This window comes from Planctopirus hydrillae (assembly GCF_001707835.1).
Classification (GTDB): domain Bacteria; phylum Planctomycetota; class Planctomycetia; order Planctomycetales; family Planctomycetaceae; genus Planctopirus; species Planctopirus hydrillae.
The window spans coordinates 288,358-403,700 of sequence record NZ_LYDR01000039.1 but is presented as its reverse complement, the minus strand read 5'-3'; the positions used below and the strand labels follow the sequence as shown (position 1 = coordinate 403,700).

Below are 115,343 nucleotides of genomic sequence, written 5' to 3'. Positions count from 1 at the left end.
GTGAAAAGCCTTCTTACCCTCGATTATATCCGGAATCGCGTCGAAAGTGACATGGCAAAGTACCGGGACGATGCGATAGTCCTTGCGACGCCCCCAGGCAGCACCAACTTCGAGCAACACCCAAGGTCGTTCAATCGAATCTGGCGTGAGCAACACGACCAACTCACGTGAAATCTGAATTTCAGTTCGTATTGATTGCGGGATGCTGTCACCACCGTTTATGTCACGGTCATCACGAAAAGATGTTGCCCCAATAGCATCAATTTTCTCACAGATTGTCGTAGCAATCCACTTGTCAGCCGTGGCATGGCTCACAAAAACCTGATAGCGAGGCTTAGGCCGAATTGTTCTCTTGGTTGTCTACTTAGTGTTTCGTTTTGTCATTCATTAATGCCACATCGAATAACAAGTTGCCCCGAATTGCCGAACAAGATCTGCCACTGTGAAGCATTTGCGTGTTATGCAGGGCTGCTAAAAATCCATTGAGTGTCGGTTGTACACGAATGTAAGTTGACTGCCTCATGAACGCAAACTGAATCCCATTGAAGTCCGATACAATGCCTTAGATCATCAGGCTCTATCCGCTGAACTCGACAGGACAGTCAAGAAGAATGAATCAAACATTTCAAAGTCGACTCCGATTTCAGTCCACATCGTGATGTTTTTCTCTTTGGCATTTTCACGAAAACTACACTTCTGAAATTGCACGCCTCTCAGCAATTTTCCTCGATTCACCATGACCAGAATTGCAGTTTCCTACTGGATTCACACCTGTTGAACTGAGATGATCAGGTTCCTGAAGCAGTCCTCTCAAATCTTGAGCACACGGCTTCACTCGAAAACATGATCATTCGATGGCAGTGGCAGGTGAGGTAAGTTTTATGGTGTTTCGTGCACAGTCTCCGTTTTGCAGCAGAGCGGCTTCACAACCCGGCGATGCCATCAAGCCTTCGATCTATCGAGTTGGGCTCACTCTTGCCGCTCTGTTGCTCTTCACCCCGCTAACCTGGGCGAATGACAAAACCGCTTCTCTTCCTGATCTCGTGGCCAGAATCAAATCGATTGGCCTCAAGGGAGAAGGTTATCCAGCGGCTGTCGCTGCCCAGAAAGAATTGTCATCGCAAGGGCCACAGGCGTTACTGCCGCTGCTCGATGCGATGGAAGGGGCTTCACCACTGGCAGTGAACTGGCTAGCCGGGGCTTTGGAAACCATTGCCGACCGTTCACTTCGAGCCGGTGCTGTCGGCCAGGAAGCAGGAAGCGGGATTCCTGCCGCTGCATTCGAAAAAGTGGTGCTGGATCGTACGCGATCGGCCACCCCCAGGCTTCTGGCTTTCGAGTGGCTCGTGAAGGTCGATCCTGCTGCCAGGGATCGATTGATCCCTGGGATGCTTGACGATCCTTCCGCCGACTTCCGCCGAATGGCAGTGACCCGCCTGATAGCAGCCGCCGATGCATCGAAAGATGATGCCGAGCGGCTCGATCTTTGGAAAAAAGGATTATCGGGTGCGACGGACGAAGATCAGGTGAAGGTGCTGGTGGATCATCTGAAATCAGCGGGAGTGACTGTCGATCTGGCCCGGCATTTTGGCTACTTGCTGGAATGGAATCTGATCGGGCCCTTTGACAACTCCGGAAGAGAAGGCTTTGCCAAAACCTTTCCGCCTGAAGTCTCACGCGATCTGGCAGTTCCTCTGCAAGGTCGAGAAGGGGAAGTCAAATGGGATCCATTCACTTCGACGGACAAGATGGGTGAAGTCAATCTCATTCCCATCTTCAAAAACTATCGCGATTCGCTGGCTTATGCCGTGACAAACTATAAAGCTGCGAAGGCTGGCCCGGCCCAGATTCGCTTGACGACTCCCAATGCCTGGAAAGTCTGGGTGAACGGAAAGCTGGTCTTTGCGCGAGATGAATATCATCGCGGATCAATGTTCGATCAGTATGTGATTCCGGTCACGCTCCAGGAAGGTCACAATGAGATCCTGCTCAAGATCTGCCAGAATGAGCAAACCGAAGACTGGGCACAAAAGTGGTTTTTCAAAGTGCGGATTACTGACAACTCGGGTAAGGCCATCCTGCCAGCCGAGTAACATCCATCCCCACTCAGCACTTCAGTGATACTGGCCTCGACCCAGTGAAGCATTAGTGCGGTGAGTTATTAATTCAGCGAGTTATCAACACATTCGATCATCCTTCATTGCACCCTGTGGCCACCCTCATGGATCCTGTTGCCACCAGAGCAGAATTGAGCCTTCTATGATCCGTCCATTAACGCGTGCGAACATCTCTCCGGTGAAGCCACTGTTTTCCGTTGGCTGCCTCAGTGCAGGGTTGATTCTGGCGCTGGGGATCCATGCGAATCATCGACTGCTTGCCGAAGACTGGCGGCAGTTTCGCGGGAGTTCCAGTACGGCCATTTCCCGCAGTGCCGCGCCACCCGTCGAGTTTGACAGCAGTGGCAAAAATGTGGCCTGGAAGGTTGATCTTCCCGGCCGTGGCCTTTCCAGCCCGATCATTATCGATGACCGTGTCGTCGTGACCGCAAGTTCCGGCCCTAGGCAAGACAATCTGCACATTCTCTGTTTCAAGGCGAATACCGGAGAATTACTTTGGGAACGCCGATTTCTTGCAACAGGTCGCAGCCTGACTCACCCCAAAACCTGCAATGCCGCTCCCACTCCCGCCAGTGACGGCGAGAAGATTTTCGCCTTTTTCTCGAGCAACGATGTGATCTGTCTCGACCTTTCGGGCCAGTTGCTCTGGATGCGCGGACTGACGCTCGATTACCCGAATGCCAGTAACAGCCTGGGCATGTCGTCTTCCCCGGTCGTGGCAGGTAATGTCCTGGTGACTCAGGTCGAGAATGACAGTGAATCTCTGACGACCGGGCTCAACACCTCAACAGGCGAAACCCTCTGGAAACTCGACCGCCCCAAACGAGCGAACTGGACATCGCCACTCCTCCTGGCCGATGGCCAGACAGTGCTGCTCCAGTCCTCCAAAGGTGCCGATGCTGTCGACGCCCGAACAGGAAACATCCTGTGGTCATTTGGTGAAGGGGCAGCCACCATTCCTTCTTCAGCACGGGAAGGCGAGACGATCTTCATTCCATCCAATGGCTTGGTAGCACTCCGGCCTGCCAACTCGAATACGCCTCCCGAAAAACTCTGGCAGGAGAACAAACTCAAACCCGGGACAGCCACACCAGTGGTTGCCGAAGGTAAAGTCTATTGCCTCTCGGGAGCGGGAGTCCTGCTTTGTGCGAATGTCGATAAGGGAGAACTCCTCTGGCAATTGAGGCTCGAAGGTCCCTTCAGTGCCTCTCCAGTCATTGCCGACCGGAAGCTTTATTGCGTTAATGAATCAGGCAAATGTTTTGCAGTCGATCTCAGTGGTACCAAAGGCTCCATAGTGGCTGAGAGTCTTCTGGACGAAACGATCCTCGCCACGCCATCCCTTTCTGATGGTGCACTCTATCTGCGAAGTGATGCCCACCTGTGGAAGATCGCCACGCCGTAGTCGATCGTCGGCATCAGCCGGGCACATCAGCATCAAACCCGGATACGCTTTTCATGAGCTCACAGCGGTCTCTGTGCCATGCTTGCAGCTCTGGGCTCTCTTTTGCACACATCTCTCCATGCCTATTGATCTGAAGTGTGGTTGGAGACTGCGTGGCTGGGGTCAAACGTCTTCGTTTGCCCCCAGGTCATTCGACTTTGGTCGTTCTTGACGAACTTTTTCAACGATCATGAAGCATGCTTTCAAATAAAGTGGTGCTTGTGAACTCGATTGACGAAAGGATGGAGGAACACACCGGACCTCCACCACCTGACAGTGTGAAAACACGAATTGGAAAAGCGTAAAGGCCACGCCTTTTCGCTCTGTTTGAGTTTTTGGGGCCTTCAGGGTCGTGCCACCCAAAAGCGTGCCAGCCAAGACGAAGTCCAGCGTGGTGGCAGGGCACACGCTTGGCGCGGCTTCTTGTCGTTGTGTCGAACACAACGACCTGTATAGGCAAATTGGGCACAAGTTGGCCGGGCCACCCTTGGGGTGAAAGTTGTGTGCCTTATAGAGCAGCTCTGGGCAAGCATGTTATCGCAACAAGTAACGCGCTGTTGTTTCGCGGGAACGGTATGAGAGGCGATTCCCGGCCAGTTCCTTGGGTCAAGCTCATTCGTGCCAGTTGAGTGCCAGGAACTTCAGAGCCCCCGCAAAGCAAGTTCGACCAGTGCTCGTGCACAGGCAACTTCAGAGCCCGCAGTCGTCCAATAATCTTTGAGAGAGAGAATCGCTCCCATCGGAAAGCCCGCCTGTATTGCAACCTGGCGGCCTAAAAACTCTCCCGAGCCCGAGAGCACAATTTTCTTGATCGGCCGCGATGAGCGGTCAATCACTGTTCGTGCTGCCTGAACAATCTGCTGCTGCTGAGCAGCGGCAGCGGCCATTGCGAGTTGGATCACGTCGTGAGTCGTCAGTTCTGATTGATCTGAACAGATCTGCCGGGCCAACCGCGCCTCGGCAAACTTCTTCGTGGCGGGCCGACCATCAGCCGTCTCGCAGTTCTTGGGTTCTTCCTCGAGAGACCCCAGCAGCAGATAGACATCGAGGCTCGTGGCGAAAAGTTCACTGCTCAAAGGGATCAAAACATGGCCGTATCGGTCAAGTTCACCCTGAAAAGAGGGGAGCATATGGCAGACAACAGTTCTGCGAACACCGGTATAAACCAGTTCGCTGGCAGCGAGTCGTTCGAGATCTGTGCGACCACCAGCACTCACCTGGCCCTGCAGAATCGGAATCAGATCGGTCGTCGTGCTCCCGATGTCGAGCAGTAAGAGATCGTCTTGAGGAAACAGCCATCCCACCATCGACGCCAGTGCCTGCCAGTTGGAAGCAGCGGTCAACAGAGGACTCGCCATCGCATCGCTCGGAGCGACAAATTTCCCGTGTGTCTGCCAGAACTGGATGGTCGAATGTGGCAGAACCGAACGGACGGCTTGCTCCACCGCACGGACAATGAACTCGACACCCTCCATGCGGGTGGCAAAACAATCCGCCAGTTCGCCAGTCATGGTGACAACCACGCGATCGGCCACTGGCAATTGCTGCAACATGGCAGCGAGCTGGCCCGACAGTTGTTGCGGTAACTTCCAGAGCGCAAATGGGATTGCCATAGCCTGGCCCGCAGCATGCCAGGCCTTGAGGTTGGCACCCCCGATATCCAGGCCCACAATCGCCTGATGAGAGTTAATCATCTTGAATCGCGCACGTCTGGATCAGATTTCTTCGGGCAGACTTCATTACTGCACCAGTCCACGAGTCAACGAGAGGAAGGCCGTTTCGAGGTTGACTTCCTCTTCGCGGAACAACGTCAGCTTGAAGCCATTCTCGATGAGAGTACTGGGAATCGAACTGTAATCGAGAACTTCCAGTGCGAGTGTCGCGTGGATCTGACCCTTGACGATCTCGATTTTTGAAATCTGCGGATGCTGTTCGAGCAGCTTAGCTGCCTCTTCCAGTCGTTCCCGCACCTGAATCTGCAGAAGAATCTGCTGGCGGGCTTTGCGCATCACTTCATCGACATAGCCATCCACAATGAGATGACCTTTTTCAATCATCCCCACACGCGTACAGACATCTGCCAGTTCGGGCAGAATATGGCTCGAAACGATTACTGTCTTATTGAGTTCACCCAGTCTTTTCAGCAGGTTACGAATTTCAATTCGTGCGCGTGGATCGAGACCACTGGCAGGTTCATCGAGCAGAAGCACCTGGGGCTCATGCAGGAGCACACGCGCCAGACCAATCCGCTGTGTCTGTCCACGCGAAAGCTGGTTGACCATGGCATCGCGCTTAAAGCTCATGTCCACCAGTTCCAGCTTCTCTTCGCAAATCTTGCGGCGAGCGGGCCCGGAAATCCGATACGAAGCTGCGAAGAATTCCAGGTATTCCAGCACTGTCATATCGTCATAGACACCGAAAAAATCGGGCATATAGCCCACCAGACGACGGATCTCTTCCTGATTCGTGTAGATCGACTTCCCACAGACGTAAGCTTCGCCGTAATCAGGATTCAACAGCGTGGCGAGCATACGCATGGTGGTCGTTTTCCCCGAACCATTCGGCCCGATGAATCCAAAGACATCACCTTCGCGCAGGCTCAGGTTAATCTCGTTGACCGCGATGAGATCGCCATATCGTTTTGTCAGTTGTTTCGTTTCAATCACGGAAGATCATCTTTCGGTGATATGCAAAAGTAGGATGGACTTAAGTGATGCCCAGAGTCATGGATCGCCGTCAGGAATACAGAATCTCGACAATTTTCACACGAGTGCCATGAATGGCTGAATGTCATTTGGAGTTCAACTTTGGCAAAGGTGCCAGTTCACCGCCGGAGGAACTGGTGACAGGGAGAATGCAGCGAATGATCGTGATGACTTCTCCCGACTTCGTTTGTGTCGGCCCTTTGGAACCTTTGCTGGGTCTTAAATAGTTGTCTGCATCAATTTCCAGACTCGTCGCTGGCTGAGCAATGCGGCCCACCAGGATCGCTTTTCCAAGCCGAAGCTGCATCGAGAGATCAGCACCCGAGATCAACTTGCTCGTCAGGCCCGTATAGCCGGCACCGCCAATGTCTTCGTGGAAGCTCATCATGCGCACAATATCGACAGGTTGGCTCCCCAGGGCATTGTAGGCTGCCTGTTCGACAGCAATTGTGCCGCCAGCGCCGGAGGCATCCCCTTTGACTGTGCGAGCCCGGGCACCGGTCATAAAACCGCGAAGTTCTCGTTGCGTAATACCCGGTTGATCAACACGCCAGACGAAATTGGCTTCCAACGGCACAATCCGCTCCTCATCGCCTCGGTCCAGCCAGCGATAGAGTCGGTTACCATGCACCAGCACCCAGTCGGTAATCGCCATGGGGAGCTTGTGGCGAATTGTGCCAGTCAGTTTCCCTAAGCCGTTGGTTTCGAGATTGGTTTCGAACAATGGCTCAGGGATGCGATAGCGACTTTCGCTCTGCAATAACCGTGTTCCCCAATGCTCGACAGGCAGCCCGTTGAGCATCGATTTTTGTGGTTCCAGTTCGTAAGGTGCCGCGGGAAAGAATGTGCCGCCCGGACGCAATAACCCACCCAGAGAACCTTCCGGCGGAGCCCACCAAGAAAGGAGTGGCAGATCATCCTCGCTACCGGTCACCCTTTCCTTTTCGGGCCATAATGACTTGGCCTTTACCACCAGACGGTTGGGTTCCGCACCATAAATCGCATGCAGTGAGAATGTTCGACCCACTTGTGCCACGGGATCAAGATCGACGAGGCTGATCGACTGGCTGGTCGCTTCAATACCGTTGGTTTTCGCTGCCCAGTAAGCCATCCCTATCACAATAAGTGCAACCATCGCAGGAAACGTGATCCAGGTGAGAGCTGGCTGCCTGAGGAGGCGATGGACAATCAGATAATCAATGGGTCCCACGAGAAGTACAATGGCCAGAAGAGCCGCCATTAACAGACCGGGAGTGATTCGCTGCACACCGGGAAATGTTTCTACCACTCCAGAGAGTTGAGTCGCGAGATCCGTCACACCTGTCGAAACCAGTTGACGTGAGGACTCTAAAGAAGATTCGGATCGGGTGACAGATTCCGCAGCCAGTTGCTGCCATAATCGCGGCTGTGCTTCCCAGTTCTGCAATGGTGTTTTCGCAGGATCGAGCGCCAGTATGGCAACGACACCCAGGCCATAAGCCGAGCGGACGAGCAGTTGATCATCCCGACTGGCAGCCAGCAGTTCTCCTTGTCGCATGCGAAAGCGAGGCAGGCTGATGCGGCCACTCTGAGGAATGCGCTTATCACTCTGGGCGAGTTTTTCCAGCGAACCAAGTTCTCGAACAATGGTGACTTCTGTCGTCAGATCGGCAGGCAACCAGTTGGCAAGCCCGCGTGATACGAGGGCTAAACGAGCTTCAGGTGATAAGTCTTTCGCTTCAGCATCGGTCACCAGTTGCAGTGATGTCCAGAGTGTACCACCTGTTTCGACCCACGCCTTGAGTTTCTGGCTCTCGGCATCCTTGAAAGCGGCTGTTCCACCAACGAGCAGAAAATCAATGGCCGACCACCCTGCGAGATCTTGTGGTAACTCGGCAGGACTCTCGAGGTGGACAACATCGAGCGGGCCGCGAGTTCGGGAAGCTGCCATGCCCTTGAGCTGACTCAACATGTTTCGCGTGGACTCGGGCAACCCGATCGTCGCGACAAGCCGTTCTTCCAATCCGCGGCCCGACTGAAAACCAGGCACGAAACCCGCTTCAATACGATCCGTTTTGAGCAGCTTGCCAGCCTCATCCCACTGCGAAATCGTGATCGCTGCCGAAGGGCTGGCCAGCTTGATAAAGCCACTCCAGAGAACCGGCCCCTTTCCAGAGAGAGAAGCTTGCCGTGCCAACCGGAGTGAAACGGGTGAGCCATCGACATCGGGAGTCGCCAGTTGAATAGTTGTCGCTTCCGGCAGGAGATCGCTCGAACTTAGTCGGCAGGGAGCCCAGATTCCCGGCTGCCAGAAACCTGCCACACCCACTTCCAGAGTGGCCCAGGGGCCTGCAGGTGTGCCTGAGATCACGGCTGATGAGACTTCGGGAATTGTGGGATTCTCTCCCCGAGCCTCGATGAAACAGAGGCTATTGCCGCAAAGAAAAGCCAAAGAGGCCATTGTGAGGCAGAGCCAAAAGTTTTGGCTGACTTTCCGGATGATCGCAACAGATGGCGCCCGTCGATCCGTGACTGGCCCTCCTTCACTCGATGTCGAGGAGCGATGTGGAGTGGCAGATGGTTTGATTGGTGCGGCGTGAAAGCAATTCAAGGTTTGTCTCGGAGGCATCGGCCCAAACCGACTTTCTCACAGAACAGCGGTAGAATCATGACAAGCATGGCAATCCGACTTCCAGTAAAGACAATCAGAAAATCGGATGCTGACTTACTCAAATGATGGTATCGGAGAACGCAACCGATTACGAACTGAACGGCTTTTCCGATGAGCAGCTTCGCGAAAATTTCGCGAAGTGGCGGCCTTTGGCGAGTTCAGGAACGATGGATCGCCTCAGCCCCCATCACGACTTCCTCACAAAATGGATCGACCGATCCTGCGTGGGAGATTTTGATAATGTAAAAGCGTTGCGCAAGATTTCCGTTCCGACATGCTGGAAAAACTCCAGCCTGTTTCTCAGGTGAAAGGAACCATTCGTTCGATGAAATCCCACACGGAATATCTGACATTCAACCTCCCGGCTCGCATGGCGTTTGAGAACATCACGCCGAAAATCGAGGCCATTGTGCGGGCCAGCGGCGTGCAGGAAGGGCTGGTTCTGGTCAACGCCATGCACATTACCGCCAGCGTGTTCATTAATGACGATGAGCCAGGTCTTCATGGCGACTACAAAAAGTGGCTCGAAAATCTCGCCCCCTTCGACGCTTCACCTCAGCGTTATGCTCACAATCGCACCGGTGAAGACAACGCCGACGCTCACATGAAACGGCAGATCATGGGCCGGGAAGTTGTGGTGGCGATTACCAAAGGCCAACTCGACGTCGGACCTTGGGAACAGATTTTCTACGGCGAGTTCGACGGTCGACGGGACAAGCGGGTGCTGGTAAAGGTGATTGGGGAGTAATCGATCATGGAACTTCACGAGTTGCTTGAAAAGGTCGATGGGCCAGAATCTTTCCTGGAGTTCGTCCGAATGTTGCAAGCTGACAAGCTCGCCGAAGCTGGTAAGCAAACGGACGCTTTCGGTGGCCGGGCAAATAGCTGGGAGAATCACACCATTGAAGATTTCTTAAAAGCAGCCGTCCGTTGGGGTGAAGACAGTGCTATGGGAACTAATCAGGACATCGAGAACGCCTCAGTCTCGAAGAAATGTGCAACATTTCTCTACTGCGGCAAAATCTACGAGTGAGCGACGAGATGAGTCCGAATTATGACAAGCTGGAAAAAGACCCTCGCATCCTCGATATGCTGAGAAAACTTCATGCCGCCTTAGGAACTGATGCTTTTGACATCGTGGATCATTGGCATTCCGATCTGATTGCTGTGGGCATCGCAAGCCCCAAGAATCACCATGTTCTCATTTACATTGGTGTCTTCGATGATGGATATTACGCTGAGTTGGAGTTGCCACCCTCTCGATCGGACGATTCACTCTATGAGGTTGCCGGGAGACATTCGGGGCTTGGGTTTGAGCAGCTTGTTGATATAGTCGCCAAGCACCTTTCACTTGGTTCGACAATCATGGATGACAACCCGAAGAACAACGGTGGTTCATGAATCAAAGGAACGGAGGAGTTTCACAATCTGCTGAGAATGTCGCCACGGCTTTCCCGTTCGAACCCGGAACCACACTTCGTTCCTGGCCTCACAGACTTCGATACCTGATCCTCGCGAAACGCGTAAAGCTTGATCTGTGAGGACAGCGCCGACGCTCACATGAAGCGGCAGATCTTGGGCCGGGACTTCGAAAAAGGTGCGATTCGTTGAAGTTCACATTGAACAGGTGCTTGAAACCTGAATCGATTCTTCGCAACATGAAGATGTGTTCATGTTCGTTTTACACCTGATACTAGAACCTTTCGCAGCAACAGCCCGCATGGATGCGACTGGTTCCAAGGTCTTTGCTTTCGCCTCTGTCTGAATTTTATGTGATCGATCCTCCGATTTCGATGTTCCATTGTTGATCGAGTGCCCGCCCATGGTTTGTCTCTCGCCTGCCCGCCTTTGCTTGTCCGCCAGCTTCTCCCCCCGCACTTCGTACCAGTTTCTGAGTGTGGCCAGCCTGCTCGTCGTGCTGAGTCTGTCTTTCTCAGAATACAGGTTGCTGGCAGCGGATTGGCCGCAGTTCCGTGGTCCTTCAGGCGAAGGCCTGAGTTCCGAAACGATGCTCCCCATCGAGTGGAGCGAAGAGAAGAACATTCGCTGGAAAACCGAGATCCCTGGCCGCGGCTGGAGTTCTCCCGCACTGCGCGATGGCAAAATCTGGCTGACGACAGCCGTCGATGACGGCAAGCAGTTGCGGGCCATTTGCGTCGATGCCGCCCAGGGCCAGATTCTGCACGATGTCCTCGTTTTTGAACTCGACGACCCTGGTGCCATTCATTCCAAAAACTCGCATGCCTCACCCACGCCGTGGATTGAGGAGAATCGTATCTATGTCCACTTTGGCGCTCATGGAACGGCCTGTCTCGATCCATCCGGGAAGATCCTCTGGAAGACGAAACTTGAATACGATCACCGGCACGGGCCGGCGGCTTCACCAGTGGTGGTCGATCAGTTGCTGATCATCAGTTGTGATGGCGACGACAAACAGTTCGTGGTGGCACTCGACAAACTGACAGGCCAGGAAGTCTGGCGTACCAGTCGCGAAGGGGCCATGGCCTATTGCACTCCGCTACTCATTCAGGTGCCGCAACCCGATGGCACAAAGCAAGCACAGGTCGTGTGCCCTGGCGGAGAATGGGTCATCGCCTACAACCCAAAAAGTGGTGAAGAGATCTGGAAAGTGCGTTACCCCAAAGGGTATTCCAATGTTCCCAGGCCAGTCTATGCGCATGGTCTCGTCGTTGTTTCGTCGGGCTATAATACGCCGGTCGTCTTTGCGATTGATCCAACGGGGCAGGGCGATATCACAGAAACACATGTCCGCTGGCAGATGAAGAAAGGGGCTCCACTCAATCCATCGCCGGTTGTGGTGGGTGATGAGATTTACTTCATCAGCGATGGTGGGATTGCCAGTTGCGTCGATATGAAGACGGGGAAAGTTCACTGGCAGCAGCGGATCCCCGGGAACTACTCAGCCTCCTGGGTCTTTGCCGCCGGCAAGCTGTATATCACCAATGAAGCCGGGCTCACCACAGTCGTGAGACCGGGAACCGAGTTTGAAGTTCTCGCCGAGAACCCGCTTCCAGGTCGCACGCTGGCCACTCTCGCACCGGTCGATCAATCGATCTTTTTACGAACCGATCATCACCTGTATCGGATTGAAGCACCTAAGCCATAACACATCTTTCAATCTGAAATGGCGATGTGTGTGTCATGCTTGCGGCTTTGGGCAAGCATGTTTACGCAGTCATCAAAGTGCCATCGCACACTGCGATTCGTATCAGATGCGAATTAAGACAAACAGCAACTCATCACTACATCCGGTTGCTCGCACGGCAGACCGCGAAGAGTGCTCCCCCAGCCAGAGCTGCAAAGATCCCTGCATCCAGCCAACTGATGGTGGCCACGGGTCTGGCGACGGGAGCAGCCGGCTGAGCGGGCGCTGCAGGCTGGGCCCACGCTGCTGATGGCGAGCCACCGGACTCCGGGAATACGAGGACTGCCGTCCACAGAAATCCCGTACGGAATATCAACCGGGCACTTTTTGATCGTTGGCTTGCCGGGTGAACAGTTCTTGAATTGGTCATGGCCCAACCTCACAAACTCTGTGCGGATTTTTTAGTTTTACTTCAGTGTCGAAAATCGTATCGCATCCGATCAGTGGATGCACTGGGGGAGCACCGGATCGGAACAACTTTTCGCAGCTCCCCAGGGTATTCCTACAGAGAAAGCGTATTCCTTCAGAGAATCAGCGACATATCAGCCGCTAAGCGATAAACTTTCTGGGCAATCCACTTCGCGTCAGCCAAGTCATCTGGCAAATAGCGGCTCCTCTCACGGATCTCAGGCAGAAATGACGAAATCGTCGAAGAAACCCTCTAAGCCCAGTCCATTTCGTCCCTTGCCGGCTCATCCCGGGCCCTCGATTTCATGGTCTCCCATTGTTCCCAACCCGGAATGGGAAATGACGATCGCGGGTGATCTCTTTGAACAGCAGACCGAACTGCTGGAAAAACTGGTCGAACTTCCCCGGCGGTCAGCAGGCATCATTTACATCGATTCTTGCGGCGGGAATGCGTATGTGGGCCTGGCACTCGCTTCGATCATTCGTTTGCGTGGTCTCAAGGCGGCGGCGGTGGTCACAGGGGAATGCAGTTCGGCAGCACTGATGCCCTTAGCTGCCTGCCGGGAACGCTATGTGACGCCCCATGCCTCTTTGCTGTTTCATCCCATTCGCTGGCAATCCGATGACCAGCTCAAGCTGGAAGAAGCCGTCGAATGGGCCAGACATTTCCGCTGGATGGAATCCGATCAGGATCAGCTTCTGGCTCGATTGTTCAACTGTAGTGTCGAGTTGATTACCGAATGGTCCAGACCTGGCCGCTTCCTTTCCGGGAAAGAACTGGCCGATGCGGGACTGGCCCATCTGCTCGATCTTTTTGACAGCCACGACTTGTGGCAGCAGATCGAAAAACACCGATTCGAGCAGGCTCACAAAAAAGGCCCCGATCGACAGACAGAACTCGCCTGGGCATAGTTATTGGCGAAGACTCTTAGCCTCCACCGACCAGTGTGACCACTTCGAGAACATCGCCCTCGGTGAGCCTCGTGGTGGCGTGCAGTTTCCGGGAAATGACTTGCCCGTTGAGTTCAATGGCCAGATAGCGAGGCTCCAGCTTCAGCAGTTCAATGAGCTGTATCAGGTTCATTTCCGCTGGCAGCGAACGTTCCTGCGAGTTGATTGTGACAACAATCTCTCCAGGCGACTGTTGGGCGTTTAATTGGGCCATGTTGCCAGCTTTCTTTTGAGCACGTCCATCGATTCGATTTCGCCAGCCGCCTGTCGCGCCAGAAAATCCTGTTCGAACTGATCGATCTCGACCTGACGCTCTTTTCGCGCGCGATCTGTCATACGGTCGATGAACAGCATGCCATCGAGATGATCGGATTCATGCTGGACAGCGCGCACCGCCAGATCGTCTTCCTTCGCAGAAAGTGTCATCTCAAAGCAGTTTCCATCCAGATCGAAGGCTTCGATAAGCACCTCGCCAGCACGCTTTACCGGGCCATATAACCCTGGAAAACTCAAGCAGCCCTCTTCACCTTCGCATGAGCTTTTGCGATTGAGGATCACTGGATTGATAAAGACGACTTCCTCGTCTTTTTCAGCGGCATCACCTGTGAGGTTCAAAATGAAAAACTGCCTTGGAATGGCCACCTGATTTGAGGCCAGACCAATCCCTTTAGCTGCGTACATCAGTTCGAACATCTCGGCAATCGCTTTGCGAAGTTCGCTGTTGATTTCGGTCACAGGGGTGGACTTGTGCCGGAGAGCCGGATGTCCATACTTCACAATTTCCAAAGCCATGTTCCGCATATCCGCTGAAGGTCTGCTGTACAATCTGATTGGTCTCGGTGCCTAAGACCGGATGTCGATCTTTTGATGATCAAGGCACTGTTTCGAACGCCATCAGATCTATTGAAACTTCTCATTGTAATCGGAATTCGTCTCGAATCGAAGCGCGGGAGGATTAGGATTGAGTCCCGCGGCGATTCTGTGGCAATCGTCCTTGAAAAGCAGTTTCCATGACCGAACAGACAGCCCCACTGCTTACTCCCTCTGCCTGGCCTGAGCTGACGAGTCAAACGGCAGGAGTGGGCGGCGTCTGGAAACAATCTCCCGAAGATTTTCTTGTCGAAGAAATCCCGGCTTACCTCCCCTGCGGAGAAGGTGAGCATCTGTTTCTATGGGTCGAGAAACGAAATCTTTCGAGTGAAATGCTTCTGGCACAGCTCTCGAAACAGCTCTCCGTTCCCCGCTCAGAAATTGGCATGGCCGGCTTGAAGGATAAACAGGCAGTGACCCGTCAATGGGTCTCGGTCCCTGCCCGGGCCGAAAAACTGGTACCAGCTCTTGAGAGCGATGATTTACAGGTGCTTGAAGCCAGACGACATCGCAACAAGCTCAAGACCGGCCATTTGAAGGGCAATCGTTTTGTCGCCATTTTGAGGGGCGTTGAGCCTGACCATGCCAAAATTGATGCCATTGCCAGGCAACTGCAGTCTCAAGGTTGTCCGAATTATTTCGGCATGCAGCGATTTGGACACCAGCACTCAACATGGACACTGGGCTGGCAACTGCTACTTGGCCAGATCTTGCCGCAAGATATTCCCGCCCCCAGGCGAAAGTTTCTGCTCCGCCTCGCTCTCTCTGCCGTCCAGTCCGGGCTGTTCAACGAGGTGCTGGCTCAGCGACTGCGTGACGGGCTCTTCTCGACAGTACTCTGCGGCGACCTGATGGAAATTCTCCCCGCTGGGGCGAAGTTTCTGGTCACAGAGGCCGCTGCCGACCAGCCACGCTTCGACTCATGGGAGATCTCCACCACCGGACCCATTTTTGGTGTGCGCATGCGTTCGCCCGGAGGCGAAGTTCATGCTCGGGAACTGGCGATCCTGCAGAAGTCAGGATTGACGATCGAGCACTTTCAGAAATTCTCCTCGCTGATGGAAGGAACCCGGCGGCCCTTCCGATTCTTGCCGGCAGGTCTGACCTGCGAATTGTTGCCAACCAACAGTTCTGCTCATGAAACGCCTCGCGGTGACCTCCGCGTTTCCGTCGAACTCCCGGCTGGTGCCTATCTGACGGTTCTGCTGCACGAGTTTCGGAAGTCGCCCCTGGGAGTAGCAGAGTCTCCCGATTCTGCTGCCAATTCCGAGGATGCCGACGAAATCGCCTCACAATCGGCAGATTAAGTATTCTCTTCCGCAGTACTGCAGAAATTGGTGCTGAAGCCCTGTGACTGTGATCACAGAAGGTGCTCGCAACCGAAATGCGCTAAGGATCGGTAGGTTCGCGCGTGGTGCACGAACCACGACGATCTGATAGGGAGCTGGCGAATTATGATGCGAGCCGCCTTCTTTGGGCTGGGCGCCTTTGTGGCTCTGACGGGCTACTCGTTTCTCGTTGTCGATAAATTCGTCATGAGCGGCGAGCACGAAGAACGGGCCAAAGGCTTTCGAGGCATGCTCACCTCTCCCGAAACAATCCACGAGCGCACCAAGGATGTCTTTGATCCCCCCGAATGGAGTGCATTCGTGCTGATGTCGGTCGGCTGTGTCACCATGCTCTACGCGGCGGCACTGCCCAAACATGGGCATTAACGCCGGGCCTAACACGGGCATTAACCCCGCGACAAACATCGGCATGAACACTCAGGCACGACGACTCAGCGATTGAGTCCCTGCCTATGCAGAACGACCCGGCCATGACCTGGCACGGGTCGTCTATGAATCTGTGAGTCGCTAACCAGCGGCCAGTCACATGTTGGTCGAGATCGATCCCGCCAGCTTGGCCTTCGGAACGACACCCACGAATTTATCGACAATAATCCCGCCTTTGAACATCAGCACCGTCGGAATCGAGCTGATGCCGTGCATCGATGGAATGCGTGGATTTTCATCGGTGTTCAGCTTGCCGATTTTGACTTTGCCAGCATACTCCGTGGCCAATTCATCAATAGTCGGTGCCAGCATGCGGCAAGGACCGCACCAGGGAGCCCAGAAGTCGACCAGAGTCAGCGTGCTGCTGTCGAGAACTTCGGACTGAAAGTTTGCATCGGTAATTTCGAGAACGTGATCGCCAGCCATCTGCATCTTCCTTTCAAATTGTCGGCCGGTCACTTCCTGCCAACATCGACACTCAACGAAATTGAATCTTGAAAGGGCCATCCAGCCCCTGTTGTTTCGATCAGAACTTTATCATTCAGGTGACGCCAAAAACTTTGCCTCAGCTAAACCTTTACTCTCTGAGGGCAATCACCTTTGGCTTGAACTTCAAACTGGTGAATCTGTATCGCTCGTGACTGATGGTCGCTTCCCGTCATGAAACGACCCGCAAGCTGAAGTATAGGTTCACACAAGATACTGTCAATTCGCTGCTCCTGCTGCAACTGGAGACACCTGCGGCCCTATTGGCCTGATCAACAAAAACGCGAACCGCGACCGCCAAATCGTTCCTGCCCAGCCACCGATCGGCTCCATCCAGCGAATTCCCGAAACAATTTCTCCCGATGCAATTTCTCGCCGTGCAATTTCTTCCTGTGCGATTTTCCCGAGCGGATGATCCGGTCACTCCGCCCATCCTGTTATGATGATTTCGAATCACAGCTCCTAAACCACAGATCCTCAACACGTCCCATTGAGCAGGGCTCTCATCAGAAATACCCTTCTTGCGAAGCAACCTTACGCATGACGATCGAATCTCATTCGCAGCGACGCCAGAAATCGACGGTCAAAGCCCAGAGTGGGCAAAATCTGCCAGAGGTCGATTTTCAAGATCGCGTCCATCTCGTGATGGCATGGCTGATGTGCCTGCTGGTCTCGATTGCCGCTGGACTCGATTTACTCGTCGATACGTGGCAACCCAATCTGGCATTGCTGCAAGCGGGCCTGCTACTCATTCTGCCCTTCGTCCTGAATGTCAAAGGGCTCCCGACCAACACGCCACAAGTTCCAGCTTCCGATCAGCGGATCTTCGCGAAATGGACTCCTCTCGAAAGGGTCTATCCCCTGTGGCTCAGCCAGACCATCCTGGCTCTCATTGCTCTGGCCATGATTGGCAGTTTCGGAACGCAGCTTCTGGGAACACCACTCTGCTATCACGACGAATACAGCTATCTCTTCGGCTCCCAAACCATTGCCTCCGGGCGTTGGACAGCACCTGGGCCACCAGCATTCCCGTCTCTTTTTGACCAGGTCCATGTCCTCAACGAAGGGACGCCTCCTGATGGCCGGATGGCGAGCCGGTATTATCCGGGGACCAGTTTATGGATGTGGCCCTGGGTGATTGCCGGGGTTCCCATTCTGGGTCACTGGCTGACTCAAGTCTGGCTCGTACTGGCAACCCACCTGATCGGACGCGAACTCGGGGCACCTCGGACAGGTTTTCTTGCCGCGCTGATGCTGGCACTTTCGCCGGGATTGGCCACTTTTGGCAATCTCCTGCTCTCCCATCATCCCACGCTGGCAGGTCTGGCTCTCTTCTGGCTGATGATGTTGCGCTGGCTCCGCACTCACCAGCCTCTCGATGCCTTGCTCGCGACGACGGGACTCGCTTTTGCCATGCTTTGCCGACCCGCCACCGCTTTTGCCATGGGCTTGCCATTCGCCATTCCCGTGCTGGCCTGGCTCATCCGAAGCCCAACCTACGATTCAAACTCAGCAGCATTGACTCGCAAAGCCAGTTCTCTTCTGGCGATGTTGATTCCCATCGTGGCCGGTTGGGGCATCATGCTGTCCTACAATCACGCCACGACAGGCTCTTTCTGGCAATCCCCTTATCAGCTGTACACAGCCACCTACACCCCTCGTCACGTCTATGGTTTCAACAACGGAATTCGCGGCGATCAATCGCTGAGTCCCAAGATCTGGAAGGCCTACGATCAATGGGCCGACAACCTCACATGGCAATTGGCACTGCAGAACATGGCGACAAGACTCTGCGGCAGTTTTCTCTGGACCTTTGACCCACTCTTCGCCTGGGCCGCCTTCATGCTCTACTGGTTCTGGCGTCCCCCGGAATTCCGCTGGCGCTGGCTGATGGCGGGCATCCTCACGATTCACCTCGTGCATTTTCCCTACTGGTACCCTGGTATCATGGGGTGGCATTATGTTTTCGAATCAGCCCCACTGATCGCATTAGCGATGGCACAGATGGTCATCTCGCTGGCAGATCGCTGGGCGAAGGAACAGCGTCCCGTCGCCATTCACTGGCTGCTGGTCATGTGCATTGTGGCCGGGCTGGGCGCAAACGCTTCCATTCCCGGTCTATGGGACAGCCGACGGGCCCTGGCCTTTGGTTCAATTGAATATCCCAAAGTGCGCGTCTATCAGCAATTCGATGACTGGCTCACTCGCGCATTACCCGATGAACCCGTTCTGGTACTGATCAAGCAGGATGCGGGAGAGATTGCCATCGATCATGTCACCAACGAACCGGGCTGGCAGGCGAAAGTGATTCGAGCTCGCTATCGGCCAGAAATCCTCGATCCGCAAAATAAAGCTGCCCTAGATGAACTGGCGGCAGCGTTTCCGGGCCGCAGCTTCTGGCTGGCCGACCCCAAAGAACGTTCGCTCCAGCAGCTTCGCCAGCGGGAAATGAATCCCGCTCATCGTGGAAAATAAAGTTGAGCGTCACTCGGGAAAACCACAGAAATCATCATATTGACATTGTCACATTTATAAGGATTCGTTGGCGAAGCTCGGATGGAGTGTTAGGATCATAAAGTGCTGAGGGATGTTCACTGGATGAGCCATCTCTGAAGTTGCCCGGCCAATCACTCACGAGTTGAACTGCTCTGGCTGGCTTCCCTGCGATAAACACAATTCTAACAAATGGAGTGGAACCGGATGATCCGCAGGACGATGCGTCTCTTGAATCAAGTGACAGCGCAGGCTGTTCTGACCCCGGCATTATCGACCCGGATGTTGTTCACCCGGAAGGGTCTGACCTCTCGACAATCTGTTCTATCTGGTGCTGCCCGCCTGTCTCTGCTGGCAATGGTCATTGGCAGCCAGATCATCTTCTGTTCCTCCAGTTCAAAAGCCGAAATGCCCATGAAAGTTACTGAGATCGAAGGGATCAGCGAGTATAAACTCGAAAACGGCCTGCGCGTGCTCCTGTTTCCAGATCCTTCCAAACCCACTGTGACGGTCAACCTGACGGTCTTCGTCGGGTCTCGTCATGAAGGTTATGGCGAAGCTGGTATGGCTCACCTCCTCGAACACATGCTCTTCAAGGGAACACCAGATGTTCCCAGTGTTCCCAAAGCACTGCAGGAACGCGGTGCCGACTTCAACGGGACGACCTGGCTCGACCGCACCAACTACTTTGAAACGCTCCCCGCCCAAGGCGACAACCTCGAGTTTGCCATCCGCCTCGAAGCCGATCGCATGATGAACAGCCATGTCAAAGGGGAAGACCTCACCTCCGAAATGACTGTCGTTCGTAACGAATTCGAACGTGGAGAAAACAGCCCCGCTTCCATTCTTGGTCAGCGCATGATGGCTGCCGCCTTCGAATGGCACAACTATGGCAAATCGACGATTGGCAACCGGGCCGATATTGAACGAGTCCCGGTGGAACGTCTGAAGTCGTTCTATCGCAAATACTATCAGCCTGATAACGCCATGCTCGTGGTGGCGGGCCGCTTTGAACCCAAAGAAGCCTTGCGGATCATTGGCGAAACGTTCGGCAAGATTCCGCGGCCCACGCGCGTCCTGGACAACACATACACCGAAGAGCCCGCTCAAGATGGAGAACGTCAGGTCGTTCTCCGCCGGGTGGGAGATGTCGCAGTCGTCGGTGCGGTGTATCACATCCCTTCCGGGGCTCATCCGGATTTCGTGGCCATCGACGTGCTCGAATCGATTCTCACTATGCAGCCCTCGGGGCGGTTGTACAAGGCTTTGGTTCAAGGCAAGAAAGCCGCCAGTGTTTCCGGTGCCGCGTACGCCCTGCATGATCCCGGTGTGCTTCGATTTATGGCTGAAGTCGCCGCTGGTAACGATCCACAGGTCGTCCTCGATTCCATGCTCGATGTCCTCAATGAAACCGCATCAAAAGGCGTCACTCAGGAAGAACTCGAACGTGCTCGCCTGCGTCTGCTCAAGCAGCGGGAAATGGGAGCTTCGGACTCTGCCGAGATTGCGATTGAACTGAGCGAGTGGGCTGCCCAGGGGGATTGGCGATTGTACTTCCTCTATCGTGATCGCCTCGAAGCCGTCACTGTCGACGACGTCAACCGTGTCGCTAAATCTTACCTCCAGCCATCCAATCGGACCGTGGGCCTCTATATTCCCACCGAAAAGCCCGAACGCACTTCAGTTCCCGCCACCCCCGAACTCGCGAAGATGATTGGGGATTACAAGGGCCGCGAAGAAACTTCGGTGGGCGAAGCCTTTGATGTCAGCCCTCTGGCCATCGAAGAGCGTACCATTCGCACCAGGATTGATGGCGTCCAGATCGCCATGCTCCCCAAGAAGACCCGTTCTTCAACCGTCGTTTTGCGATTAACCCTCCGCTATGGCAACGAAAAATCACTCTTTGGCCTCGCCAAGGCCTGTGAGTTTTTGCCCCCCATGATGCTCCGTGGCACCAAGTCACTCACCCGGCAGCAATTGCAGGATGCTCTCGACAAGAACTTCGCTTCACTCAGTGCTGTTGGTAATGCGGGCGAAGCAACGTTTGTCATTGAAACCAAACGCCAGAATCTGGTGGCAGTTCTGGGGCTATTGAAGCAGGTTCTGCGAGAGCCCGCTTTCCCGGAAAGTGAACTGGCTGTCATCAAGCAGCAGGTCAGAGCCAATCTCGAACAGGGGCTGACCGATCCTCAGACACTGGCTGTCAAAACGGTCTCGAAGGCCCTTTCGCCATACCCCGCTGGCGATGTTCGCTCAGTTCCCACAGTGGAAGAAGAACTTAAGCTCGTCGAGGCAATCGAAGTCGCAGGCCTCAAGCGGCTTTACAACGATTTCCTGAGTGCTCAAGTCGGCCAGATTGCAATTGTGGGTGACTTCGATCCAGCCGAAGTCGAGTCAACTCTCAAGGGAGTCCTGGCCGATTGGAAGTCCGATCAGACGTACGAACGCATCAGCCGCACTGGCTCTGTTCCGATTACAGCCGAAGTGAAGCGGATTCAGATTCCCGATAAGGCCAACGCCTTCTACTTTGGTGGTGCCGTCATGCCCATGAGTGACGATCACCCCGATTACCCGGCCATGATCGTGGGCAATTATGTGCTGGGGGCAGGTGCACTTTCCTCGCGACTGGGTGACCGTATTCGTCAGAAGGAAGGCCTCTCGTATGGAGTGGGCTCCGCCTTCCGCGCCGCCATGCTCGACCAGCGGGCCACACTCTCGCTCTATGCGATTGCCAATCCGGCGAACATGGAAAAGGTGAATGCTGCGGTCAACGAAGAACTCGCCCGCCTGCTGAAGGAAGGGATCACTCAACAGGAACTCGATGCCGCCAAGCAAGGCTATCTGCAGGCCCAGCAGGTCGGTCGTACCGAAGACCCCAGGATCGCCCGGCTGCTGGAAGAAAACCTCTATGCCGGCCGAACCATGCAGTATGTGGCCAAGCTCGAAACAGCGATTGGGGACCTGACGACGGAGAAGGTTTTGGAAGCCGTCCGCAGACACATCCACCCCAACCAGATTCTCACTGTCATCGCGGGGGATCTGGCCAAAGAGTAAGTTGTTTACCTTATCTCATGCAGTTTCTGTTCGATGCGGTTGCGTAGTAATACTACGCAACCGTTTTCTTTGTATCGCGCCGCTCAAGAAACGACTACTTACGCATAGACTCTATACCGAATGATCAGAAACTGATCATGTGCTGCATTTCATTGTGTCGGCAATGATGCTGGCAGGATGCTTGTTTTACATGAGGTTCTTGGCAGGCACTGCAGCATCAAAGGAATGACCGGAAACAAAACCCACAAAAGATAGAATTTAAAGAGATAAATTCCCGAGATGAACTTGTTACGAATTTCTCGATAGGCAAGGTGCTTGGGATAACGTGACTTTCGGAAATTTCGTGCGGATCGATAGGCGCGTTCTAATTCCGAAATTGAACGAAATGGTGTTGTATACTTCTCGAATGGGTCAGGTCGATCTTGGCTAGAGCCTAACTGAGAGACAATGATCGACAAGACTCCAAATGGCATCAGCAGGGGGATGAGATGCCAGCCCATACCAACCTGATACGCAATGCCGATACAGCACAAGAGCAGAAATCCCGCAACAAACTGCCGTACTGACCATTGCCGGACAATCCAAACATCCATCTGCCATCCAGATTCCAGCAGCAGCAGTAGTCGCTGAACATAGTCCCATGTGGGCTTATCAGCAACTACTAAATGATCATCACAATCATCGTATAAATACCACAGAGACTTAGATACGGCTTGGACAGTTGAGTCAGCATTCTCGTAGAACGGCTGTAGCAAGTCGTCGAACTGGAACGCTGTCAATTCTTCATTCAGGTACTGCCTGATGACCTCAGCAAGCGTCCGACGAGCCTCGAAGTCCACCATACGATGACTCCCTCAGAGTATTCGTACCCAGGATTCGACTATGAGAAACTTAGTTCAGAAAAAGTGACGTCTGAAGAGTGTTTGCCTCATCAGACTGAATCGCTTTCGGCCTAATGCATTCCACTCGCCTGCATCATCCGCATCCGGGCCAGTGCTTCTTCGGCCTCGGCGATCCGGCCGCAGCGCTGACAGATCACTGACATCTGCGTGTACGAGAAGCTGTCGTGAGGTTCCAACTCAGTCACTTTGCGGGCATGAGCAATCGCTTCATCGTGGCGGCCCAGTTTCTGCAAAATGACAGCCAGTGCCGAGTAGGTCAGCACATGCTCAGGATACTCCACGAGAATGGCTTCCAGGCTTTTGGCGGCTCCATCCAGATCTCCCTGGTTTTTGAGCCGAATGGCAGCATCGTAAGCGTCATCAACGGCAGCCATGAGAATCTCCAAAAAAAGACTTTGAGTGCAGGTCGTTACGGAGGCATCGTTGACTGTAGTGTAGCAGAATCACCAGATCTTAACGACTCTTTGCCGTGTCGTGACATGATTGACCGGTTCAACAAACCATCGTTAGCAGAAACGAAAAGGCCCAGTCAGCAACGAGAGAGTACTCTCCATGCTGACTGGGCCTCTCTTGATGCTGACCGGGACTCTCTTGTTGCTGACCGGGACTCTCTTGTTGCTGACCAGGACTCTCTTGTTGCTGACCAGGACTCAGGGTGCAGCCCACGCCCCACAGCCTAGTTGATCAGGCGGCAGGGGTTGATCGTCGACTAGCTGGCGACAGCCACTTCGACAGGCTTAATGTTCACTCGTCGTCCTTCCTGGTCGAAGAACACAGTTCCTTCGACGAGGGAGAACAGGGTGTGATCACGGCCCATGCCGACGTTTTTGCCAGCATGCCAGCGAGTGCCACGCTGACGGATCAGAATATTTCCAGCCAGAACCAACTGGCCGCCAAACTTCTTCACACCCAGTCGCTTGGCATTCGAATCGCGACCGTTACGGCTGGATCCTTGGCCTTTCTTATGTGCCATGACAATTCATCCTCATTCGTGCGAAGTGCAGACTCAGGACCAATTTGCCCCGAACTGCAGGTTGTTGTTGAAATCTGCAAAGCGAACACATAGTTTCGTCGCCAGAGAGAGAAATTGCAACTTCGCACGAACAGATTGCAAACTCTTTCTGTGCAACAGGTTACGTTTCGTTTCAAGAGATTGTGCCAGTTTGACTTTGGCCCGTTCGCACTTCAATCTCTGATAAAGACCCCATGAATCTGCCCTCTGAGTCGTTGGAGACAACCAAAATTCCCATCGCGAGAGCCTCACTTCTGATCGTTCAGGGGGCGGATCAGGGAACCCGTTTTGAACTCGGGGATGTTCCGATCACGATCGGTCGCAGTCTGCATAATCCTGTGCGGTTGCTCGACACCGAGGTCTCGCGCACTCATGCCGCCATCGAACGCGATGGCGACAAGTTTGTGCTCAAGGATCGCAACAGTTCGAATGGTACTTTTGTTAATGGAGCACAGATCAAGTCGCGAACTCTCAAACCCGGTGATCAGATCCAGATTGGCCGGACAATTCTGCAGTTCCTTCAGGGAGATCACGTCGGTTCCAGAAGGGCGGCAGATCGTGTTGAGTTATTGCATCAGGCCGATGGGACGGACCGATCGAGCATTGTGGGGCAAATGGCCTTGACCGGCGGATTGCCCCTGAAGGATCTGCCTGCTGCGGTCTCGAACAATGCCGATGCCCGACTCCAAGCGACGATGAATCTGCAGATGCTCTATCGCATTTCGGAAGAAGCCGTTCGACCCTCTTCATCGATGACACAGATTCTGCAGCGCATGCTTGATCTCGCGATTGAAACCTTAGGAGCGGATCGAGGCTGTGTGCTCTTGCGGGATGCAGAGACGGAAGCACTTCAAGCGGTCGCAGTCGGTTTTCGCGGGCAGGAAAGTGCCGTACAGGACGACAGCTCCACGCCGGGGGCATCATTCAAAGAGGGTGCATCAACCAAAGAGGGTTCACCGGCTAAAGACACTGGGGAGAAGACGACGGGCAGAATCCCTGTCTCTCGAACCATCGTCGATTATGTGGTCAAAAGTTTACAGGCGGTCCGGACATCCGATGCCCGGCACGACAGCCGCTTCGAAACCGGTCAAAGCATTGTGCGGGCGGGTATTCGGGAAGCGATGTGTGTTCCACTCCAGGCCCGCCATGAACTGATGGGTGTGGTCTATCTTGATATCACTTCGTCGGCTGAGGAAATGATTCTGTTAGGAGATCAGCCACGATTCAGCGAAGAGCAACTGCGTGTGCTGGCTGCCATTGGTCGGCAGGCGGCGCTGGCTGTGGAAAACCAGCGTTTCCAGGAGGCTTTTGTCAAATCGGAACGGTTAGCGGCCATGGGCCAGACAATCGCCACGCTGAGCCATCACATCAAGAACATTTTGCAGGGCGTGCGGGGAGGGAGCTATCTGATTGACCTGGGTCTGGGGAAGACAGACACCGAACTGATTCGTAAAGGCTGGGGGATCGTCGATAAGAACCAGAGCAAAATCTATAACCTCGTCATGGACATGCTGACCTTCTCCAAGGAACGTCAGCCCGAGATGAAGTTATCGCAACTCAACGATGTGGCCCAGGACGTTGTCGAGTTGATGCAGCCCCAGGCGGGGGAGGTCGAAACAAAACTGCTATTTCATCCTGCGACTCAATTGCCGACCAGCACGTTTGATCCCGAGGGGATCCACCGCGCGATTTTGAACGTCGTCAGTAACGCCATGGATGCCGTCGAACATGCTGATGATCCCCGCGTGGTCGTGCAGACGGGTTTCGATGAGCCCCGGGATCTGCTCTGGGTCTCGGTTGAAGACAACGGCACAGGAATCGCGCCGGAAAACCTGTCCAAAATGTTTCTGATGTTCGAATCGACCAAAGGAGCCCGTGGTACTGGGCTCGGCCTGGCTGTGAGCCAGAAAATCATTCGTGAACATGGTGGCGACATCACGGTCGAATCGCAGATCGGCAAAGGATCCCGGTTCGTCCTCACGTGGCCGCGACTCGAAGATGAAACACAAATGCCCGGCATGCGCACTCTGGTCGATGGCTGACGCGACGTAGTTCCCGTCGAACATCCCCGAACTGTCCTCTTTGAAAATTCGTCGATTGCCTTTGTATTCCCATACCAATTTTTTCTGATGAGTTTTTTGAATGAATGATCCACAGGCTGTTTCGTTTGGCCCGCTGAATGCCGTCGCTTTTTCGCCGGCAAAGCCACAATGGCTGGTGGTGTTCTGCCATGGTTACGGAGCCTCAGGGACAGATCTCGTGGGCCTGGCCGAAGCCATCGAAGAGGTTGCGCCCGAAGTCGCTGGCCGCATGGAATTTCTCTTCCCGGAAGCACCAATCGATATGGCCGAGTGGGGCATTCCCGGTGGTCGCGCGTGGTGGCCGATCAATATGCAGAGGCTTCTTTCGCTCACTCAGGCCGGGAGCTTACTCGAACTGGTTGACGAAGTTCCCCCGGGCATTGAAGAGGCTGCCCGGCAATTGCAGAGCGGAATCAAGGCTCGCCTGAAGGCTCTCGATCTTCCGGAAGATCGATTGATTCTGGGGGGCTTTTCTCAAGGAGCCATGGTCTCGACCCATCTGACTCTCACGGGAGCACTCCGGCCGCGATGGCTGGTTTTGTTCTCCGGGGCACTCATTTGCCGACCCGCCTGGACAGAATATCTGGCCAGTCATCCTGATCTGGGCCAGAAGCTGAATGTCTTTCAGTCGCACGGAAAATATGATCCTGTGTTGCCTTTTGCGGGGGCTCAAATGCTGGGACAGTTACTCGAATCCAACGGAATTCCTTTGGACTTCTGGGCCTTTGGCGGGCAACATGAAATACCCGGCGGTGTGATCGAGAAATTGGCGAAACGATTCGAGTCGCTCGATCAATGATGGGTAGTGGTCTTTAAAGCAGCTTTTCTCAAAGAATGAACCTTGGCGGATGGTGTCAGCAGTCGACCAGGAATTGATGCAGCGAGTTCTCGAAGGAGATCGAGCAGCCTTTTCACAGGTCATTGAACTGCATCAGCGTGCAATCTATGGCTTTCTCCGAGCACGACTGGCACAGGCGGCCGATGCGGATGACCTGGTTCAGGAAGTGTTTCTGCGGTTCTACGAAGCACGCACGCGGTTCGATTCGACGTCGTTGATCAGGCCGTGGCTTCTGGGAATTGCACGCAATGTCCTGCGGGAATGGACACGAAGTGTCCGCCGCCGCAGGGAGGTGGGTTGGACGGAACTTTGCTTCGACCTGGAATCGTTAACCGGGGGAGCTGCAGGGACCCTGGATGCCGATGTGCTCGAAAACCTGCCTCAATGCCTGGAAGCGTTAGGGCCCAGTGCCCGCCAGGCCATTGAACTCAAGTATCGCTCCGAACAGAAACTGTGTGATATCGGTCATGTGCTTCGCCGCAGCGAAGGTGCCATCAAACTGCTGGTGCATCGAGCCCGACTGGCGCTGAAAAGTTGTCTCGAACGAAAACTGAAAAAACTTTGATCCTCAGCAGACAAAATGATGCGTCGTGAATTGAAACAATCAACGTTGCCCTCGAATGATGTTGAAGTGGGTAGGTAAGCCATGGCGAGTGATCAAGAACTTCTGCAGCTCGTCCAAGAAAAAACCGCTGAAGAATTCACTGCGGCTGAGATTGCATTGCTCAGGCAGCGTCTGCCTTTCTCACCCGAATTGCAGCAGGCTTTGAGTGCAAATCTTTCGTTGCAGGAAGCGTTGAGCACACATTACGCATCGATTGATCTTTCCGTCGAAAAGATCCTGTTACGAGCTGCCGACAAAAGGCAGAATGCTGCCAGCCAGAACGTCCGTCAACTGAAGCTGCTGGTGGGGTTTCTGGCAATTGCCATGCTGGTCGGTGCCGGTGCTCTCTTCTGGCCCAAAATCAGGAATCCACTGGCGAACAACGCCCCTTTGGTCGAAGAAGGTCAACGAGGCGATCGTCCGGCAGAACCTGCGGCCCAGACACAAGCCACCAACAATGCTGCGAATGCCTCCGATGCGCAACTTCTCGCACAGAACCGAGGTGAAAAGTTCGACACCACTTCGCCTCAAGGAGTTGATCAGAAGGTAGAAGCTGGCCAGTCAGAACCTGCGATGACCAACCCGAATCAACCCGTTGAAGGGCTGAAGACAACAGATCCGACAGTTCCCGTGGTGCCTGCAGCAGAAGTCGTTGTGGCTGCACCGCCTCCCTGGAGCGAATGGCTGCCGAACAGTTCTCTTCCCGATCCGGAACATCCGGCCGCCATCGAGCGACAACCGGTGAGCTACCGCGAATCAGTTTTCGCTGCCGATCTGGCGACCATGCAACTCGATAGTTTGCAGCAGGGCCGATTCAATGACTGGTTTGGACCTGTTGCCGGTCGCCGGGCCGAACTGCACGAGCATAATCATCAGAAAACCCGGACGGTGCAGGTCAATGGTCTGGCCAGGCTCAAGGCCCCCTGGTTTACGAATAGCTGTCTCAGGCTCGCCATGTTCGATGTCAACGAACTTTCGATCAATGTCTGGTCGGGGAAACAGGGGATCCAGTTGCGATACTTCCCTCATCGGCAGCCTGCGATGTGGGTCGCCACGAATGTCAAACGTTCCGGGCCGGATGAGACGATTGACCGCAAGGCGGCTGGCGAACAATTCCTGGGGACTGACGGCTCCGCCTGGTCTCGATTAGGCCAGGGAACGATCGACCTGACCTGGCACGAGGGAAAACTCTGTCTTATCAAGCAACGTGCAGTTCTTTTGGAAGTTCCCTTCGAAAATTGTCCCGAGCAGATTGAACTCGATGGTCAGTTTCGATTGCGTGGACTGGATTATCTGCGAGTGACGGATGTCCCCCGGCGTGATCCACTCGGTGTGCTCGCCACTCTCCCGGATATGGAGGCTGTGCAGCCTAAAACTTTGGAGTGGGAACCGACCAAAGATTCTCGAGGCGAGCTGCAACAGCTCGAAAGTGGTGCTGTTGCGCTGAAAGGCAATTCGCGCGAACAGCCCGCCGAGCATTTCACAAAACTCCCACATCAAGGCTTTTTTGATGTCAGTGTGCAGCTCAACTCGGCCACCCGCGGCACAGGCGTGTATCTGGGCAACAGTGCGGGAAAACCCGTCGTCACAATACAGGTGCATCACAACCGGCGCACTGGTCAAAATGTGGTACAACTGGGGCATCCTCATCATGGTCACGACGAAGTGGATTACGATCCGCAGCATCAACCTCTACTGCACCTGGGCGAGAAACAGTGGTGGCGTCTGATTGGTCATTCCGCCGGGGTGATGCTCTTCACCAGTGCGGATGGACGAACATGGTCGCCTGTGCCGGATGGCTATACTCAGGATCTGCCCCTCGAGCCGGTCGCCACAATTGGTCTGCAATGCCTGCGAGGAGAAGCAGCACGTGCCATTGAAATTGGTCAACTGATTATCCGGCCAGCGATTCATATCGAGTCGATTGTTGATCGGAGCCTGCTGGCAAAACTTGTCAATGAAGGGCCGCGACCTGAGTTGACTCCCTCACTCTCTGAAGCCAAGTGGTCTGAGCAGGTGGAAACGCATTGCCCTGTTGGCACCAATCCAGAAGAGTGGTGGTTCGCCAACGCGTATTGGACATTAACTCAGCCGATCTCTCGGGAACTGTCGCGAAAACTCCAGAGCCGACTGATCAATCAGGTCGTCATGGGGCAAAGACCAGCCGTTGAACGCCTGAAAGCGATGGCCTGGTTATTGCCATTACAGCATGCCTGGGATGAATGGCGTGCCCGAGAACTGGCTGGTCAATTTGGACAGATTGCTGCCGATACAGTGGATCAACCCGCCTGGCCCGACGTCGATGAATCGCTGATTCTCTGGGCCAACACACCACTCTGGACGCATACCACCCTATGGAATGGTCTCGTGCGGCGCGATTCAAAAGCTCTGAATACGGCCGCACTTCTTGGGTCAGCCAGCGAGCAACAGAAAACCTCGCACGAACTTCTGGCTCGGTGGGATCTGACACATCCGGATCAGAATCCTCCCTATCAATATGAAATGATGGTCAAGCGGATGAGATGGTTACAGGCCCTCTCGTCGACATCTGGCGATGCTCCCGTGTTGTCACGCAGTTGGCGGCATCCGCTTCTATTGCAGTTAAGTAAGGAGGGGTACAACGCCAGTGCCGAACTTCAGGCGGCACTGGATGGTGAAGCGTTTCTGGATGGTTGCCGGGTCATTGCCAGCCTGGTTTCGACCGATCAGGGAGAACTCTTGCCCGTAGCGACAGATCCCGATCTGTTTGTCTCATTACCCTCGGCGATTGATCGAGTCATGAAGCAATATCCGTCACTCCTGGCGGCCATGCGTGACCAGATGGGAACCACAGGCGATGTGCGTATTCGTCAGGCGATGGCCGATGGCAACATCACCGCGATTCGTAATATTACGCTGCAGTTTCCACAAACCATGGCCGCCGCTCAGGCCCATTTATGGCTGGGTGACCGTGCACTTTCGGCTGGGCAGTGGCAGGATGCGATTGAGCACTTTTCCAAAGCGGGCACTATTCCTGATTCCACACTGGAAGATGCCATCCAACTGCGACAATGGCTCCTTGGAGCAAAACTTCCGGATCGCTTTGACCCGGAAAAAACGCTGCTCCGCCTGCGTGATGATGCACTCCAGGGAACTTCATGGGCGGGTTTGGTACAGACGCGCGAATTCCTCAAGGAGAATGTCTGGGGTGAAGCAGGAATTACCGCTCGAAAAGTGGCCCTTAAGCCTGTACCGGCCGTTGCCAACAGTTGGGAAAGCCGGGTCGTTTTCCCCTTTGATCCACCCGCCGGAAAAGATGCGGATCGCTCGGAGTATCGACAGGGCGATCTGTGGACACGTCAGTTAGCCTGCCTTGAAACCGACCACCAACTCATTCTCCATCATCGCTCGCGAACGGTGGCCCTGGACCGAGCCTCGTTGAATCGGAAGTGGCAAAGCGATGCCAATGAAGAACCGGGCTCCGCAATTGCTTTCGCGCATCTTCCCTTTACGCCGGTGCAGGCGGGCTCGCATCTGTATGTGCGACGTCTCGTCAAAGAGGGTGTGGAACTGGCAGCGCTCGATCTTGAAAGTGGTGAAGTCCGCTGGACATATCGCGGGGGTAACGAAGGAAGTGAGGAACGTAAGGTCAGTGTGCTTTCCGATGGCTGGTACCTCTTTTCAAGGCTGGGAGTGATCGTCGAACGACCCGTGGAAAGTGATGCCGTAGCGATTGAATGGCATGTCCTTGATGCCAGAAGTGGCAAGCTGCTCGAAAGTGTGCCTCTAATCCGGATTCGTGATGTGCTCCCGGGGCAATTCAGCATTACCTCGACCATTTCTGATCAGAAACTCTGGATCACGGCTCCGGGATTGAGTGCCTGCCTCACCCATCGTGGCGAAATCCTCTGGCTCAGGCGGCATGTCTGGGTACCACGAAGTCTCGATGCCCGCGAGTTCAACAAAATCTTAAGTCCACCCGCACGAGTGGGAGATCTGGTCATTGTCGAACCACCAGGTGTTTCTGGTGTCATCGCCATGCATGCCGAGAGCGGGGCAGTCCAGTGGACATTACCGATCGACGGTTTGATTGGCCGCCTGGGAATCGTGAATTCTTTGTGGATCGGGCGATTGATGGACGGGCTGATCGCGATTGACTCAGCAACGGGAAAAATCGTGTGGCAGACACCCATGAATGAGCTGGTCGATGCTTTTGCACTCGATGAAGAGCAACTCCTCGTGGCCCGAAGATCTCGAACAAGTAAAGGCAAAAAAAACCTGGAGATCGTCTGGCTCGACCCTCGCAGTGGAACCATTCGCGGCCAGGGAACCATGGAGATTCCCCAGCAGGATGAATATCAACTGGGCCAGCTCTTTTCGCTCGATCAAAGGATTCTGGGATGGGCAGGAGTGTCGAATAAACGCCAGCGGGAATTGATCGAAATCACTCCCCAGAATCATTCTCCTGATTCTACCAAAGCCTCGGATTAAGAAATTCAGGTCGATCGGCTGGATTCGTCAACGGGAGGATTCGACCGCGTGTCGAATTCGTTGCATCAATCCGCGAACGCCCTGCTGACGTGTCATCCCGAGGGCTGTGGTCAGATGTAGCTTTTCCAGCAGATCGAGTGGTAGATCGCGAAGTTGATCAATGGGTTGCTGATTCAGACTGGTCACAACAAGAGCCACCAGACCGCGCACAATCGGCGATTTGCGAGGAACATCCGCTTCCAGAATCAACAGTCCATCACGAACTTCAGCAAAGAGATAGACAGGTGTCTGACATTCCTGCACCCGGCAGCTCTCGGGAAGTGGGGCTGCCTGCTTATCTGCGGAAAGGGGTGGCAAAGTCTCCGCGAGTTCCACAATGGTTTCCATGCGGTCGCGATCGTCGAGATCTGCCAGTTCCAAAGCCCAGTCGTTCAAAGTCATTGTGGTCGCTTTCCTCCTGCATCAAATCCATGACATACGCTCGATATCTGAACCATCCGACAGATGATCGACTCTTGAATCATACCTTATGCGAGCTTCGTATTCGTCACTCCCAGAATCCACCCTTCTGTCGTGACGGCACTTGACTGATGAGATTCTGTCAAACCTTGAGGCGGCTGAAGGTAACTGGAAAGCGTTTGATTTCGAGACATCGCCTGTGCCCAGCGGCACCATGCGAGCACCTGAAGTTCATCGCGAATCCGTCCCGGTTCGAGAGCCTGCTGCCTCGCGACTTCCTGTTTGAGTAAGCCCGGCCAGATCTCTGCGAAAAGAATCAGAGGTCGTTGGTCCGGCACAGTCCAACCAGTTTCAAAAGGCCAAATATACACATGCGGCTGAAACTCCGGATCCTGGCGGAACGCTTCCAACCGGGCAATCCCTGTCAGAGATTGACTTCCGACGCTGCCAATCCCGCACAGCTTCCATGTTTCCTGAGTTCCGGGGGCGAGTGTTTCGACAAACCTTTGCCTCGCGAGCAAAATTCCGCCCGCCGTGCGAAATGGAAACTCCGGTGAGTAGGGTGGAGTCAGAAGACCAGCGCGAGCATGGGGAGCACCCCAATAGGGTCCTTGAATGCCATGAGCCGATTCTCCAGAGATTGCGCCGACCGCCGTTGAGGACAGTGAAGTTGATGAGCGAGTGGCTTTCCTGAAGTTCAGGCCCGGTTGATAAGGTGAAATTCGACCGTTGAAGTTGGCCGCCACTTCAAAGCGGTTATTGGCGTTCTGTTCATCGTCGCAAATCTGGGTCGCGATCTCTTTCCAGACGTCGCGCCAGTCAGCATCGTTTCGCTGAGTTAACGCTTGAGGCAAACCTTGGGGCGCACCCAGCGCAATATCGATCCCCACAAGTAAACGCTTCTCGGCCTTCAGGCATTGCCGAAAGATCTCTCGCATCAGGCGGCAGGCCTCGTGACGTGTGCGGCAATAGTTGGAAACCGGCTTTCTTCGTGAGGAAAGCTGTGTCGCAATCCAGATGGCATTAGCAGTCGGACGCGACGGCGAGGGGACACTGGCAGCACTCCAGTCGATAAACATCCAGGCATCAAAACCAGGTGCAGCGAGAGGTGATCCGATCGACTTTTGATGAGAGTTCTTCACGTCATGTCGTTTGTTCAATCATCGGTCCAATCATGCATGCATCGATATCGGCTGGTCACTGAGTGCAGGCAAAGGTGAGTCCTGCGACCTATCGAGATTTCCCTCTTGTGACAGCCCCGCCCACTCATGGTAGAGTATAGGCGACGCCAGCGGTCGAAACGTCTGGCCTGAAAATGATGAGCTGATGCCAAGTGGCTTGGACACGGCTGGCGGTGGCCGGTACTTCTGAAATCCAGAGAACCCGACCCTCGCCACTCTTGTCGACTGCTTTGCCAGGCTTCATCGATCGTGGTGGTTCCTTGAGCTGGTCAACGGCCAGAAGCGAGCGTAATTGCCTGAGCCACCAAAGATTTGTCGATCGGCAGAACAGATTCGCGGCAGATGAGTCGCTGGGAAAGCCTCACAAGGTGACCAGTCATGCCCGCACGACAGGAGTATGTATGGATGAGGCCGCCGGGCAAATGCCCCTGACGGAATGCGAAGCCCGACTGGGCTATCATTTTCGCTCGCCCGAATTGCTGATGCAGGCCCTTTCTCATGCCTCCGCTGCAAAAACGCGGCTCGAGTCGAATGAGAGACTCGAATTTCTTGGCGATGCGATTCTCGGTGCCGCTGTCTGCGATCTGCTGTTTCGTAAATATCCCAAATCGACAGAAGGCGAACTGACACGGATCAAGTCGTTTGTCGTCAGCCGGCATGTCTGTGGTTTGCTGGCGAAAGAACTTCACCTCGATCAATTTGTCATCATCGGGAAGGGATTGTGCGGAACTCCCAATGTTCCAGTCTCAATCTTATCGGCAACGTTCGAATCCGTGATTGCTGCCGTCTTTCTCGATGGAGGCTTTGACGCGGCTAAAGATTTCATCATTCGACTGATCGAGCCTCATGTCGAACAGATGGTCGGTGCCGAGTATGGCCGCAACTATAAAAGTGTTCTGCAGCAATACGCCCAGAAGACTTTGGGCGAAACCCCCCGCTACGACCTGCTGAAGGAATATGGGCCAGACCATTTGAAGTATTTCAAAGTCTCGGCTGCACTGGGTGAAGTGGTTTACGCAGCCGCCTGGGGGATTAACAAAAAAGAAGCCGAGCAGAAGGCCGCGGCCAATGCCTTATCTGAACTGGAAGGGAAGCCAGCGCCTCATACTGCCGACGAACTTCCCCCTGAAATCGCCAGACTCCAGGCTTCCACCGGGATGAATCTTGCACAGGAAGATATCATTTCCAGTCAGCACGATCGCGACGCTGCCTCATCGTGCTGACCATCATTTCTGATCCATACCCCTGTCCGCTCAAGAACTGTCCGCTCGACGAACATGACGACAGGAAACAGGTGCCCTCATGAACTCGCATTATCAGGCTATGCAGATCCCTTTTCCTGTCGAACAATACTTCGTTAAAGGTCAGCATCGAGTCCGTTTTTTGCAGAACTTTTGTACCAATGATGTTGCTCGACTGTCTTCAAATGCAGGCGTCGAGGTTTTCTTTCCGAATGTCAAAGGCCGGATTGTCGGGCATGGCTGGATTCATGCACTGGAAGACTCGCTGGTAATGACTATTGGTGCCGGGACGGGCACATCGCTGCTCCCTCATTTAGATCGCTACATCATTACGGAAGATGTCACATTCACGAAAGCGGCTCTGAAGGAATCGTGGCTGGTTGCAGGAGAAACAGCCAACGGGCTTTGGGCTAAGCTCAGTCAACAACAACAGCGTGATCTCGTCGCGGAGCCTGCCCATCAGATGATTGCCGGGGCAGGGTGGCGGGCAGCCTTCATCACGGGCTGGAGCGTGCCTGTTGTGTCTGTTTTTATCGATGAGCATGCCGCCGCTGAAGAATTGACAGATCTGGTCTTGCTATCATCTATCAAACAGGGAACTCCTCACGATTTCGATCGCTTCCGAGCGACTGTTGGCATGGGCTGGATGGGGATTGATTACAGCGATGCTCAACTTGCTCAGGAATCGGGGCGGACAGCGGTCGCGATCTCATTTCACAAAGGCTGTTATCTCGGGCAGGAGCCCATTGCCAGGCTCGACGCCATGGGTCACACCAACAAAGAACTTGTCAGACTTTCGTCCGAAGTTTCTTTGAGCGATCAAGACAAAAACTCGTGGGCGGGTGCCGAACTCTTTGCCGATTCTGAACCGAAAAGCGTCGGGGTGATCACCACGTTCTGTCCGCATGATGACAGGCAGGGAGGAGTTGGCCTGGGATATGTTCGCACCAAGTGGCAGGTCGAAAACCAGAGGCTGCATGTCGGCACACCAGAGGGGCCCACGCTCACTGTCCATGTGCCGCTCATTCCTGCGGATGAACAGATTCGATGAATCCTTCCACTGTTCCTCTTATCAGTGACGGTCGATCAATAGTGACAGGACGGTCTCCGAAAGACCGGCTTTCGCCAGTCGCTGACGAAGTTGCTGCAGCAGATACGACTTATGGTTGGCGACGGCCTGCTCGCTGATCGACAAAATCTGCGCCACCCGTTGGTTGGCATAACCTTTGGCAATGATGAGTTCGCAGCATTTGAGCCGCTCGAATTCTCCCCGGCTTTGCCAGCGGAGAACAAGTTCCTTCAGGCTTTGAGCCAGGCAGGCTTCAATCGCAGCGGTCGTCTCTCGACCCCGAAAAATACTCGACGCCTTCAGTTGTCGAGAGTCCTGCGGCACAAGTTTCTCGAAGGGCATGTGTCCCGATGAGGAATCGTCAACAGCGGTTCCAGTACTGACAACCTGCCGTCTCCCTTCCTTGCGTAAGTGATCAATCAGCAGATGTGCGGCGATCTGATTGATAAAAGGCTCGATGGGCCTCGAATCATCAAAGTTTGGTAACGCCCGCAAAAAAGAGAGGAAGACTTCCTGTACAAGATCCTCGGCTGTCGAGCGGTTCCCTGTGCGGGATTTCATCCAGGCAAAAAGTCGGGGTTCATGCTGATCGACAAGTTCGCGCCAGGCACCAGGCTCCTGGGCACGAATGCGGGCAATTAACCACTGTTCTCGAGTGTTCTCATCCGCAGTCGGAGTCGATTCCTGTGTCATCACACAAATTACCCTGGATGAAGAAACATCCGAACTTAAGCCATGCTGTGCTTCCGGCGACTGTACTGCATCACGCCCCAGGCCAGCAAAGCCAGACCTGCACCGGCAGCACCAAGAATCGTCAATCTCTGGGAAGACACCTGTTCTTCATGCAATTGATGCAATCGATGGAGTGTTTCTTTGGGAACGAACTGACTGGAGGAGATTAACAAGTGGACGGCATACATTCTGGCAGTGGCATTTCCAAACTGATGTTCGGTTTCTTCGACAGCCTTTTGCACGACGGCCGCCATGACCTCTGTTGAAGGATCAATCGATGTCCTGTTGAGTGGAGGCAAACCCGGATGCCGACGCTGAATCTCGCTGATACTCCAGGCCGAGAGCTTCTGGCTGGCATCGGCTTCGGCTTCCGCCAATGTAGGAAACCGCCCGGAGACCAGATGAAGATGTTCTGCTGGAACTTTGCTGGTGTCGATGGCCCAATCGGGCAACGGCGAAAGTCGTTCAAAATCTGTCGATGCCAGGGGGGCTGGTTCTGGAAGTGAAGCGACAATCACAGCCGGGACGTTTTCCGGCCGTGTGGCATCTGCAGGATGTGCTTCGAGCCCACTTGTCGATTGAGGTCGAGGAGCATCAGTGGCTTTGGCACTGTTTGAGGCTTTGGTTGGTTGTGGAATCAGTGATGGCGATGTTGCCGGGAGACTGGCTTTCCACGTGGGAACGTTGCGCAATTGTTTTGTCAGGATCGACTCAGCCGGTTGAAGCACTGGCAATGGCCCATTTTCTGGTTGAATCACGACATGCTCGGAGAACTGCCCGTTCAGAGGCTCCAGTACAGGCATCCCGGAAAAATCCTCAACCATCTGATGATGTTTGATGTGGACGCTGGTGGCGACAGTCCGGACGCCGATCAACGACAAAAGACCGGCACCAATCAAGACGACGCTCACCAGAGCAATCACTCCGACCTTCGATTTCTGCGGCTTCCTGTTGGCAGAGACATCACGTCCAAAATCCTGCGCACGGCCCGCGGGAAGTGCCTGGGGATTCGTTTTTCGGGGCTGAGATGAACCCTGACTCTTTTCGCGGGAGGGGCTCACCGCCTGACCAATTCCAAAGAACAACAGGGCCAGAATGACTCCCACAGTCAAAGCACCAGACACCACCACAGCGAGAACAATCAACAGAATAACAATCGCCAAACTCATGATCTCAGGCCCTTTGTTTCAAAGCAATTTAGTCCACGAGCCTTCTTTTCAAGGGCCGGTGACTCGATCACAATCGGACGAATCTGCCCCGACACCGTTCACTGCTACTCAGACTCTCGATCGGTCGTCGTGACTTGGATGACTGGTGTCGAAAGTTGCAGCACGCAGGAAATCCAGGCGGCGAACAAGCAGCCCCAAACTGGAGGAAACCAGATCACAAACGACAACATCCAACCCGCCATCGTCGAGAAGAGAATTGTCATGGCAGAGAACCGTTCATCTCGATTAAGGCTCGCCTGTTGTGACCAATTCCCAAGAGCCACCAGGCTGGCAAAGTACAGAACCCATGAAAGCCAACCAGGGACTCCGCCATCCAGCCGCAGTTTTTGCGCTCCCAGTTGACGCACCATGGCGGCATGTTCTGGTGCTGCCAGCAGATTTTCGGCCATCAGGTAATTCATCAACAGATAACCACAGGCCCCCAGCATCCCACCCAGCAATAGACTCGACATCCATGTCAATGGGGCTGGCGTACTGTCACGTCTCGACCACCAGAAGATGGTTTGTAAAGCCAATACAACCAGTGCGGACTGTGCAGCGAGTAACCCCATCCCAGTCAGGTTCCGCCAGGGCGGTGAGGGCACAAATGGCGGTAAGGCAATTGCCAGGGCAGCCGCCAGGCCCATCGAAAGCACCATGGTCAAAAACACCGCCTGTGACCAGCCCCCCAGCCAACCACCGGGAATCAGACGAGCCACTTCCCCATGGGAAGCGTTCGCAGGGGACCACTGACGCGACCGGATTGTCTCTGCACGGTTCCTCTGAGCCAGCCTCTGATAATCAGATTCATGGCCGGATGGCAAAAACTCAGTGAGTGGGACAGGTGGCTGCAGCGCAGGCATAGGAGGCAGGTCTTTCTTGACTTCATAAAGAGAGACTGGTTGTTGAGTTTTGGCTGGAATCGATCTCGCCACCGGTTCTCTGGCGACAGTCGCTACCGGTTCGAAACCTGCAGGGACCAGCGCCGCCATGACTGCTGTATGAAACTCCTGTAGCGAGGGATATCGCTCGGCTGCGTTCTTCGCGAGAGCTTTTTGCAACACGGGTCGCAAGGCGGGCGGCAAATGCGTCGTTTCGGGCAGATGTGTGAGATGTCGCATCAGGACTTCGCCCGTCGTCTCACCTGAAAAGGGGACTTTGCCCGTCAATAACTCATACAGAATGACCGCCAGGCTGTAGTAGTCGATGCTCGGACCATATCGTCCATGCGAAACTTCCGGTGCCATGTAATGCACTGTGCCAATGGTCTGAGTATGCAGGGCATCCACCTGATCCATCAGTTTCGAAAGACCAACATCGCCAATCTTGACCACACCATGCGCGCGGTAGATGTTCGCGGGCTTCAGATCGCGATGCACGATTCCCCGCGAATGGAGATATTCCAGACCCTGCACGATTCCGGAAAACCACTCAGCAACCTCGTCGTGAGGCAACCCCTGGGGATGATTGGCAATGACATCATCCAGAGTCACGCCGTCGATGTACTCCATGACAATCCAGGCACAGGCCTCGTTGTCATACAGAATGTCGTAAATCGAAACGAGGTTGGGGTGATTGAGATTCAGGCATTGGCGGACACCACGAAGTTCAATCTCTGTTCCGCGTTGCAGCAACTTGAGTGCAACGCGCTTCCCGCCAGCAGACAGACCTTCGTAGACTTCACCGAATCCGCCCCGCTGGATGCCTCGCGTAATCACATAACCTGCGAGCGGACGACTTTGAGGAGCGTACTGAAATCGCATGCACACTCCTCCTTTCTTAGTTCCTGCCACATGAAAATGAATCATCGATTCCAGCGATACATACCGCCTCCCCCTTGCGGGGGAGACGCAGCTTTGACTAAGCCTACGCCGTGCATTTCTTTTCAGGTAGGGTACATGAAGTTCTTACGGAATGTACCAGTGCCTGATCGACTTGCTGCACAGCCTGCCTGACTTCCTGGAGTGAGCCTTGAGCCACAACCTCACCCCAGACTCTTCGACTAGGTGCTAGTGAGCCTGTGCCACACCAGCCTGAGGCTTGGCTTCTGGCTGAAAGTAGTTGTCGATCTGACGGGCCAGATCTTCTGTGGTTTGGGGAATGGCCGATTCCTCGATGGGAATCAACCCGGAGATCTGTCCTGACTGATCAATCAACTTCTCCTTGATATCGAGCTGGCGATTCAGATTGGTGATCAACTCACGTGCCCGGCTCAAATTGGAGTCGTCAATCGTGACACTCGTCGCGGCTTCTGCTGCACGCACAGTCTCCAGTCGAGCCGTCAACTGTTCGAGTTGAACTTCGAGATCCTGTTTGGATTTGAGCATCGTCGCCAGTTTTTCCTGGTTGGCAGTTAATGTCTGCTCCCGAGCCAGCAACACCTTCTGATCAGCAGCGAGAGTCTGCTCGGCAGCTTTGAAACGTTCAAAACGGATCGAAAGATCACGCTGTACGTCATTGGCTGAATAGGTATGGCCTGCGTAGCGGAATGTCCCCTGACCACTCGACAGATTCGCCTTCTGGGACAGAATCAACTGCTTCTGATGATCCAGATTGCCACTCCGGCTGGCGATCTGATTTCGCAACTGCTGAGTATCGACCTGCTGCTCGGCAATCACCTGCATACACTTCCGAATATCGGGCACCAGCTTTTCCACCAGTTCGCGAGCTCTGGCAATCTCAAATTCGACGGGGACTTCCGCCTTCACGGCACTCCGCAGGCTTTTCGCACTCGTGAAGAGATAACTCGGCAGTTCTGCACCAAACACGAGTGCCCCCAGACTCAGAACTCCCACACCGGCAAACAGTAATTTTTTGAGCATGATTCCCCCGTCGTCCTGGATCAGACTTTGCATTGAACAGTTCGCGAGTCGCAGCACCCAGCCACGTGAACACATTTTCACTTCCCATGGGTTCCTGGGCTGGCGACGACTCTCTGAGGGGTGATTCGCTCGATGTTTCAATTTCTTGGCGCAATTTTTGATTCTTGTGAGATTTTCTTATGCAGGAATCAAACCGCATTGAAAGTCAAATGGATCGCAGTCCGGTCGATGGCACTTTGCAACGCGATGCTCTTTGTGAACAGACAATCGCGACAATCCGGATTATTCGGAATTGTTGTTGGTGAACTCCCAAATTTTTACCTCGTTTTTTGACTTCCTCCCGACATGACCTAGGTTCCTTTCAGTTGCGGGAAAATCCTCAAAGGAACTTGTCATGAAGAAGTCTCTCGGGTTGGTACTGATGCTGGTGGCGACCACCTGGTCAACGATGCATGAGGCCTGTGCACAGGCTGCCAAGAATCCATTCAATCTGCCCAAATATACTGCCGTACAAAAGGCGAAGTCGGATACTCGTTCGACGCAGTTCGCTAACCAGGTCATGCCCACCTTTCAGCAGTTCATCGATAAGAGCCTGAAGGAAGCATCGCAATTCAAGGTGGCACCAGACTACGTGCTTGATCCCACCCGGCTGTATCTGCCACTGACCACACTTCAACCTGTCCGCGTCTACTTCGTCCATGAGGGCGCTGGTTATCGCAACCAGTTGGGTGTATCGATTGTGGATGCCGGCCATGGACGCAGTGGATCTTCGACGCTGATTGATCCACTGACGCAAGGCAAGCTGATTTTTGACGATGCTTCTTTCGAAGTTACCCAGATTAAAGACAAAAAGGGGAACGTCACCAGTCAGTCGGGCGGACTTAAAGCTGGTGATTTCGTGGAAATCGGCACGATTCAGGCAGGGAAGCAGGTGGATTTCTTCCTCTGCTCAGATGGTGCGAATGGAACCAAGAATCTGCTGCGAAACTTTCCGGAACTCAACTCGGACAAGCTCCAGCATGTGATCGCGGTCTACTTCAAAGATACTCACCCCGGCTACGTCATGATTGGCTTTGAAGATATCGTGGGGGGTGGTGACCTCGACTACAACGATACTCTCTTCGTGATCGACTTTGGTTACGACATCTCGATTGAGAAGGGCGATCTGCCTCACTAACTCCGGTGTGATGATGTCGCTTCAATCATCGCTGAATCAACACCGGTTCTGAGAGAACCGGCGTTGATTCAGACGCTGGGTCAGTGAACTGAAGTCGTCACTTGAAATGAAACAATAGCTGTCACGAAAGCATGCTTGCCCAAAGCTGCAAGCAAGGCACATAGAGCGGAGTTTCTCACCAGAGCGGTGTTTCTTGCCAGGGCGCTGGCTTCTGTTGGTATACGAATTCGCATCTTTTGGAAATGCATTGATCATGCGATTGTCTCGTCCCCGATCCCACCAGATTCCTCAACCAGCTCGCCGCGGAGCTGCGGCTGTGGAAATGGCACTGGTCTTGCCAGTGCTGATCCTGGTGGTGTTCGGCACGATTGCCGTTTCGCAGATTATTCACTTTCGCAAAGGTGTCGTTGCCGCCACCGCTGAAGGAATCCGCATTGCCTCGCGCAGGGATGTCAGCAGTACGGAAGTGACAACTCTGGTTCGTCAGATTCTGACTGGCCGCAGGATCAGTCAGGCGACAATCACGATTACCCCTACGGAAATTTCGAATCTGCGACCTGGCGAATTGATTGAGATTCAAGTTCGGGCCAATTACACAGCCCTGGGCGTTGAACCCCTGGGCTGGACTGTTCCCACTGAGATTGTTTATCGCGGTGCTGTACTGCGGGAATAAGCGATTTTCTGCGTGAAGTTTCCCCGAAAGGGAGATTGATGATGCGAAAAATTTCCTCAGGTCGTCGACGAGTCACTCACAAGCGACATCCCAGGCGGGGTGCGATTGCGATTCTTGCCGCGTTTGTGATGGTCGCGCTCCTGGCTTTGGCTGGGTTTTTTCTTTCACTCTCTTATGTCGAACTGACGCGTGCTGAACTCCGGGCCGCGACTGATGCCGCTGCTCGTTCCGCAGTGATCCGGCTGGTGGAAACACAATCGACAAGTTCTGGCCGTGCTGCCGCCCGTGATATTGCCTCTCGTTTTGAAGTGGGAGGTAAGGCTCTCTCGTTAAACGACAGCGATATTCAGTTTGGCAGATCGACTCGGCAGTCAAATGGCAGCTATTCCTTTGCGATCAATGGGACACCGACGAATGCAGCGCGAGTCTTTGGTCGCAAGACGAAAACATCGGCAGCGGGGCCAGTGGAACTTCCCTTTGGTGGTTTTGTCGGAGCTCCTGAGTATTCGACGGAACTGAATGCTGTGGCCATGCGGCTGGACTATGACATTGTCATCGTGCTTGATCGATCAGGCTCGATGGGTTGGGATCTTTCGGGAGTTGAGTTTGAATATCCTGAGGCCGTCCGACAAAGACCACTGGTTGAAAACTACTTCAGCCCGCCGGATCCCACAGGGAGTCGCTGGGCAATTCTTTCGGCCAGTGTGAATGACTTTCTGACGATTCTCAATCAGCGTCAGGTGGCGGCTCGTGTGGGGCTGGTAACTTATGCCGGCGATTACACATTTGGCAAGTACAGTTCCGTCAAGCTGACCGTGGAAAGTGATCTGACTTCGACCTTCTCGACAATCACGTCAAAATTGACAGCCATCGGGCAGGTGCCGCTCATTGGCGGGACAGATATTGGTGCCGGGATCACAGCCGCTCAGACGATGTTGACAACATCCAGCCAGGCTCGCCTCAAGACGGGCCAGCCGATCATCATTGTCTTCAGTGATGGGATGTTTAATCAGGGGACAGAACCTGTCAGCCTGGCAGCCAGTGCCTATGCGCAATCATCGACAATCATCCATAGCGTGACCTTTGGAGCGACAGCTCAAGGACGCGCGACGATGAACTCTGTGACAGCCACTGCTGGCAAAGGCTTAAGTCTGCATGCCAATACGGCTGCCGAACTGACTGAAAGTTTCCGATCGATTGCCAACGCGATTCCTATTGTGGTGACTGAATGAACGCCAACCGAAATAAACAACGCATTCGTCACCACGCCCGACGTGGTGCCTTGATGGTCGAGTTCTCGCTGGTTTTTCCAGTCTTCATGCTCGTCATGCTCTTCTTCTTTGAAGCCTGGCGTGTGGTGCAGTGCCAGCAGACGGTCGATCAGGCAGCGTTCGAAGCAGCCCGTGTGGCGATTGTGCCAGGGAAAACCGGTGCAGATGCCCGTGCTCGTGCAAATGTCATTCTGGCCAGCACCAATTCCACACAGGCCAATGTGATCATCTCTCCCGATCCGATCACCGAAAAGACCGAACGTGTCACTGTGCGAGTCACCTTACCACTGAGCGATGTGGGGCTATTCTTTCAGTACTTTTCACCGAACTACACGATTGAGTCGGTGATGACACTCGATCATGAGAATTCGCGTATTGGCCGCCTGTAATGCTGATTGGATGTTGAAGACATCTGGCGGAAGGTTGGTCGTCAGTTGATGTTGCGATCAACCTGGGGGCAGGGGAGGCGGATGGCGCGGCTTCTTGTTGTCGTGCCTTTGCACGACAACCCGGCCACAAGCTGGCCGGGCCACCCTGCGTGGAGAGTCTATCAGGCATGCTTGCTCGGAGCCGCAAGCATGGCACACAGCGCTGTTGAATCCCGGAAGCTGAATCACCTGGCGTGATCACGCAGATCGACAGCCACCAGTTCTTTGTCGTTCCTGGCGTAGATATGGCCGTTGGCAAACGCCGGATGCGACCAGACGACAGGTCGTCCGAATGCTTCACCCGTGGGTTCGAGAATCCGGGTTCTGCTGATCTCGTCATACTTCTGGGCCGAGAGCTGGGCAATGATCAGTTCACCCGTCTCGCTCATCAGAAAGTAACGGTTCCCATTCTGGACTAGAAACGCTGTGCCGTGCCGCGCACGGCGTTCATTCGTCGTGGGAGCGAACGTTTCCCACAGCCTCTTCCCCGTCGATAATTCCACGGCTCGAAACTGGCTGGTATTACAATCACAGCCATAAATTACGCCATCGACAATGAGTGGAGTCGCATTGGCGGCATAGAGGGCTGTCTTGTTGGTGCCTCGCCATAAAAGTTTGGCACCCGGTCTGGTGCGGTCAAGTTCATAGACAGCACCCACATTGCCAATCCCACTGGCAAACAAAAAATCACCCGATTTCTGCGGAGCCATGATCGACATGGCGTAGTCGGGCTGCAGCGGTTCCTTCCAGTAGACATTCCCATTGGCAGGATTGACGGCGGCAATCTCTACGGGTGTCCAGATGAGGAGTTGCCGGACACCGCCTGCTTCAATGATGACGGGTGAACCATAACCTGGCTCAGAAGCGCTGAGTGATCTCCACTTTTCTGTTCCTGTCTTTTTATCGAACGAGATCAGGAGTCCGTCTTTCGCACCGACCACACAGATCAGTTGATCGCCATCGACGAGTGGGTGTCCTGAGAATCCCCAGATGGGGGTTTCGACTCCGAAATCTTTCTTGAAGTTCTTGCTCCAGACAACTTTGCCATCTTGAACCTGCAAACAGGTGAGTACTCCTTCTGCACCCAGGGCGTACACCAGATCTCGATCGACTGTGGGGGTACAACGCGGGCCTGATGGATAAGAAATCGAATACGGCGCATCGTAGGCATGCTCCCAGAGTAACTTTCCGTCGGCCTCATTGAAGCAGCGAATCCGCTCCTGCCCATCGAGGACATTGCGGGCACCCGGGTCGTTTTTGACTTCGCCGGCTTTTTTCACATAGTCTGTCAGAAAGACTTTCCCGGCAGCGACAGCCGGGCCGCTGTAGCCCATACCCACGGGAACTCTCCAGGCGAATTTGGCGCCGTCAGCCGGAAACTCGCGGAGAAGCCCTGTTTCGTGCCAGCGTCCATCCCGATTAAGTCCCATCCATTGGGGCCAGTCTTCTGCGAATGATCCCGCAGGAATTGCAGAGATCAACAGACTCGCGCAAACGAAGAGCCAGCGAGAAAAGATTTGCTGCTTCACGATCAATCCTTGCAAAACGAGAGAGCCAGCGTCCGAGCCACCTGAGTGAGAGTACTCAAAACTCGACGGGCATCAACCATTACATCTTGCACAGGATTTTCTTACAGAACGAGCCGAATCCGATGAATTGATCGCAGGGAGATCTCCCTTAAGGACACCTGTACAAAACAGAAGTTTTCCAGCCGGGGGTCAATGAGCTTCGTGAAAAGGTTCTGTTGTAGGAAAGATCATTCGACAGCAGTTTTTGTCAGACCACTGAATCGCCACCGAAAATACAAGAGCTGAAACGGTTCGACTCTTTGTACCTATGCGATAGTTCAGGAAGTGTGTGAAGGAGGGGCTTTCAGAACCGATCTTGAGGAATCAGCCGGTTATCCACAAACTCATCTGGTTCTGACGAAACATGCAGGTGATGGCTTATTCATCAACAGTCATGGATGTGTGCTGATTCGACGGGTCATAATGATCAGTGGCTTTGTCATGCGATAAGGAGAGATCTACTTTGAATCTGCCAGTTGCTCCCTCTGAACCATTACCTGGTCAGGAGCCTCCTGCCAATGACATTTCTGCTGCTTCGAATTCTGAAACTCCTCCAAAAAGGAGTGGCAGATATCTGGGCGTGCTGGTCGTCCTCCTGCTGACGGCCGGTTGGCTGGCACCCACGATTGTGGGCCAGACATCACTGCGTCAGAAAATTCCCGGCCTGCTCTTCCCGCACTTCACAGGGACCATGACGATTGGCGAAGCCAGTCTGGGCTGGTTGAATGCCATCGAACTTCGCAATGTGCTCGTTAAGGATGCTCAGGGCGAAATCATCGCCACAATTCCCAGGCTGACTTCGGATGCGACGTTGATTTCGATCATTCGACAGCCGGCAGCACCTGGCATCATGACTCTGCATCAACCAGTGATTGAACTCAAGCTGGATGAAACCAGCTCAAATGTTGAACGACTGCTCAATGAACTGCTGGCGGGTGAATCCAGTGGCGGGCCTTACTCATATACCTTCAAAATCGATCAGGGGCAGGTCCACTGGAAGGAAATCACATCGCCCCGTGAGTTCGTGATGGAGGGGCTTAACGTAAGTTTCACCACACAGGGGGATGCTCACTCGAACCGTCTGGCTGCTCAAGTCAAAAGCGAGCTCAAAGGCGATCGTTTTCAAACACCATTGTCGATCGATTTTGATTCACTGAGCACCGGTGGCGAAACTCCGAATTCTCAAGGCAAACTTGATCTTCAGTGCGATGCCCTGCCTCTGGAAATCGGTGAAGTCCTGGCAAAAAGGTCGTATCCCGAAGCACGACTGGCTGGCATACTCTCTGCTTCGGGGAAGGCCAACTGGAAATTTCCATCCGAAATGGAAAAGGCCGAGTGGACATGGAATGGACAGATCGGCCTGACAGATCTGGCCATCGCGGGCTTTCCTCAAATGGGCAACGACCTGCCCCAATTCAAAGCCATTGTGCTCGCTGGTGAAGCCAGCCAGTCTGGCCCAGTGGCCACGTTTCGCAAACTGCGGCTCTCGACGGATGTGGGCGGAATTGATCTCGATGGGCCGGTGCCAACGGCTGCCCTACTTTCGGCCATGACTGGTGAAAGTAACGCGACCGCGGCACTCGCTGAACTGGGCGATTTCCGGTTATCGGCGGCTGTTGATCTGGCTCGACTCGCCAAGCTCTTGCCCGCCACGTTGCGCATTCGCGAAGGGATCTCGATTGAAGCGGGCCGACTGGAAGCGATGGCGGTCTCTTCACGTCCGGCCCAAGGTCAGCAGCAGTGGGTTGTTTCCAGCAAGCTGGAGGGGCTTGAAGCGCGGGAACAGGGTCGAAAACTTTCGTGGCCAGAACCGGTCAGCGCACGACTGGTGATGTTGATTGAGCAAGGTGTCGCCGAAGTCGAGAGCCTGAATGTGCAATCTCCGTTCGTTGTGGCTACTGGTCGTGGAACGATCGATGCTGGTGAAGTTCGACTGCAGGCCAACCTCGCCAAACTGGCTGAAGAAATGGGTCGCTTTCTTGATCTGGGAGGTTTGACTCTTGCTGGAGAATTGAACGGGAATATTGCTCTCGAACGGACCACGACCGAACGCGTGAAGGTGACGGGTGAGTTTCAGGCCAGCCAGTTCGTCTTGAAACTCCCTACGGCTGAGCAGCCCGCCAAAGAGTTTGTCTGGGCCGAACCCGACTTGCGAATTGGTGGCGAAGCGATACTTTATGCTCCCGCTGGCAAGGCACCTTCACAGGCTTTGAGTGGCACTTTCGTGGTTGCTTCCGCCAGTGACAAACTGACTGCGAACATCCTGCAACCAGTCGTCTTCGATGGTTCTGCAGGTGGGCTTGATCTGACGCTTCAAGGTGGCGCTGGACGCTGGCTGACGCGTGCACGATCTTTGAATCTTGTTGGTGCTTACGAAGCGAACGGCCTGATCGAGCAATCCGCGACGGTGCTCTGGGACAAATCCACGCTGAATCTTCAAGGTGGCAAACTTCGCTGGAGTGATGCTCAACTGCTGGGAAGTGGCATTCAACTGGTCGATCGTGAGATTCGTATCGATCTCGCGGCCTCGATGGATCGCCAGCATGGGCAGGTCAAGCTCCCTGAACTCCTCGTGCGCAGTTCGGCCATGATCCTCGATGGCAAGAACATCGTGTACGCGGGAAATGCCAATGGTCTTCAGGCACTCGCTGGGGATGTCGGGCTTAAAGCTGATCTCGCGACTTTGGCTCGGTGGACGAATTCTTCCGCTGTCCCCATGACGACTGTCCCTGTGGGGATTGTCACGGGGACCGTCAAAGTCGAAGCCCAGGGGAGTTCGGTGCAACTGGATACCCAACTCCAATCCGACCGCATCGAAATTCAATCGCTGACCAGCCGCCCGGGAGAGCCTGGAGTCTGGCAGCCCTTGTTTTCTGAGACCAACATCAGCTCTCAACTCCTGGTGAAAGGAACTCTCGGCCAGAACAACTGGGAACTGGCCAGTTTTTCTCTACAAGGAAGTGGTCTGGGTATGACTTCCCGTGGCCGGTTGAATCTCGATGAGACTCAACCTCGCGTCGAACTCACGGGTGAACTGGCTTACGACTGGGATCGATTAACGCCGCGACTTGCGACCAGCGCCAGCAATGGAAGCCCCTCTCGCACATTAAGAATCACCGGCAAAGGGCAGCGTAAGTTTCAACTGATCGGGAACCTGCCTTCCAGCGGGATGGCCATGACGACCCCATCCGTCAATGTTTTGACCAGTGGAGTTCCAGCCAGTGATCTCGCCTGGATCAAGTCATTTACGGGTGAAGCCGGGATTGGCTGGGATGATGCGAGTTATATGAATCTGGAGATTGGTGCGGTGGAACTGGGTGGCCGGCTGGAAGATGGCTGGCTGCGAATGACACCGATCAATACGACAGTGAACCAGGGTCGCGTCATGCTCGCACCAGCCGTGCATCTGGCGGCACCGGTACCGGTCGTCATTCTCCCCAAGGGCGAAGTCGCTCAGAACGTCCAGTTCTCACAGGAGTTATGCGAGACCTGGTTGAAGTACGCTGCCCCACTTCTGGCCGATGCCACCCGAGTGAGTGGTTCCACCAGCCTCGAATTGGCGGGTGGGCAAATTCCGCTTTCGAATATGAATGGTGCGGATGTCGGTGGTGTGCTCAAAATCCATGGGGCAGAAGTTGCTGCCGGTCCGTTGGCGATGCAGATTACGGGTGTCATTCAACAGATTCGTGCTGTCATTGACCGTGGAGCTGGTACTGGGAATGGTGGGACTTTGATGCGTATGCCCGAGCAACAGACGGAGTTCCGGCTGGTGAACGGGCGGCTGCACCATCGTCAGTTGATCTTCGAAACGAGTCTGGCCACGATTCGCACGACGGGTTCGGTGGGCCTCGATGAATCACTTCAGATGGTCGTGCAGATTCCACTGCTCGACGACTGGATTGGTGATCGACCCGTGTTGCAGGCTTTGAAAGGGCAGACGATCAACATCCCCGTCGGTGGTACGCTTTCCAGGCCTCAGGTCGATGGTCGAGCGATTGGCGATCTGGCAAAGCGAGTGGCGGGTTCAGCCGTCGAGTCTTTGATTGATGGAAAACTTCCGGGTGGTCTGGATCGACTGCTCCGCCCCCGATGATCTGCATGCCTTAATTTCTGCACCGTCCTCAACTCAGGCTTGAGGGCCAGGGAAAAAATGATAGAGCATGAAGTAGATCAGCACGCCGGTCACACTCACGTAGAGCCAGATGGGGAACGTAATGACCGCCAGTTGGCGATGGCGTTCCCACTGGCCGCGTAAGGCACGGCTGATGGTAATAACCGCCAGTACGGGGACAAGTGCAGCCAAGGCCACATGGGTCACAAGTATGGCAAAGTAGACCGGGCGGATGATCCCTTCTCCTTGAAATTTCTTGCCGCTGGAACCCGTGTAGGCATGCAAAGCCCAGTGATAGACCAGATAGCAGGCTAAAAACACGACCGATGTCATGAAGGTGGAGAGCATCAACTGGCGATGCATTTCACGCTGACCTCGCCGAATACAGATGTAACCTGTGATGAGTAGCAGAGTCGCGAGGCCATTGAGAGCCGCATTGATGGCAGGCAGCGTTTTGACCCAGCGGGGGAGCAGATCCTCAGGAGGAATGGGACGCACATTACCTGCGAGAACGATCAGTTTCTCCTCGGGTAAAGGCTCTGGTTCGACACCCGTGGCCAGAGTGATGAGATGTCGGCGCAAGACCGCCATTTCAGCAGGATTGGTCGAGTTAAACTTCCCGCGAACGACCCCCTGGGCATCGACCAGCATGACGTTGGTGGTATGTTCAAACTCTTTGCCCAGTTCACGCTGTGGCGAAGTGTCTTCTCCGACCGGCATCAGAAAGTTGGTGGCAATGAGTTTGTGAATCTCATTTTGCGGCCCGGTAAGAAACTGCCAGCGACTCGTATCTGCGCCATACGTTTTGGCATACTCCTTCAACACTTCGGGAGTGTCGCGCGCTGGATCAATGCTCAGAGTGACCAGATTGACATCGTATTTTTTGGTGCGATCGGCAAGTTCCCGCATGGCGCCTGTCACCATGGGGCAGGGTCCCCGGCACTGGGTGAACACGAACGAGATGGCGTAGGGCTTACCCTTCAGTGACTCGTTACTGATCTTCTCACCGTCCTGATTGGTGAACTCAAAAGGTTCGACTCCTTCCGCAGGCCAGATCGCATTTTGACCGGTCAGCGGATCTTTCGGAATCGGCTTCCCGTGCTGATCGACGAGCCCCTCGCTGGGTGCCGTTGTCAGTTGAGATGAATCAATGAGGTTCGGTTTTCCCGGCTCAACCTTGATCAATGTCCCGGATGATTCCTGTGCCAGTGCCAGGGAAGCACCAACTGGGAGGAGAGTCAAGCAGCCAATCACGAGAGCCAGCAGGCTTCCAGAGACCATCCATCTCCTGGAGAGGTCTGACCCAGGGCTGATGATGGGATTGATCACAGATCGGCGGCGATAGGAAATCATCGTTTGCATAAGTTCAACCTGTCATTTTCCCGGCAGAATCATCTGTATTGCAGGTTCACATCGAGACCAATTGAGGTCAGTGATCATCAGCGAACATTTCTGATCGATCTCTGACTGGTTTGCCAACAGGCCACTGTCACACAGAAAAGAGCGAATAAAACAGTCACGAGCAGGCAGGTATTCCAGGATGGCAAATTGATTGCCGACTCGGGACGGAGCAATTGCCTTAAACCAGCGACTCCATAGGTGAGTGGGTTCACAGCGAGAACCCACTTCAGCCAACCTTCCTGAGCGGGAAAAAAGGCACCACTCAACAACCACATGGGCATGAGAAAAACACTCATGATCGCATGAAATCCATGCGTGGAAGTCATCTGCCAGGCAATCATGTAGCCGAGCCCGGTCAGTGCGAAAGCCAGGAGTGTAAGAAAGCCGATCACAGGCAGAATGTTCGAGATGGTCAGGCCCAGCGGGACGGATTCAGTCAGTCCGACCAGAGAGAGCACGGGCCCAATCACGAGAAACAACAGAGCCTGAGAGACAGCCAGGAGGGAACCGCCCAGCAGTTTACCGATCACGATGGCCAGACGAGAAACCGGGGCTGCCAGAACTCCCTGCAAAAATCCCTCACGCCGATCTTCGATGATCGAGATGGTCGAGAAAATGGCTGTGAACAGCACAATCATGACTGCCACACCCGGCAGGAAATAGGCCTGAAATGAAGCGCCGTCATTCGACTGAAATGAACCACGCAGGCCTGCCCCAAAAAGGATCCAGAACAGGATCGGCTGGGCCAGTGCACCAATCAGCCGCGAACGCTGCCTTAAGAAACGAATGACTTCGCGCTGCGCCAGAGTGAAGACAGCCGGCCAGAAAATCGTGCGGGATTGCGGAAGATCCAATGAGGTTGCCATGCGCAAATTGTAGCAACTGGGCGTCTGATTGACTTTCCTGCAAGGCTTCCGAGTTTTGAGAGATTTCCCGTCAGGATTCGATCACTGGCAAAATGGGAGATCACTTCCAACAAAAAGCTCAGGCCACAGAAGGGATCACTTCTGCGGCCTGAGCATCCTCTGAGAATACATTCGAAAGGCTGAAATCGACGCGCTACTTGGCGACGGCAATCATCAGGCCATCGAGGAAACCTTTCAGTTGCTTGCTGCGCACCGGGTGCTGCAATTTGCGAACTGCCTTGGCTTCAATCTGGCGGACACGTTCGCGAGTGACTTTGAAAATGCGGCCCACTTCTTCGAGAGTGTAGGTGTAGCCATCGCCCAGGCCGTAACGCAACTTGATGATTTCCCGCTCGCGGTAAGTGAGCGTCTTGAGGACGTTATCAATTTTGTCCTTGAGCATTTCCTGTGTGGCAGCCATCACCGGGCTTTCGGTGTTGTCGTCTTCGATGAAATCACCGAAGTAGCTGTCTTCGCTTTCGCCCACAGGACGATCCAGCGAAATCGGATGACGCGAAATCTTCATGACGCGGCGAGTCTCTTCGAGAGAAACACCAGCGGCTTCGGCAGTTTCTTCGAGGGTCGGTTCGCGGCCCATCTCCTGGAGCAGCTTTTTGGCCACTTTACGGAGCTTGGACATTGTTTCGATCATATGAACAGGAATACGAATCGTACGGGCCTGATCGGCAATCGCACGGGTAATCGCCTGCCTGATCCACCATGTCGCGTAAGTACTGAACTTGTAACCCCGGCGATACTCGTACTTATCGACGGCACGCATCAGGCCAGTATTCCCTTCCTGAATGAGATCGAGGAAGGAGAGACCACGATTGCGGTACTTCTTGGCAATCGAAACCACGAGTCGCAGGTTACCACCCGAGAGATCACGCATGGCCTGTTCGTATTTGGCAAAGCGTTCGCGAACTCGCTCGACCCGCTGACGAAGTCCCTCGGGTGTTTCGAGCGTCATCATCATCAGATCGTGCAATTCCTTGTGGATATTGGCACGTTCATCACGGGCACTTTTCAGGTGCTTGAGGCTGTCAATCTGACGCTGCAGGTCGCACATCCGGCGGGAGATCTGCTCCAGCCGTTTCATCGTAGGTTGCAGACGCTGAGTTCGCAGGCTGAGTTCTTCAATCAGCTTGACCATCTTGCGGCGACGCTTGAGGTGCTGCTTTTCGGCTTCTTTTCGCTCTTCGGAAGAGGCATTGGCATCGATCGATTTCTCGAAGTCGCCAATTGCCTGCTTACGGAGGTTTTCAATCGTCTTCAGGTTGTGAGGCATGCGCCCCAGAATCTGATTCTTTTCTTTGGATTCGGTCACACTGACTTTGATTGTGCGATCGAAAGGCAATTCTCCGCTGTTGACCTTCGAGAGGGTATCGAATGCCATCTTGAGTGCGTAATCGCATTCCAGAAGCTCTTCGCGAAACTGATTGCGAGTCACTTCGATGGTTTTGGCGAGAGAGATTTCCTTCTCGCGAGTCAGCAGGGGAATCTCGCCCATCTGCGTGAGATACATTCTCACGGGATCGTCGATCTTCTTCGACTTTTCTTCGACGACAACTTCCTTGCCGTTCTTGGCACGAGTCCGCGGCTTCTTCTTCTCCTCGACAATCATCCCCACCTGGTCATCGGTGACGATCTTGAGACCTTCCTCCCAGATCGACCCCAGCAACTCGTCGAGCTTCTCCGGATTCATTGCTTCATCCGGAAGATAGTCGTTGATCTGTGAATACGTCAGAAAGCCCTGCTTTTTCCCACGAACAATTAACTCATGCAGGCCTTGATCAAGTCGATGCACAGAATTCTCCTCAACTGGTCATGATTCGGGACAAACCCGAATGTTATTTCCAACTTGTGATGCTGAATGACAAACTCTGGAGGTTTTGGCTCACTCCAGAGAATTCCCAATTCCACATCATGTGTCATGGATGCCCGACAAACCCGTAACCAACACGATCAAGCGACTTGTCCAACGATTTCTGGAACAAAAGCCACATGCATGCTGCTCAATGTCTGTTTTGCCGAACATCCCCCTCAGACATGACCCATCCCTGGAAAATCGCACCGTGCGTTCATCACACGGTCAAATCAAACGAAATCCTGAAGCTGCAACAGGTTCAATCAATACAAAACATCAGTTTTTACTGTGAATAGTTCCGTGAGGATCGAAGCCTGTCGTAAGTGGACTGACAGAAAATCTTATGCGAGGCCAACCGGATCTCTCTATCTATTGCTTGAGAAAGACAGATCGTTTCATGTCAGCGAATTATGAATCCTCCCTTTCGCACTGTCGGATCGAGTTGAATTGAACTTCTGAATTATGATCTTCACTTTTCCGTCTGTTCGGAAGTTGCAAGCAGTTCTGATGTTGCAAGTTCTGCAAATTGGTAATTCCTGTTGCAAAACGGGTTCAAGTGCGGCACTTCCTGATCTCGGTTTTTTCTTCCAAAAATCTCATATCCCAAAAATTCTACGCCCCGGAAGGGGATTCGTGGGGATTGTTCTGCATGCCCCCGGCTCGTTTTCGATGAATAAGCATCGCCTGTGCCAAAACATCTTTTGCTGATGGATTCAATTTCGCCCCAGCCTCACCACGTTCCATACGACGGGCTTTATGCATATTCAGTTCTCTGCGGAGCACCAATCGGTCTGTCAACTGGCTCAGCAAGTGCCGTCGAACTTCTGGGTCGGCCACAGAACCCGCTGAACCTGGCTGACCTGCCCAGTTTTCCAGCTCGCTAGTGGACGCTGTCACTCCGGCCGATTCTTGGAGGCTCAGCAATTCAGCGGCACTGAGATGGCTTTCTCCCAGCCACGCCAGAAGTCCCTTGAGGGCTGGCGATTCGGTTTGTGCCAACAAAAGTTCAAACGACGGTAACTGTCCATGTTCGACCACATCGAGGCACACACACCACAGATGCCTGAATGCAGGGTGATGGAAGTCGTCGGAACCAACTCGCTGGCTTACCCATAGAAAATCATCCGGTGATTGGAGCAACAGGCGGAAGAACTCGCTTTCCAGCAGATCGTCTCCGGCGGTCGATCTCTGAAGCGAATTGACCTGCTCCTGAAGCGGTCTTTCGTCGTCAATGATCGATGATTCGGCTGGATCAACTTTTCGGGGAGGCTGAGAAACATTCTTGAAGCGCTGTTCGCCGCGCAGGTCGCGTAATCGCTTCTGCAGGAGCGATTCACTCAATCCCAGCCGGGAAGTGAGCCGGGAAAGCAGATTTCTCTCACGGACAGAACCCGCTAGCCCTGGCGAAAGCGCCATGGTTTCCAACAGTTCATCCGTCACACGCTGCCGCGCGTCGACACTCCCCGTCCCAAACCTTTCGATTGATCGGCGGAGCTTGAACTCCAATGCCTCGGGAGCTTCCTGAATCGCCTCTTCGAGAGCCGCCAAGCCCTTCGCTTCGAGATATTCGTCAGGGTCAAGACCTTCCGGAAGCGTCAAGATCCGTAAATCGACATCTTGAGCCAGAAATCGAGGCAACGAACGTTCGGCAGCATTCAACCCGGCCGTATCACCGTCATAAATCAACACAAATTTTCGGGCTAAACGCTTCAATACCTGGACATGATTTTCAGTGAGTGCTGTTCCTAATGTCGCCACAGCATTTTTCAGCCCATGTTGATGGGCTTTGATGCAATCCATGTAGCCTTCTGTGACCACGACAGTCTCTGTGCGGCGAATCGCTTCCCGTGCCTGATCGAGCCCATAACAGAGCCGACTTTTGGAGAAGAGCGGGCTTTCCGGGCTGTTCCAATACTTGGGAGCATCTTCCTTTACGGGCCGACCGGGAATAATCCGGCCGCCAAATGCCACTGGTCGGCTGCGTTCATCACAAATCGGAAAGAGCAGCCTGTCGACAAAAAAGTCGTAATGACCGGGGCCGTTATCTCGAGCCCCCACCAGGCGCACAACAGCGAGAGAATCCACGGAAAAGCGACCGCGAGCCCGCTCCTGCAGCCAGTGCCAGTCATCGGGGTGATAGCCGAGTGCGAACTGCTCGACGATCTCGGGCTTGAGCTGCCTTGATGCCAGATATTCTCTGGCCGGTGCCCCCAGCGCAGAGCCCTTTAAACATTGCTGGAACTCCCGGGATGCCCATGCCAGAACTTCAAACAGATCACTCTTTTTCGGACCTGAGGATTCCCCAAAGCCGGCTTCGTTTCGACTGCGGCGTGGCAGCTCAATCCCTGCTTTTTCAGCCAGTAAAGTCAATGCTTCCGGAAAACTGAGATTGTCGTGCTTCATCACATATGAGAAGCAGTCTCCCCCTTCGTTGCACACCCAGCAGCGATAGGTCTGCCGTTCTGGATTCACCTGCATGGAAGGATTGTGGTCGTCATGAAACGGACAGAGACACTGAAATGTGCGACCACCTCGGGCCGGCTGGAGAGAAACCGTTTCGCCAATAAGCTGGACAATATCTGTCCGAGCACGCACCTGCTCTTTGATTTCATCCCAGGACACTGTTGGCTGGCCCGCAGAACTCACTCAAATCCATCCCATTAGTTTCATGCAATTGACTGCGGAAAAATCTCAGCCGCTGATTGCCTGAAATTGCCTGCAGAAAACGAAGAGATACCAGGTCATTGTGGGAAATTCCCAATGATCAGTTGGAATCTCGTGATGGCCAAACCAGAGAACTGAAGCGTGCGACTCCATCCGGGCGGCGAGCCGGAACTGGATTCTCTTTCGTGCGGATCGGGATGGGGATCATTTGCGGAAACAGCTTCCGCCAGAGGGCTGCCAACCAGTCGGAGGTCAGGTGCCTCAGGTCGTCTGTAAGACGTTTTCCGATCTGAGGCTGCTGCTGAGATGCCGTGGAGAAATCAGCACAGCAATTCTGAATCCGTCGGAAGTTGGCCATGCGTTGATAATCCGCTGGAGTCGAGCTTAGTCATAAGCCCGACTGAGTTTCATGGCTGACAGCCCCTCACTCCAGTTTCTGAAGTTCTAAATCCAGCTTCAGAACCTGGTCGTCTGGGCATCGTCTTTTCACACCCTTCGCGAGAACTCCATTTCTCTCTCAAAAAACCTTTGGCCAGATTTCAGGAAATGATCCCGTTTCTTGAGTTCACAAGTCCTCCTTCAGGATTGAAGAGGAAATAAATCGCTCAAGAAAAGAAATTTTCTCAAAGCCAGCCCAATCAATACTTTGGAGAGGCACCACCTCATGTTGAGCCTGTCCATCTCCAGACCACTCTTTAAATCGTTTATTCTTCAAAGAGAGGCTGGATCCTTATGTAGGGATGATCGTCGGAAAAACCGCCACGTCAAGTGGACTGAAGTTCACACTCTTTGCTGAAACTTCGTTTGGCAATCCTCGTCTCTATGACGTCAGGGATGATTTTCATCCCTGTGGAAATCCCCCGCCACCCTCAGAATAAAGATCATAAGTTATTTTTTTACAGAGCTTTGTGACGTCCAGCCAGGCTCCGAATCACTCGAAGATGCCCGTCCCTACGAGAAGAACCATGAGCTTCGACTCTCTCGATGTCAACGCCCCCACCGTACTGGACAACTGGTTTTCAGGAATACCCTCAGGCGAGCGAGCTGGCTGGCGGCCAGCCACGAAGCCGCTCTTGCTGATTGACTCCTGAGAATACGTATTTGTTGCTGAAACCGCTGGTTGCCTGTCAGGCGTGGAGCCGTATGATCAAAGCTCAAAGACATCACGGTACCAGACCGCGACTGCACCATGTCATCGCAGGGCCATGAAATCACAGAACGACAGGTTCATATTATCAGTCGAATTCCCACGTTGTATTCCCCAGAGGCGACCAATGGCTGCACCACCTTTTCCACATCTGAAAGCCAGTGGGTGGTGCCCTGTTGTCCTGCAATGGCTGACAGTTGGCTGTTTTCTCATCACGTCTTGCCCTCAGGCGGACTCAGCCGATGAGAAACCGTCCGCGAGGCTGACGATTGAATCTCGCGAAGTTCAGGCAGCGATCAAGCGAGCCAGAACTTTCCTCCAGACAAGTGCTGACGATCAGGCCTCTCTGGCTTTAACGGGCTATGCACTGCTGAAATCGGGTTCGGATCTGAGTGACAAAAAAGTCGCTGAGGCCTTGGCCGATGTTCGTAAACGATGTGGAGGGAATCGCTACCTTCCGGCCTCGCACCATATCTATTCGGCTGCGGTCGATGCCATGCTGCTCGAAGCGGCTGGCGATCTCAGTGATAAACCAAGCTTAAATCTGATTGCTGACTATCTGATTACTCAGCAAAAAGCCCACGGAGGATGGTATTACCCTTCGCAAACCGACATTTATGGCGACACCAGTATTTCGCAATATGGCGTACTAGGACTTTGGGCCGCCTATCGAGCCGGAGTGACGATTCCCACAGAGGCCTGGGAAGGTGCCGCCCGATGGCACCAGCAGACACAAAATGCCGATGGCGGCTCGGGTTATCATCCCACAGCCACAGGTGCGACGGAAACCAAGGCCACCATGACAGCGGCGGCTGGCGGGAGCCTGCAGGTTGTTCGACTGATTCTCTTCGGAAAGACAGCCGCTGGCAAAACTCGTCGCCTCAATGCGTCGATCGGTAAGCGTTTCGGAATTCTCGAACCCGTCAGACCCGAAGCCCCACCAGAAGAAAATCCGGCTGCGGTCGTCGTAAGGCCCACCCGCATCGAAATGTCGGTTCTCGATGCCAGCATTGATAAGAACTTTCGCGCACTCGAACGCCTGGCTCAGCGTGGTATGCCGGCCGACTGGCCCTGTTATTACCTGTATGCAATTGAGCGGTACGCCGCCCTGTCTGCGAAAGAAGAGATTGCCGGTGTTGACTGGTACGATGCCGGTGCCCGCTGGCTGATTCAGAATCAGGCGACCGATGGCTCGTGGCGTGATTCTTCCGGACTTTCGCCAGCCACCAGCCTCTCGCTCCTCTTTCTAGGCAAGGCGACCGAATCACTCTTCAAACGAGAAGGCGCTGCACCCGGTGTCGGCGGTGGTATTCTGGTTGGTGGACGCGATTTGGCCGCACAACTGGTTGATAAACCCAAAGATCCCAAAACGTCGGCCGAACTGGCAGACCAAGCCCTGAAAAGCCTTTCCAAATCACTTTCTGATCAGGATGTGGCCAAGGCTCAGGCCGCAATCGTGGCTCAATTTCAGCTTGGCAATCGCGACGATCTTGTCGGAAAACTTGACCTGCTGAAGCGACTCGTTAAGGACCCTCGCGATGAGATTCGTCGGACGGCCTGCTGGGCCCTTGGAAAAACGGGGGAACTGGAACCTGTCCCACTTCTGATCGAGCGACTTTCCGATGAGAACTCGGATGTGGCACTCGAAGCGAGCCAGGCACTTTGTACCATTGCCAGTGAGCCTGCCGGTATTGCAGGACTGGCCATTGATCCGACCCGGCATACTCTTCGCAGAGCCGAGCGTTCGAATGGGACGCGCTATCGCAGTCCCCGCGAAGAGTGGCAGGAACTCTCCACGAAAGCCTGGCTCGATTGGTACTTAACCCATCGCCCCGCAAGCATGCGGAATGATCGACTCGAAGTCGGGCCACGCGACAGGTTGGTCGTCCCTCCGAACTGAGCAAACCATTGATGCCCGATCAGGTTGACCGAGTTTGATCAAGTTGCCAGTGTTTAATTGACCCGTGAGGCATCGATCTCAATTCTCGACGTCGCTCACTTCGGGTTTACCGAGAAATCGACCGCCACTGATGAACATGCCGTTTTCTACGGGGGTGCACCATTCAATGGCCACGCTATAGGTGTATTCGCGTGTTTCACTGGCCATCTTGAGACGGACATCGCCAGGGTTGAGCGACCCTTTATGCAATAATCCCACACCATAACGACTGATTTCCCGAGTCATTGCTGGAATGAGATTTCCACGCCGGGTGGTAATCTCGGCTGGCACTGCCAGTTCGATCCGCTCCGTGTTGCGAGAGTTCGCGCCATCGAGTTTTTCGAAACTCTCAATGACTGTTTTCAAATCGTGCAAGGTCGGTCGACCCCACGGATCCGTAGCCATCTCTTTCACTCCCTGTATTCATCGAGCCACAATCTGATGTCTCGTTACAAGGAACCTAGCCCACAATTTTCGGTCATGCGTTGCCGAAAAGAGGCTGGTCTCTGAAAAAGGAGTGACAAACCTGCCAGCGGGCCAAAGGCGGTGGTCGGCGTCACCAGATTCATGGCCGGCCAATGACTGGTTTCGTGACCGAACTGATGGCGGGGTAATGATTACCGTTCACCCGGTGCCGACGCATGGGAGGCAGATCCCGAAGTTTCGCTGGATGAGACATGACCGGCAGAGGCGGAATGGCTCGAAACCACCACATTGACGGATCGGCCAGTGCTGCGTGCCAGGCCCCACCCTGCGCCCAGCGCCAGGAGAATTCCCAATACCCAGGGAATCCAGGTCATCAATTGGTTGCTGCGACTTTGACCCGATGCCAATTCGGCACTGTCGGATTTCACCACCAACTGCTCAAACTCACCAATGGCATCGACATTCAGTTTTGAACGCGAGGGTTGCTTTTCATCCTGGCCGCGTACCTCGGGCAGAATTTCTGTTTTCGAAGCTGCCACAGCCTGTGCATGTTCACCCCGAGTATGAATTTCTGTTCCAAGCTGCTCGACTCCCGGAAGATAAAGCGGCTGCAAGGTCGTTTCTGGAACATCATGTTGCACCACATGCGCCGTCACGACAGCCTCGCTCGGTAGGGACGCTTCGGCCACGAGATTCGAGGGACTGTCTTTTGGTACTGAACGTAATGCGCGATTGGCACTCACACTTCCCTGCAGTGCAGGTGGCACAGCGGCCACTTCCTCGGAAGTGTGACCACTGTTTTCGTTTACGACAGATGCACCCTCCGTTGCATCCGCTGGAGCGGTCATCGCATCGGAAGCTGGCTCGACAGCTTTTTGATCGGCAGCCAAATCATTGAGTTTGAGTTCGCCCGCTTCGGGTCTTGAGAGTGCGATCAAATCTTCAATCCGATGCAGCAGATCTTGAGGTCGCTCTTCTGTTGGCGCATATTCCAGACCAGCCCCTTCACTGAGCTCATTGGCCAGGCGGGCAAATCGCTGTGCTGTTTTCAGTTCACCGGCTTCAATCTGACGTCGCGCATGACTGAGTAACGATTCAATGCGTAAGCGGAACTCGTTCAGTTCTGCCAACGATCGTTTGGTGACTGCCTGAGCATCTTCTTCGAGAGTCTCACGGAGCTGACCGATACGGGAAACTTCCTGTGAAGTAGCCTCTTTGGCTTTTTCAAGCCCGTTGGCGAGCTCAAAGGCCTTCGTCCAATCTCCGGGAGTTGCCGAAAGTGGATCAGGAAGAGCCTCTTTAAGTTTTGCTCCCGTGGTTTTGGCGACGGCAGGAGCGTCTGAATTGGATGCGGTCGATGAATCTGTACTGGCAGAACTGGAGGTCAGACTCGTCTGGTGAATCGCAGAGTGTTGGCCTTCCGTCAAAGGACTGCCTGAACCGACCCTGTCGACCGACTTCGTTGATTGACCTGGAGTGATGGCGACTTCGAAGGGGTCTTCGACAGGAGCATCCGCCGCTTGAGCATCCCGTGCTGAAAGGGTCGCCGCTGAGTTGGCAGCAACTGTCGGCTTCTCTTGCTCAATCTTCCGCTCTGTCGATTTGCTGGCAGTCCACGGAGCACTGGGAACATGATCCCAGAGTTTGGCGATGCTGTCGCGCGGATTCTTCGCACAACCACTCGATAAGACTACACACAGGATCAAACCCCAGGCAATCGATCGTCCAGAAGTTAAACGACCACAGCCCAGCTTGGATACCATCTGCTCGTATGCGAAGTTTCGGCTGAACGGTAAACGAATTCTCACCAGGCGCCCTGTCGCTGCATGGCTCCGATTTGAGCGATGTGGGAGCATCTGCGGTGTCACACAAGATCCTTCTTGGGACCAGCGGCCGGATTTGTCGACGACAGCGAGATTGGCGTCAATCAATGTCTCGATCCGTTTCGAGGGAAACCTCAGAAGACATTGAAGACAATCAGGCCTCTTTCACCAGCAATTCTGGAATTCAACACGTTGCATCGTCACTGCAGAAAGAGGTGCTGCATCTTTCCCGCAGTACTGAACGCGAAAGCCTCCAGTTGTTCGGACTGACCCGACATAGACCGGCAGACTTTGCCCCATGACGACTCATCCAGCGTGCGCTCCCGTGGCAGGCAGATTCAGCCGAAGAAACATTTCTTGACGGTTTGCGGGTGAGAAACGATACCGCTCACTCCCGCGTCTGCATCCTGCCCCTGATTTTCCTTCAACTCACTGTCGACCAATCTGGCCATTTTTCTCTCATCACCAACAGAGAGGCAATCGCCCGTGCTCAGTCGGTGATTTCCATCGATCGACGGCACTGCTCAACCCGCCTCTTCCCAAAACTTCAGGTTCGAATCATGAACAATCTTCGCGGATCATTGCCGAGTCGCACAGGCTGGCGTGCCCGTCATGCCCTGCTTCTGGGCTGCACACTGCTCGGGTTGACTCTCGTGGGCTGCACGATGACTGAGATGAAACGGGCACTCTACTATGATCCCGAAGCCAAAGATGAAAACGCGATGAATGGCGTCGAATCGGACAAATGGGGCTTCGTTGGCCAGCAGGGGCGAGGCAGCAAGGCCCTCGAAGATGAGCGTGATCCCCTCAAGAATCTGCTCATGTCCAAAGAAGCCCGAGATATCGAACGCAATCTTGGCTACAAGTAAGCTGGTCGTCCCTGAGTTCAATCAACTCGTGATCCACCAGTGAAGATACCAGTCGAGCAGATCGCCATAAATCGGGCAGAGCCATATCTGCACCTGCAGTGGCACATAAGCACCCAGCCACCAGGCAGATCGCAACTCGAAAATCGCCCCATACCACGACCAGAAAAACGGGCCCAGCGACATCGCATAAGGGATAAATCCCCAGACGAGAAACCCTTCCCACGAACAGCACCACCGCACTGCTCGACGCAGCTTGTCTGACACAAATACGGCGTTCATCAGGCAATCTTCCGCTGAGGTGGTTCTACGAAAGTTTCAACAGGTTCACCGCAAAGATCAGCCACCGCTGCTGGCATCGCCTGTTGAAAATCAATCACGGGCTGATAACCCAGTTCCATCTGAATGCGATGTGAGCTGAAGTCGAGATTTAACCCCAGAAACTTGATTCGCGCACTCGAGAGGAGCGGAGCTTCCTGCTTACCAAGCAGTTTCCAGATGCGCTCCAGCACTTTGGCCAGAACCTTCGCGACAGGCAAAGGAACCACTTTCTTCGGCAAGGGCAAATTTGCACATCGGGCCACGGTTTCGACAAACTCACGCTTGGTGACAAGCCGACCATCCGTCACATGATAAATTCTTCCTGCGGGTGTCGGGTGTTCCAGAACGGCAGCGACTGCGTGCACCAGATTGTGCACCGAAGTGTTATTCATCAGTTTTTCAGGCGAACCCAGATAAGCGAACTGCTTTGTCTTGAGCCTCTCAATGAGTCTTGGCAGAACTGAGCGATCGCCCGGGCCATAGATAAATCCGGGGCGCAGGATCACTGCCGGAAAGTTTCCTTTCTGCGAATAATCGCTGACGAGTTGTTCCGACTCCCGCTTGGTCAATGTGTAACCGTCGATCCCGGAAGTGCTGACCGGGACATCCTCATCGGTTCCATAATGATCTCTGGCCGGGAAGACACCCAACGAGCTGATGTGTACGAATTTCTCAAACGCCGGCTGTCTTCGTGCCGCTTCGATCAGCAGCCGCGTCCCATCGACATTCACCTGGCGATACTCTTCTGTCGGGCCCCAGTCGCCCACTTTGGCCGCACAATGGACAATGAAGTTGACATTCTGAACGGCCTTTTCGAGGCTGACGCCGTCCTCCAGATCTCCTTCGATCAATTCAATCACCGGCATCAAATCGTCCGGGAATAAACCGGCACATGACGAAGGTTTACGAACCAGTCCCCGCACGCGGTAGCCATGTTGAGCGGCCCAGAGCACCACATGCCGACCCACCAGTCCCGTTGTTCCCGTCACCAGCACGACTGGCAAATCCCGTTGATCCATCACGTCGCTTCCTTGAGATGATTTTTGTCGAGTTGAGCGAGTTCCAGCACTTCAGCAGCGATCCGCCGGGCGGCATCCAGCCGGGCCCAGCTCTTCGCTTCTCGCGACATCGCTTCACGATGACGGTAGTCGGTCACCAGAGCGTTCAGAGCTGCCTCAAGCTGCTTTGATGTTTCAATAACATCAGCCGCCTGCTCGACAACCAGTGAGGCCTGCCGCTTGGCAAAACTTTCGGCATTGCGCAATTGATGCCCATCCGACGATTCAGGGTAGGGGACCAGAATTGACGGAATACCCGCACAGGCCAGTTCGGAAAGTGTCGTGGCTCCGGAGCGGGCAATCGCAATCCCGGCTCGGCGGTAAACACTCTGCATGTCCTTGATAAACGCATGCACTTCACAAGGCAACGACCTGCGGGCGTACCGGGCTTTCAGGGCAACTTCCTGCCTTGGCCCCGATTGATGAACTACATCCCAGCCTTCGAGCATCTTGCCATTCTGCTCCAGCATAAGTGCGACGGCTTCATTGAGTCGATCAGCCCCCTGGCTGCCACCGAGAATAACCAGTGTCTTCCGTTCGGGTGTGTAGGCTGCCTCGGCCAGTTGGCAAATTTCAGTGCGTAAGGGATTTCCGGTTACCAGAACTTTGCACGAGCGTGGCAGATAGGCTCTCGTTTCATCGAATGTTACGCAGATGCAATGAGCTTTCGTCGCCATACAGCGAGTCGCACGCCCAGGAATCGTGTTCTGTTCCAGCAGGACATAAGGAATCTTGCGCCGCCGGGCTGCCAGCAGCAGCGGCACACTCGCATAACCGCCCAAACCCACAACTGTGGTGGGCTTGAATTGATCAACAATTTTCAGGGCAGCCCGCCAGGCTGTAAAACTTCGGCTGAGAAACCGCAGTGGCGATTGCCACAGATTGCGCAATGGCTCGGCTGGTAATGTTGTCTGCTCGTAAGGGCTCGTTGCCAGAATTTCACGCTCAAGTGGTCGCTCAGTCCCGGCGAATAAAAATTTCGCCTTCGGGCAGATCTCTTCGATGGCCGCAGCCGTTGCCAGACCGGGAAACAGGTGCCCGCCGGTACCACCACCTGCAAACAGGATCCTGGGTGTACGGCGGGAAGACTTCATCGGCGACCCTCATCCCGCAACGCATCCGGGCGAAAAAGTCTCTGCAAACCTCTGCAGGCGCACGCAGAGCCAGGCCTTTCCTCGGCTGCTGATCTCCTGGGAGACGAAACCCATTCGATCTCTCGAATCGTCGTCAATCCGCAATCGCGTGTTCGCGAAAACTGGTGCATGGCAGAACCCACTCCTTGAGTGTCATCGTTGTACACCTATCGCGGGATTTCGGCAATCAAACCGCCGGTTATGGCGAGATGACCCTGTGAACCAAGGGCAGAGTTCACTTCCTTTTCCGCAAACAATTGAACTTCCTGGTGAATGCCGAATTTCGGGCGAAAAAGAGTCCACTTGCATTAGAATGCAGGTTCTTCGTGACCAGTCTGGCAACCCGCGTCTCAAGGCAAGGAATGATGCATGCGATTCCATTCGATCACCCGGAACATGATTTTCATCGGCCTGTGCCTGGTCTGGCCGGCTCTTCTGGCGGCTGGTGAGTTCAACACGATCCTCAACATTGGCGATCAGGCTCCCGCCTGGAGCCAAATTCCCGGTGCCGACGGCAAGGAGCATTCACTCGCGGATCTGGCAGATCGTAAAGCGGTGGTCCTCGTCTTTACCTGCCTTTCCTGTCCGACGGCCCTTGACTACGAAGAACGCATTGAAAAGCTGCGAAAAGATTATGCGCCCCGAGGAGTCGAAGTGGTCGCTGTCTGTGTGAATCAGGTTCCGCAGGATCGTCTCGAGGCGATCACTCAGCGCGTCCAGAAAAAAGGTTACACGTTCCCTTACCTGTATGATGAAACGCAGAAAATCGCGAAAGATTACGGGGCGATTTTTACTCCCGAGTTTTATGTGCTCGATGGAGAGCGGAAGATCGCTTACATGGGTGCCATGGACGACAAGACCGAAGCAGAAAGTGTCGAAGTCAAATATGTCTCGGCAGCATTGGATGCCATTCTGTCAGGTCAACCAGTCCCCAAGGCCGAAGTGATTGCCCGAGGTTGCCGCATTCGCTACGCCCGCGAACGCCGCGAATCGAAGTAATCTTTGGTGGTGACAGCGCGGGGTGCTTCAATCAACCATTGAACGACTTGTTAATGGGTGGCACGACCCTGAAGGTTTTGCGAAAGGGCGTGGCGTTAGACGCCAAAAGACAAATGGAACGGGGTGATATGGGCATGGTGAGAGTGGCAAGCGAAGACCTATCCAATGAATTCTGGCAGCCGGTGGCTGGTTGAAATTGGCAAAAACCTTCCAGCAAGACATCCCACCCCGCTTCAGCTAGACTCCAGCCACATTTCTGCACATGATTCTCAACCATCTCTCAAAATCTTACCCGATGACATCATCAGGAAATGCCTCATGACTACGGCTCTCTCCAACCAGCCACTGCTGAAAGACAGAGCCTTCTGGGGACTCAACGCCACGCAGTTCCTGGGTGCGTTTAACGATAATCTGTTTAAACAGATGGTGATGCTGATTTGCGTCGCAGCGGCAGCGAATGGCGGCCCCAGTCTTGTCGGTGCGGCGACGACTGCCTTCGCTGTTCCCTTCATTTTTCTGTCGGGATTCGCGGGATTTCTTTCAGACCGATTCAGCAAGAGGAGCATTGCCTACTGGTGCAAGGTCGCAGAGGTTGTCCTCGTGCTCGCTGGAATGGTGGGATTCTGGGCGAATTCCGTTCCCTTTCTAATCATCATCTTGTCCCTGTTCGGTGCCCACAGCGCCATGTTCGGGCCTCCCAAATACGGGATCCTCCCTGAGTTGTTCCACAAACCGGAACTTCCAAAAGCGAACGGCCTGCTGCTGATGACGACCTTTCTGGCAATCATCTTCGGGATATCGATTGCTGGTGTACTGATGGATTTCTTTGTCGATAACCGTTGGCTGGCCAGCGTGGCGTGCCTGGTTGTGGCGTTGCTTGGACTGGTGACAGTGCTTTTCCTGCGAGATCCCGGCCCGGCTGATCCCAGCTTGAAATTCAATGTGGAATCTCTGTTTGTTTCGCGCGCCACATGGCAGCTCATTCGTGTTAAGCCCAATTTCCTTTCCGTCCTGATTGCCTCTTCAACGTTCTGGATGGTCGGTGGCATGATCTACCCGGGAGCCATTGACGAAGTCGGACCGCATGTTTATGGGCTGGACAACAAGTACACCAGTCTTCTAGCCGCATCGACCGGGCTTGGGATCGCATTCGGTTGCGTCGCTGCCGGACTTTGGTGTCGCGACAAAATTCGCGGAAGACTGGTCATGGCGGGAATCGTGGGCTTGATCTTGTGTCTGATTCTTCTTGGGATGCCGGGATCAGAGGGCTTCCGTGGCCCGCCGTTACTTGGGGCGAAGGCGGCTGGCTTTGTTCTCATGGCGTTGGGTATGTTCGCTGGCTTTTTCAGTGTCCCCTTACAGACCTTCCTCCAGGCGATGGCCAGTGACGGGCAAAAAGGGCGCATCATTGGCGTGATGAATCTCGTTAATTGGATCGGTATTGCACTGGCAGGTGTCATTTACTCTGCTGCGACTTATGTCCTGAAACTCAACGACCTGTCGGTGCAATACACTTTCTGGGTCGGGGCGGCGATCCTATTGCCTCTGGTCATCGTCTTCCGGCCACCCACTGTGAACCTCAGCGATCTCGAAAAGCATCCCGAACGCGATCTGCCCCTTCCGGATCGGCTCGGCGAGTCGGCGACACAGGTTGCTACTGTGGGAGAGACCGCATGACGATTGATCGTGGCAATCCGGGAGATCAATTGCGGCGGGCACTCAGGCAGGAACTGGAAATCGTGGCCCGCAGTGGCGTCAGCCATTGGAGCCCCGAGATTCTGCAACTGCTGCCTCTATTGACCACTCCCGCCACAGCACCGCTCGAACCATCTCGCGTGCGGGGTCCATCAACTTCATCAGAAGCGAACACAGCAGCAACCCGTTTGACAGATTCATCACGATTGATCGCCCCAGAGGAACTTGAAATGGCCAAGCGCAGTGCGCGTTCGCAAATGGCGCCACCCGCCCCGACGGCAAGTGGAATAGCTCCACAGCCACCCAAGCTGTTGCATCTTCCTCTGGCTGATCGTGTCAATGAGCTTGAGAAACTGAAAAAGTGCGTGGCGAACTGCACCCGCTGCCCGGAATTGGCGAGCACCCGCAAACAGACGGTCTTCGGTGTGGGAAATCCACAGGCAAAAATCATGTTTCTGGGCGAAGCACCGGGAGCCGACGAGGACGCGACAGGAGTTCCGTTTGTCGGTCGTGCAGGCCAGCTTCTGGATGGCATTATTGCCGCCTGTAAACTGAAGCGGGAGGAGATCTACATCTGCAACATTTTGAGATGCCGCCCGCCAGGCAATCGCCTGCCCTCACCCGAAGAAGCCGGAAATTGCCGCGAATGGCTCGACGGACAGATCTCGATTGTGAATCCCGAATACATCATCTGCTGGGGTTCAACGGCGGCGAAAAATCTTCTGGGAACAACCGAGGCCATTGGCAAACTTCGCGGCAAACTCTTTGATTATGGCAGGGCGAAAGTCTGCTGCACCTATCACCCTTCGTACCTGCTGCGTAATCCCCCTGCCAAGAAAGATGTCTGGCAGGATATGAAGTGGTTTTTTGGAACGATGGGAGTCGAGCTGAAGTAACACGATCCTCGGCAGTTCTATGGAGGGTCTGGATTCGCTCTACTCGATCGAACCCCCACTCGAGGAGACTTGATCCCAGCAAAAAACAAACCCCTGCCAGAATATGGCAGGGGTTTCAAATGGATCTGATGAGCAACCAAAAATGCCCCCAGTAGGACTCGAACCTACAACAAACAGATTAAGAGTCTGCTGCTCTACCAATTGAGCTATAGGGGCTTGTGCCAGAAGTTTAGGAACTCATGCGACTGCTTTCAAGCGGGCAGGGCCGAGACGATCAACGCTCTCAGAGAGATCGCCGTAACCGATTGACGCGTATGCAGTTGCTGCTCATCGACGTCACCAGAGTTCGTTCGGCCCATTCGGAACCTTGAGCAGGGCTGTCGGAATACGAGGCGGTTCCTCGCCATGACGTTCACGGATTTCCGCCACAATTTCTTCGAATTCTGAAAGTGACTCCACCCGGCGAAGTCGATCCTCCAGATCTTGAGGAATCCCCAACCGGGCTCCGTACCACCCGGCGAACTTGCGAAAGAGTCGCGTCGCCTGCTCTCCAAAGAGATCAACCATCTCGCAAAAGTGAGTGACGAGAAACTGGATCTGCTCCTCCGGGCCGGGCTCAGCATATTGACCTGTCATCTCAAAATCATGAAGTTTGCGAAAGATCCAGGGATCGAGCATGGCTCCCCGGCCAATCGCCACAGCCGCACACCCGGTTTCACGCCGCATCGAAATGGCGTCTTCTACAGTACGGACATCCCCATTGCCAATGACTGGAATCGATTGCACGGCAGCGACGGTGGCGGCAATCCCTTCACGGCTGACCTTGCCAGAAAATCCCTGGGCTCTCGTCCGACCATGAATTGTGATCGCAGCCGCCCCGACCTCTTCAAATTGCCTGGCCAGAAGTGGGGCACTCAATGATTGTGCATCCCAGCCGAGCCGCATTTTCACCGTGACAGGAATTGAAACGGAAGCCACCACCAGAGCCACCAGTTTGGTGGCCCCGGTGGGATCACACATCAACCGTGCCCCACCACCCTGGCTGTTGACCTTCGCCATCGGGCAACCCATGTTGAGATCAACACCTTCGTAGCCTAAGTCTTCCAGCCAGCGGGCAGCCGTGGCCACATGCGTGGGATCGGCTCCAAAAAGCTGAACACTGAGAGGTTGATCCAGCGGACTTGTCGCAATGAGTTGTTGGGAAAATGCGTTGTTCGACAGCAGTTTGACCGCATGAACCAGGTCCGTCGTCGCCAGCCCCATACCTCCCAGTTGCCTTAATGCCACTCGGAAAGGCCGCTGGGTATAACCCGCCAAAGGCGCCAATCCATAACGAGAGGGGATCCGTCGGCAACCAATCAACCACGATGAATCCTGGGATGGTCGAGAGCATGGCTGCCCATACGACGACTCTGTTTCGGGCCAACGGCTAGCCGAATTGTTCCCCACAAAACCCGCAGCTTCTGGCAATAGTGACGACATCGCGTTGTCGGATACTTCCTGCAAAGACTGGAATTGAACTATTGACGTTTGCGGAAAGTTTACCGGCGGCAGCCTGTCCACTCAGCAATCAGTTCGAGCGGCAGCCCGATGACGTTGCTGAGACTGCCTTCGATCTTGTCCACAAAGATACTTCCTGCACCTTGAATCGCGTAGCCACCCGCTCTCCCGGCCGATTCGTTGAGCGAAATATACCAGTCCAGCCATTGTTCGACATCGGGTCGGAAAGTGACGTTCGTCACAATGGAACCTTGCCGTAATTCGCCGGACGTCAATCTCAGTACACAAGAGCTGAGCACGCGATGAGTCCGGTTGGCGAGAAATTGACCCAGCCAGTTTCGAAGGACCTGATGCTGCGGGTCATCGACCGGTGGTTGTCCAATCGCCAACCAGGAACCAGGCTCCGTTTCGCAGAGTACGGTCGTGTCGCCGCAAAGAATCAGTGTGTCTTCGAGTTTCTCCTGCGCGACCTGTTCCCAAACATCGTCATATTTGGTTTGAGCAATCAATAGTGAACGCTCAACAATCTCATCCCAGCGATGAAGTCCTTCGAATTCCATCTCATCGGGAGAGCGTGGAGGAACTGTGCGAATGTCACCTTGCGGGTCAAATGCCTTCAACAGTTCGAGACGTCTGGGTGACCTGCTACCAAGAATCCAACGCACCACACAGCCCCTATCAAGATTGGCTCGAAGGCAATCAGCCCCGAGAAACTAGTCCTGAGACGGATGGCCCCTACACTAATGGCCACCTGATCCGGCATCCGTCATCAAAAGGGCTGAGACGGAGACATCAAAAAACGAAAAAGCCCCTGGAGACAGTTCTCACAAGTCCGCGTGGTGTGTTCAAGAAAGATAGCTGAAAAACTTGTGGGTTGGGTCGCTTTTCAGTGGATCGGGAACGCACGGATCTTGATGAGACTGACAATTCTCCAGGGGCGGCTGGGGTAAAGGAAGTCGACTTTTCATCGATGTCGAAACGTAATGCAATCACTGTACCGCAATCTATCGACTTCAGCAGAAACGCACTCATCAACGGCATTTTGCGAAACCCAAATAATTACTATTATTTGCTTTGCGTCTATTCTGATAAATTTGCAAAAGTCAATATCGGCGCCGATTTATGCTGACGACTTATTGATTGCGCTGGCTAATTTGTGATTTCGGCGCTTGGCGGGTCAGTTTCAATTGCAATCGGCGCCGCTGAGGATAGATTGATTTCTACGATTCGGCGCTGAGTTGTTTAGCTCCGCCGTATGTCACTCGATTCAGGAGAGGGCAAAATGAGTGCTGCCAGGCGATGGGTGCGGCCGGTGCTGGCAGCTTTGGGAGGTTGCTCGCTCGTCTATTGCATGATCGCTCTCGTTTATGTGGCCACGGCACCTGATGTCAGACTGCGTTGTCTGCTGGTCGATAAACCTCTGCAACCTGGCAAGTTGACGTCCATCATTATCCGCAAGACCCCTGGAATTGAATTCAAGGGGCCCAGGCCGCAACCAGGCGATGAACTTCTCCGGATTGGTGAGCAGAGACTTGGCACGTCACTCGATTTTTTCCGCTATATGGACTGGTTACGGACCGCCCCCACTCCGCCAGGTGGGCGAATGCTTGCCGGTGGAGATCCTTTAGAGCAGCAGTTGCCCAAGCTGGTTCAGGAAGAAGGGGGGCCTCGCTGGGTCGAAATCGAGTTTTATCGTCCTGAAGATGACAAGGTCTACGTGGCCTCGCTGGCAGTTCAGGGTGTCCCGCTGGATGAGATTGGGCTCACTCTGGTGTGGTTTCTCTTTCAGCTTGCGATCTTTTCTGTGAGCGCCATCGCCTTCTGGCGGCGGCCTTTCGACCACCCTGCTCAACTCTTTTTCTCCATGTGCCTGGTCACGATCTCTGCATTTGTGGGCGGTTTTCACTGGTGGGTGATTGCAGGAAACCCCTGGCTCAATCTGCCTTTTGCGATCACAGCGATCATGGTCCCTGTCGTGACGTTTCACTTCTTTCTGATCTATCCACGACCAAAACCACCCATTGACCGTTATTCGTTTGAGACGCTGGTCGGGATTTATGCGATCCCCATCGCAGCCCTGGTGCTGTTTCTGCTGGCCGAATGGTCGATCTGGTGGTTGATGGCGACCACGGGAATCTCTGTGGAAGCCCGTGCCTTACAGATGTTTGGCTGGCTCGTGGCCCTGAAAAATGGAGTCTACATCTATGTTTCGATTGCGGCGTTTTACTTCGCCGGGATTATCGCGGCATTGGTGCACGGTTTCTGGACAACGCGTAATCCGGTGGAACGAAATCAGGTCAAATGGATTCTCTGGGCCGGTCTGATTGCGACACTTCTCATTGGGTATACGCTTCTGCTGGCGGGTGTCTCGCGGGCTGATTTTGCCTTAGGTGGCGGCCGCTGGCCAATGTTCTTTGCCAGTCTGGTTTTCATGCTGGCGTATGCCGTCGGTATCAGTCGTTTCAAGCTGATGCTGGTCGATCAGGTGGTCAGTCGCGGGATGCTCTATTACGTCTTGAGCTTTGGCACCACTCTGGTGGTCTCAATTGCCATTGCGATGACGGCTGTCGCGGCAGTCTCCTGGCGAGAGCAGTTAACATCCCCTCAACTGGTCGTCGTTGCGGCAATTCTCGTCGTGACTGTCGGCATGTTTCTCTGGGCACGGGATGTCTGGCAAAGGCTGGTTGATCGAAGATTTTTCCGCGAGAAGTATCAGCTCGATAAAGTGCTGCAACGGATGAATCGAGCCGTTGGACAACTGGCGGATGCCGAATCGTTAGCACAGCGCATGGCAGGCTCTTGTCAGGATGTGATCCAGGCGGAACGGGCTGCGATCTATTTGCGGGAAGGCCGCAGCACAAACTTCCGTTTGATTGCCGCCGAAGGTGTGTGGCCCAACGTCTCGATGCAGATTTCGACATCGGCTGATTTTGTGATGACCCTGGCGGCGGCGACCACACTCCAGGCTGTTCCGGCGGCTTCACGCGACAGTATGAATCCGGTGCAGTCGTTTTTGCGCGATCTCCAGGCAGAACTGATTCATGCCCTCGAAGTTGAAGGAGAGCTTTCCGGCTTCGTTGTTCTGGGGCCGCGGCAAACCAATGGGGTTTACTCCGCAGAAGATATCACGTTTCTGACCGCAATGGGTCAGATCACTGGCGTGGCACTCCATTGTGCCAAGGTGCATAAAGATCTCAGCCGACTCAACGAAGAACTTCGTTTGAAAGTTGATCGCATCGAACAGCAGAAGCAGCAGATCCTCATGCTGCAGGCCGAAATCAACGAATCTCAGGAACCAGATAGCCCGACACCAGCCACTGAGTTCGATCGTGGCATGATTCGTGGTTCCAGCCAGGCACTGATGGAAGTGCTCGAAGTCGTCCGCAAAGCCGCTGCCAGCGATTCTTCAGTTCTCATTACCGGCGAGAGTGGTACTGGCAAAGAACTGCTGGCACAGGCAATTCATGCCAACAGTCCGCGTCGCGATGGTCCTCTGGTCATTGTCCATTGCGCTGCACTTTCGACAGGACTTTTAGAGAGCGAATTGTTTGGCCATGTGAAAGGCTCATTTACTGGCGCTTATGCAGATAAGCCGGGTCGATTTGAACTGGCCAATGGAGGCACACTCTTCCTGGATGAAATCGGGGAAATCCCTCTCGAAACGCAGGTCAAATTGCTTCGCGTTTTGCAACAGCGAACTTTTGAACGAGTGGGGAGCAGTGAGACCTTGCGCTGCGATGTTCGCGTGGTGGCAGCCACCCACAAGAATCTTGAACAGGCCATTCGAGACAGCCGCTTCCGGGAAGATTTGTACTACCGATTAAATGTGGTCCATATTGCCTTGCCTGCCTTGCGCGAACGCAAAGACGATCTCTACGAACTCTTCCGGCATTTTCTCAAACAAGCCGCCAGCAAAACGGGGAAGCGCGTCTTTCGCATCGATGAAAGTGCACTCGCCGCCTTGCTGGCTTACCAATGGCCCGGCAATATTCGCGAGCTTGAGAACGTGATTGAACGGGCTGTGGTCCTTTCGGAGTCGAACACTGTCACTTTAGCCGATTTACCTCCCGCACTGCGTCGACTGGAAACATCGGCGATTCGTCGCACGGAGAGTGGCCTGCAACCTCTGGTGGTCGAAAGTGTCAGCAGTGCAGAGGTCGCCGCTGTATCCGAAGAACAGGTGGCTGCGCGCCATGTGGCCCCATTGGATTCATCGCCCGTTTCCGTACCACCTGCTTCCTCAGGAAAATCTTTCACTAACTCCACAAAAACGATCACTGATCGTGCCGATTCCCAATCTCAGGCGACGACCAGCCATGAGAAGAGTTCCGCAAGTCGCTCGAAAGGGCGGGGTCGCAAGCCACTTCCCAGGTCACTTTCTGTGAACGAAACCGTTTGGGAAGCGGCATCGAACGAGACTGGACGTTTTGCCAGTGACATGAGCGAGTCGGAAGAACGACAACTGCTGATGAAAGCCCTCGAACAATGCCAGGGGAACAAGGCCGAGGCGGCTCGAATGTTGGGCTTGCCACGAAGTACATATTTCAGCAAGTTGAAGAAGTATCGACTGGCCAATTAAAAATTGATGTGCTCCTTCCCCACCAGGATCTCCGCGAGCCTTCGAGGTTCCGCAGGAAGCCAAGTGAGTGACGAATCATGTTCAAACGTTTTTTGAATACTTCGAGTGTCGTAGAGTATGGCCCCCTGTTGATGGGCGGCCTTTTTGCGGGCGTCATGGCTTTGAGCTTCTGGGCCTTCGCAGGATCGCAAACAGTGCATGCACAAGCCGATTCTGGTTCACGCAAGGGCTCTTTGGAGAACATTGTGCGGGCCGATGTCTATCTGGAGTACGACCAGTTGCCTGCTGGCCGAACATGCCGTTTTGCCGTCATTTTTGATGTTCAGGAAGGCTGGCATGTGAATGCCAATCCTCCTCAGCCCGAAAATCTGATTCCCATCAAAGTGACCTTTAAATCCAAAGCCGGTTTACGGATGTTGCCCATCGATTACCCGGAAGGAGAAGAGACCCGTGTCGATTTTTCTCCCGAGCCGGCGATGTGTCATTCCGGACGATTTGCCGTGCGAGGAGTTCTGGAAGTACCTTGTGATGCAGGGGGCGAAGTCGATGATCTGGAAATTCAAATTCGCTATCAGACCTGTAACGACAAAATCTGTATTGCCCCGAAAACAGTCAAACTGAAAGCCGCACCCAAAATTGCTCTCGCAGGAGCTGCGGTTCGTCCCGTCAATCCGAAATTGTTCACACCCCGCGAAGACGAGCAGGTCGAATAGCTTCTGCGGCATTTCTTTTCTAAACACGCGAGCATGGTCAAATCTTCAAAATCCAATACTGCTGACATCCCTTGCGTTGTGAGTCATTGAGCAATCCGCTCGAATCTCTCAAGGATCTAACGCCACACTGACCTGCCGCGAGGTCTTTTTTCTGGTCATAAGTTTGATGTCTGCTTCTTCATCCGGGTCAGCGTCTGAAAATTCATCTTCCCGGGATATTCTGCAGACGACTTCGGCCTCGAACGTTCCCGTGGGTGCGCCGGCTGCCGAAACAAACCTCGACACTCGAGAGATTTCAGCTCATCGGGTTCAGGGAGCCCAGGCGTCCATGGGGAGTTGGCGTCTTGTCAGTCTCTGTACGCTCTTGAGCCGAATCTTTGGCTTGATTCGTGATGCAGCGATGGCGGCACTCTTTGGCAGCGGGCCACTTCTCGATGCTTTTACAATAGCCTTTCGCTTACCGAATCTGGCGCGAGTGCTCTTAGGCGAAGGTGTTCTGGCCACTGCGTTTTTGCCGCAACTGTTGGAGGTCGAGCGCGAAGAAGGGCAACGAGCTGCTTTCCGCCTCGCGACAGCACTATGCATCTTACTGTTTGGTGGCTTGAGTCTGGCCGTACTATTCACTCAGTTGATTCTGCTGCTGGGGCTCCTTCCCTGGCTTTCCAATCCCGATAACCAGTTACTCTGCTGGCTGACCATTTATCTCTTGCCTTATGTCGTTTTTGTCTGTGCCGCTGCTCAGCTTTCGACCATCCTGCATGCCTTTCATCGGTTTATGGCGGCAGCACTGATACCGGTGGTTCTTAACCTGGGTTGGCTTCTGGCTCTGGCACTCGTGGCCTGGCTCATCGAATCTCCGCAGATTCAGATTCAGATACTGGCACTGCTGATTGTGGTGCTGGGGTTCATTCAATGTCTGGCCCTGGTTCCCTCACTCTGGCAGGTCGGATTCCGTTATCAGCCGGACTGGTGGCAGGCTCGTTCAAAAATATTGGCGACAATCAGCCGGATGGGACCGATACTTGGAGCATTGCTCGTGCTGCAGTTCAGTGCCGTCTGGGAAAGTGCCATCAGCTGGCTCCTGTCGGCCGATGGAACATCGAGCGGACAAGGTGTGGCCTGGCTCGGAGGAATCGAGGCGCCACTGCCTTCCGGAGCGGCGACATTCCTGTATCTGGGGCAAAGGCTCTACCAGTTTCCTTTGGGAATCTTCGGCATCGCACTGGGAACCGTGCTCTATCCATTACTCTCTCGACATGCTCAGGCGCACGATTGGCAGGCGTTTCGCAATTCGATCTCTCTGGCAGCACGACTCGTCCTGGCGATCGGTGTTCCTGCCAGTGTGGGGTTATTTTCTCTAGCTCTACCCGTCACAGACCTGCTCTTTGGTCGAGGCGCTTTCGATTGGCCCGCCATTGAACAGACTGCCCGCGTGATTCAGACTTACAGCCTCGGGATCTGGGCCATGTGCGGGCTGGTGATTGCCCAGCGGGCCTTTTACGCACTCGATGATCGCTGGACTCCTTTGAATATCGCCTTCATCGGAACAGCCACCGGGATGCTGACAGGTCTCTGCTCGTTGTGGTGGTTGGGAACATCGGGGCTGGCCTGGGGAACGACAGTCTCCGCCATCATGCAGGTTCTCTGGAACTACCGTCGGCTCGATCAGAAAATTCCCGCCAGCGAGCACATTCCCCACCGAGATCCCGGTTCATCGCTGTCAGTCATGTTCCTGCAGATCGCGTTCTGTAACGGAGCCATGGCTCTGGTTTGCCAGAGTTTACTCTGGGTGGCCGGCCAGTACTTTGTTTTGCATGGATCAACATTCGATCGACTCATGCTGGTGATGATCCCGATGACAGGATCGATCATGGTCTTTGCGCTCACGAGTCGGCTCGTTGGTTACAAGGACCCTTGGATCGTTGTCCAGCGAAGAATCTCTGTTGAGCCATGAACAGATTGCCGGCTCGCTATTTCTTAAGTGCCGCTCCCCAGTCGAGTGCCAGATCGAGTTGTGGTGCACTGTGGGTTAATGCGCCAATGCTGATGCGATCCACACCTGTGGCTGCTATGGCCGCCACTGTTGTCAGGTTCACACCTCCCGAAGCCTCCAGCAGGATTTCGGTCGCATGCTGGTCGCGATACGCCACCGCTTCAGTCAATTCGCGAGTCGTCATATTGTCCAGCAGAATGATCTGCGGCTTCGCCCGCATGGCATCCACCATTTGCTCCAACGTATCGACTTCCACCTCGATATCGATGTTTGCTCCCATTTGAGCCCGCACATGCTCAATGGCTTCTGCAATAGAGCCGCTCGATTTCCAGGCCGCCAGATGGTTGTCTTTAATCAAAATCCCGTCGTAAAGCCCCATGCGGTGGTTGTGCCCACCCCCGCAACGCACGGCATATTTCGCTAAACTGCGATACCCGGGCAATGTCTTGCGAGTGTCCAGAATTTTTGCCTTTGTCCCCTGGGCTAACTCCACAAACTGATGTGTGAGGGTAGCAATGCCGCTCAAATGTGTCACGAAATTCAGGACGGTTCGCTCGCCGGTTAACAATGTCGAGACGGGGCCTGTCACTTCAGCCACGACCTGTCCAGCCATGAGCTCATCACCATCGACAGCGAATGCCTCCCACTGGATCGATGCATCCATCTGCTGATAGATCATCTGGGCGATCGGCAGGCCTGCCAGAATTCCCGGCTGACGGGAGACGATTTTCACTGTGGCAACCAAAGCCGGGTCGATCATCCCCTGGCAGGTCAAATCTCCTCGCTCGCCGAGATCTTCCTGAAAGGCCCACAGAATCAGTCGCTCGGCTGCGGCCTTTTCGATCGATCCAAAAAAGCTGTGAGCCATACTCTTTCCCTTGATCAGTCATTGTCACCTGTATCATCCGCTGGCTTGAGATTGTAATCTCAAGCCAGCTTTCTTGTCGCCCTATAGACCCGGCGGTTAAGCCGCACCAGAAAGCCTGACCATAAGCTGGGGCTCCCCCTCCCTCGAACAGAACACTCCATCGACCAAGGGCCTTTCATGGACGCCACACGCGAGTTAACTGCTGAAGAAGTCGGAGATCTGGCGAATCAACTGCAAAGTGCTTACGCCTCCATCAAGGACTCTTACGAGTATCCCCTCGATGATCTGATTGACTATCTGCGGCAGACACAAAAAAACCGATTCATGAGGTCGAAGAGTCTGCGGGAGTCGCCATTCGCTACTTTCTCATGTTCAGCAGTCCCCCTGAGACTTGGGAAGCACTCTGCGGCCGCCAGGGGATTTACACGATCGATGCCAAAACATTGCAGGCCATCAATTTTTCCATCACGATCATGAACTGAGGCAGAGCCCTGAGAACAGATGTTCGAGCCACATCAACGGGACGAATCAGGTAAAGTCCATTGAACACCCAGTTCCCAGCGAAAGCCGAGTTTCCTTTGAGATCGACATTGAGTCTTTCATTTTCTCGCCAGCCAGATCGATTCTCATGTCTTCTTTGGCTATTGGCATGCTGGATTTTCCCACTATTCGCTGTGTTGGGCACTGATGAGATGGCTGCCAACCTGCCACCGGTTCTCCCCTGGAGCGGTGCCAGCGAAAAGCTGATTGTGGCAGCCGATGAGGCGTGGATCACTCCCACCGAAGCTTCTGGATTTGTCGAAACACCCAGCTATCAGGTCACCATGCAATGGCTGGAAAACCTCGCCAAAGCTTCCCCGATGATCAAGCTGGTTCCATTTGGTTTAACGGCAGAAGGACGCGAACTCCGGGCGGTTATCGCCACCCGAGAAGGGATCGACAATCTTGAACAGCTTGGCCAGAGTCCTAAGCCGACGATCCTGGCGCAGGCCGGCATTCACGCTGGTGAAATCGATGGGAAAGATGCGGGCATGATGCTGCTTCGCGATATTGGTTTTCGAGGCAAAGCTCATCTGCTCGATCACGCCAATCTGCTCTTCATCCCGATACTCAATGCCGATGGTCACGAACGAATCTCCCGCTGGAATCGGCCCAACCAGCGTGGTCCTCTCCATCAGGGTTGGCGCACCACCGCGCAAAACCTGAATCTCAATCGAGACTACATGAAGGCCCAGGCTCCCGAAATGCAGGCTCTCCTGAGGCTCATCACCGTTTCCAAACCTGCGCTCTACCTCGATATACACGTCACGGATGGTGTGGATTACCAGTACGACATCACCTACGGATTTCACGGTGACCGCGATTCATTTGCCTGGTCGCCGCAGATTGCAAAATGGCTCGATCAGATCTATCGCCCGGGCCTCGATCGAAGTTTGAAGGTGGCTGGCCATATCCCGGGGCCTCTGGTTTTTGCTCTCGATAAAAGCGATCTCAATAAAGGAATTGTCGATGTTCCTTACAATCCCCGGTTCTCGACTGGCTACGGAGACTTGATCCATCTCCCGACCATCCTTGTCGAAAACCATTCACTGAAGCCTTTCCGTCAGCGTGTGCTTGGTACTTACATTCTTCTGGAAGCTTCTCTGGAGTTGGCCGGAAAGAATGCCATCTCGCTTCAATCAGCGATGAAGCAGGATCGTGCTTATCGACCTGAGATGATTGGCATGAACTGGAGTGAACCTGCCGATACGCAGTTCACCATGGAGTTTCTGGGCATGGCTTCTGAAGAGTACTTTTCACCCGCTTCCGGGAGAAACGAAGTTCGCTGGCTGGGAGAACCGATCACCATTCCGCAACTCAAGGTGCATCGAGTCACTCAGCCGGGAGTACAAATCCTTCGTCCCAGGGCTTACTACCTCCCGATCACATCACGAGAAGTGATCGAGGTCATCAAATCGCACGGGATCGTCATGGAACCACTCAAGGAACCGGTCACGCTCGAACTGGAATCGTATCGACTGGTGAATCCGGTCGTTGCCCCCAGACCCAATGAAGGTCGCCAGACAATGACCACTCAGGTTCAGGCTGTGTCACAAAAACGTAACGTCCCTGCAGGCACATTAAAGATCAGTACAGATCAACCACTGGGAAGTCTCGCAATGGCTCTTCTCGAGCCGGCACACATCGATTCTTTAGCCGCTTGGGGGTTCTTCAACGAAATCCTGCAGCGAACTGAGTACATCGAAGGTTATGCCATCGCTCCTCTGGCCGAAAAGCTGCTGAAGGAGAACTCGGCCCTCAAAGCCGAGTTCGAGGCTCGTCTTGCCAGTGATCCCGCATTTGCGAAAGATGCGACCGCTCGCCTGCAGTGGTTCTACGAGAAGAGCCCCTACTTCGATCAGAAATATTTGCAATACCCCGTCTGGATCGAGCGTTAGGAACTTATGCGACTTCCACGCCGCACCTCGTGGATGCTATTCGTCATTCAGCCTTCCGGCGAATGACTCTCTGGAAATGCAACTCCACTTCACGATCAACCACCCGCCGCACGCCTTCGAGCAGGCATTGTGGCTCATGATCCGTTTCGCCTTGCCGCTTGATATCGGCCAGAGGTGTTCCCGGTGGCACGGTGAACGTGCTCTGATGAATGATCTGATTTCCGGCATCAAGCTCAGGCACAATAAAGTGAACTGTCGCACCAAAGGTCAGCATCCGCCGTGCATAGGCATCTTCGTACGGATGAAACCCCGGAAAGGGAGGTAGCAGTCCATGATGCAGATTGATAATCCGCCCGGCAAACTGCCAGCAGACATTCGGCGGCAACACCCGCATGTAACGGGCCAGGAGCACATAATCGACATCCGCATCATCAAGCACACGCACAAACTGGCTGTCGTCCGGTTCGCCTTTGGCATTACCGATGTTCACAAACGGAACTTCGAACTGTTCCGCCACGCCCCGGCAAGCCTCGCGGTTTCCCAGCATGACGGCCGCTTCGGCCTTGAGCCGACCATCGCGAATTGCCCGAAGGATGGCTAACGCCGGTTCGGGCCGATAGGTCGTGCAGATGGCCAGTCGCGGCAGGCGGGCATGCTCATCCCGGCTCCAGACACGAATGGCTAACGATTTCAATGTCCCGATCTGATCCATCGCCGATCGAAGTTGAGCCACTGAGGAGGGGACACCCGGCCATTCAATCCGCAGGTGCATCGAGAACTGCTTCTCGGCATCGTGGTCGAACATCTGAATCTCATGAATGTTCGCCCCCGCACCCGTCACGTAATGCACGATGGGATCGGCTAAGCCGACGTTATCCGGGCCAACAGCAGTAATCACAACCTGCATGAGAGATTCCAGAGAGTTGATGTTTGGTGTTGGGTTTTCGGTATTTGATAGGGGAAGTCAGACGATGTTTTTCCGATATCAGGCTTCAAATCTCAAACGACAAATACCGAATACCAAACACCCGATTACTTTCCTCCAGCACTTTCGCGAGCTTCCCAGGCTTCGAAAAAGATGTTCGGTCGCGTGTTCCTCCACAAGGCCAGAGCATTCCCCACATGGCTGAAGAAGGTGTACGTTCCCAGAATCTGTTCAGGAGTCTGCGCGGTCGTCGTGCTGATCACCCAATCGGCCGCTTTGAGAATCTGTTCACGCGGCGGGTGCAGTTCTTTCGGAGCAATCGCCAGCCATTCCAGATGATGACCTGTGGCAATCACCTTCTTATAGAGTTCATCTTCCACCGGGTCTTTCAAAGCCAGTGCCCCATCTGACCAGTTTGATGGCCAGTGCCCATCTTCAAACTGAGAGACCGTAATCTGATCGCGAATAAACTCCAGATGCTTCCAGGCGACTTCCCGACCGGCTGGAGAAAGAATGTGATACTCATCATCAAGTCGAATCAGGAGCATCAGTGAATAGACACGATGAGTTCCGGTACAAACGCCAAACCGCTGATGTCCGCGAACGAGTCGCTCAGCCAGAAGATCAAAATTGATCTGCCGACCCTGATTGTTCACCCACTCACGCTGCGGAGCGAGCCAGAGGCCAAAAGCCATGGCCGACCACTCGACTTCAATTTCATCGACGCGGAAATCGAGCATCGATTGCCGCAGGACATCACCAATATTGCGCTGCTTACCACCTGGCAGAAAGACAGGTTCATGGAGCGAAACACCCGCTTCCGTCAGCGAGGCCAGCCAATGATCATGATGGACCGAGGCACATTGCTCCTTCCCCCAGCGAATCGCGACACCCGTCTGTCGATCCTCCAGAATCGGCTCAATTTTCTCACCCCACGAAGCCAGAAACTGCCCATGATTGGTGAGAAACTCCTTCATCTGTTCGCCGCTCATCACTTCGGGATCTTTGAATTTCGCGTGGATCGTCCAGGCGCGGAGAGCATGCTCAACATAGTTGGGCTTCAGAGCCTTCTGCGGAAACCGTGGCTGAACTTTCTTCAGCACCAGAGCCAGTTCTTCATCGCTGACCACTTCGGGGTCGTTGTACAGCGGAGCGATAAACAGTGGTTCGGTACGCGGCGGTACAGGGACTTCCGGTGCTGTCAGCACAGGGTTGGATGCTTGCCTTAAAGGTGCGACTGGCGAATAGGCCCACGCCAGTGAAGTCAGCAAGAGGATGGCCGAAGCCAGTTGAGTCAAGATCAGCGATCTCCAGAAGCGAGACTTGACTGTTGATGGACGAGACATGTTCCAGATCCTGGAAAGTTCAAAGGGATAGAGCTTGATCGATAGAAAACCGTATAGACCACAGGCAATTGCCAGCCGTTACGCTCAGCGGGTAATTGGTAACTTCCGTGTGAAGACGGCCCCTCGGCCATCTTCATAAACCAGCTTCCAGGCTGTCTCTTCTTTCATCCGGCGGATCACTCCCTCACGGAACTGCTTATCGAGCACCACAGTGTTGATGCTGTAGCGATCGAGAATTTCACTCCATCCCGATCCCAGATCGACAATCGTGAGGTAGTCGCGCCAGACTTCTCGAGGGAGTCTCTGTACCTGTGAATTGGCAAAGATTTTGAGATTTTCCGGCCCATGCACCAGCAGAAAGTCACCCCATTCGACGGGATTGAAAATCTGTCCTTCGGGTGGCTTCTTCACGAGGTATTGAGTGAGTTCGACAGGTGCAAACGCGACATTCAAGCGGCTGGCTGTGGGTTGCTTGCCATGCAGTACGCGCATGCCCAGCGGGCTGAAACCAAAACAGATCCAGACCAGTCCTACCATCACGACAGACCACTTGCCGGCTCGTGGCGAGGCATGCCTTGCCCATCCGTTTTTCGAGAGGATCGCACTGGCATGCATGGCCAGTATCCACAGTGCCACGGGATAGAACCAGACAAGCTGCCGGGTGTTCCAGCATCCCAGGGCCGCCAGACTGACCAGCAGAACCATCTCACCCGTTCCCAATCGTCGGGGGGAACTGCGGATGACGCCCAACAGAATCAAAAGGGTCGCAGCAAAGAACTGCCCTTCGGTTGATCGCAAAGTCAGCGGACTCCAGTCAACCATCGCACTCAGATTCGGGTTCTGGGAGAACGTAAGAACTTCCCACCACATCCGCCCCTGATAAGGATTCAGCAGCGTCGCGAGAATACAGAGTTGAGTGACCAGAAGCAGTTTGCCCAGATGCTCGTCGCGAAGAATCGATTTCCACTGGCCTGTCCTTACCCATCGATCGACCATGCGCCCGGACATCATTGCCAGCGGAACGATCAGTCCCACCATAAACGAGCTGTCCAGATTGGCCCACACGGCAAACAGTAAAGGGAGTTGCCACCAGGCATGAGTGTTCCTGATCGCTCCTTGCCAGAGAATCCACGCCGTCAGAAAACAAACGATTCCCGCCAGTTGTGACCGGAGGATCGAGAGATCATGGCCAATCAGAAACAGCAGTGACATGCCCATACCACAGGCCAGTAACGTGCGTCCCGTGGTATATGCGAGCGAACTCACAAAGATCGCCACAATCAACCCGGCAAAGATCCCTGTGGCTCCCTGAAGACCAGCCCCGCCCAGCGTGCGATCGACATTCATCATCAGGACATCGAACAGCCACGAAGAGTTCCAGTAAGTCATTCCGCGTGCCAGTGGCAAGAGCGGCTCAGTGGCAGGTATGCCCTCGCTGACAATCAGTTTTCCATAGGCAATATGCGACCAGGGATCAGCATGCCATACCGGCTTGATCGAATAAAACCAGAATGCCACACCCACCAGCAACGTGATGATGGCCATGCGCCGCGAGGCACGCAGCCAGGGAGGTGTTTTATCAGTCAGCATCGAAACATCGGCACCCACACTCGGATGTGCGTCCGATGATGCCTCATCCTGAGCGACAAACTCGCCCTGTGTTGACGTAACGATTTGAGAACCTGCCGTACCCGGCTCATCCGCAGGAACAAGCGATTTCTGAGGTGTCGTTTTCAGATCGACAGGCATGGTCAACAGTCCTTGGACGAAATTCAGCTCCCGGGGACAAGCCTGACTCCCCGGAAAAGACAACAATTCAACACACCTAACCTACGTTCTGGTGGAACCTCTCTGGGAAACTTGTTGCGAGAATGCCACGTTTGACCTGTCCGGTTATGAGGATTGCATCAGTCAATCAGGCCGTAACGCTTTGGCCTGCTCTCCGGGGAGTGAGTAACCAATCGTCGGGAAGTCTGATATCCTCTTCCTGTGGCAGGTTCTCACCGGTTGAGACGCTGCGGATTGAGTGCCGATTCTTCTGGAGCAAGGTCAAGCGTGGAGCTGACGGCTGAAAATGTCCTGGGCCAGGAGGGCCTGCTGGCTCGTCGCTTGCCGCATTATGAAGTGCGTAGTGAGCAACTGGAGATGGCCCGGGCAGTCACCGCTGCGATTGCTGCTGGTGAGCATCTTGTCGTCGAAGCTGGTACGGGGACAGGCAAGAGCTACGCCTATCTGGTTCCCGCAATTCTTGCAGCGACAGCCAATCAGGGTTCAACCGTCGATGGTGGTGCCAAAAGACGCGTGGTGATTTCCACGCACACCATCAGTCTGCAGGAACAACTCATCAGCCGGGATCTTCCGCTACTCAATTCGATCCTGCCTGTCGAGTTTTCGGCTGTGCTTGTCAAAGGGCGATCCAATTATGTGAGTTTGCGTCGGCTCAAGGGAGCCCTCGAAAAGTCGCGATCACTCTTTCCGACCAGTGAGGCGGAAGATCAGGTGCGTTCGCTGGCTGGCTGGGCTCGCGAAACAAACGATGGCAGCCTTGCGAGTCTCGACTTCAAGCCACTACCTCAGGTCTGGGATGAAGTCCGCAGCGAGCATGGCAATTGCCTCGGGAAAAACTGCCCTACGTATAGCGACTGCCATTACTACAAAGCACGCCGCAGGGTTTGGAATGCCGATGTTCTGATTGTCAATCACGCTCTCTTTTGTGCTGATCTCGCACTTCGCCGGGAAGGAGCCAGCGTCCTTCCCGATTATCAGACGGTCGTCTTCGATGAAGCGCACACACTTGAGCAGGTGGCTGCTGACCACCTGGGTTTAGGGATCAGCAGTGGCCAGATCGAATATATGCTCAATCGGCTGTTCAACGAAAAGACGCAAAAGGGCCTGATTGCAGGCTATCCACTCGAACCCCAAAGGGCGCTAATCACCCGGCTCAAGCATGATGTCTACGAATTTTTCGACGAAATCCGGCATCGCGTTCAGGATCATGGCCCAGCCAATGGTCGAGTCCGTGAGCCTTTAGCGATTGAGAATACTCTCTCGGGCGATCTGCGCAAGCTGGCTACGTCGCTGGCGGAATATGCTGCCAAACTCAAACAGGACGAGGAAAAGATCGAGCTGGTCAGTGCCAGTGAACGACTCATTTCGCTGGCAGGGAGTATTTCGCAATGGGTCGAACAGGGACGCGGCGACAGTGTTTACTGGGTCGAAACCACAGGGGCTCAGCGCAACCTCAAAGTGAAGCTTTGTTGCTCACCCATTGAAGTGGGAGCGGTCCTGCGAGAAGAGCTCTTTAATAAAGTTCCTACAACCATACTGACCAGTGCCACTCTGGCGGTGGGACAGCAAAGTTTTGACTTCATTCGCTCTCGTCTGGGTTTAACTCGCTCGCAAAGTTTAAGGCTCGGCAGCCCCTTCAATTACCGCGAGCAGATGAAGCTCGTCCTCCCCGACGGTATGCCCGATCCGACAGATTCTCCCGCCGACTTCGAGTTCGCTGTCTGCGAAAAAATCCAGGAGTACGTCAGTCAGACATCTGGCCGGGCCTTTGTGCTTTTCACCAGTTATAAAATGCTCCAGAGCTGCGAGCGACGGTTAACAAACTGGTTCATTCGCCAGAATTATTCGCTTTACTCGCAAAGCGGAGAGTTGCCACGTTCGCAGATGTTAGAGCGATTCCGAAAGGATCCGGCAGCCGTCCTGTTTGGAACCGACAGTTTCTGGCAAGGGGTGGATGTTCCGGGGGATGCCCTGCAGAACGTGATTATTACGAAGCTCCCTTTTAGTGTGCCCGATCATCCACTGCTGGAAGCCCGCGTGGAAGCGATTCGCGCTCGGGGCGGGAATCCTTTCATGGAGTATCAGGTTCCCGAAGCCGCCATCAAATTGAAGCAAGGCTTCGGTCGCCTCATCCGTACGAAAACAGATCGCGGCATGGTTGTCATCCTCGACCCCCGCATCCGCACAAAACCTTATGGCCGTGTTTTCCTCGAAAGCCTGCCCGAGTGCAGGATTGTGTATTCGTGAAAAATGAATCAGCACCACTCATCAGTACAGACTACGGCTTCCGAAATTGTGTGCGAATCTGCAGGTCGTCGATCGTTAAGTCGCCTGTCGCTCCTTGAAGGCTCATAAAAATGATGGCTTCGCGGGCTTTCGTTGGAATGGCAAAGCTCTTGCGAAACTCCTGCCATTCGTAGGTGCCAGTCGAGATCGGCACGCTGACCTCGGCCACTGTCCGGCGCAGATCATCAAAGAAAATCACCGATAACTCGGGCCGCTCGTTCCCTTCTCGACTCGACCTCATGCCTTTGGCCTTGGCCCATAAGCTGACATCCATCGTCCCCAGACGAATCCCGTCGACAGGCATCCCTTGCACCAGTTGCGCCATACGACCGGGCTCGCTGTTACTGAGCGTCACGGCCACTTTGCCGCCATGCACGTCGGCGGTTTCGAGCTTTACCTGCCGCTGGTAATACCAGTGATCGACCATGCCGTCATTGTTTTCATCCGTTTCAAAATCGCCGTTCACGAGTTGAGGATGCATGGGATCCGGCTTGACCTTCCGCTCATCCTCGGCGGCACCCGTCATCGGGACAAACAAGACCGGAATCAGTTTTTGGCTGATCATCTGGCCGTCTTTCTTCTCCATCAGATGAAAGACCTGCTGGTATCGTTCTCCTAAGGGGATGATCATCTTGCCACCTTCCTTGAGTTGATCAACCAGCGGCTTGGGTACATCCTCGGGCGAGCAGGTCACCAGAATTTTGTCGAACGGTGCATGCTCGGCCCAACCCTGGTAGCCATCGCCCACTTTCACTTTCACATTGTTATAACCCAGCCTTTTCAGACGTTCGGCAGCGGTCTTCCCGAGAGGCTCCACAATCTCGATGGTGTAGACCTCCTGCACCAGATTGGAAAGAACAGCCGCCTGATAGCCACTTCCCGTGCCGATTTCGAGCACTTTATCGGTCGGTTGTGGGTCAATCGCTTCGGTCTCATACGCAACAATGTACGGAGGCGAAATTGTCTGCTTGTGGCCGATCGGCATGGCCTGGTCGAAATAGGCCTGCTGCTTTTGAGTCGGTAGCACAAACTCATGACGAGGCACTTGCCGCATCGACGAGAGGACACGCGGATTCTTGACCCCTTCGCGTTCAATGAACTCGGTGACCATCTGATGCCGGGGTGCCAGGTACGGGTCGCGTCCCTGGGCAAAAACCGGCTGCATATCCAACCCCAGCCACAACGTCACCAGTCCAAACAAAAGCCGTGGCCAAGCCGTCTTCTGGAGTCGAGTTGATATCGAAGGAAGTGTGCATTCCCGATGATGAACGTGAGGCATATGCATGCAACTCCTCAGATGAGATGACGGGGCGGATGTAACTACCAGATCAACCAGCAGTTCGGTCGAAACATGCCATTCAGGCCACCCGCTGGAATCTGTGATGAAACTCTTCAAAACCTATCATCGGGCAGAAGTTGGAGGCGAGGCAAGAGCAGGTCGGTTATCCTGAAAGAAAGTTTGTTTCCGGTCGTCCCGATCGAAGAGCCAGCCCACACCCTTTTGCAGAGAGAATGACTTCGATGCGTTTCACTAAAATGCATGGAATCGGTAATGATTACGTTTATGTGAATCTGTTCGCAGAGAAACTTCCGCTCGCTGCGCCCGATTTGGCTCGAATTGTTTCGAACCGCTACAAGGGAATTGGTGGCGACGGGCTGATTCTGATTGGCCCATCCGAACGCGGCGATGCCCGCATGCAGATGTTCAATGCCGACGGCAGCGAATCGGAAATGTGCGGCAACGGTGTCCGCTGCGTGGCCAAGTATGTCTACGATCACGGGATTGCCAAAAAGCCTGAACTCAAAATTGAGACAGGCCGGGGTGTATTGACCCTCCAGATGTTTGCCGGCACTTCTGGTAAGGCGGAGCGAGTTCGCGTCAACATGGGGACACCGATTCTCAAAAGTGCTGATATCCCTACAGCTTTACCCGGGGATCCGCCTGTGAATCAACCGCTGGTTGTGGGCGACAAAACCATCTCCGTCACCTGTGTTTCGATGGGGAATCCGCATTGCGTGACATTTGTGGATGAGCTGACGGATGCCTGGGTGCTGGGCCTTGGGCCGCAAGTCGAAGTGCATGCCGCTTTTCCACGCCGGGTGAATGCGGAGTTCGCACAGGTGCTTTCGCGGACCGAAATTCAATTGCGTGTCTGGGAACGTGGGAGTGGTGAAACTCAGGCGTGTGGAACGGGAGCTTGTGCCACACTTGTGGCGGGTGTGCTCTCGGGCCGGACTGACCATCAGGCACTGATTCACCTTCCCGGTGGTGATCTCGAAATTGAATGGCCTGAAGAGAAGGAAGTCTTCATGACGGGCCCGGCGACCGAAGTCTTTACTGGTGAGTGGTTCCCTGAAGTTTGACGGCCGCGGGGGCTTGATGGCATCAGGAGGTTCGATGGCCACGGGGAAATCTTGCCGGCATGTCGAGAATTCAAGGAAGTGTTGCATTTCGATTGTGACGACAAAAAACAGGGCCAGCGGGTTGGCCCCTTTAGTCGGTCAATCTCCCCGCCATCTGTTCTTTACGGGGCAGGGTGGTGTGGGGAAAACATCGATTGCAAGTGCTGTGGCTATTGCACTCGCCGACCTGGGACGTCGAGTGCTGATTGTTTCCACCGACCCGGCTTCGAATCTTGATGAGGTTTTCGAAACAAAACTCAGCAATCACCCCACTCCCGTGAACAACATTCCGGGGTTGTGGGGTTTGAATCTGGATCCTCATCAGGCTGCAGCCGAGTATCGAGAGAAGATGGTGGGGCCTTATCGCGGGATTCTGCCTGAGTCCGCGATTTCCAGCATTGAAGAACAGTTTTCGGGAGCCTGTACCGTCGAGATTGCAGCCTTTGATCAATTTGCTCAATTGCTGGGAGACAAACAGACAACTAGTGATTTCGACCATGTGATTTTCGATACCGCTCCCACGGGGCATACCCTCAGGCTGCTGGCGCTACCTTCCTCCTGGGCCAGCTACCTCGATGCCAATACCACCGGCACCACCTGCATTGGCCCACTGGCGGGCCTGGCCACTCAACAGAAGCTGTATCACGCGACCGCACAGGCGCTTTGCGATCACCAGTTGACGACGTTAGTTCTCGTGACACGGCCTGAAAGCTCGGCCATTCGGGAAGCAGCGCGTACGAGTCAGGAACTCAAAGCGTTAGGTGTTGAGCAGCAATGGCTGGTGATCAATGGACTCTTTGAAGCGACATCGACCGACCCGCTGGCGGTCGCCATGGAACAGCGAATGCAGGCGGCTCTGGCTGCCGTGCCTGATGAACTGAAAAAACTTCCGTCAATCACAATTCCTTTCCAACCCGGTGGCCTTATTGGAAAAACCGCTCTCCAACATCTGGGCCACTCCGTCGAAACGGTGACGAATTCACAACCGGCATCAATGCAGCAGGCACTAACATCTGCACAAGAATTCCCTCCGTGGAAGAGTCTGCTGGAATTGACAGGCGAACTGGCCCAGATGGAGCACGGCGTCATCATGACGATGGGCAAAGGAGGGGTGGGCAAAACAACCATCGCCGCTGCCATCGCGATCCGGCTGGCGCAACTCGGGCGAAAAGTCCTGCTCACGACAACAGACCCAGCGGGTCATATTGTCAGATTGGTCGAAACTGGCGAGTTGCCGCAGCTTTCAGTGGAACGCATTGATGCCCATGCAGAAACAGAGCGTTATCGGCATGAAGTGAGGCAGACGGCGGGGGCTCAACTCGATGATGCGGGGAGAGCCCTGTTAGAGGAAGATTTGCGGTCACCTTGTACCGAAGAGATCGCAGTGTTCCGGGCTTTTGCACGAACTGTTGCTCAGGGAAAACAGCAGATTGTAGTGCTCGATACCGCACCGACCGGGCACACAATTCTCCTGCTGGATGCGGCCATGGCCTTTCATCAAGAGGCTCAGCGGCTGACGAATCAGGTCTCGGTGGACGTTGCCCAGTTGCTCCCGGTGCTGAGAGACCGCCAGCAGACACGCATTCTGCTGGTCACGCTTCCCGAAGCGACTCCGGTGCATGAAGCGAGACTGCTGCAGGCCGATCTTGAGCGGGCAGGTATGGAACCGATGGGCTGGGTCGTGAATCAATCACTCTCGCTGCTCGATATGCATGATCCGGGCCTTGTGACCCGCAAGAGCTTTGAGCGCAAGTACATTGCCGAAGTGGCCCAAGCTCATCCTTCAATGATGACCATTGTCCCCTGGCAAGCCACTATTCCAACGGGAGCAGCCGGTTTACTTTCGATGACGGAATAACGGGTGATCAGTTACGCACGACGCGAAATCCCATACCTTCCCAAGGTACGGATGGGGCAATTGCTTGCCGATAACACGACATGGTATTTTCGACACCGTGATCGAATGACCCACCGCGAAGCACTCGAGATTCGAATTGAGAATCATCAAGGCTAAATCCAATCTGAGTTTCTCCATCGACATACGCATTCTTGTAGATATCGAAACAAAACTCAGAGACATTGCCATGCATATCGTAGAGCCCGAAGTTATTGGCTCGATAGGAACCAACCTTCATCACTTGTGACTGAAAGATTTGTTCAGGCGTCCTTTTTTCATTGGGGACTTTGAATTTTGCATCTTTAGGATCGAGTTGATCACCAAATGCAAAGGGCGTTGTCGTACCGGCACGACAGGCATATTCCCATTCTTGCTCGGTCGGTAATCGATAACCTGTTCCTTTCAGCACAGTGACCTCTGCCGAAACAATCGCTCCAGAGTCTTTTTTGGTCTTCTTCAATGCATAGCAAGGGGTCAGGCCATCTTTAGTACTCAGCTTATTACAAAAGTCTAATGCATCAAACCAGGAAACGTTGAAGACCGGTGCATCAAGCACTTCCACTTCACCAATGCCGAGAGCTCCTACGACCGGATTCTTACCGTTGATTTTTTTATAGTCTTTCTGAGTGACTTCGTAGATTCCCATATAGAAGGGTTTCACAGTCACTTCTTGAACGGGTTTGAATGTATTGAGCATGCCGGAGGGAAAGCCAGGAGCGTTGGCAGAAAGATACTTCTCATCCGCTTCGCCAGCACCCATTTTGAAGGTTCCTCCAGGAACCTTCACCATTTTCATCCCTGTCGATTTTGAAGTGGCAAATTCGAGCTTCCCTTTCTCTTGTGCTTCAATCAAGCCGCAGGTGATGACCAATGAGCAAGCCGCTAGAAAAGAGATGCAGGATAATTTCCAGGAATTATTGATTTGTCGTAAAATGATCTCTCTCCTTTGAATCATGGCATGGATTATGGCGTTGGAAACTTGTTGATATAAGCCACCTCAAGCTACATGTATTGATTCCAGAATTCCAAGGAAAATCGTGTGATCTTCATTTCATTTGCAATGATGGGGCGATTGGGGATTTACGACGTCGCCCGTTGTCCATAAAGCTCTTGCGTTCGTGCGGTGCGATCATCGCAAGGCGTTTATATTACTACACATTGATGAGGCTGCTGGGCGAAAAAGCTCAGGGCTGTTTTGATATCCCCGCTTCCTGGCGCGAAATCGATCTCAATTGAGCCCAGTAATTCGCCAGAGAGAGCAGGGGGATCAGCAAGATGCCGTAGGCGAAGAAACCGCGTGTCAGATTGTGCCAGTGCATGCGCCAGAGGACTTTACGGGCATCTGTCGGGGTGGCACAGAAGAGATGCTCATACTGCAGAACGTAGATCAGAATTCCTGAGTATGTATGAAACCTCACGACGACCAATTCCGGAGGAACCTCCAGTCCGGGCGGAGGATTGACAAAGGCCGTCACATCCTGGAAGAACCGAGCCTGTGAGTTGGTGGCCGACCGTTCGAACCATCGCAGCCCCTTGATGATGGCGATGACCACCACGATGAAGAAACCGATGAACACAACGGCGAGAAATGCAATCCACAAGTTGACCAACCACGGGAGCGCCTGTTGAGCCAACACAACTCCGCCATCCGCAGTGAGGATCAGATGGATCAAGGCCAGCTCCTGGTGAGACGAAAGCCACGCGCACGTCCATGATCACAACGCCGGCAAAAAACTAACGCGACGATTTAATGACGAATTGGCAGCAGCGATTCAATCGTCTGGAGCAATTCCGCCATGTGGTAGGGTTTGGAAATCAACCTCGTTTGGGGGTTGAGATTGATCGAGACAGTTCCAATGACCACATGCCGGGTGGCTGGAGTTTCTGTTTTCTCTGTCGATTCCACAGCCGTCGAGTGCGGCATGGCCTCCGCATCCAGCACGACAATGTCGAAGGGGTCAGCCGTCGTGTGCCTGGCTTCGAGGTCGCTGTAGCGCCTTAAGCGAGTCACTTCATATCCTTGCGGCGAAAGCACAGCATCCAGCACGGCATGAGTATCCGTATGATCGGCCACCACAGCCAGTCGACATCCCTGTCTCATGAAGTGCTCCCCGCAAAAGGCCTGAATGAGCCGTCTTCATCCTTGAAGATGCGCCATCAGGCCAGCGGGAAGTTAGTTCACCCGCCAGACTCTGTCAAAATCAGTTTCTGGGGGGTACATCGAACCCGTCCTATTGGCGAGCGTCGATACGATTGTTCGTGAGAGTCTGGCAGAAATCTGCCAGACGACTTAGAATACTGAACAAAAACCCACACTCTTGCGGTGGCTTGTCAGCGATCAAAGCTCTTTATATCCTTTCACACAGAAGTTTTACCCCGGCTCCTGGGCACGTTGTTGCCTGGATCGTCGCTGAGGCGACGCCGCACGGCAGATACTGTGCGCTCCGGAATTGATGAACCCGAGTGATGATCCATGTTTGAATCGATTACCCAAGGCCTGCAAGGGGCTCTCACGGGCATTTTCCGTTCTGGAAAATTGACCGAAGCCAATATCCGCGAAGGACTTAAGCAAGTCCGGCAGGCACTCCTCGAAGCCGACGTTGAATATAACGTGGCAACGCAGTTCATTGAGAAAGTGACTGCCGAGGCTGTGGGTGAAAAGGTTCTCAAATCACTTCGGCCCGACGAACAGCTCATCGGGATTGTTCATCAGCAACTCATTGCCCTGATGGGGCCGACCGATCATTCGCTGCATCTCCGGCGGGACGGCATCAATAAAATCATGATGTGCGGCCTCCAGGGGGCCGGTAAAACAACGACTTGCGGCAAACTGGCCCGCAAGTTGAAGGCCGAAGGCTGGAAACCGCTCCTCGTGGCTGCCGATATGCAGCGACCTGCGGCTATTGAACAGCTCAAAACTCTGGGCCAGCAGCTGGATGTTCCTGTGTATGCCGAAGCACCCGGCGGCAACCCGGTGGCTGTCTGCAAAAATGGTCTGGCTCATGCCAAGACGGCTGGTGCGAATGTCGTCATCTTCGACACGGCGGGGCGCCTTCACGTTGACGACCGCCTGATGTTCGAGCTGGAGCAGATCGATTCTCGCGTCCAGCCTGATCAGGTCTATCTCGTCTGCGATGCCATGACGGGCCAGGATGCGGTTCGCTCGGCCAAGGCTTTCAACGATGCCCTTGAACTCGACGGCGTCATTCTCACGAAGCTCGATGGCGATACCCGCGGTGGGGCGGCCATTAGCGTCAAGCAGGTCACGGGTGTCCCGATCAAGTTTGTCGGGATGGGCGAACAGCTCGACCGGCTCGAGCCCTTCCATCCCGATCGTATGGCCGGTCGAATTCTGGGAATGGGTGATATTGTCACTCTGTTCGAGCGGGCCCAGGAAGAGTTCGATGCGGAGGAAATGGAGCGGCAGCAGCAGCGGATGCTCAAAGGCCGCTTCACGCTGGAAGACTTCCGCAATCAGATGAAGCAGGTGCGTCGGCTGGGCTCTCTGGGGGATATCATGAAAATGATCCCAGGTATGGGTGGCCTGCTCGATCAGTTTCAGAACATCGATGCCGAAAAAGATATGGGTCGGATTGACGCCATTATCAGCTCGATGACTCTCGAGGAACGGCAAAATCCCGACCGGATTGATCGCTCCCGTCGCACGCGTATTGCTCGGGGAAGTGGTACCGATCCTGCCGACGTCAATCGTTTGCTCAAAGACTTCGATAACATGTCGAGCATGATGCAGAAGATGTCCGGACTGGGCGTTAAGGATCGTTTCCGTGCTGTTCAGGATCTGGCAAAAGTCGGCGGGATGAATCCTGCAGCGGGTCTGCAGGCTCAGAAGCAACGCAGCAAACGTGGCCCGGCTGATGCGGACCTGGCTGCGGAAAAGAAGAAAAAAGCTCGAAAAGAAGCTAAGAAACAGCGGAAAAAGAACCGCTGATCTGTTGGCAGGCATTGCCGGGCAGAACTCCGGGGCTTTTCGGGTGGCTCGAAACTTTGTGGTTCCAATCGCAAGTCTTCGAGTGATGTTTTGAGTGAGATTGAGAAGGTTGCATCTCTGCAGATTCATAACGTGTGTGTGTTGCAGGCGATTGAATTTGCAGACAATTGTCGGTCGGTGTTTCGCCCGGTCGAGTGAGGAGGATTGAGTGGCAGTTCGGATTCGCATGAAGAAGATTGGGCGTAAGCACCGTCCATTTTACCGCATCTGTGTGATGGACTCACGAGTTCACCGTGAAGGGAAAGCAATCGAAGAAATTGGCTGGTACGACACCGCCATCGATGACAAATCGAAGCGTGTCAAAATCAACCTGGAACGTGTTGATTACTGGGTCAGCGTTGGCGCCAGCCTCTCTGATCGAGTGGCCACACTCGTCAAGAAGATCAAGACCAACAAGTTCGGCGTGAAGACTGCCCCTCCCGCTTTGATTGCTCCCAAGGTGAAGGAAGCTGCCCCTGCTGAAGGTGGTGACGCTCCTGCCGAAGGTGGCGAAAGCACAGAAGGTTAAATCGCCGGACGGTTGAATCATCGGCCCTTAACTGCCGGTCGATTTGAGAGTGTTTGATCACCAATCATTGTTCAATATGACGAAAGTCGATTGAAAGCTGAGGCCATGAGGTTCGATGTCCTGACGCTGTTTCCAGGGATCTTCGCTGGCTATCTGCAGCAAAGCCTTCTCAATAAGGCGATTGAAGCAGGTAAGGTCGGCGTGCATCTGTGGAACTTCCGCGACTGGACGACCGATAATCATCACTCGGTCGACGACAAGCCTTATGGCGGTGGGCCAGGCATGCTCATCATGTGCCCGCCGGTCTTTGATTGTGTCGAGCATGTGCAGGCTCAGGGAGATGCTCCCGGCCAACTGATCATGCTCACGCCGGCCGGGCGAAAGCTCGACCAGCGTCTGGTGGAAGAACTCTCGACTCACAAGCGACTGGTTTTGTTATGTGGTCGTTACGAAGGTTTTGATGAACGGATCGCTGAAGGATTGAAGCCGCTGGAAGTCTCGGTGGGTGACTTTATTGCCAATGGTGGTGAAGTGCCGGCCATGCTTCTGATCGACACCGTCATTCGGTTGATTCCCGGAGTGCTGGGGGACGAAACCAGCCATAAGTATGAATCATTCGCCCAGAGTGGACAGTTGGAGTATCCGCAGTACACCCGTCCCAGGGAGTATCGCGGGATGAAAGTTCCCGAGGTCCTGCTGGAAGGTAACCATCAGGCCATTGCGGCCTGGAGAGAAAAGCAAAGTCAGGAACGGACAGCTTCCCGTCGCCCCCCAGTGGAACTTCAAAGAGCTTCCACACAGGCGATGAGATCTTCCTCCGAGATTTTGCCTTTGCCAAACTGATCGTCATTGTTTCGCACATTTCACATCGTTTTTTACCGGAGCTGCCTTGGCAACTCCGGCAGACAAGCAGTCAGAGGATTTTGAATCATGCAACACAAACTTTTGCAGGCGGCGGAAGCATCCAGCCTGCGTACTGATGCTCTCGAATTCGAGATTGGTGACACCGTTGACGTGCACCAGCGGATTCTCGAAGGGGACAAAGAGCGTATTCAGATCTTCAATGGCGTCGTCATTGCCCGTCGTCATGGCGGAACCCGCGAGAACTTCACCGTCCGCCGCATTGTGGCGGGTGAAGGTGTCGAGCGTACCTTCCCGATCCACTCACCAAAGGTCGCGAAGATCGTCGTCAAGCGTCATGGTAAGGTCCGCCGAGCCAAATTGTTCTTCCTCCGCGATCGCGTTGGTAAGGCCACTCGCCTCACCGAACGACTCACGAAGAAGGGCGAAGAGTGATCACTTCCTCCAGCAGGCCCCTTGGTTGAACTTCGCCTGTTTCACCAAGGATATGCTTGCTGGAACCCCCGGAAAAAAGACTTCTTCATCCAGGGGATGCCAAGCGAATACTGATTCTAGAACTTAACGGTGATTTTTTTACTATGTGCCATGCTTGCGGCTTTGAGCAAGCATGCTCCATACGTTTTCATGAAGTCACAGCGATTTGTGATCTGTAAAGCCATGCTTGACCAAAACTGCAAGCCTGGCACACAGAGCACTGTCCTTCATCGAAAGCGTATTGTCTGTCTCTCAAGTCGCCGTTGATTTCTGGAAAGTCTCTATGAAAACAGAAAGCCCGATGCAATTTAGCATCGGGCTTTTCTTTTCTTTGCAGCCATGATTTGCAGAACGCGATCTGGGTCGACCGCTCTGAAATTTACTGATCAGCCAGAGCGAGCATACGACGTGCTCGATTCTGATCCTTCTGCCGCTGGCTGACTTCGTTATCCGAGGTTGCCTTTCTCGCCAGAGCCGCATCCAGAACCTTGCTGGCCTCATCACGGGTCAGGCTCGACACAGGCCGGCATGAAGATGTCAGAATCGTGACGACATTCTGAGCAATCTGCACAAAACCACCATCCACGAAATATCGCGACTCACCACTGTCGTCGATGAAAACCAGTTCGTCATACCCCAGACGGCCAATCAATGGGGCGCGACCGGGGAGGACACCCGTCATACCATCGGCCAGCGGGAACTGAACGCTCCGCACCACCTGGTCAATTACCGGTTTTTCAGGTGTTACAACGGTCAGTCGCAAACTGTCACCAAGAGCCATAATCGGCCATCCCACTCAGATGTTTTCGGAGGGTGTGGATAAGTCAAAGTTCGGGAGTTGATCCCGACAGCCGGGAGTCGTTCACTTTGCCCAGGTCGTCTTAGCCAAACCAGTAGTCATTGCCGTACCAGTGGTCACTGCTTTACCAACTGGGCAAAGTTCAAACCATCGTCAGCAGGGCGATTAACCCTTAGCCATCTTCTCAGCCTGAGCCACCGCTTCCTCAATGGCACCCACATACATGAAGGCACTTTCAGGCAGGTCATCCCACTTGCCATCGCAGATTTCTTCAAAGCTGCGAATTGTATCAGCCAGTGTGGTGAAGCTTCCCTTCTTGCCGGTAAAGGCTTCGGCCACAAAGAAGGGCTGCGACAGGAATCGCTCGATACGGCGGGCTCGCTTCACGACCAGTTTGTCGTCTTCGCTCAATTCGTCCACACCGAGAATCGCGATGATGTCCTGAAGCTCGCGATATCGCTGCAGAATCTTCTGCACACGGCGGGCACAGGCATAGTGCCGCTCGCCCACAATTTGAGGATCGAGAATACGGCTCGACGAAGCCAGTGGATCGATCGCGGGGTAGAGACCCTTTTCGGCAATCTTACGTTCCAGGTAAATGAACGCGTCGAGGTGCGAGAAGGCAGTGGCTGGTGCAGGGTCTGTGGGATCATCCGCCGGAACGTACACAGCCTGCACAGAGGTAATGGCCCCACGCTTCGTCGATGTGATGCGTTCCTGGAGAGCACCCAATTCAGTTGAAAGAGTTGGCTGATAACCCACAGCCGAGGGCATACGTCCCAGCAGTGCCGACACTTCCGAACCGGCCTGTGAGAACCGGAAGATGTTATCGACGAACAGCAGCGTATCGGCACCGGTTGTATCGCGGAACCATTCGGCCATGGTCAGCGCCGAAAGTGCGACACGGAGACGGGCACCTGGCGGCTCGTTCATCTGGCCGAAAACCATACAGGTCTGCTCGATTACCGCACGACCGGTTGAACCAATCTGTGTTTCCTGCATTTCGAGCCAGAGATCGTTCCCTTCGCGGGTTCGTTCACCCACACCGGCAAAGACCGAGTAACCACCGTGGGTACTGGCAATACGGGCAATAAGCTCCTGCAGAATCACCGTCTTGCCCAGACCGGCACCACCGAAGAGACCGGCCTTACCACCGCGGACGAACGGGATCAGCAGATCCACCACCTTGATCCCGGTTTCGAAGATTTCGGTCTTGGAGCTGAGATCTTCAAGCTTGGGCGGATCGCGGTGGATGGGCCATTTGTCGTCAGCCACCACTTCACCGCGGCCATCAATCGGTTCACCCAGCACGTTGAAGACGCGACCCAGAGTTCCTTTACCGACGGGAACCGAAAGTGGTGCGCCAGTATCAATCACTTCGACACCACGGGCCAGACCATCGGTTGATCCCAGTGCCACACAGCGAACACGGCCACCACCAAGATGCTGCTGGATTTCGCCAACAACCTTAACTCGCGTCCCCTTGACTTCCACATCAACCTTAACGGCGTTGTAGATCGGAGGGAGCGAACCCTCGGCAAACTCCGCATCGAACGTCGAACCGATGACCTGCGTGATGCGGCCAACGTGATTTGCAACAGCGGTGGACATAATGGCTCCAGATTCTGCAACGGCTATGCTTGATTGTCTGTCTATCTGTCTGTCGTAACGATCAGCTTTGGGGTAACTGATCGGGTCATTATCGATGAAAACCAGTTTTGTAATGCGGTCGGATTCAAATTCGGGCTGCCGCTATTCCAGAGCAGCGGCTCCTCCAATGATTTCGCTCAGTTCGGAGGTAATCTGTGACTGACGGGCCCGGTTGTAACGCTGTTTGAGTGACTTGATCATGTCGTTGGCACTTTCAGTCGCACCCTTCATCGCCACCATACGGAAAACCTGCTCGCTGACGGCAGCGTCGAGGAAACACTTGAACAATCGTGCCTTGAACGAAGCCGGTACGATCTCTCCCAGAATCTCTTCTGGCGAGGGCAGGAATTCGTAATCAGTCGTCGCTTCTGTCCCAGATACAGCAGATTCAGATTCGAGGTTTCCAATTGGAAGCAAGGTTTCCACAACCGGCTTCTGCCTGGCAATCCCCTGGAACTGCATGAAGGCCACATCAAACTGGTCAATCTCACCAGCGATGTATAGATCCATAATGCGATTGGCGATCTCTTCAATCTGGGCAAATGTCGGCTTGTCTTCGAACTGGGTGTAAGTCCGCACAAGGGGCTGACGCTGGAACTTGTAAAAGTTAATTCCCCGCTTACCCGAGACTTCCATATCGAGAGTTACAGTCAGGTCTCGACTTCTCAAAAGCTGGCCAGCCACACGCAGCACACCCGCGTTGTAGCCACCACACAAACCTCGATTTGACGTGATCACCAGCAGAAGCCGTTTCTTGACCTGCGGCCTGACAGCCAAAAGAGGATGCGAGACAGCACCCTCTTCGCCACTTTCGCCCAATGAGGCCGAAACGTCAGCGACGATTTCCGCCAGCTTACGGGTGTAAGCGGTCGCTTCGAGAGCACGCTCCATCGCCTTCTTGAACTTGGCGGTAGCCACCAGTTCCATAGTCCGCGTGATCTTTTTGATATTGCGGACGGCTTTGAGCCGCTTAACGATTGCTCGTGCTTTGGCCATGTAACGACCTGACCTCTCCATCCAGAAAAAACACAAGAGACAACGTTTGCCAGAGACCTCAGCTCACACTCAAACTCTTCCTTGACCAACTGAGATCATGACCTGCATGTCTCAGTTGATTGCCGGAATCGATTGCTGCTTTACTTTGGCTGCCAGCGCTTCTTGAATCCTTCCAGAATGGTCTTTAATTGAGCTTCCTGGGCATCATCGAGCGTCTTACTGCTGATGAGATTCTCACGGAATGCCGCATGTTCCAGACGAACATATTCCAGCAGTTGCTTTTCAGCCTCAGCCACCTGATTGACGGGCACGGCATCAAAATAACCACGGGTACCAGCGTAAATACTCACGATCTGGTCAGCAGCGGCGAGTGGCACATACTGAGGTTGCTTAAGCAATTCCACCATGCGGTAACCACGATCCACCTGCTTTTGAGTGGCGGCGTCAAGTTCGGTACCCAACTGAGCAAACGCTTCCAGTTCGCGGAAGGCTGCCAGGTCGAGTCGCAAACTTCCGGCGACCTTTTTCATCCCCTTCGTCTGGGCATTACCACCCACGCGAGAGACCGAAATACCGACGTTAATGGCAGGGCGAACCCCGGCGAAGAAGAGATCGGGTTCCAGATAAATCTGACCGTCGGTGATCGAAATCACGTTGGTAGGAATGTAAGCCGAAACTTCCCCTTCGAGAGTTTCGATGATCGGGAGTGCTGTCATCGAACCGCCACCGAGTTCATCACTCAGCTTGGCAGCTCGTTCGAGCAGGCGACTGTGACAGTAGAACACGTCGCCGGGATAAGCTTCACGACCAGGAGGACGACGCATCAGCAGTGAAAGCTGGCGGTAAGCGACCGCCTGCTTCGAAAGATCGTCATACACCACCAGTGTGTGCTTGCCCTGATACATGAAGTATTCGGCAATCGCAGCACCTGCATAAGGAGCAATGTACTGCAGTGGAGCAGGGTCAGAAGCACCGGCGGCCACCACAATCGTATAGTCCATCGCACCGGCGGCTTTCAGAGCTTCGACCACGCCGCCAATTGAACTTGCTCGCTGACCACAGGCGACATAGATGCAGATGACATCGCCACCCTTCTGATTAATGATCGCATCGAGGGCGACAGCCGTCTTGCCCGTCTTGCGGTCACCAATGATGAGCTGACGCTGGCCACGCCCCACGGGAGTCATGGCATCAACAGCCTTGATCCCTGTCTGCATGGGCTGCTTCACAGGCTGACGGGCAGCCACGCCCGGTGCTGTCGTTTCGAGCGGGCGCGACGATTCGGCGATGATCGGTCCACGACCATCGAGGGCATTTCCCAGAGGATCGACCACGCGACCAATCAGGGCATCGCCCACGGGAATCGACAGCAACTGGCCAGTCGCCCGGACTTCATCCCCTTCGGAGATCTTCAGGTAGTTACCCAGAATGATCACACCGACAGAGTTTTCTTCCAGGTTGAAGACCTGGCCGCGCACGCCACTGGAGAACTCCACCATTTCGCCAGACATGGCGTTGGTGAGCCCATAGACGCGCGCAATACCGTCGCCCACTTCCACAACCGTACCAACTTCGTTGGTCTGGATTTGTCCGCGGAAATCCTGGATTTCACGCTGAATAACAGAAGCGATCTCGTCCGCGTTGAATTTCATTCAGACACCTTTCGCGCAACTGAGCGCGGAGTTGTTCAAGCCGTGTTCGCAGCGAACCGTCGTAGACCATGTCACCGACACGGACCACGAGACCGCCTACCAATTCCGGATCGACCTTGACTTCCACCTGAGGTTCAAGGCCTAAAGTCTCTTTCAGACGGTTCACCACCGCCTCATACTCTTGTGGGCTCAGTGGTGCCGCACTGGTCACCTGCACCTGCTTTTGCCCTAACTTCTTCTGCAGTTCCAATGTGGCCACATGACTCACTGCCCGTACCAGGTCGAGTCGGTCATGCTGCGCCAGAACCTGTAAAAATCTCACGAGAATATCACTGGCTCGACCTGTGAAGGTCTTCTCGACGAAAGCCAGCTTCTCATCTCGCCCCAGAGCCTGATTCGTAAAGACTTTCTCAAGTCCCGTCGAACCATTCAGCAGGGTCTGCGTGAGCAGATTGAGTTCTTCGACAACTTCACTGGCCTGATCACCGGCGGCCCCAAGCAATGCTTCTGCGTAAACACGAGCCACGCCCAGAGACGAAGGATCGTCCAGAACTGAGGGGATTCTTGTTACGGGTGGCTCTTGCACGAGAACGCTCCAACTTCTAGGCCGTACATTAAAACTGCAGTCTGTTTAACAATCTTTCGAGGCCATGCCGAAGAGAACCATTAATTTCTGCGTACGTTCAGTTCAGCCAGGGCTTCCTGAACCAGACGCTGATGATCATCACTATTCAGACTGCGTCCCACAATGCGGCTGGTTGCATCCATGACATTCGTTGAAAGCGTGTCGAAGAGCTGCTGCAAGGCGACATCGCGTGCCTGTTCGATTTCAGAAACTGCCCGTTTCTTCATGGTTTGAACATCCGCTTCAGCAGCGGCTGTCAAATCGGCTCGAACCTTTTCGGCATCACGTTTGGCTTCGGCAATCAGCTCGCGCACAGTCTCTTCCGTCTTTGCCAATCTGGCTTCATGCTCAGCCAGAAGTTGCTGGGCTTTCACCCGAGCCGATTCTGCTTCATGAATATCATTGCGAATACGTGCTTCACGCTGATCCAGACCAGCAGCCAGAGGTTTCCAGGCAAACTTACTCAGAAGAAAGACAAACGCCGCAAACGTGATCAGCGACCAGACCATGAGGTCAGGTTTGGGAATCATGCCTGAGGGGATAGTCGATCCCTGAGAACTGTGAGATTCTTCTGAGTGACCATGTCCGGTCGTTGAAGCCGTTTCAGAGCCGTGATCAACTTTGGCTTTTTCATCAGCAACCGAGATCGACCCCTGAAGCAAGAACCCAGCCATGGCACAAAAACAAAGGCTCCAGAACCAGCCAGAACGACGGGACTCTGAGGACTGGAATGTCACTTGGCAAGCTTGAGCATACATAGTGGAAAACAATCCTTCACAGACTGCTCGTCACGAGAAATCTGCCTGTTGTCTACTGCCTGTTGTCTAACCGAGATCTCAGCAAACTTGAACGCCAGAAACATGAACACCAGCGATCATGACCGTCAGGAAAGACAATCTGTCACCAGATCAGACTTTCCTACGACACAGCGTGGTTCCAAACCAGCAGGTTTCAATATCCGGGATGAGCCGACACCGTGTGGCGTTCATCGCCCCAAAAGCCAAGTACAGATCTTTGATCTGTCGATGCTTAATCCCATTTGCAGAAGCCACTTGGAAAGCTTTCGCAGACGAGACCGCAAGGAAACCTGAATTAGAGCATACAAATAATGAGACCGAAGAGGGTGGCACCTTCGATCAGAGCACCAGCAATAATCATGGCTGTCTGGATGGCACCGGCAGCTTCGGGCTGGCGAGCAATGCTCTCCACAGCCGACGAACCGATCTTACCAATCCCGAGGCCAGCGCCCAGAATCACAATCCCGACGCCAATTGCCTTGACATCGAGGGAGGCGGCTGCAGCAGCACCGTCTTGAGCCATCACTGGAACGGCGAGAACACAGAAGGCACCCAGGATGCGAGTCATCAGAGAAAGAACCTGCACGTTAACACTCTCCTGCCAAAAATGCGCACCCACCACAAGGGATGCTTTAGTTTCTGCAACCGGGATACACACCCAGCTTAATTAGTCAAAATGAACCCATCGTTGAGTTCAGCAAAATCCCATTCCAAAATTCAGCACAAAGCGACAACGCAAATTAGTGAGGATTTACAGCTGCCCCAATAAAGAGTGACGCCAGCAAAGAAAAGACATATGCCTGCAAAAAGGCCACAAACAATTCCAGAGCCCCAATGGCCAACTGTCCAAAAATACTGGCGGGAGTGACTGCATACCACAAAATCCCGGAGTTTGCCGTCGCTGCAATAAAGCTCAGGAAGACAGCGATGACCACATGGCCGGCGAGCATGTTGGCAAACAGTCGAATCGCCAGCACGGTGTGCTTGATAAACAGCCCGGCCAGTTCAATTACAAAGATCAGGGCCTTCAGAGGTGGCCCAATGATGCCGGGAATATCCATTGAAGGGACCAGCGATTTCCAGAAACCAACAGCGCCTGATTGCTGAATCCCAGCACCAATCGTGACCACGAGCACACTTAACGCCAGCACACCCGTGACACTTGTACTCGCTGTGGCTGTGCCGAAGAGAGGGAAGGCACCCAGGAGGTTACAGAACAGAATGTAGAAAAAGAGCGACCAGATGAACGGCAGAAACCGATCTGCGTAATGGGTCCCGGTCGAAGCCAGATCCTTGGATTCATCGATGCTCGTCGCCATCACATGACCACCGACAGCCGCTAACTGAGGTTCCACATGGCCATGAACATGGGTTTGTCCTGCATCAACATAAGCCTGGGCATGATAGTTCGCATGGGCGTGTGACTGGCCATGACCGTGATCATCGTGGTGTGCGTGAGGCTCGCTGATCGAAGATCGGACGACTTCATCCCGTACGAAAACCGCAAGAGTTTCCCAGAAATTCCACCATCTCCCTCTAGCAGGTTCGCCATTGGCAACCTGTTTCGCAAGCCCGCGGAAAATCAAGTAAACCAGCACTGCCGCCAGGACCTGCATCACCATGAATTTGGTGATCTGAAAATTGAAGATCTTGGGCAGGTGAAAGTACCCTCGGTCGATGAACGAGTACACAAACTCGGGCATCTCGAATTCGAGTGCATCACTGATATGGTGAAAGTAATCGTTGTGGTCCGCTGACATAGGATTCCGTCATTAGCTGCTAGACACAGATCTCAACGAACGAATCAATCTTCAAATCAACCGGCAATACAAAATTGAATATCGAGTACGAGACACCCTCAAAGGTTCTCGGAGCTTACCTTAGGCAGAGATGCGAAATGCTTGAGTCCATAGAGCAGAAAGGATGTCTCAATCACCAACAGAAGAACGTAAACGACCAGTACGCTATAGAAGAACGGTTTCGTTTGCCAGTCAGAAAAGATCTTTGGCAACAAGACAATTCCAATAGCAAATGTCCCCATCCGTAAACCCATACCACCCAGCGCTGACATCGCCTGCACGGGACTTCCCGCCGCTGGTGAAACAGTTATCGATTGCTGCGAACGCCGCCCTACGACCAGCCATTCATTCCAAACGACCGAAATCAGTGAAGGCACCAGACAAACGAGGCAGGCAATCAGAACTTCACGCCAGTTTTGTGAACCCTGCGACTGCAGAAGCCCACCCACCAGCCCGCCACCAATGATGGTGGCCAACAGGAGCAGACCCACCTGAAGTCCAATGAACCCACTGCGACTCAAACTCACCACCATCTATTCTCTCAATCTCCCGACTCAACTCATTGGGAGACCACCATAAAATCAAACTTGAATTCGACTCCGCAAAACAATTACGCCAAACTCGAAGCAGAGCTCTTAACCCCAAAATAGAAGGCTCCTCCTGATCTGATTTCAGGACCCTGTGTTCTGCTGAGACCCTGACTTCGACAATGAGGATGCGCCTAACCCCGCTTGAGAACTCGACTTGGACAACTCCTTAGCCAGAGCCAGAAGCTTCAACATGAACAGCACAAACCCGAGAACAGCACCTGCGATTGTGAATGCCGGTCGAGTGAGCCATTGCAAGTCGACCCAATAACCAAGAAGTGCAGGCAGAACCATCTGCAATCCCAGATTACCAACTCGACTCGCCCACAAATATCCGACCGCCAGTGGACTCAACCCTCGTTGACTGGACGCCTTTGTCGAGCCAGTTTTCGGCATGAAACACCTCGACAGGCTCGTTACGGATTCAGCAGCGACTGGGCAGATTATCATCTGTCGAAAATGTAATGCGTTTCCTCTGACAAAGCAATTTGGCGAGATTGAAGGACTTTTTTTTCTCAGTTTTGGCCAGAATCCATTCCCTGGGGGGCAATGAATTTTCCAGACTGAGAATTCCCCCGCATTTCTTGTTCATCAGGAATTACCCAACTGGTGTAATCGTTCCCGGGTGCAAATCTCCGTCGGCTTGTCATTCAATTGATCGAAAAATGTTCACAATATCGCAACGATCAATTGCGACGCTCCCTGCCACTCGGGTATGACATATAGGTGCTTGTTGAAGTTAATTGTCGAAAACAACTCGTTCTTAATCTTCCTGGATCATGGAGGGTCACATCGGCTGCAGGAAAGTCGCGACAACGCTGCTTCCTGATCGCTCGGTGTTTCGGAAGTCTCAGATTGTCAACATGTTCGGAAGTTTTGTGGCTTTTTCAGCCACTGGACTTCGATCCTCCTGGAATCTGACTCCATGCCAGCCTCCGCCAAGCCCAACCGCACTCCGCCTGCCACTTCCACATCGAAATCTGGCAAATCGAAATCTGGCCAGACGACAACTGGGAAAGCCATGCATGGCAAGTCCTCAGGTGTTAAGGCTGGCTCAAGTACCGGGACAAAAGGCGGGCCTGTGGCTGCCAAATCTCCTCAGGATAAGCGTAACGGCGCAAAGCCGGTCAGTCTTCAATCGACACTCAAGCCAGTCAGCCGCTCGAAGACAGTTCCGTCGTCCGCTGCATCGAAGCCCAAAGCTGTAACCAGCACTGGCACCACACTTCAGGCAACCGGGACGACTCAGAAGGTGAAGACGACCTCCGCCAGAAGTTCAGCAACGCTCAACCCGGTATCGAAATCCAAACGTTCGCCGGCGGCGATCTCCTCCGAGGCGGATTCCCGCGTGAATTCGAAGCAGGTGACTTCAAAACGAGTGGCTGCAGCCTCCCGTAGAACAGCAAACCCCGCCTCTTCAAAGACCGCACCTTCCAGCACTGCTAAATCCAAGACACCAAAATCCACACTGGCTGTTGGAGCTTCAAAATCCAACATCGATTCCGCAGCCACCAGCTCGATGGCAAAGAACAAGCCGACTCCCGTGGTGGCCCATGAGCAAAAGAAGCTCTCTGGAACCACAAATTCGAAGTTGAAATCTGCCAGCCAATTACATTCAGAGGCTGGACATGGGGAGCACGAATGTCTCAATTCTCCTCATGATATGATTGAGGCCCGCCCGCTGAATCCACAATGGCTGCAGATTCGCTGGAATCTTTCGAAGGCGACACTGCATCGAGCCATGTCCGCCATGGCGGAAAGCTGGCATACTGCCAAGCCAACACTCAGACTCCTCGATGTGACCGACAACGATTCAGTGGTCTGCTCAAATAGTATTGTGCGGGATATTGTTGTCGGCTCGCGTGATCATCTCTGGTTCACGCATGTCGATGGCCCCGGGCGTTCGTATCGGATTGTCATTGGCTTCAGCAGTGGAGCAAAATTTCATCCGCTGGCCAAATCCAGCACGGTGCACATGGATGAAGCCATTGCCCAGCATGGTAAAGCCAGCGAAGGGACTGGAAATTCTCTGCTCGACTGGCCGGTCACAACGGCCGAAGGTCGTCTGAATCAAAACGAACTGACAGATTCTCAACTCGCCAGTCTGGCAGCCCACCACTCGCGTGAGAACAGTGCCGGGGCGTTGCTTTCCAGCTTTCAGTTGAATCTGGAATCCGAGTTGATCGTTCACGGCACAACACATCCACTGGCAATTTTAACGCTCATGGGTAAACCAACGCCGGTCTCTCCGGAAGGCCGCTTTCAGTTGCGGATGAAACTGCTCCCCGGCCGTCAGGTCATCCCGGCTGTGGCCATCGATCCCAATGGAGGAGAGGAACGCACGGTCGTGCTCGCGATTGATATCAGTTCGCGCGAACTCGAACCCCGTAACTATGACGACCCGAACAACGCCAGTTGATCGTCTCAATTTCTACCAACGGTTGGCTCAATGACCTGGCAAACGTCCCCTCAGTTTGCCAGGTTTTTTGTTTCTTCTGCTCACCAGTTCGGTCCACAATTTCACCCGTTCCGACAACTGCGCATTTACGCGGTGGCGATAAGGCTTACAATGCTGGAGCAACTTCTATCGACTCGTGGGCACTGGTTTTCCGCGGAGAGAGCCTGTGTGGAAGTTGGCTGTTTGCGTTGAACTTCAAATGTTCATGGATGGCAGATTGCTGAAGGAGTGACGATGGCACGCACAATCAAGTCAGCAATCCACCAATCGATTCTTTGGATCAATACTTTTGAGTCTGTTGAGCACCGCTGGTGCTCTCGATTGTTGATGGCTGGAGTTTTCTGTTGGCAGGTCGATTCCGCCTGGGGGCAATTGCCAGCACTTCCAGTGATCCCGGGACTGACGCAAGCCACTTTGGTCGTCACACAAAACGGTGCTCCTTTCAGTGCAACTCCAGACGAAGATGATGATCTGCCAGAGTTTCAACCCGAGCCACCAGTCTCGGCTTTAGCACCCGTTTATGCTCGACCACTGACCGCCCCGGAACGCGAAGCTCTTCAGCAGCAGGTGAAACAGTTATTCGCGCAACTGGATCATCCCGATTTTCTGACCAGAGAACGGGCCGAAGAGAGTTTGGCGGCTCTCACTCCCCGGGCGGTGAGCACTCTCCCGGAGACATGGAACACAGCCTCGCTCGAAGCCAAGGTTCGACTGGCGAACGTCCTGAAGACCTGGATGGCCACGGCCGACGATCATTCCCTCGAGCAGATTTGCGATCTGCTGGAAAATCTTGAACAGGTCTCCAGCAGTACTCTCGCCATTGCCAAAGCCGCCATGCGGCAGCATGAACAACGTACCTCTGAACTGGCCATCAGACAGTTCGAGAAACTTGGCGGAGTGATTGAAAAGCAAGTGGGTGTCTTTGGTCTGAGAGGCCGTATTCCAGCGAATGAAGCTGATGAGGAAGACTTCAAACGATACGCCGTCATTGGTCGTGGCTACAAAGGTGGAGATGCCGGCCTGCACTATCTCACTCGAATCCCTCGGCTAGATCTCGTTTACTACGTGAAGAGTGCGGCCATAACCCCGAGAGCTTTGGCTGAATTGCAGGGAGATCTCCCTGGCTTACAGATTCAGGAACGAGGGCTGGCTTACCTCGGAGTCACATCGAACCAGGGTGAGACACCCATGCGACTGAGTATCGTAAAAACTGGGAGCCCGGCAGATAAAGCAGGGCTTAAGGAAGAAGATCTTGTGCTCCGTTTCGGAGGCCAGGAAGTTTCGACCTTCGACCACCTCGTCAAGCTGATTGGGGAGAAAAGCCCAGGCGATAAGGTGGAAGTTGATATTCTCCGCGATGGCCAGAGAAAACAACTGATTGTCGAACTGGGAGAGTGGAGCAAGTAAAGAGATCAGCCTGAAGTTTCAGGACATCCCCTTTGTCGTGGCGGAGCAAAAGTATCCCGTTCATCTTTTTGGGCGATGGACACCTGCCGCCTGACGCTCCCTGGAGCAAAGAGTGCCGGGCAAAAAAATCACAGCGGCCAAGATGCACTCCTGGCCGCTGTGATCACTCATCATCGAGAATTGATCTGCAAAATCATTGGGGCATGAACTGATTCATTCCCCAGAAATCAGTTTCCTTCGGAGTATCCGACGCTGTTGGCACCGCAAACCAGTTCGCAGCTGCCGTTCACATCGCAGTCATCAATACTGTCTTTGTACGACGAGCCGGAGACGTGGCTCTTCAGCTTGCCATAGCTGTAGGCCTTAAAGCCTGTGAAGCAGTACGACTGATCCAGGCGGCCAATCGCGTTCGAGAGATCATTCAATTCGGTATTCACAGCCACAGCCACTTCGCTGAGGCCGACAATTACGCCCAGCACGAGAACTGTCAGCACGAGTACCAGCTCTGCCGAAATGATCGCCCCGTTTTCATCGCCATAAAGTGTCTTCAACATTCACAGAACTCCCAGTACATGGGACGAGCAATTGACAGTGAATCGCAACACCTTGTCGCAATTGTTGGCTACTCGTCAGGTGCCACTTCCTAAGGCAGCCTTTGTGCCAAATCGCTGGGTGGTGATTTGGCAACATCCTCCTGAGAGGATTCCCACGAGAAAACTGGGTGAATTCTTTCGAAAGTTGAGAATTGGCAACACACGGAATAAGGTTGTGGGCGCGCTGCAACCCACAAGTTGAAACGGTTTGCACTTTGAAAACTGTCAATTGCGTCGATGGGGCTGAACAGAATGTTGCCCGATGTCTTCATCTGGAAGAATCGTTTCAGCCCATAAAACAAGAAGACCGCAAGAGCGGTCTTCAGGGCGGGTCGCGATCAAGAACCAGGGATCATTCCCATTCGATCGTGCTGGGTGGTTTCGAGCTGATATCGTAAACCACTCGATTCACGCCGCGAACCTCATTGATGATCCGCGTCGAGATGATTCGCATCAGGTCGTAAGGGAGTGGATACCAGTCGGCTGTCATAAAATCGTCAGTGGTCACAGCTCGCACAGCAATCGTTTCTTCGTACGTACGACCATCACCCATCACACCGACCGATTGAACCGGGAGAATCACGGCAAAGGCCTGCTGGATCGTTCGATAGAGACCGGCTTTACGAAGTTCTTCGAGCACAATCGCGTCCGCTTCACGCAAGGCATGCAATCGCTCGGAAGTGATTCCCCCCAGGCAGCGAACACCCAGCCCCGGGCCAGGGAAGGGATGTCGCCAGATCAGTTCTTCCGATAACCCTAAAGCGAGGCCCATCCGGCGAACTTCGTCTTTGAACAGGTCACGAAGAGGTTCAATCAGCTCAAACCCCAGTTGTTCGGGTAAACCACCCACATTGTGATGGTACTTAATCGTGGCTGCGGGGCCATCCGGTGAGCCACCGGATTCAATCACATCCGGGTAAAGAGTTCCCTGAGCCAGAAAACGGGCATCAGTAATTGATTCCGCTTCTTTACGGAAAACTTCGATAAACACCCGACCAATGATCTTTCTCTTCTGCTGCGGATCGACCACTCCCGCCAGTTCCGATAAGAAGCGATGACTGGCATCGACCACATGCAGATCGGTCTTGAAATGATTCTGAAATCGTTCGCGAACCTTTTCGCACTCGCCTTTTCGCAGCAGACCGTTATCCACAAAGATACACGAAAGTTGTGAACCAATCGCCTTGTAAAGCAGTGCAGCCACCACAGAGGAATCAACGCCGCCCGATAATCCACAGATGACCCGGCTGTTGCCGACCCTGGCACGAATGGCAGTCACCTGTTGCTCAATCAGCGATTCAATCTGCCAGGTTCCGGCACACCCGCAGCACTTTCGCAGAAAGTTTTCGAGAAGCTGTTTCCCGTATTCTGAATGCGTGACTTCGGGGTGAAACTGCAGACCAAAGATCTGCCGGGATCGGTGCCGCACAGCCGCCATGGGGCAGGAATGTGTGCTGGCAATCGGAATAAATTCATCACCGGCCTGTTGCACCTGATCGCCATGGCTCATCCAGACGGTACTGGTAGCTGGCAATCCTGCGACGAGCGGATGATCTTCCAGTGTTTTCAGTTCCGTCCGGCCAAACTCGCGTGTCGTACCGGCCTGAACCACGCCTCCCAGTGCCTGGCAAGTCAGTTGCATGCCGTAGCAGATTCCAAGAACGGGGATTCCGAGATTGAAGATTTCCGGGTCGCATTTGGGAGCTTTTTCTCCGTAAACACTGGCCGGTCCACCGGAGAGAATAATTCCGCGAGGCGCCAGTTCTTTGACCCGCTCGGCAGAGATATCGTGCCGGACAAGCTGGCAGAAGACATTCAGATCACGGATACGACGTGCAATGAGCTGGGCTGTCTGTGAGCCAAAGTCAAGCACCAGAACAAGTTCGGATTGCAACGAAGTGGCGGCATCAGGCTGGACGGTCGCTGTCATGACGAAAGAATTTCCGCAGTCAGTAAGTTCATCCCGCAACCCATCGAGTCAGGTTGTCGCCATTGGCGCGGGAGCAAACCGCCATTGTGGCAAGGAATGTCTCGAACGGCAAACGATTCCTGCCTGTCAAGAAAAACATCAACCTCTGGCTTTGAGGAAGCCAGAGGTTGGAAGAGTCATATGATGCAGTCAGGAGTCTGAGAAACTCGCTATCAGTGGTTTAGAAGTCACCTGTCGATTCACCACCAGCACGTGTCCCCAAAGCACCCCAGATTCCATAGGGGCTGGGGCCACCAATTGTTGAACCGGTTGCCAGGTCTCCCGAATTGATATTCTCATTGATGAAGCGGACAGCCCCGTCAGCCATCAGTGCGTGAACGCCGCCCGTGTGACGGCTGGTGGGTGTAACTACGCTTACTGCGGAGTCAGCATTCGTATTGGTTCCTTCAGCACAGGCCGGCGAGTTGGGTGGCAGTACCGTATGGAAGCCGCAACGTTCAATCTGGCCGTCAGTCCAGCGAGTCCCTGAACGACCTTTTGAATTCCCGGTGGGGTAGCGGCCGTTAGTGGCTAAAGTCCTGCACTGCAAGGGGTTTGTGCGGAGTGTACCAGCCGGAACATCCATCGCCATGCCTTCCACAACGAGACGATTACTATTGGCGGTGTAGCCAAAGTCTGCCCGGCAACGTTCGCTCATGGCAATGGTATTGCTGGTCCCATCAGTGACGTCCCGAACTCCAAAACAACGACGGTTGGCAAACAGACCATTCACGTTTTGCAGGTCATGATTTGATGTTCCGGTGTTGTTCGGGTCTTGAATGGTATCTCCCACACAGAACATGTAATTGTGCGAACTCAAGGGAGTCGGATATGGATCCGAGGGACACTGCAAGCCAGCCAGCGAAACATTCCACGGCCCCCAGCCTTCCCAACCGGCGACTCCTCCGGGTGCTACAGGATTCCCGCCGAAACTCGTTCCTGCAGGATCACCCGCTTCAATGAGGTTGTAGAGCGGTGCCTGATCAAAGTAAGGCAACAGGCTGACAAAGCCACTGCGGCGATTCTGATTCTGGCGAGGCGCAGGATTTGTCGAGCCGCCGGTTCCCCCTTTTCGGTAGACAAACATGCCAAACACGTCGTGGTAGTTGTGTAAAGACAAACCGAGTTGTTTGAGATTGTTGCGGCACTGAGTGCGTCGAGCCGCTTCGCGTGCCTGCTGGACGGCAGGCAAGAGCAAGGCAATCAGAATGGCGATAATGGCGATAACAACAAGCAGTTCAATCAGTGTGAAACCTCGGCGCAGACGTAACATGATTTTCTCCAGAAATACGTTCCGAACGGACAAAGACAGGAAATGGTGAAGAGAATGTGAGCGAATGCTCGATGTCGCATCAGGATTTGTACAATCGGACATATAAACACCCACCCCCGCGATGCTAGACGGTTAATTGAAATCCGCAAGATGGAATGAGCTTTTTTGCCGCCGACCTAAGAAATTTTGTCGTGCAAACTCCCCGCAGTTGACTCGGAGTACACTCTGAGGTTTTGACCGCATTCAGGCTTTCGCACTGCGAGACGGATTGGATGCCCCCCCACCGATTTGCTTGGAAACCTGAGTGGCTGCAGAAGATCGTGGTGCGGTGTTTTTCCAATCTGGAAAGACGAGGAGCAGCCACGAATGGTGGCCAAACTAATGACCGGCACTTCGCATTCGGAAAAATGAAACAGGCACTCCCGCTGTGCGAGAGTGCCTGAGTGTTGGTTTTCAGACCAGGTTGAGAAGTGTCGTCAGGGGGATCAGACGGTGAGTGAATCACCTCCCCGAAGACTTAATTGTTTCACCTCACCGATGGCTAACTGTTGACGATCTAGAAGTTACCCGTTGTTTCGCCGCCGGCGCGTGTTCCCAAGGCACCCCAGACGCCATAAGGACTGGGGCCGCCGATTGTCGATCCGGTGGCCAGATTCCCTGTGTCGATGTTGTCACTGATAAAGCGAACAGCACCGTCTGCCATCAGAGCATGGACACCGCCGGTATGTCGGCTGGTGGGCGTGATAACACTTACGGGAGAATCCGCATTAGGATTATTCCCTTCGGCACACGAGGGAGAGTTGGGTGGCAAGACGGTATGAAAGCCACAACGTTCAATCTGGCCGTCAGTCCAGCGAGTTCCCGAATAGCCTTTGACTTCTTCAGCAGCGTTATAGCGGCCATTGGTCGCAATGCTGCGGCACTGCAAAGGATTCGCCTGCAGGCCGGTCTTGTTCATGGCTTGACCCTCGACGACCAGGCGATTGCTGTTGGTCGCCAATCCAAAGTTAGCCCGGCATCGTTCACTCATGGCAATAGTGTTGC

General features: G+C 54.0%; 91 protein-coding genes and 1 tRNA gene (2 of these 92 only partly in view). 40 read left to right on the top strand and 52 right to left on the bottom strand.

Going from position 1 to position 115,343, the window contains the following annotated elements; all coding sequences use genetic code 11:
* On the bottom strand, positions 1-315 hold the 5' portion of the coding sequence (locus A6X21_RS04780; protein ID WP_068846354.1) for a toll/interleukin-1 receptor domain-containing protein. 54 nt of this gene lie to the left of the window's left edge; 315 of the gene's 369 nt are visible here — the first part of the coding sequence; the start codon lies at positions 313-315; its stop codon lies beyond the left edge, outside the window.
* Between the two features lie 566 nt (positions 316-881).
* Between A6X21_RS04780 and A6X21_RS04775 the strand changes: the two genes are divergently transcribed.
* Together A6X21_RS04775 and A6X21_RS04770 are read left to right on the top strand one after the other, a co-directional pair.
* Complete coding sequence (locus A6X21_RS04775; protein WP_068846353.1) at positions 882-2,093, top strand: hypothetical protein; 1,212 nt, start codon at positions 882-884, stop codon at positions 2,091-2,093.
* Positions 2,094-2,259: 166 nt separating this feature from the next.
* Positions 2,260-3,522, top strand: a complete 1,263-nt coding sequence (locus A6X21_RS04770; RefSeq protein ID WP_068846352.1) for an outer membrane protein assembly factor BamB family protein — start codon at positions 2,260-2,262, stop codon at positions 3,520-3,522.
* Positions 3,523-4,202: 680 nt separating this feature from the next.
* Here the strand turns inward: A6X21_RS04770 and A6X21_RS04765 are convergent.
* From A6X21_RS04765 to A6X21_RS04755, 3 genes are all read right to left on the bottom strand, one after another.
* A complete protein-coding gene (locus A6X21_RS04765) occupies positions 4,203-5,255 on the bottom strand; it encodes a hydantoinase/oxoprolinase family protein (protein WP_068846351.1) in 1,053 nt (350 codons plus the stop codon).
* Positions 5,256-5,300: 45 nt separating this feature from the next.
* Positions 5,301-6,227, bottom strand: coding sequence for an ABC transporter ATP-binding protein (locus A6X21_RS04760; RefSeq protein WP_013108539.1), 927 nt, complete (start codon positions 6,225-6,227; stop codon positions 5,301-5,303).
* 124 nt (positions 6,228-6,351) lie between these two features.
* Positions 6,352-8,706 carry a hypothetical protein gene (locus A6X21_RS04755; RefSeq protein WP_068846349.1) on the bottom strand — a complete coding sequence of 785 codons (2,355 nt, stop codon included), beginning with the start codon at positions 8,704-8,706 and terminating at the stop codon, positions 6,352-6,354.
* 535 nt (positions 8,707-9,241) lie between these two features.
* Here A6X21_RS04755 and A6X21_RS04745 point away from each other — a divergent pair.
* The 4 genes from A6X21_RS04745 to A6X21_RS04725 all read left to right on the top strand — a co-directional run bounded on the left by A6X21_RS04745 (position 9,242) and on the right by A6X21_RS04725 (position 12,043).
* A complete protein-coding gene (locus A6X21_RS04745; protein ID WP_068846606.1) occupies positions 9,242-9,664 on the top strand; it encodes a secondary thiamine-phosphate synthase enzyme YjbQ in 423 nt (140 codons plus the stop codon).
* A gap of 6 nt (positions 9,665-9,670) precedes the next feature.
* Positions 9,671-9,949 carry a DUF7660 family protein gene (locus A6X21_RS04740; RefSeq protein ID WP_068846345.1) on the top strand — a complete coding sequence of 93 codons (279 nt, stop codon included), beginning with the start codon at positions 9,671-9,673 and terminating at the stop codon, positions 9,947-9,949.
* 8 nt (positions 9,950-9,957) lie between these two features.
* Complete coding sequence (locus tag A6X21_RS04735; protein ID WP_131818190.1) at positions 9,958-10,317, top strand: hypothetical protein; 360 nt, start codon at positions 9,958-9,960, stop codon at positions 10,315-10,317.
* Positions 10,318-10,738: 421 nt separating this feature from the next.
* Positions 10,739-12,043, top strand: coding sequence for a PQQ-binding-like beta-propeller repeat protein (locus tag A6X21_RS04725; protein WP_083233403.1), 1,305 nt, complete (start codon positions 10,739-10,741; stop codon positions 12,041-12,043).
* Between the two features lie 136 nt (positions 12,044-12,179).
* Here the strand turns inward: A6X21_RS04725 and A6X21_RS24260 are convergent, their stop codons facing one another.
* Positions 12,180-12,452, bottom strand: a complete 273-nt coding sequence (locus A6X21_RS24260) for a hypothetical protein (RefSeq protein ID WP_131818189.1) — start codon at positions 12,450-12,452, stop codon at positions 12,180-12,182.
* A gap of 266 nt (positions 12,453-12,718) precedes the next feature.
* Between A6X21_RS24260 and A6X21_RS04715 the strand changes: the two genes are divergently transcribed.
* Positions 12,719-13,402: a ClpP family protease gene (locus tag A6X21_RS04715; RefSeq protein WP_068846336.1), complete on the top strand. Its 684-nt coding sequence runs from the start codon at positions 12,719-12,721 to the stop codon at positions 13,400-13,402.
* A 16-nt stretch (positions 13,403-13,418) separates the two neighbouring features.
* Here A6X21_RS04715 and thiS read toward each other — a convergent pair whose 3' ends face one another.
* Both thiS and def read right to left on the bottom strand, forming a co-directional pair.
* Positions 13,419-13,655, bottom strand: a complete 237-nt coding sequence (thiS, locus tag A6X21_RS04710) for a sulfur carrier protein ThiS (RefSeq protein WP_068846334.1) — start codon at positions 13,653-13,655, stop codon at positions 13,419-13,421.
* Positions 13,643-14,233, bottom strand: coding sequence for a peptide deformylase (gene def, locus A6X21_RS04705; RefSeq protein WP_013108529.1), 591 nt, complete (start codon positions 14,231-14,233; stop codon positions 13,643-13,645). The genes thiS and def overlap by 13 nt, the downstream gene beginning before the upstream one ends.
* 218 nt (positions 14,234-14,451) lie before the next feature.
* Here def and truD point away from each other — a divergent pair, with 218 nt between their 5' ends.
* A complete protein-coding gene (gene truD, locus A6X21_RS04700) occupies positions 14,452-15,618 on the top strand; it encodes a tRNA pseudouridine(13) synthase TruD (RefSeq protein WP_068846332.1) in 1,167 nt (388 codons plus the stop codon).
* A gap of 147 nt (positions 15,619-15,765) precedes the next feature.
* Positions 15,766-16,026 carry a hypothetical protein gene (locus A6X21_RS04695; RefSeq protein WP_013108527.1) on the top strand — a complete coding sequence of 87 codons (261 nt, stop codon included), beginning with the start codon at positions 15,766-15,768 and terminating at the stop codon, positions 16,024-16,026.
* 156 nt (positions 16,027-16,182) lie between these two features.
* On the opposite strand, the gene trxA is transcribed toward A6X21_RS04695, so the two are convergent.
* Positions 16,183-16,512 carry a thioredoxin gene (gene trxA, locus A6X21_RS04690; protein ID WP_013108526.1) on the bottom strand — a complete coding sequence of 110 codons (330 nt, stop codon included), beginning with the start codon at positions 16,510-16,512 and terminating at the stop codon, positions 16,183-16,185.
* A 600-nt stretch (positions 16,513-17,112) separates the two neighbouring features.
* Between trxA and A6X21_RS04685 the strand changes: the two genes are divergently transcribed.
* A complete protein-coding gene (locus tag A6X21_RS04685) occupies positions 17,113-19,047 on the top strand; it encodes an ArnT family glycosyltransferase (RefSeq protein WP_068846326.1) in 1,935 nt (644 codons plus the stop codon).
* A gap of 240 nt (positions 19,048-19,287) precedes the next feature.
* On the top strand, positions 19,288-22,119 hold the full coding sequence (locus tag A6X21_RS04680) for a M16 family metallopeptidase (RefSeq protein WP_240490162.1): 2,832 nt from the start codon (positions 19,288-19,290) through the stop codon (positions 22,117-22,119).
* 149 nt (positions 22,120-22,268) lie between these two features.
* Here the strand turns inward: A6X21_RS04680 and A6X21_RS04675 are convergent, their stop codons facing one another.
* The 3 genes from A6X21_RS04675 to rpmA all read right to left on the bottom strand — a co-directional run bounded on the left by A6X21_RS04675 (position 22,269) and on the right by rpmA (position 23,994).
* Positions 22,269-22,961, bottom strand: coding sequence for a hypothetical protein (locus A6X21_RS04675; protein ID WP_068846324.1), 693 nt, complete (start codon positions 22,959-22,961; stop codon positions 22,269-22,271).
* A 110-nt stretch (positions 22,962-23,071) separates the two neighbouring features.
* Positions 23,072-23,395 carry a tetratricopeptide repeat protein gene (locus tag A6X21_RS04670; protein WP_013108522.1) on the bottom strand — a complete coding sequence of 108 codons (324 nt, stop codon included), beginning with the start codon at positions 23,393-23,395 and terminating at the stop codon, positions 23,072-23,074.
* A 335-nt stretch (positions 23,396-23,730) separates the two neighbouring features.
* Entirely contained in the window at positions 23,731-23,994 is a 264-nt protein-coding gene (gene rpmA, locus A6X21_RS04665; protein WP_013108521.1) for a 50S ribosomal protein L27, read from the bottom strand.
* Positions 23,995-24,227: 233 nt separating this feature from the next.
* On the opposite strand from rpmA, the gene A6X21_RS04660 reads away from it, so the two are divergent.
* From A6X21_RS04660 to A6X21_RS04645, 4 genes are all read left to right on the top strand, one after another.
* On the top strand, positions 24,228-26,075 hold the full coding sequence (locus tag A6X21_RS04660; protein WP_240490161.1) for an ATP-binding protein: 1,848 nt from the start codon (positions 24,228-24,230) through the stop codon (positions 26,073-26,075).
* A gap of 100 nt (positions 26,076-26,175) precedes the next feature.
* On the top strand, positions 26,176-26,913 hold the full coding sequence (locus A6X21_RS04655; RefSeq protein WP_068846320.1) for an alpha/beta hydrolase: 738 nt from the start codon (positions 26,176-26,178) through the stop codon (positions 26,911-26,913).
* A gap of 49 nt (positions 26,914-26,962) precedes the next feature.
* A complete protein-coding gene (locus A6X21_RS04650; RefSeq protein WP_068846318.1) occupies positions 26,963-27,517 on the top strand; it encodes an RNA polymerase sigma factor in 555 nt (184 codons plus the stop codon).
* A gap of 81 nt (positions 27,518-27,598) precedes the next feature.
* Positions 27,599-32,026, top strand: a complete 4,428-nt coding sequence (locus A6X21_RS04645; RefSeq protein WP_068846316.1) for an outer membrane protein assembly factor BamB family protein — start codon at positions 27,599-27,601, stop codon at positions 32,024-32,026.
* A 27-nt stretch (positions 32,027-32,053) separates the two neighbouring features.
* Here A6X21_RS04645 and A6X21_RS04640 read toward each other — a convergent pair whose 3' ends face one another.
* Both A6X21_RS04640 and A6X21_RS04635 read right to left on the bottom strand, forming a co-directional pair.
* Entirely contained in the window at positions 32,054-32,467 is a 414-nt protein-coding gene (locus tag A6X21_RS04640; RefSeq protein WP_068846314.1) for a SufE family protein, read from the bottom strand.
* An 86-nt stretch (positions 32,468-32,553) separates the two neighbouring features.
* A complete protein-coding gene (locus A6X21_RS04635) occupies positions 32,554-33,627 on the bottom strand; it encodes a hypothetical protein (RefSeq protein WP_068846312.1) in 1,074 nt (357 codons plus the stop codon).
* Positions 33,628-33,818: 191 nt separating this feature from the next.
* Between A6X21_RS04635 and rnc the strand changes: the two genes are divergently transcribed.
* Both rnc and ygfZ read left to right on the top strand, forming a co-directional pair.
* Positions 33,819-34,889, top strand: a complete 1,071-nt coding sequence (gene rnc, locus A6X21_RS04630; protein WP_240490160.1) for a ribonuclease III — start codon at positions 33,819-33,821, stop codon at positions 34,887-34,889.
* A 79-nt stretch (positions 34,890-34,968) separates the two neighbouring features.
* Positions 34,969-35,958 (top strand): CAF17-like 4Fe-4S cluster assembly/insertion protein YgfZ, encoded by a 990-nt coding sequence (ygfZ, locus tag A6X21_RS04625; RefSeq protein ID WP_068846310.1) that lies wholly within the window; start codon positions 34,969-34,971, stop codon positions 35,956-35,958.
* A 21-nt stretch (positions 35,959-35,979) separates the two neighbouring features.
* On the opposite strand, the gene A6X21_RS04620 is transcribed toward ygfZ, so the two are convergent.
* From A6X21_RS04620 to A6X21_RS04605, 4 genes are all read right to left on the bottom strand, one after another.
* A complete protein-coding gene (locus A6X21_RS04620) occupies positions 35,980-36,669 on the bottom strand; it encodes an RNA polymerase sigma factor (RefSeq protein ID WP_068846308.1) in 690 nt (229 codons plus the stop codon).
* 35 nt (positions 36,670-36,704) lie between these two features.
* Positions 36,705-37,877 carry a hypothetical protein gene (locus tag A6X21_RS04615; RefSeq protein WP_068846307.1) on the bottom strand — a complete coding sequence of 391 codons (1,173 nt, stop codon included), beginning with the start codon at positions 37,875-37,877 and terminating at the stop codon, positions 36,705-36,707.
* Between the two features lie 104 nt (positions 37,878-37,981).
* Entirely contained in the window at positions 37,982-39,679 is a 1,698-nt protein-coding gene (locus A6X21_RS04610; RefSeq protein WP_068846306.1) for a serine/threonine-protein kinase, read from the bottom strand.
* A gap of 246 nt (positions 39,680-39,925) precedes the next feature.
* Positions 39,926-40,738 carry a coiled-coil domain-containing protein gene (locus A6X21_RS04605; RefSeq protein ID WP_013108509.1) on the bottom strand — a complete coding sequence of 271 codons (813 nt, stop codon included), beginning with the start codon at positions 40,736-40,738 and terminating at the stop codon, positions 39,926-39,928.
* A 394-nt stretch (positions 40,739-41,132) separates the two neighbouring features.
* Between A6X21_RS04605 and A6X21_RS04595 the strand changes: the two genes are divergently transcribed.
* The 4 genes from A6X21_RS04595 (at position 41,133) to A6X21_RS04580 (ending at position 44,248) form a co-directional block, all read left to right on the top strand.
* Positions 41,133-41,915, top strand: coding sequence for a DUF4114 domain-containing protein (locus A6X21_RS04595; protein ID WP_068846304.1), 783 nt, complete (start codon positions 41,133-41,135; stop codon positions 41,913-41,915).
* Between the two features lie 253 nt (positions 41,916-42,168).
* Positions 42,169-42,588, top strand: coding sequence for a TadE/TadG family type IV pilus assembly protein (locus A6X21_RS04590; protein WP_068846303.1), 420 nt, complete (start codon positions 42,169-42,171; stop codon positions 42,586-42,588).
* A gap of 41 nt (positions 42,589-42,629) precedes the next feature.
* Positions 42,630-43,820, top strand: a complete 1,191-nt coding sequence (locus A6X21_RS04585) for a vWA domain-containing protein (protein ID WP_165603679.1) — start codon at positions 42,630-42,632, stop codon at positions 43,818-43,820.
* Positions 43,817-44,248 carry a TadE/TadG family type IV pilus assembly protein gene (locus tag A6X21_RS04580; protein ID WP_068846301.1) on the top strand — a complete coding sequence of 144 codons (432 nt, stop codon included), beginning with the start codon at positions 43,817-43,819 and terminating at the stop codon, positions 44,246-44,248. Before A6X21_RS04585 ends, A6X21_RS04580 begins: the two co-directional genes overlap by 4 nt.
* Positions 44,249-44,472: 224 nt before the next feature.
* Here the strand turns inward: A6X21_RS04580 and A6X21_RS04575 are convergent, their stop codons facing one another.
* Positions 44,473-45,816 (bottom strand): PQQ-binding-like beta-propeller repeat protein, encoded by a 1,344-nt coding sequence (locus tag A6X21_RS04575; protein WP_068846300.1) that lies wholly within the window; start codon positions 45,814-45,816, stop codon positions 44,473-44,475.
* 502 nt (positions 45,817-46,318) lie between these two features.
* Between A6X21_RS04575 and A6X21_RS04570 the strand changes: the two genes are divergently transcribed.
* Positions 46,319-49,948, top strand: a complete 3,630-nt coding sequence (locus A6X21_RS04570) for a hypothetical protein (protein WP_068846299.1) — start codon at positions 46,319-46,321, stop codon at positions 49,946-49,948.
* 33 nt (positions 49,949-49,981) lie between these two features.
* Here A6X21_RS04570 and A6X21_RS23615 read toward each other — a convergent pair whose 3' ends face one another.
* From A6X21_RS23615 to A6X21_RS04540, 5 genes are all read right to left on the bottom strand, one after another.
* Positions 49,982-51,247, bottom strand: coding sequence for a DUF420 domain-containing protein (locus A6X21_RS23615; RefSeq protein WP_165603678.1), 1,266 nt, complete (start codon positions 51,245-51,247; stop codon positions 49,982-49,984).
* Between the two features lie 158 nt (positions 51,248-51,405).
* Positions 51,406-52,233, bottom strand: a complete 828-nt coding sequence (locus tag A6X21_RS04560) for an ABC transporter permease (protein WP_068846298.1) — start codon at positions 52,231-52,233, stop codon at positions 51,406-51,408.
* 193 nt (positions 52,234-52,426) lie between these two features.
* Complete coding sequence (gene rpoD, locus A6X21_RS25365; protein ID WP_068846297.1) at positions 52,427-54,079, bottom strand: RNA polymerase sigma factor RpoD; 1,653 nt, start codon at positions 54,077-54,079, stop codon at positions 52,427-52,429.
* A gap of 672 nt (positions 54,080-54,751) precedes the next feature.
* On the bottom strand, positions 54,752-56,785 hold the full coding sequence (dnaG, locus tag A6X21_RS04545) for a DNA primase (RefSeq protein ID WP_083233399.1): 2,034 nt from the start codon (positions 56,783-56,785) through the stop codon (positions 54,752-54,754).
* 118 nt (positions 56,786-56,903) lie between these two features.
* Positions 56,904-57,161: a hypothetical protein gene (locus A6X21_RS04540; protein WP_068846294.1), complete on the bottom strand. Its 258-nt coding sequence runs from the start codon at positions 57,159-57,161 to the stop codon at positions 56,904-56,906.
* Between the two features lie 916 nt (positions 57,162-58,077).
* Between A6X21_RS04540 and A6X21_RS04535 the strand changes: the two genes are divergently transcribed.
* Positions 58,078-59,850, top strand: a complete 1,773-nt coding sequence (locus A6X21_RS04535) for a HEAT repeat domain-containing protein (protein ID WP_068846293.1) — start codon at positions 58,078-58,080, stop codon at positions 59,848-59,850.
* A 78-nt stretch (positions 59,851-59,928) separates the two neighbouring features.
* Here A6X21_RS04535 and A6X21_RS04530 read toward each other — a convergent pair whose 3' ends face one another.
* Together A6X21_RS04530 and A6X21_RS04525 are read right to left on the bottom strand one after the other, a co-directional pair.
* Entirely contained in the window at positions 59,929-60,294 is a 366-nt protein-coding gene (locus A6X21_RS04530) for a PilZ domain-containing protein (RefSeq protein WP_013108493.1), read from the bottom strand.
* 212 nt (positions 60,295-60,506) lie between these two features.
* The gene (locus A6X21_RS04525) at positions 60,507-62,123 is read right to left on the bottom strand and encodes a hypothetical protein (protein WP_131818188.1); all 1,617 of its coding nucleotides are present in this window, start codon (positions 62,121-62,123) and stop codon (positions 60,507-60,509) included.
* 575 nt (positions 62,124-62,698) lie between these two features.
* On the opposite strand from A6X21_RS04525, the gene A6X21_RS24255 reads away from it, so the two are divergent.
* On the top strand, positions 62,699-63,007 hold the full coding sequence (locus tag A6X21_RS24255; protein ID WP_131818187.1) for a hypothetical protein: 309 nt from the start codon (positions 62,699-62,701) through the stop codon (positions 63,005-63,007).
* 21 nt (positions 63,008-63,028) lie between these two features.
* Here the strand turns inward: A6X21_RS24255 and A6X21_RS04510 are convergent, their stop codons facing one another.
* From A6X21_RS04510 to murG, 3 genes are read right to left on the bottom strand one after another with little or no spacing between them, the layout of a single operon-like run.
* Entirely contained in the window at positions 63,029-63,286 is a 258-nt protein-coding gene (locus A6X21_RS04510; protein WP_068846289.1) for a hypothetical protein, read from the bottom strand.
* The gene (locus tag A6X21_RS04505; RefSeq protein ID WP_068846288.1) at positions 63,286-64,344 is read right to left on the bottom strand and encodes an NAD-dependent epimerase/dehydratase family protein; all 1,059 of its coding nucleotides are present in this window, start codon (positions 64,342-64,344) and stop codon (positions 63,286-63,288) included. Before A6X21_RS04505 ends, A6X21_RS04510 begins: the two co-directional genes overlap by 1 nt.
* Positions 64,344-65,477 carry an undecaprenyldiphospho-muramoylpentapeptide beta-N-acetylglucosaminyltransferase gene (murG, locus tag A6X21_RS04500; protein ID WP_068846287.1) on the bottom strand — a complete coding sequence of 378 codons (1,134 nt, stop codon included), beginning with the start codon at positions 65,475-65,477 and terminating at the stop codon, positions 64,344-64,346. The genes A6X21_RS04505 and murG overlap by 1 nt, the downstream gene beginning before the upstream one ends.
* A 408-nt stretch (positions 65,478-65,885) precedes the next feature.
* On the opposite strand from murG, the gene A6X21_RS04495 reads away from it, so the two are divergent.
* From A6X21_RS04495 to A6X21_RS04485, 3 genes are all read left to right on the top strand, one after another.
* Positions 65,886-66,515 carry a thioredoxin family protein gene (locus A6X21_RS04495; protein ID WP_068846286.1) on the top strand — a complete coding sequence of 210 codons (630 nt, stop codon included), beginning with the start codon at positions 65,886-65,888 and terminating at the stop codon, positions 66,513-66,515.
* Positions 66,516-66,833: 318 nt separating this feature from the next.
* Positions 66,834-68,192, top strand: a complete 1,359-nt coding sequence (locus tag A6X21_RS04490; RefSeq protein WP_068846285.1) for an MFS transporter — start codon at positions 66,834-66,836, stop codon at positions 68,190-68,192.
* On the top strand, positions 68,189-69,106 hold the full coding sequence (locus A6X21_RS04485) for a uracil-DNA glycosylase (RefSeq protein ID WP_068846284.1): 918 nt from the start codon (positions 68,189-68,191) through the stop codon (positions 69,104-69,106). Before A6X21_RS04490 ends, A6X21_RS04485 begins: the two co-directional genes overlap by 4 nt.
* A 143-nt stretch (positions 69,107-69,249) precedes the next feature.
* On the opposite strand, the gene A6X21_RS04480 is transcribed toward A6X21_RS04485, so the two are convergent.
* The 3 genes from A6X21_RS04480 to A6X21_RS04470 all read right to left on the bottom strand — a co-directional run bounded on the left by A6X21_RS04480 (position 69,250) and on the right by A6X21_RS04470 (position 71,271).
* Positions 69,250-69,322, bottom strand: a tRNA-Lys gene (locus A6X21_RS04480).
* Positions 69,323-69,442: 120 nt separating this feature from the next.
* Positions 69,443-70,423, bottom strand: coding sequence for a tRNA dihydrouridine synthase (locus A6X21_RS04475; protein ID WP_240490159.1), 981 nt, complete (start codon positions 70,421-70,423; stop codon positions 69,443-69,445).
* 224 nt (positions 70,424-70,647) lie between these two features.
* Positions 70,648-71,271, bottom strand: coding sequence for a Maf family protein (locus A6X21_RS04470; RefSeq protein ID WP_165603677.1), 624 nt, complete (start codon positions 71,269-71,271; stop codon positions 70,648-70,650).
* A 617-nt stretch (positions 71,272-71,888) separates the two neighbouring features.
* Here A6X21_RS04470 and A6X21_RS04465 point away from each other — a divergent pair.
* The 3 genes from A6X21_RS04465 (at position 71,889) to murJ (ending at position 77,852) form a co-directional block, all read left to right on the top strand.
* Positions 71,889-75,185 (top strand): sigma 54-interacting transcriptional regulator, encoded by a 3,297-nt coding sequence (locus tag A6X21_RS04465; RefSeq protein WP_068846599.1) that lies wholly within the window; start codon positions 71,889-71,891, stop codon positions 75,183-75,185.
* Between the two features lie 77 nt (positions 75,186-75,262).
* Positions 75,263-75,898, top strand: a complete 636-nt coding sequence (locus tag A6X21_RS04460) for a protein-disulfide reductase DsbD domain-containing protein (protein ID WP_068846282.1) — start codon at positions 75,263-75,265, stop codon at positions 75,896-75,898.
* A 166-nt stretch (positions 75,899-76,064) separates the two neighbouring features.
* Positions 76,065-77,852 (top strand): murein biosynthesis integral membrane protein MurJ, encoded by a 1,788-nt coding sequence (murJ, locus tag A6X21_RS04455; RefSeq protein WP_068846281.1) that lies wholly within the window; start codon positions 76,065-76,067, stop codon positions 77,850-77,852.
* Positions 77,853-77,868: 16 nt separating this feature from the next.
* Here the strand turns inward: murJ and nadC are convergent, their stop codons facing one another.
* Positions 77,869-78,759 (bottom strand): carboxylating nicotinate-nucleotide diphosphorylase, encoded by an 891-nt coding sequence (gene nadC / locus A6X21_RS04450; protein ID WP_068846280.1) that lies wholly within the window; start codon positions 78,757-78,759, stop codon positions 77,869-77,871.
* 692 nt (positions 78,760-79,451) lie between these two features.
* Between nadC and A6X21_RS04445 the strand changes: the two genes are divergently transcribed.
* On the top strand, positions 79,452-81,197 hold the full coding sequence (locus tag A6X21_RS04445; protein ID WP_240490158.1) for a M14 family metallopeptidase: 1,746 nt from the start codon (positions 79,452-79,454) through the stop codon (positions 81,195-81,197).
* 43 nt (positions 81,198-81,240) lie between these two features.
* Here A6X21_RS04445 and A6X21_RS04440 read toward each other — a convergent pair whose 3' ends face one another.
* From A6X21_RS04440 to A6X21_RS04430, 3 genes are all read right to left on the bottom strand, one after another.
* Complete coding sequence (locus tag A6X21_RS04440; RefSeq protein ID WP_068846278.1) at positions 81,241-82,104, bottom strand: formyltetrahydrofolate deformylase; 864 nt, start codon at positions 82,102-82,104, stop codon at positions 81,241-81,243.
* Positions 82,105-82,229: 125 nt separating this feature from the next.
* A complete protein-coding gene (locus tag A6X21_RS04435) occupies positions 82,230-83,468 on the bottom strand; it encodes a hypothetical protein (protein ID WP_068846277.1) in 1,239 nt (412 codons plus the stop codon).
* A gap of 84 nt (positions 83,469-83,552) precedes the next feature.
* The gene (locus tag A6X21_RS04430; protein WP_068846276.1) at positions 83,553-85,217 is read right to left on the bottom strand and encodes a hypothetical protein; all 1,665 of its coding nucleotides are present in this window, start codon (positions 85,215-85,217) and stop codon (positions 83,553-83,555) included.
* Positions 85,218-85,523: 306 nt separating this feature from the next.
* Here A6X21_RS04430 and A6X21_RS04425 point away from each other — a divergent pair, with 306 nt between their 5' ends.
* A complete protein-coding gene (locus A6X21_RS04425; RefSeq protein WP_068846275.1) occupies positions 85,524-87,503 on the top strand; it encodes an ATP-dependent DNA helicase in 1,980 nt (659 codons plus the stop codon).
* Between the two features lie 31 nt (positions 87,504-87,534).
* Here A6X21_RS04425 and A6X21_RS04420 read toward each other — a convergent pair whose 3' ends face one another.
* A complete protein-coding gene (locus tag A6X21_RS04420) occupies positions 87,535-88,827 on the bottom strand; it encodes a protein-L-isoaspartate(D-aspartate) O-methyltransferase (RefSeq protein WP_240490157.1) in 1,293 nt (430 codons plus the stop codon).
* 236 nt (positions 88,828-89,063) lie between these two features.
* On the opposite strand from A6X21_RS04420, the gene dapF reads away from it, so the two are divergent.
* Together dapF and arsA are read left to right on the top strand one after the other, a co-directional pair.
* On the top strand, positions 89,064-89,906 hold the full coding sequence (gene dapF / locus A6X21_RS04415; protein WP_068846598.1) for a diaminopimelate epimerase: 843 nt from the start codon (positions 89,064-89,066) through the stop codon (positions 89,904-89,906).
* Between the two features lie 34 nt (positions 89,907-89,940).
* Positions 89,941-91,803, top strand: a complete 1,863-nt coding sequence (gene arsA, locus A6X21_RS04410; protein ID WP_240490156.1) for an arsenical pump-driving ATPase — start codon at positions 89,941-89,943, stop codon at positions 91,801-91,803.
* Positions 91,804-91,810: 7 nt separating this feature from the next.
* On the opposite strand, the gene A6X21_RS04405 is transcribed toward arsA, so the two are convergent.
* From A6X21_RS04405 to A6X21_RS04395, 3 genes are all read right to left on the bottom strand, one after another.
* Entirely contained in the window at positions 91,811-92,797 is a 987-nt protein-coding gene (locus A6X21_RS04405) for a formylglycine-generating enzyme family protein (protein WP_083233395.1), read from the bottom strand.
* 229 nt (positions 92,798-93,026) lie between these two features.
* Positions 93,027-93,515: a hypothetical protein gene (locus tag A6X21_RS04400; protein ID WP_068846272.1), complete on the bottom strand. Its 489-nt coding sequence runs from the start codon at positions 93,513-93,515 to the stop codon at positions 93,027-93,029.
* A gap of 74 nt (positions 93,516-93,589) precedes the next feature.
* Entirely contained in the window at positions 93,590-93,943 is a 354-nt protein-coding gene (locus A6X21_RS04395; RefSeq protein WP_068846271.1) for a response regulator, read from the bottom strand.
* A 372-nt stretch (positions 93,944-94,315) separates the two neighbouring features.
* Here A6X21_RS04395 and ffh point away from each other — a divergent pair, with 372 nt between their 5' ends.
* From ffh to rplS, 4 genes are all read left to right on the top strand, one after another.
* Entirely contained in the window at positions 94,316-95,791 is a 1,476-nt protein-coding gene (ffh, locus tag A6X21_RS04390; RefSeq protein ID WP_068846270.1) for a signal recognition particle protein, read from the top strand.
* A gap of 208 nt (positions 95,792-95,999) precedes the next feature.
* Positions 96,000-96,359: a 30S ribosomal protein S16 gene (rpsP, locus tag A6X21_RS04385; protein ID WP_068846269.1), complete on the top strand. Its 360-nt coding sequence runs from the start codon at positions 96,000-96,002 to the stop codon at positions 96,357-96,359.
* Positions 96,360-96,464: 105 nt separating this feature from the next.
* Positions 96,465-97,202 (top strand): tRNA (guanosine(37)-N1)-methyltransferase TrmD, encoded by a 738-nt coding sequence (trmD, locus tag A6X21_RS04380; RefSeq protein ID WP_068846268.1) that lies wholly within the window; start codon positions 96,465-96,467, stop codon positions 97,200-97,202.
* 87 nt (positions 97,203-97,289) lie between these two features.
* Complete coding sequence (gene rplS, locus A6X21_RS04375; protein WP_068846267.1) at positions 97,290-97,655, top strand: 50S ribosomal protein L19; 366 nt, start codon at positions 97,290-97,292, stop codon at positions 97,653-97,655.
* A gap of 418 nt (positions 97,656-98,073) precedes the next feature.
* On the opposite strand, the gene A6X21_RS04370 is transcribed toward rplS, so the two are convergent.
* The 9 genes from A6X21_RS04370 to A6X21_RS04325 form a co-directional block, all read right to left on the bottom strand.
* Positions 98,074-98,475 carry a FoF1 ATP synthase subunit delta/epsilon gene (locus A6X21_RS04370; protein ID WP_068846266.1) on the bottom strand — a complete coding sequence of 134 codons (402 nt, stop codon included), beginning with the start codon at positions 98,473-98,475 and terminating at the stop codon, positions 98,074-98,076.
* Between the two features lie 183 nt (positions 98,476-98,658).
* The gene (gene atpD, locus A6X21_RS04365) at positions 98,659-100,104 is read right to left on the bottom strand and encodes a F0F1 ATP synthase subunit beta (protein ID WP_068846265.1); all 1,446 of its coding nucleotides are present in this window, start codon (positions 100,102-100,104) and stop codon (positions 98,659-98,661) included.
* Positions 100,105-100,245: 141 nt separating this feature from the next.
* Entirely contained in the window at positions 100,246-101,139 is an 894-nt protein-coding gene (atpG, locus tag A6X21_RS04360) for an ATP synthase F1 subunit gamma (RefSeq protein WP_068846264.1), read from the bottom strand.
* A 140-nt stretch (positions 101,140-101,279) separates the two neighbouring features.
* The gene (gene atpA, locus A6X21_RS04355; RefSeq protein WP_068846263.1) at positions 101,280-102,791 is read right to left on the bottom strand and encodes a F0F1 ATP synthase subunit alpha; all 1,512 of its coding nucleotides are present in this window, start codon (positions 102,789-102,791) and stop codon (positions 101,280-101,282) included.
* Positions 102,748-103,377, bottom strand: a complete 630-nt coding sequence (gene atpH / locus A6X21_RS04350; protein ID WP_068846262.1) for an ATP synthase F1 subunit delta — start codon at positions 103,375-103,377, stop codon at positions 102,748-102,750. The genes atpA and atpH overlap by 44 nt, the downstream gene beginning before the upstream one ends.
* Before the next feature lie 80 nt (positions 103,378-103,457).
* Positions 103,458-104,090 (bottom strand): F0F1 ATP synthase subunit B, encoded by a 633-nt coding sequence (gene atpF / locus A6X21_RS04345; protein WP_165603676.1) that lies wholly within the window; start codon positions 104,088-104,090, stop codon positions 103,458-103,460.
* Between the two features lie 418 nt (positions 104,091-104,508).
* A complete protein-coding gene (gene atpE, locus A6X21_RS04335; protein WP_068846596.1) occupies positions 104,509-104,736 on the bottom strand; it encodes an ATP synthase F0 subunit C in 228 nt (75 codons plus the stop codon).
* Positions 104,737-104,953: 217 nt separating this feature from the next.
* A complete protein-coding gene (gene atpB / locus A6X21_RS04330) occupies positions 104,954-105,973 on the bottom strand; it encodes a F0F1 ATP synthase subunit A (RefSeq protein ID WP_068846259.1) in 1,020 nt (339 codons plus the stop codon).
* A 98-nt stretch (positions 105,974-106,071) separates the two neighbouring features.
* Positions 106,072-106,539 (bottom strand): hypothetical protein, encoded by a 468-nt coding sequence (locus A6X21_RS04325; protein ID WP_131818186.1) that lies wholly within the window; start codon positions 106,537-106,539, stop codon positions 106,072-106,074.
* 985 nt (positions 106,540-107,524) lie between these two features.
* Between A6X21_RS04325 and A6X21_RS04315 the strand changes: the two genes are divergently transcribed.
* A complete protein-coding gene (locus A6X21_RS04315; RefSeq protein WP_083233394.1) occupies positions 107,525-109,018 on the top strand; it encodes a DUF4912 domain-containing protein in 1,494 nt (497 codons plus the stop codon).
* Between the two features lie 273 nt (positions 109,019-109,291).
* On the top strand, positions 109,292-110,464 hold the full coding sequence (locus tag A6X21_RS04310; RefSeq protein ID WP_068846255.1) for a S1C family serine protease: 1,173 nt from the start codon (positions 109,292-109,294) through the stop codon (positions 110,462-110,464).
* Positions 110,465-110,691: 227 nt separating this feature from the next.
* Here A6X21_RS04310 and A6X21_RS04305 read toward each other — a convergent pair whose 3' ends face one another.
* The 4 genes from A6X21_RS04305 to A6X21_RS04285 form a co-directional block, all read right to left on the bottom strand.
* A complete protein-coding gene (locus A6X21_RS04305; RefSeq protein ID WP_013108448.1) occupies positions 110,692-111,018 on the bottom strand; it encodes a hypothetical protein in 327 nt (108 codons plus the stop codon).
* Positions 111,019-111,409: 391 nt separating this feature from the next.
* Positions 111,410-112,987, bottom strand: a complete 1,578-nt coding sequence (guaA, locus tag A6X21_RS04295; protein ID WP_083233393.1) for a glutamine-hydrolyzing GMP synthase — start codon at positions 112,985-112,987, stop codon at positions 111,410-111,412.
* A 220-nt stretch (positions 112,988-113,207) separates the two neighbouring features.
* Entirely contained in the window at positions 113,208-114,299 is a 1,092-nt protein-coding gene (locus A6X21_RS04290) for a DUF1559 domain-containing protein (protein ID WP_068846253.1), read from the bottom strand.
* A 556-nt stretch (positions 114,300-114,855) separates the two neighbouring features.
* Positions 114,856-115,343: the 3' portion of a DUF1559 domain-containing protein gene (locus A6X21_RS04285; RefSeq protein ID WP_068846252.1), read on the bottom strand. 598 nt of this gene lie beyond the right edge of the window; the window shows 488 of its 1,086 coding nt (coding positions 599-1,086); its start codon lies beyond the right edge, outside the window; it ends in the stop codon at positions 114,856-114,858.

Coding starts and splice junctions, on each gene's coding strand:
- A6X21_RS04405 (WP_083233395.1), bottom strand. CDS start 92,797: ATGATTCAAAGGAGAGAGATCATTTTACGACAAATCAATAATTCCTGG.
- A6X21_RS04745 (WP_068846606.1), top strand. CDS start 9,242: ATGAAATCCCACACGGAATATCTGACATTCAACCTCCCGGCTCGCATG.
- A6X21_RS04605 (WP_013108509.1), bottom strand. CDS start 40,738: ATGCTCAAAAAATTACTGTTTGCCGGTGTGGGAGTTCTGAGTCTGGGG.
- A6X21_RS04395 (WP_068846271.1), bottom strand. CDS start 93,943: ATGAGACAGGGATGTCGACTGGCTGTGGTGGCCGATCATACGGATACT.
- A6X21_RS24255 (WP_131818187.1), top strand. CDS start 62,699: ATGAACAATCTTCGCGGATCATTGCCGAGTCGCACAGGCTGGCGTGCC.
- A6X21_RS04770 (WP_068846352.1), top strand. CDS start 2,260: ATGATCCGTCCATTAACGCGTGCGAACATCTCTCCGGTGAAGCCACTG.
- atpA (WP_068846263.1), bottom strand. CDS start 102,791: ATGAAATTCAACGCGGACGAGATCGCTTCTGTTATTCAGCGTGAAATC.
- A6X21_RS04370 (WP_068846266.1), bottom strand. CDS start 98,475: ATGGCTCTTGGTGACAGTTTGCGACTGACCGTTGTAACACCTGAAAAA.
- A6X21_RS04640 (WP_068846314.1), bottom strand. CDS start 32,467: ATGACTTTGAACGACTGGGCTTTGGAACTGGCAGATCTCGACGATCGC.
- A6X21_RS04725 (WP_083233403.1), top strand. CDS start 10,739: ATGGTTTGTCTCTCGCCTGCCCGCCTTTGCTTGTCCGCCAGCTTCTCC.
- A6X21_RS04660 (WP_240490161.1), top strand. CDS start 24,228: ATGAATCTGCCCTCTGAGTCGTTGGAGACAACCAAAATTCCCATCGCG.
- murJ (WP_068846281.1), top strand. CDS start 76,065: ATGTCTGCTTCTTCATCCGGGTCAGCGTCTGAAAATTCATCTTCCCGG.
- A6X21_RS04560 (WP_068846298.1), bottom strand. CDS start 52,233: ATGGCAACCTCATTGGATCTTCCGCAATCCCGCACGATTTTCTGGCCG.
- guaA (WP_083233393.1), bottom strand. CDS start 112,987: ATGACAGCGACCGTCCAGCCTGATGCCGCCACTTCGTTGCAATCCGAA.
- atpB (WP_068846259.1), bottom strand. CDS start 105,973: ATGTCAGCGGACCACAACGATTACTTTCACCATATCAGTGATGCACTC.
- A6X21_RS04615 (WP_068846307.1), bottom strand. CDS start 37,877: ATGAGTTTGGCGATTGTTATTCTGTTGATTGTTCTCGCTGTGGTGGTG.
- A6X21_RS04645 (WP_068846316.1), top strand. CDS start 27,599: ATGGCGAGTGATCAAGAACTTCTGCAGCTCGTCCAAGAAAAAACCGCT.
- A6X21_RS04315 (WP_083233394.1), top strand. CDS start 107,525: ATGCCAGCCTCCGCCAAGCCCAACCGCACTCCGCCTGCCACTTCCACA.
- A6X21_RS04485 (WP_068846284.1), top strand. CDS start 68,189: ATGACGATTGATCGTGGCAATCCGGGAGATCAATTGCGGCGGGCACTC.
- A6X21_RS04460 (WP_068846282.1), top strand. CDS start 75,263: ATGTTCAAACGTTTTTTGAATACTTCGAGTGTCGTAGAGTATGGCCCC.
- A6X21_RS04530 (WP_013108493.1), bottom strand. CDS start 60,294: ATGGCTACGGATCCGTGGGGTCGACCGACCTTGCACGATTTGAAAACA.
- def (WP_013108529.1), bottom strand. CDS start 14,233: ATGGCTTTGGAAATTGTGAAGTATGGACATCCGGCTCTCCGGCACAAG.
- A6X21_RS04465 (WP_068846599.1), top strand. CDS start 71,889: ATGAGTGCTGCCAGGCGATGGGTGCGGCCGGTGCTGGCAGCTTTGGGA.
- A6X21_RS04670 (WP_013108522.1), bottom strand. CDS start 23,395: ATGGCTGCCGTTGATGACGCTTACGATGCTGCCATTCGGCTCAAAAAC.
- A6X21_RS23615 (WP_165603678.1), bottom strand. CDS start 51,247: ATGGTCTCTGGAAGCCTGCTGGCTCTCGTGATTGGCTGCTTGACTCTC.
- A6X21_RS04290 (WP_068846253.1), bottom strand. CDS start 114,299: ATGTTACGTCTGCGCCGAGGTTTCACACTGATTGAACTGCTTGTTGTT.
- A6X21_RS04680 (WP_240490162.1), top strand. CDS start 19,288: ATGCGTCTCTTGAATCAAGTGACAGCGCAGGCTGTTCTGACCCCGGCA.
- A6X21_RS04775 (WP_068846353.1), top strand. CDS start 882: ATGGTGTTTCGTGCACAGTCTCCGTTTTGCAGCAGAGCGGCTTCACAA.
- thiS (WP_068846334.1), bottom strand. CDS start 13,655: ATGGCCCAATTAAACGCCCAACAGTCGCCTGGAGAGATTGTTGTCACA.
- A6X21_RS04695 (WP_013108527.1), top strand. CDS start 15,766: ATGATGCGAGCCGCCTTCTTTGGGCTGGGCGCCTTTGTGGCTCTGACG.
- A6X21_RS04740 (WP_068846345.1), top strand. CDS start 9,671: ATGGAACTTCACGAGTTGCTTGAAAAGGTCGATGGGCCAGAATCTTTC.
- A6X21_RS04685 (WP_068846326.1), top strand. CDS start 17,113: ATGACGATCGAATCTCATTCGCAGCGACGCCAGAAATCGACGGTCAAA.
- A6X21_RS04715 (WP_068846336.1), top strand. CDS start 12,719: ATGACGAAATCGTCGAAGAAACCCTCTAAGCCCAGTCCATTTCGTCCC.
- A6X21_RS04510 (WP_068846289.1), bottom strand. CDS start 63,286: ATGAACGCCGTATTTGTGTCAGACAAGCTGCGTCGAGCAGTGCGGTGG.
- A6X21_RS04595 (WP_068846304.1), top strand. CDS start 41,133: ATGAAGAAGTCTCTCGGGTTGGTACTGATGCTGGTGGCGACCACCTGG.
- murG (WP_068846287.1), bottom strand. CDS start 65,477: ATGAAGTCTTCCCGCCGTACACCCAGGATCCTGTTTGCAGGTGGTGGT.
- A6X21_RS04585 (WP_165603679.1), top strand. CDS start 42,630: ATGCGAAAAATTTCCTCAGGTCGTCGACGAGTCACTCACAAGCGACAT.
- atpD (WP_068846265.1), bottom strand. CDS start 100,104: ATGTCCACCGCTGTTGCAAATCACGTTGGCCGCATCACGCAGGTCATC.
- arsA (WP_240490156.1), top strand. CDS start 89,941: ATGGCCACGGGGAAATCTTGCCGGCATGTCGAGAATTCAAGGAAGTGT.
- nadC (WP_068846280.1), bottom strand. CDS start 78,759: ATGGCTCACAGCTTTTTTGGATCGATCGAAAAGGCCGCAGCCGAGCGA.
- A6X21_RS04650 (WP_068846318.1), top strand. CDS start 26,963: ATGGTGTCAGCAGTCGACCAGGAATTGATGCAGCGAGTTCTCGAAGGA.
- atpE (WP_068846596.1), bottom strand. CDS start 104,736: ATGGCTCAAGACGGTGCTGCTGCAGCCGCCTCCCTCGATGTCAAGGCA.
- A6X21_RS04435 (WP_068846277.1), bottom strand. CDS start 83,468: ATGTCTCGTCCATCAACAGTCAAGTCTCGCTTCTGGAGATCGCTGATC.
- A6X21_RS04440 (WP_068846278.1), bottom strand. CDS start 82,104: ATGCAGGTTGTGATTACTGCTGTTGGCCCGGATAACGTCGGCTTAGCC.
- trmD (WP_068846268.1), top strand. CDS start 96,465: ATGAGGTTCGATGTCCTGACGCTGTTTCCAGGGATCTTCGCTGGCTAT.
- A6X21_RS04675 (WP_068846324.1), bottom strand. CDS start 22,961: ATGGTGGACTTCGAGGCTCGTCGGACGCTTGCTGAGGTCATCAGGCAG.
- A6X21_RS04540 (WP_068846294.1), bottom strand. CDS start 57,161: ATGGCCAACTTCCGACGGATTCAGAATTGCTGTGCTGATTTCTCCACG.
- A6X21_RS04495 (WP_068846286.1), top strand. CDS start 65,886: ATGCGATTCCATTCGATCACCCGGAACATGATTTTCATCGGCCTGTGC.
- rplS (WP_068846267.1), top strand. CDS start 97,290: ATGCAACACAAACTTTTGCAGGCGGCGGAAGCATCCAGCCTGCGTACT.
- A6X21_RS24260 (WP_131818189.1), bottom strand. CDS start 12,452: ATGACCAATTCAAGAACTGTTCACCCGGCAAGCCAACGATCAAAAAGT.
- A6X21_RS04505 (WP_068846288.1), bottom strand. CDS start 64,344: ATGGATCAACGGGATTTGCCAGTCGTGCTGGTGACGGGAACAACGGGA.
- A6X21_RS04620 (WP_068846308.1), bottom strand. CDS start 36,669: ATGACACAGGAATCGACTCCGACTGCGGATGAGAACACTCGAGAACAG.
- A6X21_RS04310 (WP_068846255.1), top strand. CDS start 109,292: ATGGCACGCACAATCAAGTCAGCAATCCACCAATCGATTCTTTGGATC.
- A6X21_RS04305 (WP_013108448.1), bottom strand. CDS start 111,018: ATGTTGAAGACACTTTATGGCGATGAAAACGGGGCGATCATTTCGGCA.
- dapF (WP_068846598.1), top strand. CDS start 89,064: ATGCGTTTCACTAAAATGCATGGAATCGGTAATGATTACGTTTATGTG.
- rpmA (WP_013108521.1), bottom strand. CDS start 23,994: ATGGCACATAAGAAAGGCCAAGGATCCAGCCGTAACGGTCGCGATTCG.
- ffh (WP_068846270.1), top strand. CDS start 94,316: ATGTTTGAATCGATTACCCAAGGCCTGCAAGGGGCTCTCACGGGCATT.
- A6X21_RS04735 (WP_131818190.1), top strand. CDS start 9,958: ATGAGTCCGAATTATGACAAGCTGGAAAAAGACCCTCGCATCCTCGAT.
- atpF (WP_165603676.1), bottom strand. CDS start 104,090: ATGGCTGGGTTCTTGCTTCAGGGGTCGATCTCGGTTGCTGATGAAAAA.
- atpG (WP_068846264.1), bottom strand. CDS start 101,139: ATGGCCAAAGCACGAGCAATCGTTAAGCGGCTCAAAGCCGTCCGCAAT.
- A6X21_RS04765 (WP_068846351.1), bottom strand. CDS start 5,255: ATGATTAACTCTCATCAGGCGATTGTGGGCCTGGATATCGGGGGTGCC.
- A6X21_RS04445 (WP_240490158.1), top strand. CDS start 79,452: ATGGCTGCCAACCTGCCACCGGTTCTCCCCTGGAGCGGTGCCAGCGAA.
- A6X21_RS04535 (WP_068846293.1), top strand. CDS start 58,078: ATGGCTGCACCACCTTTTCCACATCTGAAAGCCAGTGGGTGGTGCCCT.
- trxA (WP_013108526.1), bottom strand. CDS start 16,512: ATGGCTGGCGATCACGTTCTCGAAATTACCGATGCAAACTTTCAGTCC.
- A6X21_RS04610 (WP_068846306.1), bottom strand. CDS start 39,679: ATGCGATTTCAGTACGCTCCTCAAAGTCGTCCGCTCGCAGGTTATGTG.
- A6X21_RS04420 (WP_240490157.1), bottom strand. CDS start 88,827: ATGCATATGCCTCACGTTCATCATCGGGAATGCACACTTCCTTCGATA.
- ygfZ (WP_068846310.1), top strand. CDS start 34,969: ATGAACTCGCATTATCAGGCTATGCAGATCCCTTTTCCTGTCGAACAA.
- A6X21_RS04590 (WP_068846303.1), top strand. CDS start 42,169: ATGCGATTGTCTCGTCCCCGATCCCACCAGATTCCTCAACCAGCTCGC.
- A6X21_RS04430 (WP_068846276.1), bottom strand. CDS start 85,217: ATGCCTGTCGATCTGAAAACGACACCTCAGAAATCGCTTGTTCCTGCG.
- A6X21_RS04755 (WP_068846349.1), bottom strand. CDS start 8,706: ATGGCCTCTTTGGCTTTTCTTTGCGGCAATAGCCTCTGTTTCATCGAG.
- A6X21_RS04580 (WP_068846301.1), top strand. CDS start 43,817: ATGAACGCCAACCGAAATAAACAACGCATTCGTCACCACGCCCGACGT.
- truD (WP_068846332.1), top strand. CDS start 14,452: ATGACCGAACAGACAGCCCCACTGCTTACTCCCTCTGCCTGGCCTGAG.
- A6X21_RS04655 (WP_068846320.1), top strand. CDS start 26,176: ATGAATGATCCACAGGCTGTTTCGTTTGGCCCGCTGAATGCCGTCGCT.
- A6X21_RS04490 (WP_068846285.1), top strand. CDS start 66,834: ATGACTACGGCTCTCTCCAACCAGCCACTGCTGAAAGACAGAGCCTTC.